The organism is Bradyrhizobium sp. 930_D9_N1_4 (genome assembly GCF_052076015.1).
GTDB lineage: Bacteria > Pseudomonadota > Alphaproteobacteria > Rhizobiales > Xanthobacteraceae > Bradyrhizobium.
Window position 1 is genome coordinate 853,099 of sequence record NZ_CP197236.1, and the last position, 110,466, is coordinate 963,564.

Genomic DNA, 110,466 nt, shown 5'->3' on the forward strand with positions numbered 1-110,466 from the left:
TCAATCCGGCGAGGCGGGCCTCGACGCCTTCGTCGCGCCCGGCAATGTGATCACGCGCAGTGGCGGTGCCACCAGCGGGGATGCACCGGTGCGGGCGCCGCAGATGCCAGCCTTTCATCTGGTCATGCCGGGCTATCGCGGCATCACGCTGATCAACATCGGCACCGGCCCGTCGAATGCGCGCAACGTCACCGATCACGTCGCGGTGCTGCGCCCGCATGCCTGGCTGATGCTCGGCCATTGCGCGGGCTTGCGCAACACGCAGCGGCTCGGCGACTACGTGCTCGCTCATGGCTATGTGCGCGAGGACCACGTGCTCGATCACGAGCTGCCGCTGTGGGTGCCGATCCCGGCGCTGGCCGAGATGCAGGTCGCGCTCGAACAGGCCGTCGAGGACGTCACGGGGCTGGAAGGGTTCGAACTGAAGCGCCTGATGCGCACCGGCACCGTCGCCAGCGTGGACAACCGCAACTGGGAGATATCAGGGCCTGAGGTGATCCGCCGCATGTCGCAATCGCGCGCGGTCGCGCTCGACATGGAATCGGCCGCGATCGCCGCCAACGGCTATCGCTTCCGCGTTCCCTACGGCACGCTGCTCTGCGTCTCCGACAAGCCGCTGCATGGTGAGATCAAGCTGGCGGGCATGGCCAGCGAATTCTATCGCCGTCGCGTCGGCCAGCATCTCGAGATCGGCCTGAAGGCGCTGGAGCGGCTGAAGCAGCAGGAGTCCGAACGGCTGCACTCGCGAAAACTCCGCAGTTTTGCCGAAGTCGCGTTCCAGTAGAGCGGCATCCCGTCTCTTTGCGGCTGACAAGCCGGGCAATTTTCAGCATTGTCGGCGCGGGGCCGACCGGACTGTTTCAATGCCGCTCTTGCGCGACAAGATCATCGGCCATGACCTTGAACGGCTGGCCTTTCGCTTCACCATGATGAGCGACAGCGAGGCGGTGCAGTGCCAGATCAGCGACGCCGCGATGGACGCGCTCGCGGGCATGCAGGGCACCGAAAGCAGCGCGCGCCAGGCGCAGTTTTTGTCCCTGCGCGAGACCATCGAGCGGATCGCATCGGATATCTATGACGAGGCACCGCGGGTGCACGGCTATGTGGTGCGGATTTTCATGCGGCATTTGGGGCGGTAGCTGCTGCTCGGGCTTCCGCTGTCGCGCCTCATTCTCTGCTGTCATGCTCCGGCTTGACCGGGGCATCCAGTACGCCGCGGGCTATCGAATCAATCACAACGGCCTCGGAGTACTGGATCGCCCGGTCGAGCCGGGCGATGACAGCTGTGTTGAGGCTGCCTCCGGCTCGCTCACACGCGGCAGCTTACCCCTCCAGCTTCCTCAGCAACAATCTCAACGCCGTCGCCGCAAACACCTGCATATTGCCGAAGCGGTCATTGCCACCCGTCTCCAGCGTGATCACTTCCGTCGCAGGTCCCGCCACTGCCATGCAGCTGTGCCCGGCGGCATCTCCATAGCGGTTGCCGGTGGGGCCGGCGGCGCCGGTCTCGGAGAGGCCCCAGTCGGAGCTGAACCGGCCGCGCATCTGCTCCGCCAGGAGTTTTGCGTAGGGCTCCGACGAGGAACGAAAGCCCTTCATTCCTTCATCCGAAATATCCATCAGCACGCGCCGGGCATCGCGGGTGTAGACCACGGCGCCGCCGAGGAAATAGGCCGACGCGCCGGGCACCGCGAGCAGGCTTGCCGCGATCAGGCCGCCGGTGGAGGATTCCGCGACCGCAATGGTCTGTTTGCGCGCGATCAGTTTGGCCGCGACCTGTTCCGCAATGCCGACGAGCTCTTTCATCCCCAAAACCCCTTGTTCATCCGCAACCGAGCTACGCCTTCCTAGCATATGACAGAAGCCTTGGCCGAGTTGCGGGCGGCGGGCAGGCCTGCTTGAATGGCGGGACACAAGACGGTCGCCGCGAAGTGCCGCCGACAAAACGAGGAAACGTGAGAAGGGAGACGTCATGGCGTCCCTGATCGCCGGCGCGGTGGATTGCGATGTGCATCCGGCCGTGCCGCATCTGACCAGCCTGCTGCCGTACCTGAGCGATTATTGGCGCGATCAGGTGACGACGCGCGGCATGGTCGATCTCGTCTCGCAATCCTATCCGCAGAATTCGCCGATCGTGGCACGGCCCGACTGGCGCCCCGAGACCGGCAAGCCGGGCGAGAGCCTGGAGGACATGCAGCGCCATGTGCTCGATCCCTTCCAGCTCAGCTACGCCATCTGCAATCCGCTTTACGGCGTGCAGATGGTGTTTTCGGAGGACATGCAGGCCGCCTTCTGCAGCGCGCTGAACGCGTGGCTGGCGAAGGAATGGCTCGACCGTGATCCACGCCTGCGTGGCTCGATCGTGATCCCGACGCAGAGCATCGAGAAGGCCGTCGCCGAAATCGAACGCTGCACGCAGGACAGGCGCTTCGTGCAGGTGCTGATGCTGGTGATGGGCGACACGCCGCTCGGCAAGCGCGCATTGTGGCCGATCTACGAGGCCGCGGAACGGCTCGATCTGCCGGTCGGTATCCACGCGGGTTCCGCCTATCACAATCCGCCGACCGCCGTGGGATGGGGTTCCTACCACATCGAGGATTATGTCGGTCAGGCCCAGGCGTTCCAGACCCAGCTCACCAGCCTGATCGTCGAAGGCGTGTTCGCCAAATATCCGCGGCTCAAAATGGTGATGCTGGAATCCGGCGTCTCCTGGATCTCGCCCTATCTCTGGCGCTTGCACAAATTCTGGCGCGGGGTGCGGATGGAGACGCCCTGGGTCGATCGCGCCCCTCTCGAAATTGTGCGCAGCAACATCCGCTTCTCGTTACAGCCATTTGATGCGCCGCCGGATGAGGCGACATTAAATCGCCTGTTTGATCATATGCAGTGCGACGAATTGGTCCTATTCTCCACGGACTATCCGCACTGGCAGTTCGACGGCCAGGACGCGCTGCCCGAGGGGCTCACCCCCGATCTCGTGCGCAAGATCATGATCGACAATCCGCATGCAACCTATCCCCGCCTGACGTGAGCCCGCTGCCAAAGGAGGCAAGGCGATGAATATCCAGTTTCGCGAGAGCCAAGACGCCGCTTCCCCACTGACTGCGAAGACCGCGATTGCGGACTGCGACATCCATCCGGCACGCGCCACGCGCACCGAGCTCTACCCGTATCTCGCCAAACGCTGGCAGCATCATCTCGAAGTCTACGGCGTCCATGCCTATCAGGGCATGACGGAAGGCCCGCCCTATCCGAAGGCTCAGCCCAACGCTTCACGCCGCGATGCCTATCCGCCGGAGGGTGGCCCGCAGGGCTCCTCGCTCTCCTTCATGCAGAAGCAGTTGCTCGATCCCAACAATATCCAGCTGGGCGTGCTCAACCCGCTCAACACCGGGCAGGGCATCCGCAATCACGAGCTCTCGGCGGCGCTGTGTTCCGCGATCAACGACTGGCAGATCGACAAATGGACCTCCAAGGACAAGCGCCTCAAGGCCTCGATCGTCGTCGGCAATGAGGATGGATTGTCCGCCGCTGCGGAAATCCGCGAGCGCGCCGGCGACAAGAATTTTGTCCAGGTGCTGCTGCTCAGCCGCAATGTCGAGCCGCTCGGCCAGCGCCGCTACTGGCCGATCTATCAGGCCGCGGAAGAGGCGGGCCTGCCGGTCGGCGTGCACGCCTTCGGCTTCGGCGGCAACCCGATCACGCCGTCGGGCTGGCCGAGCTTCTACATCGAGGAGATGGTGGGACACTCGCAATGCCAGCAATCGGCGCTGGCGAGCCTCGTGCTCGAAGGCGTGTTCGAGCGCTTCCCGAAATTGAAGATGGTGATGATCGAGGCCGGCTTCGGCTGGGCGCCGTCGCTGGCGTGGCGGCTCGACAAGGTCTGGCAGCGCCTCAGGAGCGAGGTACCGCATGTAAAGCGGCCGCCGTCGGAATATATCCGCGAGCAGGTGTGGTGGACCACACAGCCGATGGAGGATCCGGAACAGCGCGAGGATCTGTTCGATGTCATCAAGTGGATCGGCTGGGACCGCTTGCTGTTCGCGACCGACTATCCGCATTGGGATTATGACGAGCCGTCGCGTGTGTTGCCGGCGGGCGTCAGCGAGGACAATCGCGAGGCGTTCTATCTGGGCAACGCGAAGAAGCTGTACGGCATTTCCTGATGGCAAGAATTTCCTGATGGCAAGACATGTGATTGCCGCGGTCGATGAGCTTCCGCCGGGCACACGAAAATTTCTGGAGATCGACGGTCGGCCGATCGCGGTCTTCAACATCAAGGGCGAATATTTCGGCCTGATGAACCGCTGCCCGCATCAGGGTGCGGCCTTGTGCGAGGGCCCGCTGATCGGCCTCGCGCAATCGAGTGACCCCGGCGAGATCGAATACACCAAGCTCGGCGAGATCATCCGCTGTCCCTGGCACGGCTGGGAGTTCGACATCCGCACCGGCCAGTCCTATTGCGACCCCCGCCGGTTTCGCGTGAAGGCGTATGCGGCCCATGTGGAGCCGGGTGCCAGCGTGGTGAAGGGGCCCTATGTCGCCGAGACGATTCCGGTGAAGGTCGAGAGCGACTACGTGGTGGTGGAGCTCTAACCCCGCGGTCAGTGCGCTCCCTCGCCTCGTTCTTACGGGGAGAGGGTTGGGGTGAGGGGCCTCTCTCCGCAGATGAGATAACCGTGAGACCTGTCCCCCCTCACCCGGATCGCAAGCGCGATCCGACCTCTCCCCGCAAGCGGGGAGAGGTGAAGAAGAGCGCGCGCCGGGACGACGGCTAATGCCCCGCGACCGGCTCCGGTACCGCGTCATAGGTCGGCACGGCCTTGCCGCCACCGCGATACACCACAGACGCCGCGATGATGCCGAGCACGGCCGCGAGCATCAGCCAGTAGCCGGGGGAGGCCTTGTCGCCGGTATGCTCGATCAGCAAGGTCGATGCGAACGGTGTGAAGGTGCCGAACAACGCGGCTGCGAGCGCAAACGCCAGCGAGAAGCAGGTGGTGCGGACATGCGCCGGCACGATCTCGACGAGCGCGCCGAGCATGGTGCCGCTGTAGACGCCGAAATAGAACGAGAACATCATCTCGACCGCGAGCAGCTTGCCGAAGGTCGGCGCCGCCACCAGCCAGTGCAGCGCCGGGTAGGCGGTAATGAGCGCCAGGCAGGCGATGGTCAGCAGCACCGGCTTGCGGCCGATGCGATCGGACAGCGCGCCGCCGACCGGATTCCAGAAGAAGTTGGTCACGGCAACGAGCAGCGTCACCAGCAGCGCATCCTGCGTCGACAGCTTCAGCACGGTCTTGCCGAAAGTCGGCGTGTACACGGTGACGAAGTAGAACGTCGTCGTGGTCAGGACCGCGATCATCATGCCCAAGATGACGATGCGCCAGTTGGCGAGCGCGGAAGCGAACACCTCGTTCGCGGTCGGATGCTTCTTCATGGCGAGGAAGGCCGGCGTCTCCTCCAGCGTCCGCCGCAGGAAGAAGATCAGCGGAATGATCATGCAGCCGACGAAGAAGGGAATGCGCCAACCCCAGGCGGCGACCGTGTCGGCCGGCATCACCTCCGAGAGGATGAAGCCGAGGATCGAGGCCACGAAGATCGCGACCTGCTGGCTCGACGACTGGAACGAGGTGTAGAAGCCGCGATTGCCGGGCGTGGAGATTTCCGCGAGATACACCGAGACGCCGCCGAGCTCGACACCGGCGGAAAAGCCCTGCAACAGCCGGCCGACCAGCACGATGATGGGCGCCGCAATGCCGATGGTCGCATAGCTTGGGCAGAACGCGATGACGACGGTGCCGATCGCCATGATGGCCAGCGTGACGATCAGGCCCTGACGGCGGCCGATGCGGTCGATATAGGCGCCGAGCACGATCGCGCCGACGGGCCGCATCAAGGCGCCGAGCCAGAACACGCCGAAGGTGTTGAGCAGCGACGCGGTCTCGTTGGTGGAGGGGAAGAACGCCTTGCCGATGGCGGCGGCATAGAAGCCGAACAGGAAGAAGTCGAACTGCTCGAGGAAATTGCCCGAGGTGGCGCGCAGGATCGCGCCGATGCGCGACTTGATCTCGGGCGGATTGGTTGCTGGTCCAGCCATGACGTTGCTCCCCTTGGAAAGGCGTGGCCGAACCGGAACTCGTTTCACGGCAAGCCGACAGATTGATGCTGCGACAATCTGTCCTACCCCTCCCGCGCGGGGCGCGGCGAGTCAACCGATTTCAGTGCGGAAGCCGATGATTTTTCAGGCTTTATTTTGCGTTGCAGCGATCATCCAGTCGCGGAACGCGACCAGCTTCGGCGCCTCCCGGCGGCCCTCGGGCGCAACTAGGTAGAAGCCGGCGTCGGCAGGCAGCGCGATCTTGAAGGGCACCACGAGCCGGCCTTTGGCGATGTCGTCCTGCACGTAGGACGTCCGCCCCATCGCCACGCCGATGCCGTCGATCGCGGCCTGGATGGTCATGAAGATCATGTCGAAGGTGATGCCGGGTTGCCGCGCGATATCGGCCGGCAGGCCCGCCGCCGTCAGCCACAGCCGCCAGTCATCGCTGTTGGCGTTGGACGTGTGCAGCAGCGGATAGCCCTTCAGATCCTCCGGCTGACGCAGCGGCCTGTCGCCGCGCAGCAGCGACGGACTGCACACCGGAAACAGCTCGTCCGCCATCAGCCAGTCGGCGCGCAGGCCCGGCCATTGCCCGCGGCCATAGCGGATCGCGGCATCGACATTGTCGCGCTGGAAGTCGACGAGGCTCGTCGATGTCGTGATGCGGACGTCGATGCCGGGGTGCTGCTCCTGGAAATCGGTCAACCGCGGCAGCAGCCATTTGGCGGCGAGCGAGGCCAGCGTCGAGACCGTCAGCACCTTGTCGTCGTCCTTGCGCAGAAGCCGGTCGGTGGCCAGGCGCAGGTCGTTGAAGGCGGCGCGGACGCCCGGGAGGTAGTCGCGCGCCTCCGGCGTTAACGCCAGCGCGCGGTTCTGCCGGATGAACAGGCGGATGCCGAGCTCCTCCTCGAGCCTGCGGATCTGATGGCTGATCGCGGTCTGGGTCACGTTCAGTTCGGACGCCGCCAGCGTGAAGCTGAGATGGCGTGCGGCGGCCTCAAAGGCCCGCAATCCGTTCAGGGAGGGCAATCTGGCAGTCATCTGGCAACAGGATGCATGACGTTATTTCATGCGAAGAGGTACAAATTGTCGTTTGTCGCAGCGCGGTAGGAAGCAGATATTAGCGGTCAAGTTAGCTCAAGGAGCTGAAAATGTCTACTTTGACCCACAATTCGATGACAAATCATCATGCGCCTGGCCTGCTCCAGCAGATCGGCGAGACCCTTCACGTCTGGCACGAGCGCTACCGGACCCGGCGCGAACTCGCCCACTGGACGGCCCGTGATCTCCACGACGTCGGCCTGTCCTGGACTGACATTGCCTACGAGGCTGACAAACCCTTCTGGCGGGCCTGATTGGCCGCCAGGCCGGCGCCGCCTGTTCACAGGGGCGCCGGCGGTCCCTCTCTCCAGGGCACATGTCATGAGCATTCTTCGTCTGGAAGATCTGAAGCAGTATTCGGATGTGCTGCTCACCCGGCAGGGCGAGGCGATCAACGTTCGCTTCATCGAGCCGCGGGACACTGAAGAGCTTCAGCACTATTTCCGTTCGCTTTCGACCCGCTCCCGCTACAACCGCTTCTTCGGCGCGATCAGCGAATTGCCGAAGGGCCTGCTGAATGATTTCCTTCAGGTCGGTGAACGTGAGCGTTTCACAGTTGTCGCGACCAAGCAGGTCGACGGCTTCGAGACGATCGTTGCTGAAGCGCGCTACGCGCTGCATGCCGAGACCTCGATGCTCGAGTTCGGTCTCTCGGTTGACGACCGCTGGCAGGGTCACGGCATCGCGACCGCGCTCATGAAAAATCTCGAATGCCGTGCCGCCGCGCTCGGCGCCGAGCACATGTTCGGCGACACGCTGCGTTCCAACGAGGCCATGATCGCGCTGGCCCGCAGATACGGCTTCGCCTTCGTCAATCATCCCGACGACTGGAAGCTGGTGCGCTTCGACAAGGACATCTCGGTCGCCCCGAAAGACATTCCCTGCGCGAGCTGGCGTCTCGCCGCCCTTTCCCGTCAGGCCGAAAGCCCCTCAGCCTCGGTCTGACACCACTCCAAGCCCGGCTCTGGTCAATCAGAGCCGGGCTTTTTTTTGCCCTCACTCAGCGCGCCGCGTAGCCCGGATGGAGCGATTTGCATCCCGTCATCCTGAGGTACGAGACGCGGGGCGTAGAGCGCCGCGCGGGGAGCCTCGAAGGATGAGCGGCCCGGCTGCTCATGACACGTGACTCGCAGCAACAGTCGGGCCGTCGCCCTTCGAGGGCCGCTGAAGAAGCGGCCGCCTCAGGGTGACGGTCAAAGAGTCTCGAGTGCCGCTACTACTTCCCCGTGAACACCGCCTTGCGTTTCTCGATGAACGCCTGCACCGCCTCCTTGTGATCGGCGGTGGTGGTCAGGCGGATCAGGCGCTCGGCCTCGTGGTCGCGGGCGGTCTCGAAATCGAACAGCAGGGCCTCGTCGAGATTGTCCTTCATGTAACGCAGCGCAAGGCGGGGACCTTCTGCGAGCGATTTTGCCAGAGTGAAAGCTTCGGTCTGCAATTTGTCGTCGGGCACGACGCGGTTGACGAGGCCGATAGCTTCGGCCCTGATGGCATCGACGCGATCGCCGGTGAACAGCAGCTCGCGTGCCCGGGCGGTGCCAACCAACCGCGTCAGCAGCCAGGCGATGCCGTAATCGCCTGATAGCGCGATGCGGGCATAGCCGGTGGCGACGAAGGCCGATTGCGCGGCGATGCGGATGTCGCAGGCCATGGCGATGGCGAGACCCGCGCCGACTGCGGGGCCGGGCAGGGCTGCGAGGGTCGGCTTGCGGATCGACACCAGAGCGCCAGTGAGCAAACGCTGACGCTCCTGGAGATCGGCGACCTTGTCGTCGAAGGACATCTCGAGCTTGGCCTTGTCGCGATGCGCGCCCATGCCCTTGACGTTGCCGCCGGCGCAGAACGCTTCGCCCGCGCCGGTGAGCAGCAGCGCGCCGACACCCGGATTCTCGCCGCAGGCGCGGATCATCGTGCGCAGCGCCGGCGTGAGCGTGTCCGACAGCGAATTGCGCGCCTCCGGCCGGTTCAGCGTGATGATTGCGACGCGGTCGCGGATGACGCAGAGGAGTTCGTTGGTGCCGGTGTCGATGGTGGTGTCCGTGGTCATGTCGCCTCCCTTTTCTTTCGTCATTGCGAGCGAAGCGAAGCAATCCAGGCTGCCTCCGCGGAAATAGTCTGGATTGCTTCGTCGCTTCGCTCCTCGCAATGACGGTTGTTGTCGTATGATCGCCTCAAAATTTCTCCACCCAGGGCCGCAGCTCGAGCTCCCAGCTCCAGGCGCTGCGCGGCTGCTGCAACACGTTCCAATAGCTCTCCGCGATCGCATCGGGGTCGAGCATCGAATCCGGCTTGTCGTCGGGCTCGGTCCGCCCTGCGCTCTTGATGCCGCCGTCGATCACGAAATGCGCGATGTGAATGCCTTGCGGCGAGAGCTCGCGCGCCAGGCTCTGCGCCAGCCCGCGCAGCGCGAACTTGCCCATCGCGAACGAGGCCGACTGCGCATAGCCCTTGACGCTGGCCGACGCCCCGGTGAACAGGATCGCGCCGTGCTTGTTCGGCAGCATGCGCCTGGCCGCCTGCTGCGCCACCAGAAAGCCGCCATAGGCGCTGATCGCGATTGCCTGCGCGACATCGGCCGGAACGAGATCGACGAACGGCCCACGCGTGCGGCCGCTGGCGTTGTAGACGACGAGGTCGGGCGTGCCGATCTCGCGCTCGACGAGGCCGAACAGCCGTTCGACCTCCTCGGGCTCGGTGGCGTTGCAGGCATAGGCCTTCGCCCCTGTCTCGCTGCAGAGCGCACCCAGCTTCTCGATTTTTCGCGCAGCCAGCGCGACGCGAATGCCTTGCGCGGCCAGCAATCGCGCCAGCGAGGCGCTCAGACCTTCGCCGGCACCGACGATGAGGGCGATCTTGTATTTCGGGTGTTCCATGGCGTGATCTCTCGGAAACAGGGAGTCGCTGATCTATGCATCCGCTGTGCGGACAACCAGCGGGATCGAGCACAATTCCGCAGAGCGAATTGCTCCTTCACGGCGATCATGCCTCCCTGACAATTTGCGGCTTTATCGCACTCCGCGACTGGAGCATGATCGACATCATTCAACGCGGCAAGCTCTAAGAATTGCCGTCGGGCGGGAACGAAGAGGACGATCATGCACAAGCCGGTCACAGCGCAGCCACAAAATGCCGCGGCCGCACCATCCGGCCTGCTGGCGCCCGATACATCCGGCATGAATTTCTACCGCGCCGATCAGGCGTTGACGGATCTGCTGCGCATCCATCTGCCGGACACGCTGTTCCGCCACATCGAGCCGCATCTCGATCGCCTCGGCGAGCTCGCTGGCGGGCCACTCGACGAATGCGCACGCCTCGCCGACCGGCACACCCCGGTGCTGCACCAGCGCGACAAGTTCGGCCGTGACGTGCAGTGGATCGAATACCATCCGGCCTACCGTGAGCTGGAGAACGCCGCGTTCGGCGAATTCGGCATTCACGCGCTCTCGCTCGCCAAGGGCATCATGGGCTGGCCGGACAAGTACCCCGTGGTGGCCAAGCACGCCTTCACGTTTCTTTTCAACCAGACCGAATTCGGGATGGGCTGCCCGATCAACGTCACCGACGGCTGCGCAAAATTGCTTTCGAATTTCGGCAGCGAGGCGCTGAAGGCGAAATATCTCGATGGCTTGACCCAGACCGACATGAGCAAGCTGACCCAGGGCGGCCAGTTCATGACCGAGAAAGAGGGTGGCTCCGACGTCGGCACGCTGACGACCACGGCCGTGCAGGAGGGCGACCATTGGCGCCTCCACGGCGAGAAATGGTTCTGCTCGAACGCCGACGCCAAGGTCGTGATGCTGCTGGCGCGCCCCGAAGGCGCCGGCCCCGGCACGCGCGGCGTCGGCCTGTTCCTGATGCCGCGCTTCCTCGACGACGGCTCGCAGAACCACTATCGGATCGTGCGTTTGAAGGACAAGCTGGGTACCCGCTCGATGGCGTCGGGGGAGATCAAGCTCGAAGGCGCGATCGCCTATGCCGTCGGCAAGCTCGATCGCGGTTTCGTGCAGATGGCCGAAATGGTGAACTCGTCGCGGCTCTCCAACGGCGTGAAATCAACTGCGCTGATGCGCCGCGCCTATCATGATGCGATGACCGTGGCGAAGAACCGCGTGGTGTTCGGCAGCCGCATCATCGACCTTCCGCTCGGCCGCCGCCAGATGCTGAAGATCATGCTGCCGGTGGAGCAGGCGCTGTCGATGAGCTTCCTCACCGCGGATGCGCTCGATCGCGCGGAAGCCGGCAGCCAGGATGCAGCGGCTTTGCTGCGCATTCTGACGCCGACGCTGAAATTCCGCGCCACGCGCGATGCGCGCAAGGTCTGCGGCGATGCGCTCGAGATGCGCGGCGGCATCGGCTATATCGAGGAGTTCGCCACGCCCCGCCTGCTGCGCGATGCGCATCTCGGCTCGGTCTGGGAAGGCACCGGCAATATCGTCGCGATCGACGCGCTCCGGCGCGCAGTCGGAAGGCATGGCGCGGAATCTGCGCTCGCCGCCGATCTGCATGCGCGGCTTGATGACAGCGCGTCCGTGCCGCAGGCCTGGCGCGACAAATTGCGCGGTCTCGTCGATCGCGCCGTGGGTTTTGCGCGTGAGGTCGCGGGCAAGGCTGACAACGAGGCCGATGCGCGCCGCGCCACCAGCCTGCTCTATCATGTCGCAAGCGCGGTCGCGCTCGCCTGGGAGGCGCACCGCATCCATGAGATGCGTGGCGATGCGCGCCGGCTGCTGCTGTCGCGGCTGGTGATCGACCATCGCGTGACGCCGGGCGATCCGTTCCGGCTGACGGAAAATGCCGGGCAAGCGAAGATCGCGGCGCTGCTGCTTGGTGATCGCGTGGCCGCCATGAGTGAGGTTGGCGAACTGGTTCTGGCGGCGTAGGCTGCACGCCACGATCAAACAAAAAACGCGATAGGGAGTGCTCGATGAAGGCCGCTGTCCTCTATGAAGTCAACAAGCCCCTGGTCATCGAGGATGTCAGCCTGCCGAAGCCCGGCCCGCGCGAAGTCCTGATCCGCACGACCGTCGCCGGACTCTGCCACTCCGACCTGCATTTCATGGAAGGCCTCTATCCGCATCCGCTGCCCGCAGTGCTCGGGCACGAATCGGCCGGCGTGGTCGAGCAGGTCGGCTCCGACGTGACCTACGTGAAGCCGGGCGATCACGTCGTCACCTGTCTGTCGGTGTTCTGCGGCACCTGCGACAATTGCACCACTGGCCGCACCGTGCTCTGCACCGACACCACCGTAAAGCTGCTGCCGGGCGCCTCCAACCGGATGCAGTGGAACAGGTCGGAGAAACTGCATCAGTTCCTCAATCTCTCATCCTTCGCCGAGCAGATGCTCGTGCACGAGAACGCCATCGTCAAAATCAGGAAGGAGATGCCGCTCGATCTCGCCGCCCTGATCGGCTGCGGTGTCATCACCGGTTACGGCGCGGTGGTGAACACCGCAAAGGTGACGGCAGGCGAGACCGTGGCGGTGATCGGCTGCGGCGGCGTCGGCATGGCCGCGATCAACGGGGCGCAGATCGCCGGCGCCGGCCGCATCATCGCCATCGACACCAATCCGGCAAAGCTCCAGCTCGCGACCAAGCTGGGCGCCACCGACATCATCAATCCCGCCGACGGCGACGTCGTGAAGCAAGTCCGCGACCTCACCAATGGCGGCGTGCATCATTCCTTCGAGGTGCTCGGCCGCAAGGAAACCGCCGAGCAGGCCTTCGGCATGCTCGCCTCCGGCGGCACCGCCACCATCGTCGGCATGATCCCGTTCGGCCAGAAGATCGAGCTGCACGGTTTCGATTTCCTGAGGGAGCGGCGGATCCAGGGCTCTTCGATGGGCTCCAACCACTTTCGCGTCGACATGCCGCGGCTGGTCGATTTCTACTTGCGGGGACGTCTGCATCTCGAGGACTGGATCTCGGCCAAGCTGAAATTGTCGGAGATCAACTACGGCTTTGCCGCCATGAAGGCGGGCAAGACGCTGCGCAGCGTGATCATGTTCGATAGCTGAGCCTGATCGCCGGATACCAATTGTCGGAAGTCGCCGATCTGTGTCGGCGACGCCCCGCTTGGCGAGCCCTGTCAGCTCTTGCGCCGCATCTGATACAGCGCCGAGGCGACGATCGAGGCGAGCACCAGCACGAGGCCGAGCCCGGTCATGGCGTCCTTTGCGATCACGGCCGCGAGCGCGACCCCCAGCGCCGCCGCCAACATCTGCCAAAACCCCAGCAGCGCCGATGCCGCGCCGGCGCGATCGCCGAACGGCGAGAGGGTCTGCGCGCTGCAGAGTGGATTGACCATGCCCATTCCCAGGAGGAATACGCATGCGCCGGCAAGAAACGGCAGGAAGCTTCCATCGATCAGCGTGAAGATCAACACCATGCAGCCGCCGACCGAGGCGAACGCGAGGCCAAGGCAAATCGACAGGTCGAGTCCGAGACGCGGCACGATCTTCGTCGCAATAATGCCCGCGCTGAACACGATCATGACCGTGCCCGCGAAGAACAACCCGAGTTGCAAGGGCGTGAATCCGAGGCCTTCGATCAGTACGCGGGGCAATGCCGAGAACATCGCGAAGAGCGCGCCGAGGATGAGGCTGACGGTTGCGGCGGGAATGACGAAGCGCCTGTCGGTCGAGAGTGACCAGTAGTTTTGGGCGATTGCCAGCGGATCTAACGCGACGCGCGAGGCGTGGTGGGTCTCCCCGAATACGGAAAAATATCCGATCGAAGCCATTGCGGCGAAGATGGCGACGAAGACAAACGCCGCGCGCCAGCCGAAAAAATGATCGAGCGCGCCGCCCACGAGCGGCGAAAATCCAGGCGCCGCGGCCATCGCAATCATGACGAACGTGAGCACGCGGGCGAGCTTCTCGCCCTCAAAGAGATCTCGTGCGATGGCGCGCGAGAGAACGGACGTCGCGCATGCGCCGACGGCTTGCACTACGCGACCGGTCAGCAGCATCGGCAAATCATCTGCCAACGCACACCAGATGCTGCCTGCGACAAAAACCGCGAACCCGGTCATGACGGGCGCGCGCCTGCCGTAGCGATCCGACAGCGGTCCGACCACGAGCTGTCCGAGTGCGAACATTGCAAGGAAGATGGTGATCGTTGACGTCACCTGCGCGCTGGAGACGCCCAACGCGCCGGCGATCCCCGGCAGCGAAGGCAGCAGGATATTCGTGGCTAATGTGCCGCTCGCCGAAAGCGCCGCAAGAACGGCGACTTGAAGACCGAGCGGCCTGCCCGGCGCGAGCGAATGATTTGCAATGCGGTCAGTCATGTATCCGTTCCGGCTTTATTAGATGATGTATATCATATTATATTGGCGACGGCCACAAATCTGGCATCGTCCGCCCGGGATACGATAAACCTGCGGCCTCCAAAGTCAGGGTCATCGCCTCGCGTGACCGGGCGGTCCAGTAGACGGTCGGAGTCAAATCGGGGGGGTGGGGCGACCCGTTGCGCGGTCAATCCGGGTCATGACAGCGGAGGGGGCGAGCAATGTGCCGCTTTACCGCGACACGTGCGCCGATACCGCGAGCCATTTGCCGTTCTGCTTCGCCCAGCAATCGGTATAGCGGCCCGTTGCCTGCTGCCCATCCGCGGTGGTGTAGCTCGTTGCTGCGTGGATGATCGCGAAGTCACCCATGATGCGGATGAGGACGTCGTGCGCGTGCAGATTGCGGATCGCGATCGGCCGCGCGGTCTGCTCCAGGAAGGCGGCGCGGTCGACCAGCGTCTTGTCGGGATTGGAGCAGTAGAACTCGGGTGCGAGGATCTCGTCGAAGCGCTTGACGTCGCAGGTCTGCACGGAGGCGACGTAGTCGCGGTTGAGCGTGGCGAGCTGTTCGAGGTCCTGGCTCATGGCGTTTCCACCTTTTATGTGGCTTTACTCCGTCATTGCGAGCGTAGCGAGGCAATCCAGAATGTTCCGTGGATGCAGTCTGGACGGCTCCGTCGCAAGAGCTCCTCACAATGACGAGGCGGCACTAATCATCAAACATCTTCGGCGGCACGAACCCGCCGAACTCACGCTCGATCAGCTCGGCGAGCCTCAGCGGCGTCCTGTCCTCCAGCCACGGGCCGACGATCTGGACGCCGATCGGCAGTCCATCCGGCGCAAATCCCGTCGGAATCGCGGTCGAGGGCAGGCCGGGGAGGGTGGCGATGCCGGGCCAGGCGAGCTGGTCGGGATAGACGTGCTCCTTGCCGTCGATTTTGATCCGGCGCTTTTCCTGCTCCGGCGAATGGTCGTGCGGATAGGCTGCCGTCGGCATCACCGGGCAGATCACCGCGTCGAATGTTTTGAACAGCTCGCGCCATTGCGCGCGCAGCCGCGTGCGGCCGCCATTCGCCATTTGCCAGTCGCGATGGCTGAGCGCGATGCCGCGGAGCCGCTCCGCGGCGAGGCTGTTGTCGCCTTCGGGGAGCGCGGCTGCGGCCGCCTTGGCGCCGGCATAGACGTCGGGGGAGAAGCTAGCGGCGAGAAACGACATCAGCATGCGCATATAGAGCCGCGAGGACGCGGCGAAATCCGGCAGCAACGGGCTGCCGCGCTCGATCTTCACGCCTGATTTGGCGAGATTGTCGGCCAACGTGTTGATGGTGCCGCGCACCGCCATGTCGGTCGGCATCACCGGATCGGTGTCGATCACCAGCACGCGGAAATCCTTGAAGGCCGTGTGCCGTGCCGCTGGTAGCTCGAGCCGATAGGCCAGACCCGCATCGATCGGATCAGGCCCCGCCATCACATCCAGCACCAGCGACAGATCGGCGGCGCTGCGTGCCATCGGGCCGATCACGGAGAGGTCGCGCTCGAACGGCAGTGCCGGCAGCGGTGGCGGCGTGTGGCCGCGCATGGCGACGAGGTTGAAGGTCGGCTTGTGCGCATAGACGCCGCAATGGAACGCCGGCACGCGCAACGAGCCGCCGATGTCGGAGCCGATCGACAGCGGGCCATAGCCCGCGGCGAGCGCCGCCGAGGAGCCACCGGACGAGCCGCCCGGCGTGCGGCCGAGATCGTAGGGATTGTTGGTGGTGCCGTAGATGTCGTTGTAGCTCTGCCAGTCGCCGAGGCCGAGCGGCACGTTGGTCTTGCCGACGACGATGGTGCCGGCCTCCTTCACGCGTGTGACCGGCAGCGCGTCGTCCTTGGCAATAAAGTCTTTTTGTGCGGGAATGCCCCAGGTCGTCGGCAGGCCGGCGACGTTGTAGGATTCCTTCACCGTCATCGGCAGGCCAAGCAGCGGCCTGCGCTCGCCACGCGCCAAGGCAGCGTCCGCCTCGCGCGCAGCGCCCAGGGCCCGGTCGAAATCCCTGACGCAGATCGCGTTGACCTTGCCATCGTGCCGCTCGATGCGGTCGATCGCATCCTGGGTGAGCTCGACCGCGGAGACCTTCCTTGCGGTCAATGCGGCCGACAGCTCAACCGCACTCTTGTAGCTCCATTCCGATTTCGCCACGACATGCTCCTGCGCTTCACCGGGGAATGATGCGCAGTTTGGCGGAGGCCTGCAACGGCTGTTTGATGGCACCCCGTATGAGGCGCCGTCGTGGCGTTTCCTACCGATCCGAGCCGAACTTGAACTTGCCGTCGCCTTCCAGATATTGGCCGCTGCGCATGTAGAGCTGGCCGTTCTGGCCGATGAAGAACAGCGTGCCCTTCGGCACCTTCTTGGCGCCCTTCAACAGCTCGCCGGCATTGTTGGTGCCCATTTTGTAGGAGAAGGTCTTGCCTTCCTTGTCATAGGCATAGCCGGTGTCGGGCTTGAGCTCCCACGGCGTTGCCGCGGTCTGCGCCAACGCGGGCACGCTGTACGCGGTTACGATTGCAGCCGAAACAAGTGCAAATGTCGTTTTTGAAAATGCCGTCTTTGAAAATGTCATTCACCCATCCTCCCCTTCATTGGGGTTGTCCGGCCTTGAACAAATCACGAACGGCATTGACAGGTCAATTTGCGAAAGCGCCGCAGCGCATCAAATTCTGCCCAGCAGTTTGTGATTTTCCGTTCGTCCCCGTGCGACTATGTTCCGCTTTCAGTCTAGAACGCAACTCGACAAAATTATTGATGGGGATGATTCGGATGCGCCATGTGATGAAACTTTGCTGGGCTGCTGCATTGTCGCTGACGGCGCTGGCACCGACCGCCCGGGCCGATGATTACCAGCTCAGCCACAACCAGCGGATTTCATGCAGCCGCGGCCTGGCTCCCGGCAAGCTGAACACGGCGACCTGCAAGTCGTACACTTATCTCTTCAATACCAAGACCTCGGAATATTTCCGCTGCCAGGTCTCGCTGGCGCTGACCCGGGACAACAAGGAAGTCATCAACGTCCAGACTGACGGCGGCTGCACCAAGAAGCCGCGCATCTTCGAGACCGACGGCAAATACGATTTCGACGCGACCGAGACCGAGCCGCCGAACACCAACTCGTTCTTTGGCCCCGGCGGTTACGCGATCTGGGCCGCCGACGTGACCGCGCAGAAGATCCGCGGCTGCATCACCATCTCCTCCGGCCTCGGCTCCGACATCTCCAAGTGCCTGGACATGGCGTTCCAGTGAGGCTTGCGCGGCAGCGGTGAGGCCCACTCCGGACCCCGACTGCGCCACCTCGCCGCACTCCTCGGGTTTCCAAATGTCGAGCCGGGCCAGCCTTTTACCGCAGTCCTGTTTTGACTTATGGACGGGTTGACCTGCTCCCCTCGTCCGTCCAATTTCCCGGCCGGTTTGGGGAGTACAACAACCATGAAACGGACGATTCTCGGCGTGGCCGCAGCTCTTGCTCTGGCGGCGTCGGCACCTTGCGCGCAGGCGCAATCCTTCATCAACGTGCTGACCGGGGGCACCTCCGGCGTCTACTATCCGCTCGGCGTCGCGATCGGTAAGATCTACGGCGACAAGATTCCGAACGTGAAGACGCAGGTGCAGGCCACCAAGGCGTCGGTCGAGAACCTGATCCTGCTCCAGCAGGGCCGCGGCGAAATCGCGTTCACGCTGGGTGACTCGCTCAAGGCCGCCTGGGACGGCGACGAGGAAGCCGGCTTCAAGACCAAGCTCGACAAGCTCAGGACCATCGGCGCGATCTATCCGAACTACATCCAGATCGTTGCGACCGCCGAAAGCGGCATCAAGACGCTGGCGGACCTCAAGGGCAAGAGCCTGTCGGTCGGTGCGCCCAAGTCGGGCACCGAGCTCAATTCCCGCGCGATTCTCGGCGCCGCCGGGATGACCTACAAGGACCTCGGCAAGGTCGAATATCTGCCGTTCGCCGAATCCGTCGATCTCATGAAGAACCGCCAGCTCGGCGCGACGCTGCAGTCGGCCGGCCTCGGCGTGGCCTCGCTGAAGGACCTCTCGACCTCGGCCCAGATCACGGTGGTGTCGGTGCCGAAGGAGACCGTCGACAAGATCGGGCCCCCCTTCATCTCCGCGACCATCCCGGCCAACACCTATACCGGCCAGGACAAGGACGTGCCGACCGCGGCCGTGGTCAATTATCTCGTGACCAGCTCGGCGGTCTCCGACGACCTCGCCTACCAGATGACCAAGCTGGTGTTCGAGTCGCTGCCCGAGCTCGCCAACGCGCACGCCGCCGGCAAGGAGATCAAGCTCGAGGCGGCCGCCAATGGCAGCCCGGTTCCGCTGCACCCCGGCGCGATCCGCTATTACAAGGAAAAAGGGCTGATCAAGTAAGATCGGCTCTCTTCATTGAACGTCATGGCCGGGCATCAGCGCGAAGCGCGTCTTCGCACAGATGTCCCGGCCATCCACGTTCTATGGGCAGGCGAGAAAAGATCGTGGATGCCCGGGACAAGCCCGGGCATGACGGCGCGGATGGACCGTGCCAAGCTACAAACGCTGGACGGCTGAGGACGAATTAAATGCTGCAAGAGGCAGAGGGCACGGCGACGGCGCCCGACAAGGTCAAGGTTGAATTCGACAATTTCGAGCACGGTTTTCCGGAGGGCTTTGGCCCGGGCTGGTGGGGCACGCTCGCCTACTGGATCGGCATCGCGTTCGCGACCTTCCAGCTCTATGTCGCGGCCTTCAACTATCTGCCGAGCCAGGTGGTGCGTGGCGTCCATGTCGGCTTTCTCGTCCTGCTCACCTTCGGCCTGATCGCCAACTTTACCGCGAAGAGCGCCTTCGGCCGCGCGCTGGGCTGGGTGATCGGCGGTGCCGGTTTCTTCTGCGGTCTCTATCAGTGGATCTTCTATGCCGACCTGATCGCGCGCGACGGTGATCCGACCCGGCTCGACCTCGCGGTCGGAACGCTGCTTGCCGTGCTGATCTTCGAGGGCACGCGGCGCCTGATGGGCGCGGCGCTGCCGCTGATGTGCGGCGCGTGTCTCGTCTACTGGTTCTTCGGGCAATATCTGCCGTCGCCGCTCAATCATCGCGGTTACGATTTCGACCAGATCGTCACGCATCTGTCGTTCGGCACCGAAGGCTTTTACGGCGTGCCGATCTACGTCTCGGCGACCTACATCTTCCTGTTCATCCTGTTCGGCTCGTTCCTGGAACGCGCCGGCATGATCCAGTTGTTCACTGACGTTTCTCTTGGGCTATTTGGCAGGACCCGCGGCGGACCTGCCAAGGTCGCGGTGTTCGCCTCGGGCATGATGGGCACGATCTCCGGTTCCGGCGTCGCCAACGTCGTCACCGTCGGCCAGTTCACCATTCCCCTGATGATCAGGTTCGGCTACCGCCGCGCCTTCGCGGCCGGCGTCGAAGCCACGGCCTCGATGGGCGGACAGATCATGCCGCCGGTGATGGGCGCGGTCGCCTTCATCATGGCGGAGACGCTTGGCGTCCAGTACTCGGAGATCGTCAGAGCCGCCGCCATTCCTGCGATCCTCTATTTCGCGTCCGCCTTCTGGATGGTGCATCTCGAAGCCGGCAAGCACGGCCTCGTCGGCATGAAGCGCTCGGAGATCCCGAGCGCCTGGAAGGCGCTGGTGACGCGCTGGTATCTCGTGCTGCCGCTCGCGGCGCTGGTCTACATGCTTTTCGAAGGTTTTACCCCGCTCTATGCCGGCAGCATGGGCCTTGCGCTGACGGTGACGCTGATCCTCGGCGCCGCCATCACGGCCGGCGCGTCGTCGATGGTGATCCGCTACATCTTCTGGATCGGGCTTGCGCTGGTCGTTGCCGCGCTGTCGCGGGATGGTCTCCAGATCGTGCCGGTCGCGAGCGTCGTCGTCGGTCTCATCGTGATCACCGCTTTCGTTCGCGGTGGCTTCAAGGCCTTGGTCGAGTGCCGTGATGCGCTGGCCGAGAGCGCCAAGTCGGCGATCACCGTCGGCATGGCCTGTGCCATCGTCGGCGTCATCATCGGCATGATGTCGCAGACCGGCGTCGGTACCATCTTCGGCGGCTGGGTGATCGGGCTCGGCGAGAAGAGCCTGTTCCTGGCGCTGATCATGACCATGCTGCTGTCGATCCTGCTCGGTACCGGCATTCCGACCATCCCGACCTACATCATCACCGCCGCGCTTGCCGCGCCGGCACTGGCGAAACTCGGTGTGCCCCTGATCGCGAGCCACATGTTCGCGTTCTATTACGGCATCATGGCCGACCTCTCGCCGCCGGTGGCACTCGCCGCGCTCGCGGCCGCGCCGATCGCGAAGGAGAATCCGGACAAGATCGGCTGGGAGGCGATGCGCATCGCGCTCGCCGGCTATGTCATTCCGTTCATCTTCGTCTATTCGCCGGCGCTGATGCTGCAAGCCGGCGATCCCATGGCGGCGAAGCTTGGTTTCTACGGCGCAGTGGCGCTTGCGACCTTGAAGGCGCTGGTGGCGATCGCGCTGTTCGGCATGGTCGCGATCGGCTTCCTGTTCACGCGCATGACGTTGCTCGAGCGCGTCGTTTCGCTCGGTGCCGCGCTCTGTCTGCTCGGCGACTTCCCGTTCAGCGATACCGTGGGCTTCACGCTTTCCGCCGCGATCCTGCTGTGGCAATGGCGGCAGCGGCCGCCGGCTATCGTCGAAGCCGCGTGAGCCTCTGCTTCGCAACAGCGGCAGGCGTGAAGGCGCTCGCGCTGTCCGCCTTCACGCTGGTGTGGACGCATTCCATCGCGAAGGTCGACTGGCAGGAAGACTGGCGCGTCACGCCTGCCGGTCTTGAACTGGTGCAGGCGCGGGTCAAAGGCACTGGGCCGGGAATGGAGCCGCCGCCCGAGGCGCGGCTGGTCGACGGCTGGTTTCAGTGGCGGCTTGCGCGCGCGCCGATGCAGGAGGTCGTGCTCGGCAATTCCGGCGCGGCCGGAGAATGGCGGCTATGCCATGACGGACAATGCCGGACGCTGTCGGAGGTTGTCGGCCATCCCATCGGTGCTAACGTCACCAAGATGAGCGTCTGCAAAGATCCGTAGCCCCGATGTCGCTGCGCTTATCCGGGCTACAAGAACAACAACACGGGAGACACGCGATGGATCGGCTCAAGGGCAAGGTTGCAATGGTGGTGGGCGCCGGCTCGATCGGGCCCGGCTGGGGCAACGGCAAGGCCACCGCGGTGACCTTTGCGCGCGAGGGCGCGCAGGTGTTTTGCGTGGATCGCAACGGCGCGGCGGCCGAGGAGACCGCGAAGATCATCACCGGTGAAGGCGGCAAGGCGACGGCGTTCACGGCCGATGTCGCGCGGCATGCCGAGATCGAAGCGATGGTGGCGGCATGCCTGAAGGCCTACGGCCGCATCGACGTGCTCGACAACAATGTCGGCATCGCCGAGATGGGCAGCGTGGTCGAGGTCGCCGAGGAAAGCTGGGACCGCGTCTTCACCGTCAACCTCAAGAGCGCCTATCTCGCCATGAAGCACGTCGTCCCCGTGATGGTGAAGCAGGGCGGCGGCTCGATCATCAACATCTCCTCGATCGCCTCGATCCGCCATGTCGGGATTTCCTATGTCAGCTACAACGCCAGCAAGGCGGCGATGAACCAGTTGACGCGTTCCACCGCGATCGAGTTCGCGAAGAACCATGTGCGGGTGAACGCGATCCTGCCCGGCCTGATGAAGACGCCGATGGTGGAGCATTCCGCAGGCCTCGCCAACAGCTACGCCAAGGGCGACGTCGAGGCGATGTGGCGCGCCAGGGATGCGCAGGTGCCGATGGGCCATATGGGTGAGGCCTGGGACGTGGCGAATGCCGCGCTGTTCCTGGCGTCGGACGAGTCGAGATATGTGACGGGGATCGAACTGGTGGTGGATGGCGGCATCACGTGCAAGGCAGGGGCCTGAGAGTAGCCTCACACTCTACTGTCGTCCCGGGGCGCGCGCAGCGCGAACCCGGGACCCATAACCACAGGACAGAGTTGTTTTGCTAACCCTGTAACTCCGAGTCTTCGTAACCACGATGGCCTGTGGTTATGGGTCCCGGATCTGCGCTTCGCTTGTCCGGGACGACAGTGGAGTGCTGGGCCCGCTCACTGCGCCAGCGCCAGAATCCCGCCGGCAAACGAATGCCATGCCGCGGTCTCGCTGATCGGCCAGTTCAGCACCTTCACCGCCAACAACGCGAGTGTGCCGAAGATGTAGACCGGATGGACGCGGCCTTCGGTGCGCCAGTCGCGCACCATGGCGACCACCAGGAGGAGCGAGGCGACAACGGCCGGCGCGATCGTGACAGGCACAGGCGGCGGGCCGGGTGGTCCCGGAGGCGCGAGAAACGTCAGGAACCAGCGCGCAATCGCGGCGTCGAGGATCGAGACCGCGGCGAGCAGCATCAGGCGCTTGTGGGTCTCGGGCTTTCGCGTGTTCATGATCGCCAGCACGAACACCACCGCGAAGAATGCGATGCCGCTCATCGGTACGATCGAGAAGGCGATGCCTGCATCTTTCTGCCCAAGTGCGGCGGCGTGCTGCATCACGTGCACCGAGGCGAGAAAGCCGAAGATCGTCATCGCGGTCGCGAGCGAGACGCCGGCAATCCCGAGCGCACGGTGATTGACCACGCGCCCGGACGCCGCGAGCCAGGTCTGGATCACGAAATACAGAGACCAGGTGAAGAACAACAGTCCGTGAACATGGATCACCGGGCTCGCGGACAGCGTCCTATTGGCGAGCGGCACAAAATAGGTCGGTGCGAAACCGAGAAACGCGGTGGCCGCGCAGGCCAGGGCCATGTTGAGATAAAAATATCGTGCAGGCGACGCATCACGCGCGCGTACACGACGGTCGTCGATCAGGGTCGTCATCTGGAATGAGTCTGGAGGGAAGGGGTTTGGTTCAAACCCTCCCGTCGGCCCGGCCTTCGCCGGGACTATCCCCCCGCGCTCAATTCTGCGCGATCGAGCTCTTCCTCGACTCTGTGAAATGCATCGTCGCCGATCACTTCGGTATCCCGCAAGCCGAGGATCGACTTGCGCGCGGCTTCGATGGCGCGGAGGCGCAGCGCGTCGGCGGGCAAGCGGCCGTGGGCGATGCCGCCGTTCGGGTCGTCGTCCGCCTGCATCAGGACGGCGCGATATTCGAGCCGCAGGATTTCCGCTTCTTCCGACGGATCATCCTCGATCGCATCGAGCGCGGCGCGATAAGCGACTGCGCGGGCGCGCGCGACCTCGATGCCGACGGGATCGTCGTCCTTGAGGTTGAAGGCGAGGATCAGCGGCCGCAGCGTCAGGCCTTGAATGACAAGCGTTCCAAGCACCACCGCAAAGGCGATGAAGACGATGAAGTCGCGATAGGGAAAGTTTTCCGGAAGGGCAAAGGCGGTGGCGAGCGTGACGAGGCCGCGCATGCCGCACCAGGAGATGATGAGGCCGCCCTTCGGCGAGGCCACCTGCTTGGGATCCTTCGGATGATAGATGCCGTGTGCGATGAGCACGCGCAGCGTGGTGCGGTAGAATGTGATCCAGGCAAGACGCACCAGGACCACCGTGAGCAGGATCCAGGCCGCGGCCACGCAATATTCCCAGCGCACTTCCGCGTCCAGCCGCGTCCAGATCGGGCGCATCTGCATGCCGATCAGCATGAAAGCGAGCACGTTGAGGACGAACACCATCGTCTCCCACACCGCATAGGACGGCACCCGCAGCCGCGCCGGCATGCGTGCCCCTGCCGTACGTGCGATGGTGATGGCGTAGACGACGATGGTGAGGATACCGGACAGGCCGAGATGCTCGGCCGCGATCCAGACCATGAAGGTGGTGGCGAACTGCACGATGATCGCGCTCGGCGCCTCTTTCACGCGCTCCATGAACAGCGGGATGATGCGTCCCGCCAGTAGACCGGCGAGGACGCTGCCGACCAGCCCGAGCGCAATCGTCGGCGCGACCTCGCTCCACTTCAGGTGCTCCATGACGACCGCGCCGACCGCAATGCGATAGATCAGCAGCGCGCTGGCGTCGTTGAGCAGGCTCTCGCCCTCCAGCACCTTCACCATGCGGTAAGGCAGCTTGACCTGGCTCAGGATCGCGACCGCGGCTGCGGCATCCGGCGGCGCCACGATGGCGCCGAGCGCGATGGCGGCGGCCCAGGGCATGTCGGGCATCAGCCGGTGCGCGACATAGGCGACGCCGACGGTGGTCAGGCCGACCGCGGCCACCACCAGCGTCGAGACCGGAACCCAGTTCTTGCGCAAGTCGCGCAGCGAGGTGTCGAAGGCGGCATCCAGCAGGACAGGTGCGACAAAAAGGGCCAGCGCCAGGTCCGGTTCGAGGGTCCAGGACGGGCTGTTCGGCACGAAAGCAATCAGGGCGCCACCGATGGCGAGAAAGGTCGGGTAGGGGACCTTGATCCGCCGCGCCAGCGCCGATAATGCAACGGCGCCGAGCAGCAACGCGATGATCCATTCGAATGTCGACACGATTGTCCCCGAAACCGATTTGGGCGGCGCCATAAGCTAGCACCAATCCGGCCGTATGATGGATAGTGCGTCCTCAAGGCAAGCCCATAAGACAAGACTTTCCGACTGCAACAAGCATGCGATTTCGAAATCTCGTTCAATTGTCAGGGGCCGTGATGGTCTCGGTGCTTTCGCTCAGCGCGGTCCATGCCGCGACCGGCGGCGAGCCGGCGGCCGTCGTCCAGGTCGATATCGCGCCGTGCCTCGCTGCCAGCGCGGCCGACGACATGAACAAGGCCAATGCCGCCTGCGCTTCCGTTATCGACAACGAGAAGACGGCGAAGGCGGACCTGGTCAAGGCGCTGATCGCGCGCGGGGCGCTTCTGGCGCGGCATGATCAGGTCGATCGCGCGATCGCGGACGACAGCCGTGCTCTTCTGCTCGATCCCACCTTGGCGGATGTCTTCAATGCGCGCGGCGAACTCTGGCTGAAGAAGGGCGACAAGCCGAAGGCTGTGCAGGATTTCGGCGCCGCGCTGCGAATCGATCCGAACCACGAGAAGGCCAAGGCCAATCACAAGTCGATGGCGCGCGAGCTCGAGCGGATCGGCGCGCAGATGGCGGTCGCCGGCAAGCCGAGCTTCAATTGCCGGAGCGCGGCCCGGGCCGTGGAAAAGGCGATCTGCGGAAGTCGCGAACTCGCCGATCTCGACCGCGATATCTTTGGGTCGAATGCCCGCGCGGTCCGGGAGGCGCGCAATCCCGCAGAAGCCAGGGCGCTCCAGCGCGAGCAGGACGAGTTCATCGCCCGCCGCAATGCCGGGTTCGGCCGGCCGGGATATGATCTGAAGAAGGCGATGCAGGAGCGCTTGCGGCGGATCAACGGGGTGGACGGGTATTGAGGTTTTTCGCCTCTCCCCATGTGCGGGGAGAGGGCTTTGGTGCGCCCCTGACAGCCCCGAATTGAACCCATCCCATCCCCGCCGCGACAATGGTGAGAACCCGATGTCACGGAGCCCCAAGCCATGTGCGGCACGCACCCCGCGCAAATGTTCCCGTTTGCCAAAGCCTCTCTTCGCAGTCTCCTGTTCGGGGCTGCCATGAGCCTTGTCGTTGCAGCTCCGGCCTCGGCCGCCGCCGATTGCGTGATGGGCAGCAAGGTCGCTCCTGCCGAACTGATCCCGGCATGCAGCGCCATCATCGATCAGGCCTCAAATCCATCCTCCGACCGCGCCGCCGCACTGCTGGTTCGCGCCGACGCCAATGCGCGGACTTCAGGCGGCCTCACGCAGGCGCTGCGGGACATCGACCGTGCCATCGCGCTCGACGGCAAGAATGCGAAGGCCTGGCGCCTGCGCGGCGACCTGCTGCGCGAGGCCGGCGGCGACCTCAACCGTGCCGCTTCCGATCTCAGCAAGGCGATCGAGCTCGATCCGCAGGATGCGGAGGCTTATGAGCTGCGCGGCGTCGTCTACACCAACCAGCGCCGGCTCGACCGCGCGCTCGCCGACTACGACCAGGCGATCAAGCTCAAGCCTGACGATGCTCAGGCCTGGTCCGACCGCGGCGTGAACTATTATCTCGGCGGCGACAACGAGAAGGCGATCCGCGATCTCAGCGAAGCGCTGCGGCTCGATCCGAACCGGCCGCGCAGCTATACCAATCGCGGCGCGGCCTACAAGAAGCTCGGCCAGCTCGACAAGGCGGTGGCCGACGACGGCGAGGCGATCAGGCTCGATCCGAAGGTGCCGGAATATTTCGACAACCGCGGGCTCACCTATGCCGCGATGAAGGAGTACGACAAGGCGATCGCCGATTACGATCAGGCGCTGCGGCTGGCGCCGCGCCCGAACTTCTTCACCAATCGCGGCGATTCCTACCAGCTCAAGGGCGAGCTTGGTGCGGCGCTCGGCGACTACGAATCCGCGCTGAAGATCGATCCGAATTTCGCGCAGACCTATAACAACCGCGCCGTGCTCTACAAGAAAATGGGCGAGCGCAAGAAGGCGCTGGCCGATTACGAGACCGCGCTGAAGCTCGATCCCGGCAACGAGAACGCCGCCGCCGGCCGCCGCACGATGATCGCGGAGATCGCGAAATTCGGTGCCGAGCCGCTGCGGCCGCTTGCGGCGAATTCCGGCAACGGCCCGTCGTTCGATTGCGCCACCGCCAGGCGCGAGGTCGAGAAGGTGATCTGCGCGGATCCGCAACTGGGCGTGCTCGACCGTCAGATCGCGGAGACCTACGAGCGCGTACTGAAGGTTTCGAAAGGGCGCTCGGCCGGCGACCTGCGCAAAACCCAGCGCGATTTCCTCTCGGCGCGGAATGCCAGCTTTGGTCGTCCCGGCTATGATCTGAGGAAGGTCATGCAGGATCGCTTGCAGCGGCTGAATGCGATGGAGAGCTGAGGCGCCCCTTCGCCTCTCCCGCCTGCGCGAGCGAGGCGCGTCGCGACCCCGTAAGAACGGGGCGAGGGAGCGCACCGCCCGTGCCGGGTGCGCAGCCTCCCCCGAAAGGCCCATCCTTTTCAGCTTGAACCGCAGCCCGTTCCCGGGACAATAGCCCTCAAACAACGCCGGTACTTGATCCCTGTCATGGCGGGACCTCCGTCCTGCCGCAAGGTCAAGGCCAGGCGAATAAAGGGAACGGGAGCGCGGGAATGAACATCCAGGGGAAGAGCAGATATCACGAGATCCATGCGCGCTCGCTGGCCGATCCCCAGGGCTTTTGGGCCGAGGCCGCCACGGAGATCGACTGGATCGAGCCGCCGAAGACGATCTTCGATGCCTCGCAGGGCGTCTACGGCCGCTGGTTCACGGGCGGTATCGTCAACACCTGCTACAACGCGCTCGATCGTCATGTCGAACGCGGCCGCGCCGACCAGGTCGCGCTGATCCATGATTCGCCGCTGACCAATAGCGTCACCAAATTCACCTATGCCGAGCTGCTGTCCGAGGTGCAGGCGCTTGCCGCCATCATGCAGGATTTCGACGTCGCCAAGGGCGACCGGGTCATCCTCTATATGCCGATGGTGCCGGAGGCCGTGGTCGCGATGCTCGCCTGCGCGCGCATCGGCGCGGTGCACTCCGTGGTGTTCGGCGGTTTTGCCGCCAAGGAGCTCGCGACCCGCATCGACGATGCGCAACCAAAGCTCATTCTCTCCGCCAGCTGCGGCATCGAGCCCGGCCGCATCGTGCAGTACAAGCCGCTGCTCGACGAGGCAATCAGGCTCGCGAGCGAGAAGCCGAAGGCCTGCATCGTGCTGCAACGTCCACAGCTCGTCTGCAACCTCACGCCCGGCCGCGACTACGATTGGGCGGGCTTGCGCCGCAAGGCCATGAACGACGGCAAGAAGGCGCCTTGCGTGCCTGTCGCGGCCACCGATCCGCTCTACATCCTCTACACCTCCGGCACGACCGGCATCCCGAAGGGTGTCGTGCGCGACAATGGTGGCCATCTGGTCGCGGTGAAATGGTCGATGTTCAACCTCTATGGCGTCAAGCCGGGCGAGGTCTGGTGGTGCGGCTCCGACATCGGCTGGGTGGTCGGCCACAGCTACATCATCTACGGCCCGCTGCTGCATGGCGCGACCTCGATCATGTATGAGGGCAAGCCGATCGGCACGCCGGATGCCGGCGCGTTCTGGCGCGTCATCAGCGCGCACAAGGCGGTTGCCTTCTTCACCGCGCCGACCGCATTCCGCGCGATCCGCAAGGAAGATCCGGAAGGCAAGTTCATCCGGCAATACGATCTATCGCAATTTCGCACGCTGTTCCTCGCCGGCGAGCGCGCCGATCCGCCGACGGTGGAATGGGCGGAGCAACAACTGAAGGTGCCGGTGATCGATCATTGGTGGCAGACCGAGACCGGCTGGTGCATCGCCGGCAATCCGGTCGGTCTCGGCATGCTGCCGGTAAAGCACGGCTCGCCGACGGTGCCGATGCCGGGCTACCAGGTCGACGTCGTGGACGAAGCGGCAAAGCCCGTCGGTCCCAACACCATGGGCTCGATCGTCATCAAGCTGCCGATGCCGCCCGCTTGCCTGCCGACGCTGTGGAATCAGGACGAGCGGTTTAGGGAAGCCTATCTCACCGAATTCCCCGGCTACTACAAAACATCCGACGCCGGTTACAAGGACGAGGACGGCTATGTCTTCGTCATGGGGCGCACCGACGACATCATCAACGTCGCTGGTCACCGCCTCTCCACTGGCGGCATGGAGGAGATTCTTGCTTCGCATCCCGATGTCGCCGAATGCGCCGTGCTCGGCGTCAAGGATGCGATTAAGGGCGAGGTACCCTGTGGCTTCCTCGTGCTCAAAGCTGGTGTGAAGCGCGCACCCGCCGAGATCGAAAAGGAGATCGTCGCATTGGTGCGTGACAAGCTCGGCCCTGTTGCCGCCTTCAAGCTCGCCATCACCGTCGGCCGCCTGCCCAAGACGCGCTCCGGCAAGATCCTGCGCGGCACCATCAAGAAGATCGCAGATGGTGAGTCCTGGACCATGCCAGCGACGATCGAGGACCCCAAGGTGCTGGACGAGATCGGCGAGGCGCTGAAGGGGCGGGTGTGAGGTGATCTACCGTCGTCGTGCTGATGAGGCGCGACGCCGCTGCCCCAACCTCCACTGTCATCACCCGCGAAGCGGGTGATCCAGTACCCCGCGCCCGGAGTTGTGTGACCCAATGACCGCCTCGGCGTACTGGATTCCCCGCCTTCGCGGGGAATGACAGCGAGCGAGGAACAGTCCTCGGGGACTTACAATCTCCTCATTCCGCGCTAAACAGGGCCCACCAACCGGGGACCTCGTATGCCTCTCGCCACCGCGCCGCGCCTGCTTGCAGCCATCGCTCTCGCCATCGCTCTCTCCGCCTGCTCCGCGCGCTACCAGACGCCGGTGGCGGTGGGCGGCGACGATGACGATGCGGTGTGTCTGAGCCGCGGCAATGCGCAGGGCTCGCCGGAATATGTGGCCTGCCGCAAGGACCGCGACGTCCAGCGCAGCGCCGCGATCACCCGCGCCGACCGCCGCCAGCGCGATCTCGGCGAATACATGCTGAACAATCCCCAGCGGCCCTGAGGCTCACTCCATCCGGGTTACGCAAGCGTCCGGCCCTCAAAACAAAAACGCGGCGGGTGATCCCGCCGCGTTTCGCATTCGGTAACGAGCGAAGAGCGGAGGCTTACTCCTCCTCTTCGTCCTGCTTCTTGCCGCCGAGCGTCTTTAGCTTGGCGAACACGGCGTCGACGTTGAGGTCGTCGCTGGAGCGCTCGGCCGGCTCGTATTCGTCCTTCTTGGTGGTCTCGGACGCCGGCAGCAGGGTGGCGCCGCCATAGGCTGCGTCGATCGGCTTTTCCTTCGCCGCGCGCGCCACTTCGAAATCGAGCTCGATCTGGGAGCAGAGGCCGAGTGTGACCGGGTCGATCGGGGTCAGCTGGGAGGTGTTCCAGTGGGTGCGGTCGCGGACGCTGGCGATGGTGCTCTTGGTGGTGCCGACCAGACGCATGACCTGGGCGTCCTTCAGCTCCGGATGGCTGCGCAGCAGCCAGAGGATGGCGCTCGGACGCTCGTGGCGGCGGGAGACCGGGGTGTAGCGCGGGCCCTTGCGCTTGGGCTGCGGCGGCAGGATCACCTTGCTCTCCTGGAGACGGAGCCGGTAGTCCGGGTTCTTTTCGCCCTTCTCGATCTCCTCACGGGTCAGCTGGCCGTTGGAGAGGGGGTCCATGCCCTTGATGCCCTGGGCGGCGTCGCCGTCGGCGATCGCGCGCACCTCGAGGGGATGCATCTTGGTGAAATCGGCGACCTGGTCGAAGGTCAGCGCGGTGTTGTCGAGCAGCCAGACGGCGGTCGCCTTGGGCATCAGCGGTGCGTTGCTCATGGCAAATCTCCTTTGTGCTTCGCCCACCCCTTTGGAGGCGAAACCGGTGGTCATCAGCGATGACAGGGAATTTGGCTATATAAGCCGGGAGGGGGTAGCCACGCAATGGTTCTGCTATAGATAGTGCCTTGACAGAGCCCGAAAGGGGGCCCAATTCCCTCTAAAGTCCCTGTAAGCTCGTACCTTAGCCCTTTCCATTCATCGACCGCCCCCGCCAGAAGGCGAAATGGGTGATTCGGTCCCGAGATCGCTCAATGTCAGCCAAACCAGACCTCAAGATCGTGCTTTGTTCTCCCCGCGGCTTCTGTGCCGGGGTGGTCCGGGCGATCGATACCGTGGAACGGGCGCTCGATAAGTATGGCGCCCCCGTCTATGTTCGCCATGAGATTGTGCACAACAAATACGTCGTCGACGGGTTGAAGAAGAAGGGCGCGATCTTCGTCGAGGAGCTCGCCGAAATCCCGGAAAACACCACTGCGCCCGTGGTGTTCTCGGCGCATGGCGTGCCGAAATCGGTTCCGGCCGACGCCTCGTCCCGCAACCTGTTTTCGCTGGATGCGACCTGCCCGCTGGTGACCAAGGTGCACCGCGAGGCGGCGATCCATTTCAAGCGCGGCCGCGAGATCTTCCTGATCGGTCACTCCCATCACCCCGAGGTGGTGGGCACGCTCGGCCAGCTTCCGGTCGGGGCCGTGACCCTGATCGAGACCGCCGAGGACGCCAAGACGATCGTCCCGAAGAACCCCGACAACATCGCCTTCGTGACCCAGACCACGCTGTCGATCGACGACACCGCCGAGATCGTGGCGCTGCTCAAGGAGCGCTTCCCGAACATCAACGGTCCGCACAAGGAAGACATCTGCTACGCCACCACCAACCGCCAGCTTGCGGTGAAGAAGGTGGCGCCGGTGGTGGATGCGCTCATCGTTGTCGGTGCCCCCAATTCGTCGAACTCACAGCGCCTGCGCGAGGTCGCCGAGCGCGAGGGTTGTGGAATCGCAGTGCTGGCGCAGCGCGCGACCGACATCGACTGGAACAAGTTCGGCAACATCAAGAGCCTCGGCATCACCGCAGGCGCATCCGCGCCGGAAGTGATCGTCGAGGAAATCATGGACGCGTTCGCCGAGCGCTACACGTTGCATGTGGAGACGGTCTCGGCCGCGGAAGAGAACGAGTTCTTCCCGCTGCCGCGTCAGGTGCGCCCCGAAGCCGCCGCCGAGTAGACTTTTATGGCGGTCTACACCGATGTTGCCGCCGATGAGCTTGCGGATTTTCTGAAGCAATACGATCTCGGCGAATTGCTCTCCTACAAGGGCATCGCCGAGGGCGTCGAAAACACCAACTTCCTGCTGCACACCAGCCAGGGGTCGTTCATCCTCACGCTCTACGAGAAGCGTGTGGCGAAGAACGATTTGCCGTTCTTTCTCGCGCTGATGACGCATCTGGCCGAGCACGGCGTCAACTGTCCGCTGCCGGTGAAGGCCAGGGACGGCGAGGCGTTGCGCGAGCTGTCGGGCCGGCCCGCGGCGATCATCACCTTTCTCGAAGGCATGTGGCCGCGCAAGCCGAACGTGGCCCATTGCGCCGGCGTCGGCGAGGGCCTCGCCAGGATGCATCTGGCCGGCGCCAACTTTGCCATCAAGCGCGCCAATGCCCTGTCGGTCGCGGGCTGGCGGCCGCTGTTCGATGCGGCGGCAAACCGTGCCGACGAGGTGCAGCCAGGCCTGCGCGCATTCCTGGCCGCCGAGCTCGATCATCTCTCGAGCGGGGTCTGGCCGAGCCATCTGCCCGAGGGCGTGATCCACGCCGATCTCTTCAACGACAATGTCTTCTTCCTGGGGGACAAGCTTTCGGGGATCATCGACTTCACCTTCGCCTGCAACGACATGCTCGCCTATGACGTCGCGATCTGCCTCAACGCCTGGTGTTTCGAGCCGGATCATTCCTTCAACGTCACCAAGGCGCGCGCCTTCCTCAACGCCTACGGCCGGGTGCGCAAGCTCAGCGAGGCGGAGGAGGCCGCGCTGCCTCTGCTCGCGCGCGGCGCTGCGATCCGCTTCCTGCTGACCCGGCTGGTGGACTGGCTCAACGTGCCCGAGGGTGCGCTGGTGAAGCCGAAGGACCCGCTGGAATATTTTCGCAAGCTGCGCTTCCACCAGAGCGTCGCCAGTGTGCGCGATTACGGGCTGATGCCGTCAGGACTGGTCGCGTGAGCGAGCTTCCCATCGTGACGATCTATACCGACGGCGCCTGCTCGGGAAATCCCGGGCCCGGCGGCTGGGGTGCGATCCTGAAGTTCGGCGACAAGGAAAAAGAGCTGAACGGCGGCGAGCGCCACACCACCAACAACCAGATGGAATTGATGGCGGCGATCTCCGCGCTCGAAGCGCTGAAGAAGCCGTGCACCGTCGATCTCTACACCGACAGCCAATATGTCCGGCAGGGCATCACCGGCTGGATCCACGGCTGGAAGCGCAACGGCTGGCGCACCGCCGACAAGAAGCCGGTGAAGAATGTCGAGCTATGGCAGCGCCTCGACGCGGCGCTGAAGGCGCATGAGGTCCGCTGGCACTGGGTCAAGGGCCACGCCGGGCACCCAGAGAACGAGCGGGCGGATCAGCTGGCGCGGGATGGCGTCGCGATGGCACGGGCGAAGTAGCGGGTGGGAGAGTAGGCGACGCGCCGTCGGCGTCGCACGGTTTCGTAGGGTGGGCAAAGCGAAGCGTGCCCACGGCTTCTTCTCAATCAAGAAAAGATGGTGGGCACGGCGCTGACGCGCCTTTGCCCACCCTACGACACTTTCGCTGAGGCTAAAGCTCAGAGCTGCCCGAGCAGCGTATCGCCGCCGGAGACTTCGACTTTGCCGGGCATCGCTTCGAGGTTCAGTTTCTTGACCACGCCGTCTTCGACCAGCATCGAATAGCGCTTGGAGCGGATGCCGAGGCCGTTGCCGGAGGCGTCGAGCTCCATGCCGATCGCCTTGGCGAAGTCGGCATTGCCGTCGGCGAGGAAGATCGCCTCGTCGCGCTGGTCAGTGTCGCGCTTCCAGGCGTTCATGACGAAGGCGTCGTTGACGGAGACGATCGCGATGGTGTCGACGCCCTTGTCCTTCAGGGCGTAGGCGTTGAGGAAGATGCTCGGCAGATGCATTTTGTGGCAGGTGCCGGTGTAGGCACCGGGCACCGCGAACAGCGCCACCTTTTTGCCCTTGAAGATATCGTCGGTGGTCTTCACTTGCGGGCCTTCCGCCGTCATCACGCGGAATTTCGTCTCGGGCAGCTTGTCGCCAGTCTGGATCGCCATCGTCAGTCTCCCTGAAAATCGGTCCCGCTTTTTAGACTGTGGCGCGGGCGCGCACAATATTGCCGGCGGGGAAACGGCGGGGCCCATGGACCTTCACCGATATGTCATCAACCCGCAAAACCGCCGCTGTCGAGGAATGCCTGCTCCTCCTCCGTGGTGTCGCGGCCGAGCAGGCCGTTGCGGTGGGGAAAGCGCCCAAACCGCTGGATGATGTCGGCATGCTCCCGGGCGTATTTCTGGTTCTCGGTATTGTCGGTGTTCTGAAACAGTGCAACGCAATGGAGCTGGTCGGGCAGGTGCTCGGAATGCATGAACGGCATGTAGAGGAATTCAAGCAGGACGGGATCGATCCTCTTATTCACGCCCCGATCGATGGCACGGCGGGCGACATCCCGCGCCAGCGCGTCGCTCGCGAAGGCTTGCCGTGTGCCCCGAAACATGTTGCGGGGAAACTGGTCCAGCACGATGACGAGCGCGAGCGCGCCATCGTCGGTCGCCTCCCATGAGGCCAGCTCGCTGGCGACGGCCTTTTGCCAAAGCGGAAGAAAGCGGCGCTTGATCTCCGCGTCGAAAGCGTCGTCGCGCTTGTACCAGCGCGCGCGGCCGACTTCGCGCCAGAACGCGAGAATGCCGGCCGGGCTGATATTGACGCCGTCAGTCATGAAGCAAAGGCGAGCTTACGCCGCCTGGGCCTTCTTCTCGTCGCGCAGCTCGCGGCGCAGGATCTTGCCGACATTGGTCTTGGGCAGATCGGTGCGGAATTCGATCTGCTTGGGCACCTTGTAGCCGGTGAGCTGCTCGCGGCAGAACTTGATGACGTCCTCCGGCGTGAGGTTCGGGTCCTTCTTCACGACGAAGGCCTTGACCGCCTCGCCGGACCCGCTGTCGGGAACGCCGATCACGGCGCATTCGAGCACGCCCGCGTGGCTCGCGATCACTTCCTCGATCTCGTTCGGATAGACGTTGAAGCCCGAGACCAGGATCATGTCCTTCTTGCGATCGACGATCTTGGTGTAGCCCGTCTCGTCCATGATGCCGATGTCGCCGGTGCGGAAATAGCCGTCGGCGGTCATTACCTTGGCGGTCTCCTCCGGCCTGTTCCAGTAACCCGACATCACCTGCGGGCCCTTGGCGCAGATCTCGCCTGCCTGGCCGAGCGGGAGCTCGTTGCCGTCGTCGTCGCGGATCGAGATCCAGGTCGAAGGCACAGGGATGCCGATCGATCCCGAGAACTCGGTCGTGGTCGCGGGGTTGCAGGTCAGCGTCGGCGAGGTTTCCGACAGGCCATAGCCTTCGGCGATGAAGCAACCGGTCACCGCTTTCCACTGCTCGGCCACCGGGCGCTGCACGGCCATGCCGCCGCCGTTCGAGATCTTCAGCTTGGTGAAGTCGAGCTTCTTGAAATCAGGATGATTCATCAGGCCGTTGTAGAGCGTGTTGACGGCCGGGAAGCTGTTGACCTGGTACTTTGCCAGCTCCTTGACGAAGCCCGCGATGTCGCGCGGATTGGGGATCAGCAGATTGCAGCCGCCCGCGCGCACCGCGAGCAGGTAACAGGCCGTCAGCGCGAAGATGTGATAGAGCGGCAGCGCGCAGACAATCATGAGCTGATCGACGTGCGGCGGTGCTGCCATCGCCGGCTGAAGCCATGCGTCGTTCTGCAATACGTTGGCGACGATGTTGCGATGAAGCAGTGTGGCGCCCTTGGAGACGCCGGTGGTGCCGCCGGTATATTGCAGGAAGGCGACGTCGCCGGGCGAGAGCTTCGGTTTGTTGAAGGCTAGAGAGCGGCCGGCCGAGATTGCGTCGTTGAAGGACACCGCGCCCGGCAGCGACCACGCAGGCACCATCTTCTTCACGCGGCGGACGACGAGGTTGACGATCACGCCCTTGAAGCCGAGCAGGTCGCCCATGCTGCCGACGATGACGTGCTTGACCTGCGTCTTCGCGATCACCTGCTCGACCGTGTGGGCAAAGTTCTCCAGCACGATGATGGCTTCGGCGCCGGAATCCTTGAGCTGATGCTCGAGTTCGCGCGGGGTATAGAGCGGGTTGACGTTGACCACGGCAAAGCCGGCGCGCAGCACTGCGGCGGTGGCGACCGGATATTGCAGCACGTTCGGCATCATGATCGCGACGCGCGCGCCGCGCTGGAGCCCGCGACCTTGCAGGTAGGCGGCCATCGCGAGCGACATCTGGTCGAGGTCGCGATAGCTGATCGACTTGTCCATGCAGATGAACGCCTTGCGGTCGGCGAACTTCGCAAAGCTCTCCTCCAGCAGGTCGACCAGCGATGCGTATTGGGTCGGCTCGATATCAGCAGGCACGCCGGGCGGATATTGCTTGAGCCAGATGCGCTCCATGGAAAACTCCCCTCATTTACCAGAGCCCGTTGTGTCTCGGGCTTGCCTCATTGCGGCCAGTATCGAGCCTGTCGGAACAGCTGGCAAGTCGTTGAGGCTTAGGACAAAGGTCAGGGAGTGGCTACTGGAATCGTCGCAAACGGCGGCTTGCCGCAGGTGCGAAGCCACGAGCGGTGTTGCGGCGGGAGGTCGTTAACTGTTGTTCGCGGGCTTGGCGGCGGGCTTGGTCGCGGCCTTGGGTTTGGCGGGCTTGGCCGCCTGCTCGCCGCTCGCTGCGGGCTTCGCCGCCGAATCCGGCTTGGCCGTCGCATGCCTGGCTCCGGCCGGCTTTGCAGCGGTCTTGGCATCGCTCTTGGTATCGTTCTTGGCGTCGGGCTTCGCGGCAGCCGGCTTCGCTGCCGCTGTCTTCGCTGCCGCCGTCTTGGGGGCCGCGTCCTTGGGCTTGTCGGCCGCGTCCGGCTTCTTGGCGACGCGCGACTTCTTGCCACGCGGCTTCGCAACCGTCTGCTGGTCGGCATCGGCCGCGACCGCCGCGATGAGGGCGGTGCCGGTGCGGGTCGGGCCGGTATAGACCAGCACGGGCTCGGCCGCCGCCGGTGCCGACGCCATCAGCTCGGAGGCCTTCATCAGCGGCGGCTGTAGGCCCGCGGTGAAGAACGTGACCTGGGCTTCGCCTCCGGTGGCGGAGGCCGATCCGTTGGTGCCGCCATTGGTGGCGATCAGCGCATCGTCGTCGTCGCTGGCCGGCCGCTTGCGATGACCGCCGCACATGTCCTCGCGCAGGTTCGGTGGCGAGGCGTCGACCGGCACCAGCTTGTCGACGGTGCCGAGCGAGGGGCGAAGCCAGGTGAGATTGTCCTGGCTGAAGCCGCGCTCGAGCAGCTGCGCCGCCTTGACCGCGCGCGCGGTGCCGGAATTGGCGCCGAGCACGACGGCGATCAGCCGGCGACCGTTGCGCGTGGCCGATGCCACGAGATTGTAGCCGGAGGCGCAGATGAAGCCGGTCTTGAAACCGTCGGCGCCGGGATAGCGGCCGATCAGCTTGTTGAAATTGCCGGTCACGCGCTTGCCGAAGCGGATCGCCGGAATGTGCACGAAGTATTCGTATTCCGGCAGGTCGCGCAGGAACGAGCGCGCGAGAATGCCGAGATCGCGCGCCGATGTGATCTGGCCGTCGGCGGGCAGGCCGTTGGGATTGACGTAGCTCGTCTGCGTCATGCCGAGCTTCTGCGCGGTGTCGTTCATCATTGCGGAGAAACCGTCGATCGAACCGCCAACGCCTTCGGCGAGCACGACGGCCATGTCGTTCGCCGACTTGACCATCATCATCTTCAACGCGTTGTCGACGGTGAGCTGTGTTCCCGGACGGAACCCCATCTTCGACGGCGATTGCGAGGCGGCCGTCGGCGATACCGTGATCAGCGTGTCGAGTGTGAGCTTGCCGTCCTTGACGGCCTTCAACGTCACATAGGCGGTCATGATCTTGGTGACGGAGGCGGGGTACCAGGGGATGGTCGCGTTCTCCGCCTGCAACACCTTGCCGCTGTCGGCTTCGATCAGCAGCAGCGCTTCGGCACTCGCCGCGCGCGGCGCGAGCAAGGCGGCGCATGCGAGGATCGCAGCGGACAGGTTGAACAGCGATTTGCGAAGCAGCGGGCGAAGGGCGTGCACTATCCGATTCCGGTCCTTGGAGACCCGCCTGATACGGTCGGCTCTCGTGATCTGATGTTCGGTTCTGAAATCCAGCGCCGCCGCTTGCGGCGTCGCAAACCTATACCGGCTGGTGCGTCGAGAACAGGGCATCGGCCGGGTATTCCGCAATGAAATAGGCCGAATTTCGACGGTCCCGTGGGGACTTGCTAGGGGGACTTGACTGCTGTCGCGGCAGCCTCGGCGGCCGTCACGCTGGCCCGTGTGGTTTCCTGAACCATGAACTGGGCCTTGGCGAGTTCGGCAAAATGGCCGCCTTTGGCCACCAGTTCATCGAAAGTTCCGCTTTCGATCACGCGGCCATTCTCGAACACCAGGATTCGCGTGGCATTGCGGATGGTCGAAAGGCGATGGGCGATCACGAAGGTGGTGCGGCCCTTCATCACTTCATCGAGAGCGGCGTTCACCTTGGCCTCGGTGACCGCGTCGAGCGCGCTGGTCGCCTCGTCCAGGATCAGGATCGGCGGGTCCTTCAGCAGCGCGCGGGCGATCGAGAGGCGCTGGCGCTCGCCGCCGGAGAGCATGCGGCCGCGCTCGCCGGCATTGGTGTCGAAGCCGCCGCTGCGCTCGATGAAGTCGAGCGCCTGCGCACGCTCGGCCGCCTTGCGCATCTCCGCCACGGTCGCATCCGGTTTGCCGACGCGCAGATTCTCTTCGATCGAGCGGTTGAACAGCAGCGCTTCCTGGAACACCACGCCGATGTTTCGTCGCAGCGAGGTCAGCGTGACGCCGCGCACGTCCATGCCGTCGATCTTGATGAAGCCGGATTGCGGGTCGAAGGCGCGATGCAGCAGTGCGATCGCGGTGGACTTGCCGGCGCCGGTCGGGCCGACCAGCGCGATGGTCTGGCCGGGCAGCGCGGTGAAGGAGAGGTCCTCGATCGCCGGGCGCTTGCCGTCATAGGAGAAGGTGACGTCGTTGAACTCGACGAGGCCGGACAATCGCCCCGCATCGATCGCGTCGGGCCGGTCGTGGACCGCCGGCACGGCGTCGAGCACGTTGAAGAACTCGCGCAGCCGCGGCGCTTCCATGAATACGTTGTTGATGAAGCTCACGACCTGCTCGAGCTTCTGGATCAGCATGGTCGCGAAGCTCACGAACATCACGATCTCGCCGACCGAAGTGAGCCCCTGGTCGTGCAGCGCGATGCCGAGCGAGAAGATCGCGAGCACCGTGATGGTGGTCGAGGCGCGCGTGATGACGGTGACGAGCGCCCACCAGGACAGCACCGGCATCTGCGCAGCCAGCAGCTCGTCGGCGACGGAGCGCAGTCCCTTCACCTCGGATTCGACGCGGACAAAGCTCTGCACCAGCGCGACATTGCCGAGCGCGTCCGAGGCGCGCGCGGAGAGCTCGCTGTAATGCTCCTCGACCTCCATCTGCATGCCGAAGGTCTTGCGCACCACGAAGGTCGTCAGCGCCGTGAAGACGACGCAGAGCACGAACAGCAGGATCGCGAGCCGCCAGTTCAGATAGAGCGACAGCGGCAGCAGCACGATGACCGAGAGGATCGCGGCAAAGTGCTCGCGGAAGAAACCCAGCCACAGTCGCCACAGCGCGTCGGTGCCGTTGAGCATCACCTTCATCAGACGACCCGAATGGGTGCCGGAGTGGAAGGTCAGCGGCAGCTGCAGGATGTGCTCGAAATAGCCCGTCAGCACCGCCTGGCGCTGGCGGTGGGAGAGGCGGTCGGCCTGCAAGGCCACGATCGCGCTGCAGGCGATGGTGAACAGCCCGAACGCCACCCAGGCGATCAGGAAGGGCCAGGCCGAGCTCGATCCGGCTACCGTCTTGCCCGAGAGTACGTCGACGATCCGGCCGAACAGCACGGGTTCCGCGAACTGCGAGGCCGCCAGCAGCAGATTGGCGACCGCCAGCAGCCAGCCCAGCCGCGCCTCCTTGCCGAGCAGCTCGAGAACGCGGGTGTAGAGACGGAGGATGGGCATGCGGGCGACGAACTCAGGCTCTGATGTCGACAGGTGGGCCCATATTCTAAGCAGGGATTGCCCGTGAGATACAGCGGAAGCTTTCGGTTTTGCTCAGTTGATCAACCGGCTTTCGACCGGCGGCAGGAATTGGCCGTCGAAAATGTCGACCGCCGCCGGCCGCTTGCGAAATTTGAAGTCCTGCGCGATCTGGTCGATCGAGCGGTCCAGGCGTGCCGGGTCGATGCCGCCAAGGCCGTTGCGCCTGACCTCATCGGTCAGGATGTTGTCGACGAGCACGGTACGCAGGCGCTCCCGCTCGAGGTCGGGGTCGCCGTCGTCGATGCGGCTTGCGGTCTCGTTCGCCGCGCGCGCGGGCTCTTTGACGGTTGCGCTGATGCCGGCGATCAGGGCGCGCACGAAGCCCTTCACGGCGTCCGGTTTCGCCGCGGCGAAAGCAGGATTTGCCACCACGGCAAAACCGTAGGCCTCGCAGCCATAGTCGGCATAGCGCAGAACGACGAGATCGGCGCCGGGGACACCGCGGTCGCGCAGGTTCACCGCGGAGAGATAGCTGAAGCCGGCAACCGCATCGACCTGTCCCGCGGACAGGATCGGCTCGCGCACGGCCGCGCTGATCTTGTGGAATTTCACGCGCGAGACGTTGATGCCGTTCTGCTGCGCCAGCGCCGGCCACAGCCGCATCGACAGATCGCCGTCGGCGACGCCGACGGTCTTGCCGTCGAGATCGGGCAGCAGATGGATGCCGCGGCTCCTTCGTGCGACGATCGCATAGGGCGCGCGATTGAACAGCACGAACACCGCCTTGATGGGCGCCGCGTCGTCCTTGTCGCGGAAACGGATCAACTCGTTGATGTCGACGAGTGCGAGTTCGCTGTCGCCTTTGGCGACGCGCGCAAGCGCTTCCGGCGAGCCGGCCGCGGTATTGAAGGAGACGTTGAGGCGCTCGGCGCTGAAACTGCCATCCTTCGCGGCAAGGAAGAACGGCGCCATGCCTGCATCGATCGGACGATCGAAGGTGAAGTGGATCGCTGTCGAGGGCGCGGCGGTCTCGGCCGCTGCGGCATCGCGTGCGGTCAGCCCGGCAAGCGCGATTGCAGCGGCCAGCAGGCCGCGAAGGACGGTCGTCGTAAATGCAAACATCAGTCGCGCCGGTCCCGCATTGTTATGGCTTGGTGACGCTCGGAGCGCCGGCTGGCGGTAACTCTGTCCGCTCCAACATGAACGGTGGATGAGCGGCGGTTGCGTCATGATTACGCAACCCCGTTCAGCTTGTGTTGGGGTTGGGGAACCCAACATGGGATGCGGTGTTTGAAAGACATGAGCCTGTCGTCAGGCACCACATTCGAGGTCCCAAGGAGGGTCCAGGACATGTTTGACCAATTTTCGAAATTTGCCGGCCGCAAGACCGTTCTCGCCACTGTGGCGGCGTTGGCCCTGACCGCGGTCGCCCCGACTGCATCCTACGCAGGCGGCCGTCACTGGCATGGCGGTGGCGGCGGTGCGGCGTTTGCCGGCGCGGCCATTGCCGGCGCCATCGGCACCGGCCTTGCGATCGCGGCGACCCGTGACGCCTACGCCTATGATGCGCCGGCATATTACGGCGGCGGTCCGGTCTATTACGATAACGGCCCGACCTACTACGGCGGCGACTCGTATATTGGACCGCGCCCCTTCCACCGTTGCGGCGGTCCCTATCAGTCCGCGCAGGGTGGCCAGGGCAACATTGGTAACTGCTACTAAGCCGGTTACCAAGAATGACCAAACCAGGCTGTCGCGCTTGCCGTGACAGCCTGGTTTCGCTTTTATTGTCGCGCGTTAACGCGTCCACCATTGGCTTAGAGTAGTTTTGAGTACCATGAGTGATTCGCTTGAGCGGCTATATCTGGCTGTGCTCGCGGCCAAGGACCTCGATCCGCAGACGTCGCGCACCGCGCGCCTGTTTCAGCGCGGCCCTTCCAAAATGGCGAAGAAGCTGGCTGAAGAGGCCATCGAGGTCGTCATCGATGCGGTCAATGGCGACACCCAGGCCGTGGTCCGGGAAAGCGCCGACCTGCTCTACAATCTCACCGTGCTCTGGGCCTCGGCCGGCGTGCGCCCCGAAGACGTCTGGCGCGAGATGGCGCGACGGGAAGAGATGCTCGGTATTGCCGAGAAACTGCCGAAGTCGCGGATGACGCTGCCCAAAGTCGCGTCACCGCGCGTGGCCGCCAGGCGGCCAATTGTCGCGCTCGAGGGCCGTGTGGCGCGCAAGCGCCACTAAACGCCATGAAGTTGGAGCGAAACGTCATCGCGCTTTAGGTTATTGTTTGAGCGTGATCTTTTCGGGAAACCGCATACACTTTTCCGGATCCCGCTAATCGTCACAAAAGTCACGATGGACAAATCCGTCCCATGGTGCTTCATCGCGGCGCCATGCTGAAACGTATCTACGACTGGTGCATCGACGCCGCCCACAAGCCCTACGCGCTCTGGATCATGGGAGCCGTGTCTTTCGCGGAAAGCTCGTTCTTTCCGGTCCCGCCCGATGTGATGCTGATCCCGATGTCGCTGGCGCGCCCGCAGCGCGCCTGGCTTTATGCCATGGTCTGTACCATCACCTCGGTGCTCGGTGGTGTTGTGGGCTATGCCATCGGCGCGCTGCTGTTCGACTCGGTCGGTCAGTGGCTGATCCAGGTCTACGGCCTCGGCGGCAAGGTCGATGCCTTCCGTGCCTCCTACGCCGAGTGGGGCGCTGTGATCATCCTGCTCAAGGGGCTGACGCCGATCCCCTACAAGCTCGTGACCATCACGTCGGGCTTTGCCGGCTACAATCTCATCCTGTTCATCCTGTGCTCGATCGTCGCGCGCGGCGGACGTTTCTTCATCGTCGCGATCCTGCTCAACCGCTACGGCGACTGGATCCGCGTCAAGATCGAGAAGCATCTCGGCCTCGTGGTGGCGGTCGGTGCTGCCGTACTGGTGCTCGGTTTCGTGGTCGCGATCAAGCTGATCTAAACCTCCGCGCTTTGCCGTTGCGCCGGCTTCGGCTACGGTTGCCGTCATGATGGTTCGATCCGGCAATCCGGCGATGCGGCTGGGGACGCTGATTTTCGCGGCGCTCTCGCTCTTGCTCGCCACCGGTGGGACTGGATGGCCGCAATCAGCGCCTCCGACGCTTGGCTTGCAGGAGCAGGGACCGCAGGCTGCACCGCCGCCCTCGACGCCCGCACCTGCGCGCGAGGACAATCCCGGGCTGATCAACGAAATGGGCAAGCTGTTCGACAAGCTGCCCTCGATCCTGCCGCCGATCAAAAGCCCAAGCGAGACCATGAACGATCTGTCGCGGCTGGCGAAGCCGTCGACCATGGTGTCGGGGCGGATGGCCTGCCCCGCCTCGTCGAACGGCGCGCCCGACTGCAAGCTCGCCGCCGACCAGCTCTGCCAGAGCAAGGGTTATAAGGAAGGCAAGAGCCTGAACGCCGACTCCGCCGAAAAATGCTCGGCGAAAGTTCTGATTCCGGGCCGGCAACGCAAACCGGATGACTGCCGCACCGATACCGTCGTCACCAGCGCGCTGTGCCAGAACTGAGGACGTCGCGCCAGCATAAGGAGCGCCCATGAGCCGCACGGAGCAGGACTTCCTCGGACAGCGTGAAATCGCCGACGACATCTACTACGGCGTCCAGACCATCCGCGGGAAGGAGAACTTCCACATCACCGGCATTCCGATGAACCAGGAGCCTTACTTCGTGAAGGCGCTCGGTTACGTGAAGAAGGCCGCAGCCATGGCCAACCGGGATCTCGGTGCGGTCGACGCCAAGGTTGCGGACGCCATCATCCTCGGCTGCGACCGCGTCATCGCCGGCGACATGATGGATCAGTTCGTCACCGACTTCATCCAGGGTGGCGCCGGCACCTCCACCAACATGAACGCCAACGAGGTGATCGCCAACCTCGCGTTGGAATCGCTCGGCTTCGGCAAGGGCGACTATCAGCACGTCAGCCCCAACGACCACGTCAATTACGGCCAGTCGACCAACGACACCTATCCGACCGCCTTCCGGCTCGCGCTGATCCTGCGGCTCGAGAGCTACATGACGGCGCTGCGCCAGCTTCAGGAAGCGTTCTTCACCAAGGGCCGCGAATTCGAGCGCGTGCTGAAGATGGGCCGCACGCATCTCCAGGACGCGGTGCCGATGTCGCTCGGGGCCGAATTCCGTGGATGGGGCACCACGATTGGCGAGGAGGTCGACCGCATCTCGGAAGCCCGCGCGCTGTTGCGCGAGGTCAACCTCGGCGCCACTGCGATCGGCACCTCCGTCACTGCGGCGGTCGGCTATCCCAAGCTCGCAGTCCGGCATTTGAGCGCGCTGACCGGTGTCGATTTCATTCTTGCCGGCGATCTCGTCGAGGCGACGTCTGATACCGGCGCCTATGTGCAGCTCTCCGGCGTGCTCAAGCGCACCGCGAGCAAGCTGACGAAAATCTGCAACGACATCCGTCTGCTCGCCTCGGGCCCGCGCGCCGGTTTCAACGAGATCAATTTGCCGCAACTCCAGCCGGGCTCGTCGATCATGCCGGGCAAGGTCAATCCCGTCATTCCCGAGGTCGTCAACCAGACCAGCTTCCTCGTCATCGGCCTCGATACCACCGTGACGCTGGCGGCGAGTGCCGGCCAGCTCCAGCTCAACGTGATGGAGCCGGTGATCTCGTTCGCGCTGTTCTTCTCGATCCGCACCATGGAGCGCGCGGTCAACAGCCTGCGTGAGAACTGCGTGCTCGGCATCACCGCCAACGAGGAGCACACCCGCAACATGGTGCTGAACTCGCTCGGCATCGTGACGGTGCTGAAGCCGCTGCTCGGCTACAAGCAATGCGCCGAGATCGCACGCGAGGGCTACAAGAGCGGCAAGTCGCTGCACCAGATCGTGGTGGCCGAACGCAAGCTGCTGACGCAGGAGAAATGGGACGAGATGTTCTCGTTCGAGCGGCTGATCAATCCGGATCTGATTGGGTAGGTGTTGCTAGTCCGCCGCTCTCACCTCGTCATTGCGAGGAGCTCTTGCGACGAAGCAATCCAGAATCTTTCCGCGGAGACAGTCTGGATTGCTTCGCTTCGCTCGCAATGACGGATAGGGCAGTCAGCGGGGGACGAATTCCGCTGCTTGGAATTGCGGTAACGGCATCCGCCACGGCGTCACAACGCAATACTTGACAGTGGAAAGATTGCCTTGTTGGTATGGCTCCCAACTTCAGTTTGACCGCGAATAGAGGATCGCTCCGCAATGTCCATGCCTGCCTTGTTCAAGGGACGCCTGTCGATCCCCGTGATCGGTTCGCCGCTCTTCATCATCTCGGTGCCCGATCTCGTGATCGCGCAGTGCAAGGCGGGCGTGGTCGGCTCGTTTCCGTCGCTGAACGCCCGGCCGCCGGAGCTGCTTGACGAATGGCTAGCGCGGATCACCGAAGAGCTCGCGGCCTATGACCGCGCCCATCCCGACAGGCCGTCGGCGCCGTTTGCCGTCAACCAGATCGTGCACAAGTCAAACAACCGGCTCGATCACGACATGCAGCTTTGCGCCAAGTACAAGGTGCCGATGGTCATCTCCTCGCTCGGCGCGCGCGAGGAGCTCAATCAGGCGGTGCACGGCTGGGGCGGCATCGTCTTCCACGACGTGATCAACCAGAAATTCGCGCACAAGGCGATCGAGAAGGGCGCCGATGGCCTGATTTTGGTCGCGGCCGGCGCCGGCGGCCATGCCGGCACCATCTCGCCGCTGGCGTTCGTTGCCGAGACCCGCAAGTGGTTCGACGGTCCGATCGCGCTGTCGGGCGCCATCGGCAACGGCAAGGCGATCCGCGCTGCGCGCATTCTCGGCGCCGATTTCGCCTATATCGGCTCGGCCTTCATCGCGACCAAGGAAGCCAACGCGGTCGAGACCTACAAGCAGATGATCGCAGGCTCGACGGCCGACGACATCGTCTACTCCAACCTCTTCACCGGTGTGCACGGCAATTATCTCAAGCCGTCCATCCTCGCCGCCGGCATGGACCCCGAGAATCTGCCGACGTCCGATCCTTCCAAGATGAATTTCGGCACCGACGCCTCCGGCGAGCGCGCCAAGCCGAAGGCCTGGAAGGAAATCTGGGGCTCCGGCCAGGGCATCGGCAGCATCGACGGTGTCATCCCCGCCGCCGAGATGATCGCGCGCTTCAAGAAGGAATATGACGAGGCGATTGATCCGCCGCTGTGATGGCTCTCGCAATGACCGCGATCTACCGCGTCGACGGTAACAACGTCGTCACCAGCCCAAATGCCGCCGGTCCGTGGGACCGGCGCATGCAGCACGGATCGGCGCCATCAGCGCTGGTCACGTGGGCAGCGGAGCGCATTCCGACGCCCGTGCCGATGAACATTGCCCGCGTCACCATCGATCTGATGCGCCCGGTTCCGGTGGCGCCGCTCACCATCGAGACCGAGGTTCTGCGCGAGGGTCGCAAGATCCAGCTCTGCGAGATCAAGCTGCTGGCCGACGGCGTGCAGGTCGTCGGCGCCACCGTGCTCAAGATCAAGCAGCAGGCGCAGCCATTGCCCGACGACGTCAAGGATTTGCCGGTGACCTTGCCGTTGCCGGAGGATTCGCTGGTCGAGGACGGCCACGGCGCGACCAGTCCATTCGCGGGCATGGTCTCGATGCGCGCCGCGCGGGGCCGCTTCGGGCAGGCCGGTGCCGGCGCGATCTGGTTTCGCCTCGACCATCCGCTGGTCGCGGGCGAAGCGGTCTCGCAGGCGATGCGGGCCGTGGTTGCCGCCGATTTCTCCAACGGCACTGCCTCGACGCTCGACTTCCGTACCTGGACCTATATCAACGCCGACCTCACCGTGAATCTCTCACGCCAGCCGGTGGGCGAGTGGATTTTGCTCGACGGCGAATCCTGGATCGGCCCTGATGGCGCCGGACTCGCGATGTCGCGGCTGGCCGACAGGCACGGCTATTTCGGCCGTGCGGTGCAGAGCCTGGTGATCGAGAAGCGGTAGCCCAATCTCTCTGTCATGCCCCGCGAAGGCGGGGCATCCAGTACGCCGCAGCCTATCGATTCAATTACAGCCGTCTCGGCGTACTGGATCGCCCGGTCAAGCCGGGCGATGACACCTTTGGTGCGGTAGAATCCGGTGATCGAGAAGCGTTGAGCTTGGCGGCAGGCGACGTTTATCGCGCCTTGAAGCGATTGAACGGCAGGCTTCCGCCGCCGCGGAAGGGATGCTTGGTTGCATCCTGCCTGTTCACAGGCCGTAGAAGATCTTGATCTCCCACAGCACGACGATGATGGCCGTAATCAAGGTGACCGCGGCAACTGCACTTTCCAGGGAAGCGACTCTCATTTCTTACTCCGCTTCCCAGCCCCATCAGCGGTCTAGTTGATTCCCTGATTCGCCGGCAATTGCATGGGCGCCGGTGGCGTGCACTCCGTCGCGGGTTGTGGTGTCGGGGCCACAACGGGACCGTAGAATTCCGGGGTCCTTACCCCACCATCCGGTCCCGGCCGCTCCAGAAACCCGCCCGCAGCACCTTCTTGTCGACCTTGCCGACGCCGGTCATCGGCAGTTGCTTGACGAACTGGATCTGCTTCGGCGCATGCGCCGAGCCCTTTCGCGATCTCACCAGGTTGATCAGCTCGTCCGGATCGGGCTTGGCGCCTTCGCGGGGAACGACGATTGCGGTGACGGCCTCGCCCCATTTCTCGTCGGGGATGCCGACGACCGCGACCATCGCCACGTCTGCATGTTGCGACAGTACGTCCTCGACCTCGCGCGGAAAAATGTTGAAGCCGCCGGTGACGATCATGTCCTTCTTGCGGTCGAGGATGAACATGTAGCCACGCTCGTCGCTGCGCGCGATGTCGCCGGTGTGGACCCAGCCGTTCTTCAGCGTCTCGGCGGTGATGTCGGGCCGCTTCCAGTATTCCGCCATCACATGCGGCGCGCGTACGCAGATCTCTCCGGCCTCGCCCGTCTTCACCTCCTGGTCGTTGTCGTCGAGAATCCTGACCTCGCAGGCCGCGATCGGGAAGCCGCAGGACAGGAACAGCTCCGGCGTTTTGGGATCGTGATCCGCCTTGCGCAGCACCGAGACCGGATAGCATTCGGTCTGGCCGTAGAGCTGTGAGAACACCGGGCCGATGCGCTCGATGCCCTCGATCAGCCGGCTCGGCGACATCGCCGATGCCCCGTAGAGCACGAGCTCCAGCGAGGAGAGATCGGTCCTGCTCAATGCGGGATGATCGAGCAGCACGTAGATCATCGTCGGCACGAACAGCGTGAAGTTGATGCGCTCGCGTGCGATCGTCGCCAGCACGGCTTCGGGGTCAAAGCCCTTCAGCATGTGCACGGTGCCGCCGCGCATCAGCGTCGGCAGCACCTTCGTGCCGGCGACATGGCTGATCGGGGCGACCGCGAGATAGCGCGCGGCGTCAGGGATTTCGAAGTCGGCGAGGATCGCGGCTGCGGCTCCGGCATTTTCGCGGTGATAGCGCAGCGCGCCCTTGGATTTGCCAGTCGTGCCGCCGGTGTAGTTCAGCGTGGAGAGGTCGTCGGAGCCGGCAAGGCAAAGCGGGCTGGCGTGGCCTTCGATCTCGATCGCCTGCAGGAGATCGACGCCATAGTCGGCCGGTCCCATGGTGAAGACCGCTTTCAGCATGCCCGACTTGGCGGCGAGCTCGCCGCCGCGATCGCGGAAGGCGGCAGCATCGACCACCAGCATCTCGGCTTCGGAATCCTCGAGCTGGAAGAGTTGGTCTGCCTGCGATCCCAGCGGATGCAGCCACGTGATGCAGAACCTCGATAATTGCGCGGCGACACCGGCGCACCAGGTGTCGGCGCGGTTCGCGGTGAGGAAGGCGACGCGCGCGCCGGGCTGCAATCCAAGCCGCATGAAGACGCCCTGGATGCGTCCGATCAGGTCGATGGTGCCCTGATAGCTCAGCGATCCGCCGGGCCATGCGAACGCGGTGCGGCCGGGATAGCGCGCCAACGCCCGCAGCGTCTGCGCACAAGTCGGGGACGATGCGTGAAGCGGATCGGACATATGTTTCCTCGTTGCTTTGTCATCGGCTTCTCGCGTGCCAATGTTGCCGACGACGCTAGCACAGGGAATGCGGGATGGAACGACAAAGCCCGCGCAGGGAGGCATGGTTGGCATCCGATCGACTGCAACATTTTCAAGATCGTCTCAGCCTGCCATTGATTGCGGCGCCGATGTTTCTGGTGTCGGGCGTCGAGCTCATGGTCGCGGCCTGCCGCAACGGTGTGATCGGCAGCTTCCCCACCGTGAATTGTCGCAGCACGGAACAGCTCGATGAATGGCTCACCGGCATCGCAACCCGGTTGCGTCAGCACGAAGATCAGACTGGCCGCGAGGCCGCGCCGCTCTGTCCGAACCTGATCGTGCATCGCTCCAATGTGCGGCTGGAGCAGGACCTCGCCGTGCTGCTCCGGCACAAGCCCGAGATCGTCATCACGTCGGTCGGTTCGCCCGCGTCCGTGTTGAAGCCGCTCCATGATGCCGGTGCGCTGGTGCTGGCGGACGTCGCCTCGATCCGCCATGCCGAGCGCGCGGCCGAAGCCGGCGCCGACGGGCTCGTGCTGCTCACCGCGGGAGCGGGCGGGCAGACCGGCTGGCTCAATCCGTTCGCCTTCGTCCGCGCGGTACGCGCGTTCTACGACGGCATCATCGTGCTCGCGGGCGGCATCAGCGACGGCCGCGCGCTGTATGCCGCCGAAGTGCTCGGCTGCGATCTCGGTTACATGGGCACGAAATTCATCGCGACGCGCGAAAGCATGGCGGACGAGCGCCACAAGCACATGCTGGTCGAGAGCAGCGCCGACGACATCTTGCTGACCACCGCCTTCACCGGCTTGCAGACCAGCATGCTGAAGCCGTCAATCGTCGCGGCCGGGCTTGATCCCGATGATCTGCCCGCGCGCGGCGCGATCGACATCGGCAAGGACATTGACGTCGGCGCGCGCGAGAGCCGACCGAAACGCTGGCGCGACATCTGGAGCGGAGGGCACTCGACGTCGGGCGTGACCGACGTGATGGCGGTCGACGATCTCGTTGCCCGGACGCTCGCCGAATACCGCGAGGCGGGTGGGCGCGTGTCCCCGTAAAAATGCGGAGAAGAAGCCGCGCCGGCCGATCACAGTTAATCGAGCGCTCCTCCATTTAACGGCAGATTAACCAACGCCCGCCAAGAATCCCCTCACGGCCGCCAATCAGGACGAGAGGGACAGGCGATGGATTTCGATTTTCTCAACAGCAAGACAGCCGCAACGCTGGACGAGATTCGCGTCCGTGTTGCCCACGCGCTGGCCCGTCACCCGCTATGCCGCAACGTCCGCTTCGACATCCTCAGCGTTCCCCGCACTCGCAGGGGCGGCAACTGGACGGTGACGCTGCAGTCGGTCGAGCCGCGCGCGGTCTGGGAGGCTTCGGAAATCGTCGCCGACATCCAGGATGCCTACGATCTCGCGCTAGCTGCCTGATTTCCTTTGCTTTTTCGGGGTGCGTCGCCGCAGGCACAGTGATTGTCGCAACGAAGGCACACTCAAGCCTTAATTCGTGCCTTTTTTCCCGGCAACGTTAACAAACTCGTGAAGCGGTCCTCCCGGAGAGACGTTTGTCCAGAGCCATCACCATCGTCGTCCTGACCTGCTTTCTCGTCCTTGGCGCCGCCACCACCGCCATTCTTGGGCGCGACAGCGTACCCAGCGTCACCGCCGAGATGATCACGCAGGCCCCGCCGAAGCAGCTTTCGACCAACCGCGCCGCCAAGGCCGACCGGCTGGTCCCGACATTGGCGCTGGCTTCAGCCGCATTCGAGCCGGTGCAGGTGCCCGCCGACAGGCTTTCGCAGGCCCCCGTGCTGACCGAGCCGCTGCGCCAGGCTTTCGCTGCCGCCACGCCCTCCGATTTCCCGATGCCCAAGGCTTCTGATTCTAAGGCGGGCGAAGCCAAGATTGCCTCGTTGGAGCAGCCTGCCGCTGTGGACGCCCCGACCGGCGCGCTGCACGAAGCCCCGGCCAGGCCGAAGGCCGCCGCCAAGCCGCAACCGCAGAAAAACTATTCCCTGCTCTCCGACGCGCAGATCGCCGGCATCAAGGATCGCCTGAAGCTGTCGTCCTCGCAGGAATATTACTGGCCGTCGGTCGAGACCGCGCTGCGCAACGTCGTCCGCAAGATCTCGGCCAACAAGCTCTCCAATCCGAACGCAGCTCCCGGCACGCAGATCGATCCGAACTGCGATGAGGTTCAGCAACTGAAGTCTGCCGCGATGCCGCTGCTGTTCCAGCTCCGCGACGACCAGAAGGAAGAAGTGCGCAAGCTTGCCCGCATCATCGGGCTGGAAAAGGTCGCGCAGCAGATCTGACGCAAGTTCCTCAGGGAACTGCACTCCAATCAGGAACATCCGGCAATCGACAAGCGTTGCCCGCCCCAAACAGGGAGTGGACCAATGCGCGCCTCGACAGCCTATTTCGTAGGTGCCGGAACGATCGTCACTGCCATCGCCATTGGTCTCGGCGGCGGCATTGTCGCCGGCAACATCATGAACCCGGTCGCGTCCAAGCAGGGCCCGGACACCAGCAAGATGGCACAGCGCGCGGAAGCCGCCGCGGCGCCGGCCAACACACTTGTTCCAACGAATGCGTCGTCCGAGCGCGTTCAATATCTCACCGGTTCGCAAACCTTCGGCGCGATCGTTGCCGCCCCGGACCAGGCGCGGGACGAAGCAAAGCTTGAGGCCAAGCCCGACACCAAGCCCGACACGCAGGCCACTCAGGCAAGTGTCGAACCGCAGGCGCCGCAGGCTGCCGTAGTCGAGCCGCCCAAGGATCAGATCAAGCCCACAGCGTCGGCATCGCCTTTGCCGACCGCAAAACCTGCCGAGCAGCAGGCTTCGACGGAGCCGCCTCCTTCACCTGACAACGCCTATGCCAAGGCCAGGGATTCCGACGTGAAGCGTGCCGCGTCCGAACGGCGCCGGATGGATCGCCGCGAGCGCTGGGCCGAGCGTCACCGCTACGACTCCCGCCCGCCGCAGAGCACGCGCGACCGGACTGACTGGGACGACATCGCCCGCAACGTCCGCGAAGATTCCGATGCGCGCAACGTCGCCAGTCGCCCGCGCGGCCGGATCATGCTGTTCGGTGCCGATGACGACTAGCGTCTGATCAATCCGACCAGGATCTTCATCCCAGGATCGCAGCCGCCGCGCATTCGGCGATCAGGATCGTCGGCGTCTGGATGTTGCCCGAGATCATGATCGGGATCACGGAAGCATCGGCGACGTGCAGGCCATCGACGCCGCGGACCTGCAAACGTTGCGGATCGACGACGGCCAGATTGTCCGTGCCCATGCGGCATGTCGAGGCGGCATGATAGAGCGTGGTGCAATGGCCCCTGATGTAGTCGGCGATTTCGGCATCGCTGACCGCCTCCGCGCTTGGGGTGACCTCGCCGTCGATCATCTCCTTCAGCGGTGATTGCGCGGCGATGCGGCGGTTGATGCGCACGCCTTCGATCATGGTCGCGATGTCGTCGCCGCTGGCGTCCGAAGCGAAATAGCCGGGGTCGATCGCGGGATGCTCGATCGGGTCGGCCGAGCGGAGCGTGATCTGGCCGCGGCTGTTGGGCCGCTGCAAGGTCGCATGCAGCGTGATGCCCGGCCTGGACGACAGGAAGCGGACATAGTCGCGGTGTGGGCTGATTGCGCCATAGAGCTGAAGGTCCGGTTCGACACCGGGTCGGCTGCGCACATGCGCGCCGGCGGCAACCCAGGGCGAGGTGCGGGGGCCGATGCGGTGCGCCTGCCACTCTGCGAGGCTCGCGGCGAGGCTTTCGTCGGTCCAGGCGCCGACGCCGATCTTCTCCCTGGTGTAGAAGGTGACGGGGATGTTGATGTGGTCCTGGAGATCTTTGCCGACGCCGGGCAGGTCATGCACGACATTGACGCCGACCGCCTTCAATTCGTCGGCCGGACCGACGCCCGACAGCAGCAATTGTTGCGCCGAACCGACGGCGCCGGAGGCAAGCACCACCTCCGTGGTCGCGAAGGCGCTCTTTGGCTGCCCATCCTCAAGATATTCGACGCCGATCGCGCGGCCGCGCTCGATGATGATCCGGGTGACGCGCACGCCGGTCTTCAGTGTGAGATTGGCGCGCGCCAGCGCAGGGCGCAGGTAAGCCTTGCCGGTACCGAAGCGTTCGCCGTCCTTGATGACGAACTGGAAGAAGCCCGCGCCTTCCTGGGTGGCGCCGTTGAAATCGGCATTGTGCGAGAGGCCGGCGGCCTGCGCCGCCTCCAGCCATTTCAGTTCGTTGGGATCGACGAAGGGGACGTCGGCAACGTGCAGCGGGCCGCGTGTGCCGTGGAAGGTATCGTCGGTGAAACGGGCATTGTTCTCGAAGGCGATGAATTTCGGCAGCACGTGGCGCCACGCCCAGCCCGTGCAGCCCGCCTTCTCCCAGCCGTCGTAGTCCGATGGCAGGCCCCGGATATAGATCATCGCGTTGATCGCGCCGGAGCCGCCAACCATCTTGCCGCGCGGCCAGAAGATCCGCCGCCCGCGACAGCCCGCCTGCGGCTCGGTGTAAAATCCCCAGTCGACGGCGGTGTTGAACATCGTCGGCCAGTCCGACGGAATGTCGGAGGCGAGCGGCGCAGCGCGCCCGGCCTCCAGCACCAGCACCTTGCGATGCGGGTCGGCCGACAGCCGGTTGGCCAGCACGCAGCCGGCCGAGCCGGCCCCCACGATGATCGTATCGTACATTGAAGAGCACTCCGGAGACATTTCACGCCGCGGAGTGCTTGCAAGATTTGTGCTTTGTCTTCCTGCTCCCGCAGGTGAGAAGAAAAAAGCTCAGCCGCCGTGCGATTCCACCACCTTGCGGCAGGCGTCCGAGAGCTTCGACTTGTTCTCGCGCAGGCAGGCATTCATCTGCGGCGGCTTGCCGATATGTTCGGCGCAGAATTTGCCGGCATCGCTGCGACAGGCCATCTGCTCCTGCGGCGTCGGACCGGATTGCGCGGCGGCGGGCAGGACGGTGGCGGCGAGCAGCAGCGCGGCAAAAACTGAAGTCCTCATGAAACACCTCGTTGGGATTGGTCCCGCTTGCGATCGGGCGAGCCGGACCATCTCGCGGAGATCTATGGCCGGTCCATGCCATGTTCATGGCATCGGATGGCCCTCCCGGACGCCGCACCCCCATCTTCATGGCATGTATCGGCGCGCGGTCTTTTGCCATTCAGGCTGCACGTCGGCTGCGAGATCCGGTGATTGCATCGGGGCGCCGAACGGGAAGCAGGAGAGCAGGATGTCGAAAAAACTGGGAGCGCTGAGTGCCGGGCTGACGGTGATGATGCTGGCGGGCGCGGCAACGGTGTCGCTGGGCACGAGCCCGGCGCAGGCGGTGGTCTATTGCAAGACGGTCGGCGTGCCCAAGGGCTGCGTGGTGCGGCCGACGGCGGCGGTGGTGGTTGCCCCTCGGGCGCCGGTCGCAGCAGTCGCGGTGGCAACGCCCGGTGTCGGTGCGCCCGGCGTCGGCGTTCGTGCCGGTACGCCGATGAATCGCGGCGGTCCGGTCAATCGCGTCGGCGTCCGCTGAGCGCTTTTCATTTGATGCAAGATTTCGGGCGAAGGAGCCTGCGGACGAACCCCCGTCCTCCGCCGGCAAATCATCCCGCCCGTTCCCTCTCTCCGCGCGTCCCCCACGCCCGGGGAGGGGGCTTTTCAGCCCGCGGCGGCGTCGCTGTCGGGAAAGTTCTGCGGCAATTGCAGCCGCACGCGTGTCCCCGAGGAATCTGAATTCAACGCCAATGCCGCCCCGCAGCGCGCGGCGCGGCTCTTCATGTTGCGCAAGCCCCGCGCGGATTGGCGCGTGCCTTCGCCGGCAAGCGAAAATCCCCTGCCGTCATCGGCGACGCTGATCACGCCATACGGCCCCTGACCGTCGTCCTGCGTCTCGATGGTCACCGCGATCTGCCGGGCCTGCGCGTGCTTGACCGCGTTGGTCACGGCCTCATCGAGGATGCGCACGATCTGGATGACGTGCCATGGCCTGAGTTCAGGATGCAGCGGCAGGCCCTGCGGCGTTGCGACGTGCCATGCGAGCGCGATGTCGTGCGGCCGCAATTGTGCCGTCGCGCGCTCGCGCCAGGAGCCGAGCGCCAGCATCAGGTCGCCGCCGATGTCGTCCATGGAATCGATGACGAGGCGCAGGTCCTTCAGCGCAGAGCGCGCCGCGTCCGTGATCGTAGCGCCCTCGTGGTTGCGCTCGGAGAGCGCAACGATGCTGACGAGCTGGCCGCCGAGGCCGTCATGCAGGTCGCGCATGAGTCGCGTGCGCTCGTTGGCGAGCGCCGCGGCCCGCGCACGCTCTTCCTCGCGCGCAAAGCTCGCCTTCAGCCGCTCCTCCGCCTCGCGTACGCGCGTCACGAGTTGGCTGGCAAAATTGTCGACCTGGTTCAGCGCGCGGGCGAAGCGCCAGGTCAGCCCGGCGCCGATCGCGACCAGCATCGCCGAGTAGGACAGTCGCGAGACGAAAATGCGCTCGTTGGTCATGATTTCGAACGCCGCCAGCATATCGTGGACCCAGCAGGTCAGCACGATGCTCACCGCACAGCCCAGCGTGAAGCTCGCGGCGTCCTGCCGCCGCACCACCTGTGTCGCCGTGATGCTGGCCATCAGCAACAGACAGATGCCGACCATGGGAATACCGAGGATCAGGAAGAGAATGCGCGGCAGTGGCGGGCCTCCCACCAGTCCGACCGCGAACACCACGGCGCCCGGCACGAACAACAGCGCGCCATAGCGTGGCCAGCGCCAACCGAAAAATAGCAGGGCGAAGACGACGATCAGCGCGCTCTCCGTTGGCGCTGACGCCAGCAGCACCGCGGCCAACCGCGACGTCGTGGCCGGCGGCACCGGCGGCGGCACGAACGCCTGCACCACGCCGAGCACCATCGCCGCCGCCAGCACGCCATAGACCGGCTCGCGGCGCCGCATCAGCCACATGATGGCGAGGATGACCGCGAGGATCGACTGCCAGGCGGAGAACACCACGGGCAGCGTGACGAACAGCAGCGTGCGTGTCTCATAGGACGGACGCAGGGCAGTGTCTGGCCCAACATAGACGGTGTCGAGAAAACCCTTGAGCGGGCCCCAGACGAACAGCCGCACGGTGATCGCGTTGCTGCCGTCGTGCAGCAACGAGGCGGGGATGAGCGCGATCTGCGGCGTGTTGCGGTCCGGGCGGTTGGCGTTGGCATCGCGGCGGGAGTCGAGCACGACGACACCGTTGACGGCGACCTCCACCGCGTTGCTGAAACGCGGCAGATACACGGACCATCCGGCGTTGGCGTTTCTGAAAGTGAAGGCGCCGGTGTAGAGCGGAGGATCGACGAGCGAATAACGTGACGACGTGAAATGCGGCAGCGTCACGGGACGGCTCGCGCCGTCCTCCCGCAGCGAAAATCCGCTCAGTGCGAAGTCCTCGGGATCGCTGGGCTGGAGCAGCCGCAGCCCGAGGACGGTGGCGATCACGATCATGACCTGGAGCAGCAGATAAGGCACGAGGCGCGACGCGATCAGCCGGCGTCGCGGTCGCGCAGGTGCCTTCGCCGCAATCTCGCTCACAGCTTGATCAGGCCCTGCTGCACCGCCTCGAACACCGCCTCGCCGCGCGTGTGCACCTCGAGCTTGCGATAGATGTTCTTGATGTGGCCGGGCACGGTTTGCCTGGACAGGCTGAGATGGCTCGCGATTTCGGCGTAGCTGAAACCCTTGGCGATGCCCCAGAGGATGTCGATCTCGCGCGGGGTGAGCTTTGCGGTGTTGAGCGCGGGGCCCGGCGGCGGCTCGGCCGAGCTCTGCGCGGCGCCTTGCGTCCGGCGCACGATGAAGCGGGCGATCGAGGCCGAGATCGGCGAATGTCCCGCGACCAGATCGCGCACGGTGGTGGCGATGTCGGTCGGGAAGGCATCCTTCAGCAGATAGCCGGTGGCGCCGACCGTGATGGCCGAGATCACGCTTTCCTCGTCCCCGAGCGCCGAGATCACCATGATCTCGGTATCGGGAAAGCGCCGCCTCGTCTCGCGGATCAGCTCGATGCCGTGGCCGTCGGGCAGTCGCAGATCGGTCAGCAGCACGCGCGGCGGGCGGTCGTGCAAGATCTGGCGTGCCTCGCCGAGCGTACCCGCGCTGCGCACCTCGTAGCCGGCCTTGGCCAGCGCATCCTGGAGCCGCCAGCAGGTCGGCGCGTCGTCCTCGACGAGGAGGATGGTGATGGTCTCACCGCTCTCGCCCTGTTTGCTCATGTTCATCGTCCCGCGACCCGCGTGTCCCCCGCGGGGCGCGGGCCAAGCTTAGCCGCGGCGCGAACGCTGCGACACCCATAATCATGGGGGCGTATGAACGGCTCGTCGGACGCCTCTCCCCGGGGAGCGGCAGGGTGCTTAGTCCCTTATTTGCCGTTGCCGCGGCACCTATTTCAACCGCTGCTTCCGCCGGAGATCTGGCCTGACGCCGACCGCGGCACTAGGGAAGTGAGAGACGGCTTACGTCTCGACCCTTGGCGGCGGATAGCGCCTTGCCAGCATCGACAGCGACAGATGCCGTTCGTCCTCCGGCAGCGCCAGGAAGGCCAGCACCAGCGGCCGCTTCCAGTCGCCGACGCCGAAATCCATCGCCATCCATTTCTGCGGCTCGGGACCTTCGAGGCCCCGGACCCAGACGAAATAGCGGGGGAGGTCGTCCGCGTCCGCTTCCGTCGTACGTCTCCGGGCCATCAAAGCTGCTCACACCGCATCAACACGCGTCGATGCAGGATATAGGAATTGGCGCGCCGAAGTCGAACGCCTTGCGGCGGACAATCCAAATCCCGGCACGCCGGAGCAAGTCTGAAAGCCTTTGGAGATGACCTTCAGGACCGTGACTGAATCGATCCGGATCGCGGCTTGGCCCGGACGGGTGTGGGAGGCGCTCGTCGATCCTCAGGCGGGAGACAAATGGCGCAACGCCCATTTCGAGACGGATTGGCATGTTGGCGAGCCCTTCGATATCCGGGCCAGGATCGGGACGAAGCATTATCACGACAAAGGCCGCGTCATCGAGATCGAGCCGCCTGCGCTGCTTCGTTATATCTATTGGTCGCGCGTCTCCGGCCTGCCGGACGCGCCTGAATTTTGGTCGACGATCACGATGACGCTCGAAGCAGACGGCTCGGAGACGATCCTGACGGTCGACCAGCAGGTGCCGCCTTCGCCTCCGCGCTCGGGACCGGGCTGGGAGACCGGCGAGGATTCGGGCTGGAAGCACGCAGCCTTCTACTGGCGCAGCGCGCTCGCAATGCTGAAGCGCGCCGTCGAGGACTAGCGCGGCAGCTGCCGCGCCAACGATCTTCTCACTGCCAGAGTTGGCTTTCCGCGACGCGATTGATGTCGGCCAGACGCCGGCCGGCATCGCCGTGGAGGTCGATGCTTTCGACAAGGGTCAGCAAGCGGTGATAGGCGCCGTCGGCGACCTCGACCGGCAGCGGGGTCTCGTCGAAGGCCTCGACATAACTGCCGACGAGACCGCTGAGCAGGCGGCACAAACCGCGCTGGGCGGGGTCGTCCCGGCCGAGCGTCTCGAGCTTTTGCTGGAATGTCCGGAAGGTGCGCAGGCCGTGGTGCTGTTGCGAAAGCCACGCGTGCAGGTCGTTCATAGGAGCTCCTTCGAGTTCGAGAAGAAGCTACTGGTTTATACAGGAAGGATGTGACGATTGGAAGGAGGGGAGTCGCGCCAGTCCGTCTTCGCCAAGAGGCTTCGCCGGACACGCTTCGCCCTTTCGGCTCGGCGCGGCTGCGCCACGCGAAGCCCGAAAGGGCGAAGCGTGGTGCCCCTGGCCGGATTCGAACCAGCACTCCTTGCGGAACTCGATTTTGAGTCGAGCGCGTCTACCAGTTCCGCCACAGGGGCCCTCGGTCCACCCCAAAAAGGGGCATCGCGAAGCCGGCGGACTATAGCCATGGACCCGGCGGGGTCAACCCGCGCCAAAGTGATCCTGGCCGTTCTCGACAGCTGCATGGGCCGGGGTTACAGGCTTAAGACGCGACGCATCGAGAAGAGGCTGCCGTGACGACCCAGAGTGCCGCAATACCTGCGTTCAGGCCTGCTGCGACCGGTCCCGCGCTGACCGCCTCGGCTCTCGTCACCCTGATCGCTGCAGCGACCATCGCGGGCGCCTGGTTCTTCCAGCTCGTGCTGGAGATCCTGCCCTGTCCGCTGTGCCTCGAGCAACGCTACGCCTATTACCTTTCGATCCCGGTCGGTGTGCTCACGGTCCTCGCAGCACGAAGTGGCGCGCCGCGGCCGCTGCTGCTGTTGGGCCTTGCGATCCTGGTGCTGGCGACGCTCGCCAATGCCGGGCTCGGCACCTATCACGCCGGCGTGGAATGGGGCCTTTGGCAGGGGCCGACCGATTGCTCCGGTCCCGTCGTCAATCTCGGCAACGCCGGGGATCTTTTCTCGCGCCTCGACACCGTGAAGGTGGTCCGCTGCGACGAGGTGCAGTGGCGCTTCCTCGGTCTCTCGCTCGCCGGCTACAACGTGCTGATCTCGCTGTTGATGGCCGCGATCGGCGCGTGGGGATTTGTGGCGACCGCGAAGCGTTAGCTAATCATCCACGTCGTCCTGCGTGCGCCCGAACAGGTGCACGATGCCAGGCGTTGCGATCGTCACGAACACGAAGCGCGACAGATGATGGGCGCCGACGAAGATCGGGTCGATGTGCAGCGTCAGCGCCAGCGCCAGCATCGCGTCCATCGCGCCCGGCGCGAAGGCGACGACGACGTCGGAGAATTTTACCTGCGTCGTCAGCGCGACGATGCCGACGAAGATCGCCGAGACGGCGATCGCCACCGTGAACGAGCCCAGCGCGGCATTGATGTGGCCGGCGAGCGTCTTGATCCGCATCCGCGCGAAGCGGCTGCCGATCAATGCGCCGATGCCGACCAGCGCCACGCCGCGCACCCAGTTCGGCAGGCCGCCCTCGACCCAGTCGGCGCCATGCAGCACGCTGGAGGCGATCATCGCGCCGAACATCCAGCTCGCCGGAAATTTGATGAGCCGCAGCAGCAGCGCCGCGGCGATCGAGGCCGCGACCAGCGCCACGAGCTCGAGCGGCGAGGCAATGCTCGTCGTCAGCGACGGCGCGACGGAGGGCGCGACGCCCGCGATGGCCAGCACCATCGGCAGCGCGGCGGTGAGGATGATGACGCGCATGGTCTGCACCACCGCGATGCCGGGCAGGTCGGCGCCGCGCTCGACCGCCAGGATCGTGATCTGTGACAGCGCGCCGGGACTGCCGGCGAGGAAGGCCGAGGTGCGGTCCCAGCCATGGATGCGCTGGAGGTAATAGCTCGAGCCAAACGTTGAGCAGAAGGTGGCGAGCGCGAGCAGGCCGATGGTGAGGGGATAGGCGCTGACCTGTTGCAGCAGATGGCGCGAGACGACCGAGCCCAGCGAGATGCCGAGCAGCACCAGCACGGTCTGGGTCAGGATCGGCGGCAAAGTAAGTTGACGCCCGGCGATCGCGGCGATGCCGACCGCGATCATCGAGCCCGAAATCAGCCCGCCGGGAAGGCCGGCAAGGATAAACACGAGGCCGCCGGCTGTGCCGATGACGAGCGTCTCCACCGTGCTCAAGATCTCGGCACGGCTTGGCCATTCGAACGGCAGGGAGGCGGTGATTTGCTTCACGCCACCTTATCGCAAATCAGCGAGAGGCGCACAATTGCAGGCTCGTCATGCCGCAATGCGTGCGCCTCGCGCTGACGTTCGCGAACCGTAGTGTGACGGATTTACTTCTTGTCGGCCGCGGCAGGAGCGGCGGTGCCGGCCTTCGCGTCCTTCTTGCAGTCGCGGCGGAATTTCTTGCGCTCCTTGCCCTTCAGCCCCTTCGCGTCCGCCTGCTTGGAGCACTCGAGCGACTCGGCCGTGCGCTCCTTCGTTACCTTCTTGTCGGCGGGGGCGGCGGTGGTGGTCTTGGCATCCGTCTTGGCAGCGGGCGCGGCGGTCTGCGCGAAAGCAGTGCCGGTGGCGAGCAGGGAGCTGAGGGCGACGACGGCGAGGCGGGAGGTGAAGGTCATGGTGCAGCACTCTTCTTGCGGGAATTGCGAAGGGTTGGGAACGTCGGCCCGGGTTGCTGAACGCGACATGAATAATCCGAACCGGGCGGATCACTATATTTTGGCGGCGGGCGTCATCGCTTCCTTGTCGTCCATCGCTGGCACGCTAGGATAGCAATCCTCGTTTCACTTCCGTCGGGGAAGATCAAGGAGGAGGATCCAAGGATGACCATTCAATCGAAATTACTCTGTGCCGTTGCGGTGTCGGGCTTTGCCGCGCTGGTGGTGGCCGCGCCGGCGCAGGCGCTGACCTCGCAGGAATGCAGCGCAAAATATCAGGCTGCCAAGAAGGACGGCTCGCTCGGTACCACCAAGTGGAATGACTTCCGCAAGGCCCAGTGCGGTGCGGACGCGACGGCCGCTGCTGCGCCGAGCGCGGCGGCTCCGGCTGCGCCCGCAGCTCCTGCCGAACCGAAGCAGGCGAAAAAGGAGGCGGCTCCCGCTGCTGCACCGACCCTGCCGGCCGGACCCGCGATCTACCCCAACGCGGTCGATCCGAAATACGCCAAGGAGACCGCAGGCAAGGGGCGCCTCCACACTTGCGTCGACCAGTACAACGCCAACAAGACCACCAACGGCAATGGCGGCATGAAGTGGATCGAGAAGGGCGGCGGCTATTACAGCGAATGCAACAAGAAGCTGAAGGGCGCCGCCTGAGCTTCGAATTGATGCGGTGGCCGGAGCAAAGCTCCGGCCATTTCTCTTAGTCCTGCCACTCAGTCCAGCAGCTTCTCCGCCGACTTCGCCACCAGTTGCGAACGTTTTCGCGGACCGCGTTCGACGAAAAGCAGGCTCTGGCCGAAGATGAAGCAATAGAACAGGAAGGCCTGCGCCTCGGCTGCCTCGGCGTCGAGGCCGGTCGCGCGATAGAGCTCAGTGACGTGCTTGAGCCGCGCCGCGTCCACGCTCGCCACCGCCCCGGCGGCACTTTCGTCCGAACGGGCCCATTGCCGGATCGCGAGCTCGATCGCCATGCCCTCCGGATTGAGCCGCTCCGAATAGAGGTGGATCACCGCTTTCAACCTCTCGCGAGGCGCCTCGCCGTCGAGGCTCGTCTGCTGCGCGATCGATGCCGAGCGCCCTTCGCGCCACCGCTCCAGCATGGCATCAAGCAGCGCGGCGCGGTCGGCGAAGCGGCGATAGAACCCGCCCTTGGTGACGCCGAGATTCTTGGCGAGCACCTCGACCCGCACGCCCTCAACCCCGGAGCGCGCCAGCTCGGTTAATCCTGCCTCGACCCAGACGTCGCCCTTGCCGTCGTTCATGAAGAAAGCCTCACCGGGTTTTTGATACGGTCCCGTATTGCTAACGCGGCACGGCACTGATACGCTACCGTATCAATAGTAAAAGGGCGGGAAATGCCATGGAGCAGGCGACCTATCGCGGCACGGTCTATCCGTGGCAGTGCGATCACGTCGGCCACATGAACATCATGTGGTATGTCGGCAAATTCGACGAGGCCAACTGGAATCTGTTCGCCCGCCTCGGGTTGACGCCGAGCTATTTGCGCTCCTCCGGCCGCGGCATGGCCGCCGTGCAGCAGAACATTACCTACAGGCGCGAACTGCTTGCCGGCGACATCGTCGAGATCCGCAGCCATCTGCTGGAGGTGCGCGACAAGTCGATCCGCTTCCGGCACGACATGACGAATGCCGAGACCGGCGAGATCGTCGCGTTGTGCGAGATCACCGGCGTGCATATGGACCGTGGCTTGCGCAAATCGGTGCCGTTCGAGGATGCTGTCCGTGAGATCGCCATGCGGTCTCTCGCCGAACCCGCCGAGGCCTGACCATGACCGCATTTGAGCCGAAAGATCCGGGCTACCGCGCGGCTGCAATTGCCATGTTCGACGGCCAGCCGGCGATGCGCACGCTCGGGATCGTGATCGTCCGCCTTGCGCCGGGCGAGGTCGAGCTGGCGATGTTGCATTCGGACGCATTCACCCAGCAGAACGGCTTTATCCATGCCGGCATCATCACCGCCGGGCTCGACAATGCCTGCGGCGTCGCCGCCTTTACCTTGATGCCAGCCGGGGCCGACATCCTCACTGTGGAGTTCAAGACCACGCTGCTGGCGCCCGCCCGCGGTTCGCGTTTCATCTTCAAGGCCGAGGTGGTCAAGCCTGGTCGGACGCTGACCTTCTGCGAGGCCAAGGCCTTTGCCGAGCACGACGGAAAGACCGCGCTGATTGCCACCATGACCGGAACGCTGATGGCGATGATGCCTCGTATGGTAGCTTCGTAAAGAGCCGGCAGCGTTCCACGCGTAGCATGGCGATGACATCGCGCCCGCAACGCTCTATATGACCCGTAACATTTCCCGGTCCCGAACCGTATTTGCGGCGATGGGACCGAAACGGGACGAGATATGGATGGATTCAGAAAGAAGGGCCTTGTGGCGACGCGGCGCGCGGCGCTCACCCTGATTGGAGCGGGTGCCCTCGCGGCGGGCGGGATCACCCGGGCGCTGGCAGCTGCCGACGATGACGAGGTGCTGACCGAAGCCAAGGTGCTGCGCGACCCCGATGTTCCCGTCGCCGGTAATCCCGACGGCAACATCAGCATCATCGAATGGTCCGACTACAATTGTCCCTATTGTCGCAAGCTCGAACCGGAGCTGCGCCAGGTCGTCCAGGACGACGGCAAGGTCAGGCTGGTGATGAAGGACTGGCCGATCCTCGGGCCGGTCTCGGTCACGGCGGCGCGGACCGCGCTCGCGGCCAGGTATCAGGACAAGTACCATCAGGCTCACGACGCGATGATGGGGGTCAGCTCGCGCCTGACCGAGCCGCGCATCAACGAGCTGCTCGCGGCCGCCAGCGTCGACATGGACCGTCTGAAGCGTGACCTCAACGACCACGCCAAGGACATCGACGCCGTCCTCAAGCGCAACAACGAGCAGGCCGAAGCCTTCGGTTTCCGCGGCACGCCGTCTTTCATCGTCGGCAAGTACCGCGTGCCCGGCGTGCTCAGCATGACCGAGTTTGAGCAGGTCATCGCCGATGCCCGCAAGGCCAAGATGAACTGATAAGAACTGACGCAGGTCGCATCGATCCCGGCCAACACAAAGGCGCCGCCGCGAACCCGCGACGGCGCCTTGTTCTATTTGGCGGGTCGGAATTACTTCGACGAGATGCGGACCCAGTCCTTGTGCGCGCGATCGCGCAGGGCATCCCAATCGGCCTTGGCGACGTCCCAGTTCACGATGGTGCGATTGCTGGTCGCGACCTCGCCATTGGCGACCGACGACGTCTGCATGGAATCATAGACATACACGCCGCAACCCAGCAGCAGTGCGCCTAAAATCATTCCGAAAAAAGTTCTCATGGCGAGCCTCCGGTGACGCGCCGATAACGTCGGCACAGCCCGATGGTTCCGCAGCCATGCGGCGCATCTAAGGAGAGCTTGTTCATTTTCCGTTCAGCCATTCCAGCAGATCTGCGTTGATTTCGCGCGGGTAGGTGTGACTGAGATCATCAATCTCGCGATAGGTGACGTCGGCGCCGGCGGCTGAGAGCGCAGCCTCGGTCTGGCGCGCGGTCTGCACCGGAAACATCCAGTCGAGCTTGCCGTGGGTGATGAAGATCGGCAGGCCCTGCAGCCGCGTGGCGTCGGCCATCTCCGCCATCAGCGGATGGAAGGTTGCGGAGACCGGCGCAAGATGTGTGAAAGGCGAGGCGCCGTCGAGGCCGCTGACGTAGCTGAAGGTGCCACCATCGCTCATGCCGGTCAGCAGCATGTGTGAGGCATCGATGCTCCAGCGGCTGCGCACGGTTTCGAGAATGCGCATGAGATTCGGCGTGTCGGTGTCATCGCCCATCAGCGCCCAGGTCGGGCCTGTCGCGGTCGGCGCGACCAGGATCGCGCCGAGGCTGCGCGCATCGCGCAGCCAGCTCCACAGGAAGCCGCGGCCGTTGCCGCTGCCGCCATGCAGCGCCATCACCAGCGGCATCGCGCGCTCAGGCGAATAATATTCGGGTACATAGACCGAGAAGCCGCCGCGGCTGCCGGGCTCGTTGTGATCATGGAAGATGCCGGTGTCTTCGCTTGCGCCGACCTCCAGGCGTGAGAGCAGATCGTCGTTCTCGCGATTGGCTGCATTGAGGAAGAAACTGCTCACCGGGGGAAACTGCACCGCCAGCGGATAGAGCGCTTCCTGCGCGCGGGGCACATGGCGCAGCGCGCGGAAGACGGCGACGAGATCGCCATTGCCGCGCTCGACCTCGCGGATGCCGGCGAAGGCGGCGAGCGTCTCGTCGCAGGCGCGATCGAGCCGCGCGCGCAGTCCGGCGAATTGCTCCGGCCACTCCTGGATTGCTGCGTGGGCCGTTTGCAGCGCTTCGTCCGGCGTACCGATCGCGTTCATCACCGAGGCAAAGGCCGGCGGATGCAGATGCCGCTGGAAGAAGCCGAGTCCCTCCAGCGCATTGAGCAGCGGCGGCAGCACGGCCACGATATCGTCGATCACGGCCTCGCTCATCGTGGCTTCCTTACGCGGGGGATCAGTGCAGCTTCGGCGCCTTCAGCAGCTTGAAGCGGTCGGTCGAGGTCACCGTGACGTCGAAGGTGACGCCCTCATGGTGCACGGTCAGCGGCACGTCGACGCCGGCAGCGCCCAGCCCCCACATCTTCTTGTAGAAGCCGGTCTGGCTCGTGACCTTCTCGCCGTCGACCGCGAGGATGACGTCGCCGGTCTTGAGTTCGGCGCGCGCGGCCGGGCCGTTGGCCGAGATGCCAATCACAACGATGCGGTTGTCGATCTCGGTCGAATAAAGCCCGAGCCACGGCCGTGCCGGCTTGTTGACGCGGCCGAACTTGCGCAGATCGTCGAGGACCGGCTTCAGCAGGTCGATCGGCACGACCATGTTGACATGCTCGGCCTTGCCGTCGCGTTCGCGCTCGAGCTGGAGTGAACCGATGCCGATCAGCTCGCCGCGCTCGTTGAGCAGCGCCGTGCCGCCCCAGTTCGGGTGTGCGGGATAGGTGAAGAGGGCCTCGTCCAGGAGATACTCCCAGTAGCCGGCAAATTCCTGCTTGGCCACGATCTGGCTCGCCACCGAGCGGGTGCGCCCGCCGGCGCCGCCGACCACGACGCGATCGCCGAGCTTCGTGTTCGCCGAGTTGCCGAGCGGCAAGGGTTCGACATCGAGCTGGCCGAGTGCCTGCACCAGGCCAAAGCCGGTGACGGAATCGAAGCCGAGCGCATGCCCTTCGACGACGCGCCCGTCGGCGAGATGCAGCCACACGGATTCTGCCTCGGTGATGAGATAGCCGATGGTCAGCACCAGACCGCGGTCGATCACGACGCCGTTGCCGGCGCGCTCGGTGCCCAGCGTCTCGGCGCTGAAGGCATCCGGCGGGATGATGGCGTGCAGGCCGACGACGGATGCGAGCGCGCGGTCGAGATCGAAACCGTAATCGCTCGCACGCGGCTGATTGGCCGGCGGCACTCTCCATTCGGTCAGGGCGGGCATCGAGTTCTCCTGGCTGAGTGCATTGCTCCGCCGTGGCTGGCGGAACGACGCGCGAAGCACGGATAATTTAGGCCGGAGGCGGCCGTCTTGAAAGCCTCGTTCCCAACTATTCCGGAGAAGGTCGCGTGAATTCTTCGAAAGGCACGGAAACGGTACGCCAGCCTCAGCCGCATGGCTGCTGTCCCGCGAGGTGCTAGGCGGCCTGCAATGAAGCTGCTAACCATTGCCGCTTCGTTTGACCAAGAGATCACGGACCGAAGCAATGGATAACCGCAGCGATATCTGGCGTGGCGTCGACACGATCAAGGCGCGTTTCATCGACCTCAGCGACAAGGTCTGGGGCATGCCGGAGGTGTGCTACACGGAGGCGCGGTCCGCCGCCGAGCATCTCGCCGAGCTGCGCCATCAGGGTTTCCGCATCACCGAGAACGTGGCCGGCATTCCGACTGCCTTGATGGGCGAATGGGGTGAAGGCGGTCCGGTCATCGCCTTCATGGGTGAATATGACGCGCTGCCGGGACTCAGCCAGGAGGCGGGCGTCGCCGAGCACCGTCCGGTCGAGACCGGCGGCCACGGCCATGGCTGCGGTCACAATCTGCTTGGTTCCGCGGCGCTGCTCGCCGCGACCGCGATGAAGGACTGGCTCGCCGCGAACAAGGTGCCCGGCCGCGTGCGCTATTACGGCTGCCCGGCTGAAGAGGGTGGCGCAGCCAAGGCCTTCATGGTGCGCTCCGGCGCATTCGAGGACGCCGACGTCGCCATTACCTGGCATCCCCACAGCTTCTGGGAAGTGGCGGTGACGCCGTCGCTCGCCAATACGCGCGCGGACTTCATCTTCACGGGCCGTACCTCGCATGCGGCGGCCTCTCCGCATCTCGGCCGCTCCGCGCTTGACGCCGTCGAGCTGATGAATGTCGGCGTGAACTACATGCGCGAACACATGCCGAGCGACGCGCGCGTGCATTACGCGGTGCTCGACACCGGTGGCATCGCCCCGAACGTGGTGCAGGCGCATGCGCGCGTGCGCTACTCGATCCGCGCCCGCGATCTGCCCGGCATGAACGAGCTGGTCGGACGTGTCAGCAAGATCGCGGAAGGCGCGGCGCTGATGACCGAGACCAAGGTCGAGATGAAGATCATCTCGGCGGTCTCCAACATCCTGCCGAACACGCCGCTGGAGCTGGCGCTGCACCAGGTGATGGAAGAGCTCGGACCGCCGCATTTCGACGACGCCGACAAGGGGTTTGCCAGCCAGATCCGTTCGACGCTGAGCGACAAGGACATCGCGTCGGTCTATTACGCGATCGGCATGCAGCCGACCGATCGGCCGCTGGCCGACTTCTTGGTGCCGCTCGATGCCAAGCGCAACCCGCTGGTCGGCTCGACCGACGTCGGCGATGTCAGCTGGGTAGTGCCGACCGTACAGGTTCACGCACCGACGGTTGCAATCGGAACGCCCTTCCACACCTGGCAGGTGGTCGCGCAGGGCAAGAGCGGACACGCCCACAAGGCGATGGTGCAGGCCGCCAAGGCGATGGCCGGTATCGGCATCAAGGCGCTGACGGATCCGGATCTGATCAAGGCCGCAAAGGCGGACCTGACGAAACGCACCGCCAAGACACCTTATGTCTGCCCGCTGCCGGACCACGTCGGGCCGCCGCTGACCATGTCCGTGGCGTAGAATATCGCCTCGATACTTCGTCTGATGCGACGAACAAATTTTCCGCAGTGCAACGCAGAATCCGGCTTGTTTTAACGCCGGATTGCCGAACGCTTGGGCTGCGAAACGAAGTTTTGCCCAACAGACAGCCAGAACACCGTTTGCATACACATGGTCGCAGTTGACGGACGGCCTATTCGGTGTGCCATCTACCGCCAGCAAAATCCGGCGGCCGCGGTGCGGCTGCCTGCATCCATACGGGAACCAGACGGGGGACAACGATGCTGGACAAAGAACTGCGTTCGATGATCGGTGATGTGAAGGACGGCCGGATGGACCGCCGCGCCTTCATCAAGCGCGTGGCCGCGGTCGGCCTGACTGCGCCGCTCGCCAACCAGATCCTCGCGCTCGGCGGCGTCGCCATGGCGGAGGGGGCGTCCACCTACAAGCCGACCAAGCGCGGCGGCGGCGGCCCGTTGAAGCTGCTGTGGTGGCAGGGGCCGACCCTGCTCAATCCGCATTTCGCCACCGGCACCAAGGACCAGGACGGCTCGCGCCTGTTCTACGAGCCGCTCGCATGCTGGGATCCGGACGGCAACATGAAGCTGGTTCTGGCCGCTGAAATCCCCTCGACCCAGAACGGCGGACTCGCCGCCGACGGCACCTCGGTAACGTGGAAACTGAAGCCGGGCGTGAAATGGCACGACGGCAAGCCGTTCTCGGCCGACGACGTCGTCTTCACCTGGGAATACACCAAGGACCCCGCGACGGCGACCGTCACCAGCGGCACCTATCGCGATCTCAAGGTCGAGAAGGTCGACGATCTCACGGTCAAGATCACCTTCGCGAAGCCGACCCCGTTCTGGGCCGATGCGTTCGTCGGCGCCGGCTCCGGCCAGATCGTGCCGAAACATATGTTTGCCGACTATATCGGCTCGAAATCCCGCGAAGCCCCGGCCAATCTCGCGCCTGTCGGCACGGGTCCCTACAAGTTCGTCGAGTTCAAGCCGGGCGACCTCATCCGCGGCGTGATCAATCCCGACTATCACATGGCCAACCGCCCCTATTTCGATTCGATCGAGATGAAGGGTGGCGGCGACGCCGTCTCGGCGGCGCGCGCGGTGATCCAGACCGGCGAATATGATTTCGGATGGAACATCCAGGTCGAGGATGACGTGCTGCTGCGCCTTGAGAAGGGCGGCAAGGGCAAGACCATCTACGCCGTGGGCGGCGACACCGAGTTCATCGCGCTCAACTTCTCCGATCCCAACACCGAGGTCGACGGCGAGCGCTCCTCGATGAAGACCAAGCATCCGCTGTTCTCCGATCCGGCGGTGCGCAAGGCGCTGTCGATGTTGGTCGACCGTGACTCCATCAAGAAGGCGATCTACGGCCGCGCCGGCCGCACCACTGCCAACTTCCTCAACGGTCCCGAGAAGTTCGTCTCCAAGAACACCACTTGGGAGTTCAGCATCGAGAAGGCCTCGAAGCTGCTCGACGACGCCGGCTGGAAGCCCGGTGCCGACGGCATCCGCGAGAAGGACGGCAAGAAGCTGAAGCTGCTGTACCAGACCTCGATCAACGGTCCGCGCCAGAAGACCCAGGCGATCGTCAAGCAGGCCTGTCAGAAGGCCGGCATCGACGTCGAGCTGAAGTCGGTCGTGGCCTCGGTGTTCTTCTCCTCGGACGTCGCCAACCCCGACACCTATCCGAAGTTCTATGCCGACCTCGAGATGTTCCAGATTCCGCTGAGCCAGCCGGATCCGTCGCAGCACATGCGCCGCTATCATTCGCGCTACATCGCCAGCAAGGAGAACAAGTGGCAGGGCACGAACTTCACGCGCTGGACCAACAAGGAGTATGATGCGGCGATCGACGCTGCCGATTCCGAAATGGATCCGATCAAGCGCGCCGCCCTCTACATCAAGTGCAACGATCTGATGTGGCAGGACACCGTCTTCATCCCGGCGATGCACCGCCTGAAGGTGGAGGCCTCCGCAAACACGCTGCGTCCGGTGATCTCGGGCTGGGCCAACGAAACCGACAACATCTTCGACTGGTACCGCGAGGAATGATCCCCCAACACTAGACGGGATCTTTCCCTATGAGTCAGTACGTCCTGCGTCGCCTGATGATCGCGATTCCGAGCCTGCTCGGAATCTCGGTCGTGCTGTTTGTCGTGCTGGCGCTTGCGCCAGGCGATCCTTTCGGGGAGTTGGCGACCAACCCGAACGTGCCGCCCGAAGTGCAGGCCGCGCTTCGGGCCAAGTTCGGCCTCGACGATCCGATCTACCTCCGTTACCTGCACTGGCTCAACGCCATGATGCACGGCGACTGGGGCTTCTCCTTCGTCAGCCGGATGGATGTCGACACGCTGATTCTCCAGCGTCTGCCGGCCACCCTCTATGTGATCGGCTCGGCGCAGATCCTGGCGCTGCTGATTGCGATCCCTGTCGGCGTTTATGCGGCCACGAAGCCTTATTCGATCTTTGACCAGATCGCGAACACGCTCGCTTTCATCGGTTTCTCGCTGCCGACCTTCTTCACCGGTCTGTTGTTCATCCTGATCTTCTCGGTGACGCTGGACTGGCTGCCATTCGTCTACTCCACCGACATCAAGGGCACCGGCATTCGTTGGGTGTTCGAGATGATCCGGCAGGCAATCATGCCGGTGGCGGTACTCGGGCTGTTCCAGGCGGCGTCGATGACACGCTTCGTGCGTTCGGCGATGCTGGACGTGATCCGGCTCGACTACGTCACCACCGCCCGCGCCAAGGGCCTCGGTCAGGCCAAGGTCATCGTCAAGCACGTGATGCGCAATGCCATGATCCCGGTGGTGACGCTGATCGCGCTACAGATGCCGGCCGTGTTCGGCGGCGCCATCGTCACCGAACAGATCTTCCGTGTTCCCGGCATCGGCTCGTTGCTGATCTCCTCCATCCTGTCCAACGACACGCCGGTCGTGATGGCCGTGACCTTCGTCTTTGCGTGCCTCGTCGTGCTGTTCAATCTCATCGCGGACGTCCTGTATGGCTGGCTTGACCCTCGCATCTCCCTCCGCTGAGCGGCGCGCGTATTCGCCCTGGCGCGAGACGTGGCGGCGCTACAGCCGCCACAAGCTCGCCGTGGTCAGCGCCTTCCTGCTCCTCATCCTGGTGCTGGCCGTGGTGCTCGGCCCCTTCGTTTGGCGCGTGAAGATCAACGAGATCGACATCGTGGCAGGGCTGCAAGGGCCTTCGCTGGCGCATCCCTTCGGGACCGACGATCTCGGCCAGGACATTCTCGCGCGCATGATCTATGGCGGCCGCATCTCGCTCGCGGTCGGGCTCGCCGCGATGCTGGTCTCGGTGTTCGTGGGAACGCTGATCGGCTCGCTCGCCGGGATGTCGCGCGGTGCGCTCGGTCACGGCCTGATGTGGCTCACCGACCTGTTCCTGTCGCTGCCGCAACTGCCGCTGCTGCTGCTGCTGATCTATCTGTTCCGGGACGGGCTCAAGCAGGCGTTTGGTCCCGAGGGCGGTATTTTCGTCCTGATCGTGCTGGTGATCGGCGGCTTGCGCTGGATGCCGGTGGCTCGCCTCGTGCGCGCGCAGTTCCTGTCGATCCGCGAAAAGGAGTTCGTCGAGGCCGCGCGCGCGCTGGGTGCAAGTCCGGTGCGGCAGGTGGTGCGGCACATCCTGCCCAATGCGCTCGGACCGGTGATCATCGCCGGCACCATCGACGTTGCCGCGGCGATCATCGCCGAGTCCACGCTGTCCTTCCTCGGCCTCGGCTTCCCACCGGATACGCCGACCTGGGGCCGGCTGCTGTTCGACGCCAAGGATTTCCTCGACATCGGCCCGCATTGGGCGCTGTTTCCGGGCGGCGCGATCTTCATCGCGGTGGTCGCCATCAACTTCATCGGCGACGGCCTGCGCGACGCGCTCGATGCGCGACGGGTGATCTGATGGCGCCGCTGCTCGAAATCAAAGGGCTGAAAACCCACTTCTCGACCGACGACGGCATTTTGCAGGCCGTCGACGGCGTCGATATCTCCATCAACAAGGGCGAGACGCTCTGCGTCGTCGGCGAGTCCGGCTGCGGCAAGACCGTCACCGCGATGTCGGTCCTGAAGCTGATCGCGATGCCGCCGGGCCGCATCGCGGCCGGCCAGATCATCTTCGAGGGGCGCGACCTCGTGCCGCTGACCAGCAATCAACTCGACGAGATCAGGGCCAAGGAGATCGGTTTCATCTTCCAGGAGCCGATGACCTCGCTCAATCCGGTGCTGACCATCGGCGAGCAGATCGCCGAGAGCCTGCGCCGGCATGAAGCGGTGACCAGGAAGCAGGCGCTCGAGCGGACCATCGAGATGCTCAAGCTGGTGCAGATTCCCAACGCCGAAGGCCGCGTGCACAATTATCCGCATCAGTTCTCCGGCGGCATGCGCCAGCGCGTGATGATCGCGATGGCGCTCGCCTGCAAGCCGAAGCTGATCATCGCCGACGAGCCCACCACGGCGCTCGACGTCACCATCCAGGCGCAGATCCTCGACCTCCTTCAGGACATGAAGGAGCGCTTCGGCATGGCGGTGATGCTGATCACCCATGCCATGGGCGTTGTCGCCGAGACCGCTCAGCGCGTCGTCGTGATGTATGCCGGCAAGGTGGTGGAGGAGGCGCCCGTCGAAGAGCTGTTCGGCAATCCCGGCCATCCCTATACCCAGGGCCTGATCCGCTCGATCCCGCGCATCGATCTCGACAGCGAGCACAAGGTCCGCCTCGAGGCGATCGGCGGCTCGGTGCCGATCCTGATCAATCCGCCGGTCGGCTGCCGCTTCGCGGCGCGCTGCAAGTTTGCCATGAACGTCTGTACCGAGAAGGAGCCGCTGCTCCGCGAAATCGCTCCCGGTCATCGCATGGCCTGTCACCTCGGAGATACGCAGTTGGGAGGCACGGCATGACCGAGCCCTTGCTCCGCGTCAGCGGCCTGAAGAAATATTTCCCCGTGCTCGGCGGCCTGTTGTCGCGTCAGGTCGCAAGCGTCTATGCGGTCGACGGGGTCTCGTTCTCGGTCAACCGCGGCGAGACGCTCGGTCTCGTCGGCGAATCCGGTTGCGGCAAGTCGACGACGGGACGCTGCGTGCTGCGCCTGATCGAGCCGACCGACGGCGAGGTCGTATTCGACGGCCAGGACGTGCGCCAGCTCAGCGGCACCGATTTGCGCGCGATGCGGCGGAACATGCAGCTGGTGTTCCAGGATCCGTTCGCCTCGCTCAATCCGCGCATGACAGTCGGTGCCATCCTCGGTGAGGCCTTCACCATCCACAATCTCGCGTCTTCGGCCAGGGAGCGCGAGGAGCGCGTCGCGGGCTTGCTCGTCAAGGTCGGCCTCAAGGCCGAGCACATGCGGCGCTATCCGCACGAATTCTCCGGTGGCCAGCGCCAGCGCATCGTGATCGCCCGCGCGCTCGCGGTCGAGCCGAAGCTGATCGTCTGCGACGAGCCGGTCTCCGCGCTCGACGTCTCGATCCAGGCGCAGGTGATCAACCTTCTGGAGGATCTCCAGGCCGAGCTGAACCTCACCTATCTCTTCGTCGCGCACGACCTCTCGGTGGTCGAGCACATCTCGGACCGCGTTGCGGTGATGTATCTCGGCCGCATCGTCGAGTTGGCGAAGGCGAGCGACCTTTACCGCAACCCGCAGCATCCCTACACCAGGGCGCTGCTGTCGGCGGTGCCGGTGCCCGATCCAAAACTCAAGCGCGAGCGCATCCGCCTCAAGGGCGACGTTCCGAGCCCGATGAAGCCGCCGTCAGGCTGCCACTTCCACACGCGCTGTCCGATCGCCCAGCCGCGCTGCTCGGAAAGCGCGCCGGAGCTGAAGGAGGGGGCGGGCGGACATTTCGTGGCGTGTCATCTCGCCTGATGTCGGCAAGGCGAACCACGTTCATTCGTGAAGCAAGCGGAGCTCCAATAGAGCCCGCCTGAAAACGTCTACCGACGTGTGGTGATGTCCGACGAGGCCCGCCTCGCGTGCGCCGGCGACATTCGTCGCGAGATCGTCGACGAACAGGACGGTCTCGGGCTTCACGTTGAGTTCCGACAGGCAAAGACGATAGCAGCGCGGATCCGGCTTCGCCGTCTTGAAGCGGGCTGACGCGTAGATTTTGGAGCCGAACAGCGGCCGCAATTCCGGCAGCAGGGTGTCGATGTGGTCGGCGACCAGCGTGGTGTTGTTGGTCAGGACCGCAATGTCGACGGTCTCGCGGAGACGGCGGGCGATCTCCAGCATCGCGCAGTCGGCCTGCATTGCGCGGCGCCGCGCCTCAACCCACTCGTCGAGCGACAGCGGATAACCGATGCGTTCGCCGAATCCCCGCAGATAATCAGCGGCATCGAGCGCACCGGAATCGCCGAGATGCTCGAATCCGCTCTCCCAGATCGCCTTGTGGACGGAGTCGCCGTCAACGCCTGCAAGCTCTGCCAGACACGCGACACGTTTTCCCCTGTCGTAGTCGCAGAGGACATTGTCCATGTCGAAGAGGACGAGCTTGATCGCGCCAGGCACAGCAATGCTCTCAGCCCGACCGAGACATTCGGTCGTGACGAGCTTGATATCTCACCGGAACTCCGGCGACAAATCTCTTATGGATAGATCGCGGCAAGCCGCGTCATCCATCCAGTGTGAAGCCGACGCGCAACGTCACCTGATAGTGACGCACCGTGCCGTTTTCGATGTGGCCGCGCGTCTGCACCACCTCGAACCATTTCATCTCGCGAATGGTCTTGGCGGCACGGCTGACCGCATTCTTGATCGCGTCTTCGATCGAAGTCTCGGACGATCCGACCAGCTCGAGAATCTTGTAGACGTGGTCCTTCTCGTCTGTGGCCATGGCGCATCTCCCCTCGTTTGCGCTGCGGCACCGCTGCCGGCTGCGCTCCCATCAGAACGGGTGGCAGCGTTCCGGGTTCCATAGTTGGCCATGGTGCGCATGCGGCAGGCGAGGTGGAGCGGCCAGCGTCCGCCTGCTAAGCGCTATCCATGGATTCGGCGCGGCGCGACAGGACGATCGGCTCTCTCTGCCTCTGCGTGACGGCGTTCGGCTGGGCGCTGAACTGGCCGCTGATGAAGCTGCTGCTCCAGCAATGGCCGCCGTTGTTCGCGCGCGGGCTGGCGGGCGTCTGTGCCTCGCTCATTCTCGGTACCCTGGTGCTGAGTCGGAGGGAATCGTTTGCCGTTCCGCGCGAGGCGATCCCGCGGCTGCTGTTTGCGACCCTCACCAATGTGTTCGCCTGGATGGGGCTCGGTACGGTCGCGATGAAATATGTGACCGTGAGCGAGGGCGCGCTGCTCGCCTACACCATGCCGATCTGGGCCATGCTGTTCGCTTGGCCGGTGCTGCACACGCGGCCGACCGTGCGGGATATCCTGGGGCTCGTCCTCGGCGTTGCCGGCGTCGCGCTGCTCCTGAGCGGCAACGGCCTCGCGTTCAGCGCCGACAAGCTGCTCGGCATTGCGCTGGCGCTGCTCTGCGCCATCCTGTTCGCGCTCGGTAACGTCCTCAACCGCAAGCCGCTGCCGATGCCGCCGCTGGTCGTCGTCGCCTGGCAGGTCGGGCTCGGCTGCGCAACCATGCTGATCCTCGGTATCCTGTTCGAGCATCCCGATGTCACCGCGATCACCCCGCTCGGGCTCGGCTGCTTCGTCTATATGACGCTGGTGCCGATGGGCATCTGCTATATCACCTGGTTCGAGACGCTACGCCGCCTGCCGCCGACCTCGGCCTCGACCGGCATGCTGATCGTCCCTGTGATCGGCGTGATCTCCGCCGCGATCATTTTGGGCGAGCCGCTGGGCCTGCGCGAATGGACGGCGATGGCGCTCACGCTCGGTGGCGTGACGCTGGCGTTGCAGCGGGCCTAGGAATGCTGCCGTGCAGCTTGCGGCAGGGCAGGCGCAGGCTGCGTCCCGCGCCATAGCAGTCGCAGCAGGAGAACCAGCAGCGCCATCAGGGCGAAGCCGCCGAGCGCGGGCGCGAAATGTTGATCGGGATCGGCCTTCTGGCCGAACTGCACCGCGAGCCGCCCCGACTGCAACAGCCCATAGGCCCCGGCGAACAGGATCAGCCCGTAGATGACGTCACGCTCGCGCGGGCTCGCCATCCTGGCGAGATCGGGCAGCAGCAGCGCCAAGCCGATCCCGAGCATCGGCAGATCATAATCATAGGCATAGGGGCTGATCATCACGGAGACCATTACCGCGGTACCCAGGGCGAATGCCGGTGACACGCCGCGCGCCGCGCCGAGAAGAACGGCGGACAAGGCGAGCCCGGCAATTGCCGTCTGTCCCCAGAAAGCGGCGCTCGCGGGAAAGCCGGCCTTGTACAGCGCCGCATAGGTCGAGATCATGCGAAACAGCGGATAGAAGCCCTGCTCGAGAAAGATCGCGGATTCCTTGATCGCACCGAGCCATGCGAACCAGATCTGCCATCCGAACAGCAGCGTGCACAGCAGTGAGCTCGCCAGGACGACGATCGCCGCCGTTCCGAGCGCAACCCAACGCCGCGTCACCAGCAGATAGACGCCGGCGGCGATCGCAAGATGCGGCTTGATCACCATGGCGCCGAGCGCTAGGCCGGCGAGCACCTGCCGTCGCTCCAGATTGAGGCAGACGAGCCCGATCAGTGATCCTGTCAGGAAGCCGTTCTGCCCGCAGCCGATGGTGATCGCCAGTGCCGGAAACAGGATGACCAGCACCTGCGCGAAATTCTTGCCGGCGATCGCGCGGAGCGTCACGAGATACAGGGCGAGCGTCGCGGCGGTGAACAGCAGATAGCCGGCGCCGACCGGCAGGAAGGCGAACGGCGCCAGCAGGAGGTCGTATTGCGGCGGGTAGGTCCAGGGCATGAAGCCGGTGGCGCCGCCGGCGGCCTCCATCTGCATCTTCAGCAAGGCATCGAAATGATAGACTTGGTCGAGATCGCCGCGCCAGACGTGCTGCGCGACGATGTGGAAGGCATCGAAGTCGGCGAGCTCGCGGTTCGTCCAGCCGCCGAAGCGCGCGAACCAGAGCGTCTTGAAGACGGCGATCGCCGCCAGTGCCGCCAGCGCGAAGCGGACATAGACAGTCCGCTTCGACGGTGAGGACTGAACCGCTTCCAGCGTCTCGGCGAGCATGAGGAACGACCTTGGGCCTGACGGATTTGCCGCCCCTGGAGGCCGGCCCCCGAGATTGCCGCGATAGGCTTAAAGGACAGTAAGGAAAGCATAAGGATTGGGTTGGCGGTTCCGCTTTTTGGAAGTGCACGAAAATATCGTCCCTACGCACGGGCATCGCCTCCAAAGCCGTGCTCCGCGACATGGCCGCGCTTGCCCGCTCCAGTGCGGGCGAGTTAGCCTTGAGCCGTCTCCTGATACCTTCAATGTGCGGTGATGATCGACCGTTGGACGAAGGGCGCTCTGGTTGCGATCGGCCTGTCTGCCATGCCCGCGCCGGTGGCCGCGCAGGACGACCTCGATGGCGCGCCCGGCACGATGTCACTGCAAGTGACAACCGATCCCTCCATGATCGCGTGCCGCAGGCTGGACGCGGTCGATCCCGCTTTGCTCGAATTTCTGCCGCTGCGCCGGACCTTCAACGACGATTTTGACGAGCATCCGCTCGCGACAGGGCGCTGGGTGCCGCATTACGCCGGCGGCGCCGCATGGCCGGAAGCGCGCTATTGGGGCGGCGACGGTTCCGACTTCAAGCGCAAGACCAGCGCCAATGGCGAGCAGCAGATCTATGTCGATCCGCGTTACGCGGGGCGCGCGGCGACGCCGCTCGGGCTCGACCCGTTCAAGGTGAAGGACGGCGTGCTCTCGATCGTCGCCAGCCGCACGCCGCCCGAATTGAAGCCGGTGCTGTTCAACAACGAGTACATCTCGGGGATTCTCACCACGCAGGGGACGTTCGCGCAGAAGCACGGCTATTTCGAAATCCGCGCCAAGGTGCCGGTCGGCCATGCGGTGTGGCCGGCATTCTGGCTGCTCGCGGACGATGGCGGTTGGCCGCCCGAGGTCGACGTGCTGGAAGGCCGCGGCGGGCGGCCCGGCGATCTCGTGATGACGACGCATTGGCGGATTCCGTCGACCCAGAAAATCCAGTCCTGCGGTTTCGACTTCAAGGTGGGCGACGCCTCGCACGCGTTCCACAATTACGGTGTGTTGTGGGAGGAGGACCGGCTGGTCTATTTCATCGACCGCAAGCCGGTCTCCGACATCAAGGTGCCGATCGGCTTCGACGATCCCATGTACATGATCGTCAATCTCGCGATCGGGTCAAAATTCTTTCCCGGCGTCAGTCAGGTCGACGCGGAGACGCCGCCGAGCGTCGCATTCGAGATCGACCGGATTTCCGTCTATCAAATCGATATGGAGCAGGCGCGGAGATAGCGATGTTCGCCGATGTCTTCTGGCGTCTGCCCGCGCGTTGAGGGGGATGCGACCGCGGCGCAAGCACGCGGACCCTGCACGCTGCTCCTACGGATCCAGCTCCGTATCCCAGTAGAGATAGTCCAGCCAACTGTCGTGCAGATAGTTCGGCGGAAACAGGCGGCCGTTGCGGTGGAGCTGGTGCACGGTCGGGGCGAAGGCGTGCTGGCGCGGAAACATCTTGGCTTGCACCGGCGTCAGATTGCCCTTGCGCAAATTGCAAGGCGAGCACGCCGCGACCACGTTCTCCCAGGTGGTCTGGCCGCCTTTGCTGCGCGGGATGATGTGGTCAAAGGTGAGGTCTTCGGGCGAGCCGCAATACTGGCAGGCGAAACGATCGCGCAGGAAGACGTTGAACCGGGTGAACGCCGGATGGGTGGTCGGCTTGACGAAGGATTTGAGCGAGACGACGCTCGGCAGTTGCATTTGCAGCGTGGGGCTGTGAACCGCCTGATCGTAATGAGCGACGATGTTGACGCGATCGAGAAACACCGCCTTGATCGCGTCCTGCCACGACCACAAAGACAGTGGGTAGTAACTCAGCGGCCGGAAGTCCGCGTTCAGGACCAGCACCGGCCAACTGCCTTGCGAGACATGTGCGTTCAAGTAACGCTCCTGGCCTCCAACATACGCTGCGAAGCAGCATGTAGTGACATACTACATGCAGCGTGACGGGATTGTGAAGCCCGTTGAGCGACTTATTCGGGCGCATGCAATGCGGCGGCGGGGTGGCAAATGCTCAAAAGCGCCGCGATTTGGGGAGGGGGCTCCAGCCCGAACGCCCTGACGCTGTCGTTGATGCCTTACTCCTGCACCCGCTCCAGCTTCTGCAAGCACCGCGTCGCGCGCACTTCGGCTGGCATCTCCTGATCCCCGAAGCTGGCCTTCCAGTTGGTGACACCGACCTCGCCGACATAGATGTCGCCTCTCGAATCCAGCGCCAAGCCGTGCGGTGCCAGGAACTTGCCGCTGGCAACACCAGGACCGTCCTCACCGCCGAGCCGTGCGATGCGCTTGCCCTTGGCGTCCACGATCGACAGCCGCGGGCCGAGATTGGGCACATTGCGGTTGATGTCGAGGCCGGGACCGAGCTCGCCGACGACGAAGGTTGGATTCTTGCCGCCACCACAGCAGCACAGCGCACAGGGACGATGCAGATTGTTCCACTGCGTCTCGTATTTGCCCTCGCCATTGAACACCTGCACGCGATGGTTCTCGCGGTCGGCAACGTAAACCCAGCCGTCGGCATCGGTCGCGATATTGTGCACGATGTTGAACTGGCCTGGATCGGTGCCCGGCTCGCCCCAACTCTTCATCAGCTTGCCGTCCGGCGTGTATTTGTGCACGCGCGCATTGCCGTAGCCGTCGGAGACGTAGATCTCGCCCTTCGGCGACAGCGCGGTGTGGGTGCAGCGGTGAAAGGGCTCGCCGCTCATGAACGGCGCCGGCTTGTTCGGGATGCCGATGGTCAGAAGCACTTTGCCGTCGGTGGTGCATTTGCGCACGGTGTGATCGCCGTCATCGGTGCAGTAGAGATTGTCGTCGGCGTCGATATGCAGCCCGTGTGCGCGGGAGAACAGGCCTTCGCCAAAACTGCGCAGGAAATTGCCCTCGCGATCCAGCACCACCATCGGATGTGCGCCGCGGTTGAAGACGTAGACACGGTCTTTGCTGTCGACAGCGACCGAGGCGACGTCGGTCAGCGTCCAGCCGTCCGGTAGCTTTGCGAAGTTTTCGACGACGCGGTAGCGGTGCTCGCCGGTGCCGAGAATGGCTGGCATGGGTGGTCCCTTTCGTTAGCTGTATCTCTGTCGTGCTCGTCTGCATCCACATCGTCATTGCGAGCGCAGCGAAGCAATCCAGAATCTTTCCGCGGAGACAGTCTGGATTGCTTCGCTGCGCTCGCAATGACGACGGGGCTCAAGCGGGCCTCACCTCGCGCCCCAAAATTCCTTCCTCGATCGCCTTGATCTGCAGCGCCAGATATTTCGAGTTGATCCGGCACTGCGCGAGACTGCCGGCGATGAACCACAGGCCGGGCTGCTTCGTGCGTGTGTACATGTTGCGCAGCTCGAGGCCGTCGCCAAAGCCCCAGACCGGACCGACGCGGTCGGCGACACCGTCGCCGAACAGCTTTCGCACGAGGTATTCCTGCGGCTTGTAGCCGGTGGAGAGCACGATGAGATCGGCGACGATGGCCGTGCCGTCCTTCATCTGCGCACCGTTGGCCGTGAAGCCCTCGACGTCGGAGAACTGCTTCAGCCTGATCGCGCCCTCGACGATTAAATTGGAGCAGCCGACATTGAAATAATAGCCGCCGCCGCGGGTGAGGTATTTGAACTGCCAGCCGGTGCCGGCCTCGCCGAAGTCGAGCTTGAATCCGACGCGGGTGAGGCCGTCGAGCAACTCCTTGTCGAGCTCCTTCGATTGCTCGGTCAACATCACATGGGTCTTCTTCGCCAGCGGCGTCGGCATCGAGGTCGCGATCAGATCGTTGTCCTCGAGCGTGCCTTCGTTGTAGGTCGCATAGGCAAGCTGCGCCGACGGCTCGATATTGGTGACCAGCGTGGGCGAACGCTGCACCAGCGTCACCTCGGCGCCGCTGGAATAAAGATCCTGCGCGATGTCGTGGCCGCTGTTGCCGGTGCCGATGATGATCGCGCGCTTGCCGGTCCAGTTCTCGCCGTCCTCGTAGCGGCTGGAATGCAGCAGTGTGCCTTTGAAATTGTTCAGCGTCGGGATGTCGGGCACGTTCGCGATGCCGCTGACGCCGGTTCCCATCACCACGTGGTGCGGATGCATGGTCCGCTTGCTGCCGTCGGCGCGACGCAGCGTTACCGTCCAGCGTCCCCCGGCCTCGTCATAGGCGCCGCCCTCGAACTCCGTGCCGGTCCAGAAGTTCAGCTCCATCGCATCGACGTAAGCCTCGAACCAGTTGGCCAGCTTGTCCTTGGGGATATAGGTCGGCCAGTTCGGCGGGAACGGCATATAGGGCATGTGATTGACCTGCACCTGGTTGTGCAGGGTCAGCGCGTGGTAGCGCTTCCGCCAATTGTCGCCGATCCGCGTCTCGCGATCGACGATCAGCGTGTCGATCCCCAGTTGTTTCAGCCGTGCTGCGATCGCAAGCCCGGCCTGGCCTCCGCCGACCACCAGCACGGTGGGATCACGGTCCGCGTAGTCACGCGCTGCGTTGCGCAGGTCGAGCCAGTTCGGTCCGCGAAAATCGCGTGAATAGGCCTGGCCGCGCGGCCGCGAGGTGCCGAGCTGCTCCTCGAATCCCCTGAGCTCGTCGAGTGCGGTCAGCAGCGTCCACGCCTTCAGACGGTCGCCGTCGGCGGCATCGGGCACAAGCCGCACGATACCGCTGCCGCGACCGAGCGCGGTCTCGAAATTGAAGATCGCTTCGATGTTGTTGGTGCCGGCGCGGGTCACCCAGCGCGGCGCCGCGCGGTTCGGGGCGATCTTGAGGTTGGAGGCCGCCGCCTGGGGCGCGAGCTTCGTGAGCTCCCCCGCGATCGTGCCTCGCCCGGCAAGCGTTTGCAGGTTCCAGCTCAGCGCCAGCACGTCGCGCCAAAAGCTGTCGGAGAGAAAAAGCCGGTCGAGCGCGGCGGGATCGGGCTTACCCAGCGAGCGCTCGAACTCATCGAGCCAGGCCTGCGCGGAGGCAGCAATATCCGTCGTACGATCCAGCATGCGCGACCTCGTGCCGTCTTCGCGGCGTTTCCTCGCGAGCATGATCCGGAAAAGTGTGCAGCGGGTTTCCGAAGAGATCGTGCTCCAATAATCGAGGTCGACGCTATACCGGTTCGACGGCCGCCAAAAGCGCTTTACCCGAGCAGCGAGAGCATGTGGCCCTGCTCAGGCGGAATGCGCCCCTTCAGCGTGTCGAGATAAACCTGCCGCACTGCGTCGAGGCCGCGGCTCTCGATCACGGTTAGGCGCTTGTCGAGCGTCGGTGCAAAGCCCGACCAGGCCCGGCCAAAGCGCTGCTCGATGCCGCCCGGACCCCAGTCCTTGGCGCGCTTGCGGATCGTGTCGGGCGCTGAGAACCAGCGCGGCTTTGCGCCCGGCAGCGCAGCTTCGTCGGGGTCTGTGGCGCGATGCGTCAATCCGACGCGCATCGAGCATTTCATCTGGTCACCAAAATGTCGGTGCAGTTCAGCGCGCACCGCGCTATTGCCAGCCATGTCGATGAACGCGACGGGATCACTCGCCGGCAACGACGTCACGCGGTCATAAGTGACGACCTCTTCATAGCAACCAAGCGAGGTGACGAAAGCGGTGTTGCCGGCGGAGGTCAGGCCAATCACTTTGCGGCCGCGCGCGTGCAGGAGATGGCCGAGTCCGAACGCGGTCTTGCTCGACGCGCTGGAGAGCAACACGGTGCGCGCGCCGAAATCGTCGTTTTCGGTCAAGAAGTCATCGGCCAGGAACGACAGCATGAACAGCGGCCGCAGCAGCGCCTGATAGTCGCCCTGCTTGCCGGCATAGGCGGGGTCGCCGCTGACGCGCGCATAGGCATTGTAGACCGGTGCCACGCCTTGCCGATGTGCTGCACCGTCGCGCAGGCCGCGCTTGCTGACATCGGCGGCTTCGATGACGAGATGCGTCGCCATCGGGAAATAGCCGAACAGGCGCTCGCCTATGGGTACGTTCGGATGTGTCGAGGCGATCACATCGCCAAAGCCCCACACCGGAATGTTGCCGAAGCCGCTGGGTGCGGGAAAGAGCTCCCAGTATTTCGCGAGGTCGCCGAGTACCGCGTAGGTGATGTTGTTGGCGGTGAAGGCGAAACGGTCGACCTTCACCAGCAGCGCATCCTGCGGCAGCGCGTCGGCCCCGGGAAGCGTGGTTGCGATCGTCTTGCATTGTTCGAAATCGTTTCGCGCAACGATGAAGTCGGTGGCTGTCATGATGTCAGATTCCGGCTTGTGTCTGTGCCGGCATCTCATCGATCACGCGCGTACTGTTTGCAACAGCAACATAGTTTTAAACGGTGTTCGTGGCGTCCCGTTAGGTTTGGTTCGCCCAATAGGGCTCGCGCAGCTTGCGCTTGAAGATCTTTCCGGTGGCTTCGCGCGGCAGCGCGTCACGGAATTCGACGTCCTTCGGCACCTTGAAATTGGCCAGGCGCTCGCGCAGGAAGGATTGAACGGCGGCGACCGAGATCCCGGCATCCGGTTCAGGCTCGACAAAGGCGCATAGCCGCTCGCCGAATTCCGTGTCGGGGATGCCGAACACGGCGCAGTCGCGCACCCCACGCATCGTGATCAGCACGTTCTCGATCTCGGCAGGATAGATGTTGACGCCGCCCGAGATCACCATGTCGCGCTTGCGATCGCACAGGAACAGGTAGCCGTCTGCATCGAGATAGCCGACGTCGCCGACGCTGACGAGACCATCGCGGTCCGCCTCGGCGCGCGCTTCGGCCTTGCCGTGATAATCGAAGTCCGGCACCGAGGCCTGCCGCATGTAGATCTCGCCGGGTTCGTTGACGTCGCACAGGCTGCCGTCGGCGCGGAAGATCTTGACCATGCCGCCCTCGATGGCGCGGCCGACCGTGCCGGGCTTCTTCAATGCCTCCTCGGCGGAATGCCACACCGGAATCCCGGTCTCGGTCGAGCCGAAATATTCGTTGATGACCGGTCCCCACCAATCGATCATCGCTTTCTTGATGTCGGGCGGGCAGGGCGCCGCGCCATGGACGACGAAGCGCAGCGAGGACAGATCGTAGCGGCGCTTGACCGCATCTGGCAGGCGCAGCAGGCGGACGAACATCGTCGGCACCATGTGCATGTGCGTAACGCGATGGCGTTCGACCAGTTGCAGCAGGTCTTCGGGATCGAACCGCGGTTCGAGCACGATGGTGCAGCCGCTGCGATAGGCCAGCATGCCGTAGGAGTGCGGGGCGGAGTGATACATCGGGCCGTTCATCAGAACGACCTGATCCTCGTTCGGCTTGATGCCATAGGCGATCGCCCCGACACGCTCGGAGGCTGCGATCTGTTCGGGACGCATCGGCATCCGGCGCACGCCCTTCGGCATGCCCGTTGTGCCTGACGTGTAGAACATCGGTGCGCCGCGGCGTGGCGGTTCGCCAAGCTCCGCCTGGCTGTCGCGCCAGCTGTCCCAGTTCGTCAGTCCATCCGGGATCGTTGTGAGCTCGGCCGGACTGTCGAACGCCCCGGCGATCTCCGGCGGCGTCGGCACGACCAGCAAAGTGAGGCCGTCCGGCAGGCCGTCGCGAATCTGCGGCAGCAGGTCGGCGTGGCAGACCAGAACGTCGGCGCCGCTGTCGGCGAGGATGTAGCGCACTTCGGCGGCTTTCAGGTGCCAGTTGACCGGCACCACCGGTCTGCCGAGTGCCGCGGACGCTGCGACCACCTCGAACAGTGCGAAATCATTGCGCAGCATCATCGCCACCGGCGTGCCTTCGCGGTCGCCGAGCTTGCTGAAGCCGCTCGCGGCCCGCCTGATTCGCGTCTGGAGTTCCGGATAGCCGATCCGGCGTTCGCCGCTGATGATCATGGATGTCCTCTACCGGTCGTCGAGAATGTCGCCAAAACCCACCCAGCTCTTGCCGTTGAAACGCCGCAGCTGCAGCTGCTGGAATGGCAGATAGTCGTCCGTGCCGGTCGACACGCTCATTCCGGGCAGCAGCAGCGGCAGCTTTACGTCCTTCAGCGACGTGGCCTGCTTCAGGATGTTATCGCGGCTGAAATCGTCCTTGCACGATTTCAGCACCGTCATCAGCAGCGTCGCGTAATGGTAGCCGGCAGCATAGTTGGAATTCGAGAGGTCGGCAGTCGGCATGTACTGCTTCATGAAGGCAAAATATTCCTTCACGCCGGGATCGCTGGCCCATTGCGGATCCATCGTGTCCTTCTGATTGCTCGACGAGATCAGACCGACCGCGTTGTCGAGCCCCGCCGGCTCGAGGAACGAGATCGAGGAGGCCGAGGTGGGCACGAAGAACAGCTCCGGCTTCCAGCCTATCTCGGCCACGCCCTTGACCATCTGCGAGGTGAATTTTCCGAGCACGACGCCGAACAGGACGTTGGCGCCGGATGCCTTCAGCGTCGAGAGCTGCGAGCTGATCGTCGGCGCGCTGGTCTCATAGCTTGCCTCCGCGATGATCATGCTGGCGGCTTTGGCACCAAGCGCGCGCTTGAAGCCTGCGACATAGTCGCGGCCGAAATCGTCGTTCTGGGACAGGATCGCGATTTTCGCGTCGGGCTTGGACTGCAGGATGTATTTGGCATAGACGACGCCCTCGGATTCGTAAGCCGCCATGCCCGGCATCGTCCACGGGTTCTTCTGTGGATCGGCCCATTTGGTGGCGCCCGAGAGCACGAACAGCTGCGGCACCTTCTTGGCGTTGAGGTAGCGCTGCACGGCGCTGTTGGTGGCGGTGCCGAGCGAGCCGAACATCATCAGCACCTCGTCCTGCTCCACCAGCTTGCGCGTCTGCTCGACCGTCTTCGGCGGCGAGTAGGCGTCATCCAGCGTGATGAACTTGACCTTGCGGCCGTTGATGCCGCCCTCGGCATTGACCTTCTCGAAGAAGGCTTCTTGCGTCCGCCCGATCGCGCCGAAGCCGGAGGCCGGGCCGCTATAGGGCAGGGTCTGCCCGATGCGGATCTCTTTGCTATCGTCGGCATGAGCGCCGCTCGCGCTCAGCGCCAGCAGCGACATGCCGATCAGTGCGGCTGCCAGCTTCATGATGTCCTCCCGTTGTTCTTGTCAGTTCGAAGCGTCAGGCGCTCGCGCGCATCAGGAAATCCTGCCGGGCCTGATCGAATTCACCCTTCATCCGGTCGACCAGCTCGGCGACCGGAGGTGCGTCGGTGATCTGGCCGATGCCCTGGCCCGAGCCCCAGATGTCGCGCCACGCCTTGGATTTCATGTTACCGCCGGAGCCGAAGTTCATCCTGGTTTTGTCCGCGACCGGGAGATTGTCCGGATCGAGCCCTGCGGCGGCGATCGAGGGTCCGAGATAATTGCCATGCACGCCGGTGAACAGGTTGGTGTAGACGATGTCGTGCGCGGCGTGCTGCGTCAGCGCGGACTTGTAGGCTTCGTCGGCGTTGGCTTCCTGCGTCGCGATGAAGCGCGTGCCCATATAAGCGAGGTCGGCGCCCAGGGTCAGCGCGGAAGCGATGCCGAAACCGTCGCTGATCGCGCCCGACAGCAGGATCGCGCCGTCAAACCATTGCTTGACCTCGCGCACCAGCGCGAAGGGCGAGAGCATACCGGCATGTCCGCCCGCGCCGGCGCAGACCAGGATCAGGCCGTCGACGCCCTGCTCGGCGGCTTTGCGCGCGTGCTTGACGTTGATGACGTCGTGGAACACCAGCCCGCCATAGGAATGCGCGGCTTCGACGATCTCCGCCGGCGGCCGCAACGAGGTGATGATGATGGGTGCCTTGTGCTTCACACAGATTTCCATGTCCTTCATCAACCGGTCGTTGGAGGCATGGCAGATCTGGTTGACCGCGTAGGGCGCGACCTTCTTGCCGGGATTGCGCGATTTGTATTCGCCGAGCTCGTCCTCGATGCGGCTCAGCCATTCGTCGAGCTTCTCGACCGGACGGGCATTGAGCGCGGGGAACGAGCCGACCACGCCGGCCTTGCACTGGGCGATCACCAGCTCCGGTCCGGAGACGATGAAGAGCGGCGAGCCGACGACGGGCAGCTCCAGATTGTTCTTGAGCAAAGCGGGCAGTGCCATCCGATCCTCCTGACAACGCGCGTCAACGGCCTGCCGGCCGAGAATTGAGCGCTTCCATGTTGATTGTCGCGCGGGCGGGGTGTCCGCCGCTGGGCGTGTTTGACCCCACTATAGGGTTGGACGGCGGGCAGGGGATCGTTCAAGATTGAACATACGCCTATTCAGGTTTGAACGGAGCCGGCGGTGGATTGGGATCTCTGCAAGACCTTCGTCGCGGTCGCCGACACCGGCAGTTTCACCGCCGCAGCAAAGCGCCTGCACGCCAGCCATCCAACCGTCAGCCGCAAGATCGCCGCGCTGGAGGCGCAGCTTGGCACCAAGCTATTGGCGCGGGCCGCCGATGGCTTCGTGCTCACCGCCGATGGCCGTACGCTGCGCGAGCATGCGGAGGCGATGGCGGTCGCAGCACTCAGGGCCGAGGCCGCGGTCGGTGCCGGCGGGCGCAAGGCGCGCGGCACGGTCAAGCTGTCGATCGGCGCGACGCTGGCCTCGCACTGGCTGATGCCGCGGCTGCGGTCCTTTCTCGGCGCGCACGATCACATCCGGCTCGAGATCATCACCCATCCGTTCCCTGCCAGCGTGCGGCGCCGGGAGGCTGATGTCGTGCTGCGCCCGGTCGATAGCGGCGAGGAAAATCTGGTCGGCCGCAGGGTCGGCCGTCTCGGCACCGGTTTCTATGCCTCGCGCGACTATGCGGCCGGCCGGTCCTTGCCGGAACGGAGCGGCGAGTGGAAGGGGCACAGCGTCATCGGCTTCGCCGATCAGGATTCCAACGCGCAGCTCGCGCGCTGGAGCGATACGATCACGCGCCAGGGCACGATGGTGATGCGCTGCTCGTCGCAGGGCGACATGCTGGCCGCGGTGCGCGCGGGCATCGGAATCTCCGCGCTGTCCTGCTTCGTCGCGGAAAGCTATCCGGACCTCGTGCGCGTCGCGCCGCAAAAGCTCGTCAGTGTCGCCGATCTCTGGCTGCTCGCCCATCCGGACCTTGTCGAACTCTCCGCGGTGCGGGCGGTCGTCGACTTCGTCGCGGAATGCGCCCGCGCCGATCGTGAGCGGCTGCGGGGCTAGGGCTGGTTGGTGATGACACCTTCGCGCTTCTTGATCACGCGATAATAGCTCCACCACAGATGCGCGGCTGCGCCGCGCAGCGGGCGCCATGGCTCGGCGATCGGCGCCATCTGCTTTTCCGTCGGCCGCGCCTGGAGCCCCAGGCCGACCTTGATCCCTTCCTGCACGGCGATGTCGCCGGCCGGCCAGGCATCGCCGTGTCCGAGGCAGAACAGCAGATAGACGTCCGCCGTCCACGGCCCGATGCCGGGGAGCGCAATCAGTGTGTGATGCGCGGCCTCGGCGTCTTCCTCCGCGAGCACGTCGAGGTTCAGCCGGTCCGCGGCGATCTCGCGGGCGAGATGCTTCAGCGTCTTGATCTTGGCGGCGGAGAGGCCGAGGCGCCCCAGCCGGTCGGTGCAGGCGCGGCGCACCGCGTCATGGTCGAACGGTTCGAACGCCGTCGACAGCCGTCCCCAGATGGCCGCGGCGCTGGCGGTCGAAAGCTGCTGCCCGCAGACGATGTGCGCAAGCCCCGCAAAGCCGGGTTCGCGCCGCCGCAGGGCCGGCATGCCCGCGATCTCCAACACGGGCTTGAGACGCGGATCGCGCTTGACCAGCGCGTGGACGGCGTCTTCGAGATCGGACTGGGTTTCGAGGTGGATGGTCATGGCGTCATCGACTCGCCGCGATGCGGATTGGCCGTCCTGTGGACGGCTTGGGACGATAGGATTAAGACCATACTATCGGAATCTCGGAAGCGTTCGATGACTTTGAGAAGTATTCCTGTGGAGATGGACGGCGAGAAAGTCGCCCTGATCGATGCCATGCTGGATCGTGTCGTCGACGAGCACCGCGTCTTCCTGCCGCTGGCGATCGAGAGCGGAAGCCGGGCCTGGGGTTTTGCGTCCCCTGACAGCGACTATGATTGTCGCTTTGTATATGTGCGCCGCGCGGTCGATCACATCACGCCATGGGTCAGCCGTGACGTCATCGAGCTTCCGTTCGAGCGAGATCTCGACGCCAACGGTTGGGACTTGCGCAAGGCGCTCCAGCTCCTCTTGAAGGGCAATGCAGTGATCGTGGAGTGGCTGTGCTCGCCCGTCGTTTACCGGGGGCGCGCATGGTTTCGCGACGAATTTCTGGCGTTTGCCAGAGAGGCCGCGAGTCGTGAGGCAGTTTGCCGCCACTATCTTCATCTCGGCGAGCGGCAGCGACGGATCTATTTCGGCGACGGGACGAGCGTTGCGCAAAAGAAAATCTTCTATGCACTTCGGCCCGCCGCCGCTTTGCGATGGTTGCGCATGCGTCCTGCCGAAGCCGTGGCGCCGATGCATTTTCCGACTCTCATGGAGGAGTGCGACCCACCGAGCGAACTGAAATCGGAGGTTGTCGAGCTGATGGCCCGGAAGTCGATGACGCACGAGCTCGGCTCCGCCCCTCTGCCGAGGATGGTGGCCAACTTCCTCGATACCGAGTTCGAGATTGCTCGCGGCCTCTTCGAGGGTAGTGGACCAAGTGCATCGGAAGCGATGATCCTTCGGGCGGAGCAGTTTTATCGCGGCGTGGTCGAGCGCCTGGAACGTGAGAGCGGTGACGTTCTTCCGTTCCGGCTTGCCTGATGCCACCCGTTTTCCGATTTGCCCCAAGCCCGAACGGCCTGCTCCATCTCGGCCACGCATATTCCGCGCTGCTCAATTTCGACCGCGCGCGCGAGGCCGGCGGGCGGCTGTTGCTGCGCATAGAGGACATCGACGCGACGCGCTGCCGGCCGGAATACGAGACGGCGATTGACGAGGATCTCGCCTGGCTCGGTATTGCCTGGCAGAGGCCGGTGCGGCGGCAGTCCGAGCATCTGGCCGACTATCGCGCCGCGCTGGACAAGCTCTCTGCGCTCGGTCTGGTCTATCCCGCCTTCGAAAGCCGCGCCGAGATCGCAAAGCTGGTTGCCGCGCGCGAGGCAGGCGGCCCGTGGCCGCGCGATCCCGATGGCGCGCCGCTTTATTCTGGCGAGGCCAAGTCGTTGGCGGCGGAAGAGCGGGCAGGGCTGATTGCATCAGGTGTGCCGTATGCGTTGCGGCTGGACATGGACGCCGCCTGCCGGCGCGTTGCCGGCCTGACCTGGCATGAACTGGGCGACGGGCCCGATGGCGAGCACGGCGTCGTCGCCGCGCGGCCTGAGGCCTGGGGCGATGTCATCCTCGCCCGCAAGGAGACGCCGACGAGCTACCACCTGTCGGTCGTCGTCGACGATGCCCTCCAGGGCGTCAGTGAGGTGGTACGGGGGCAGGACCTGTTTCACGCCAGTTCGGTCCACCGCCTGCTCCAGGCCCTGCTCGGCCTGCCGGAACCGGCCTACCGCCACCATGCGCTCATTCGGGACAGCGAGGGGCGGAAGCTGTCGAAATCGAGCCGTTCGACCGGGCTGCGCGAGTTGCGCGACGCCGGTGCTTCGCCTGCCGGTATCCGCCGATTGGTGGGATTAGGCTAAGTTTCTCTGGGGGTTAGCGAAACGCTGCCGTGACTCCGGGGGTTCCGCCGTGCCATGCTTGCCTCACGGCCCGGGGTTCGAAGGGGATACTTCGAAGGGGAGTTATGGCGGCGAAAACGCGCGCAGCGCGCACTACGCGGACGTCGAAACCAGTGGTTCGGAAGCGGTCCGTGCCAGCCGGCCGGTTGCGCAAGCGCAGCACCAAGGCGGTCACGCCGGACGTGGTCCAGGCTGCGCTCGCCGCCTTTGCCCATGAGGTCCGGACCCCCCTGACCGGCATTCTGGCGATCAGTGACCTGCTCGCGACCTCCGATCTCGGCGAACGCGAACGGCGCTGGGCCGACACCATCAAGGCCGGCGCCGAGCATCTGGCGAGCCTGGCGACGCTGTTCGTGGACGCCGCCCGCACAGGGAATGGCGGCAGCACGCTGCGGCAGGATCTGTTCGACCTGCGAACGCTCGCCCGCAGCGCCGGCGATTCGCTGGCCGGTCGCGCCGCGGCCAAGGGTCTTCAGGCCCAGGTCGAGATCTCGGAAAAGTTGCCCGGGCTGGTGGTCGGCGATCCCGTCCGCCTGCGTGCTGCACTGGAGAACCTGATCGACAATGCGGTGAAGTTCACCGAGCATGGCGGCGTGGCGCTGGCGGTGGCGCCCTGGCGGTCTGCCAAAGACAAAGCGAAGGGCAAGAAGAGCGACAAGACGAAGGGCAGGGTCGGCGTCGCCTTCTCGGTCTCCGACAGCGGCATCGGCCTGACCATGGCCGAGATCAACCGGCTGTTCCGCCCGTTCACGCAGGCCAATGTCACCATTGCCTCGCGCTTCGGCGGCGCCGGCCTGGGGCTCTCCTCGGTCAAGCAACTGGCGCGCGCGATGGGCGGCGATATCTCTGTCGCACCGCGCCGCGGCGGCGGCGCCACCTTCACATTGACGGTGTCGCTGGATGCAACGGGATCGACAAGGTCGCGTAAGTCGAAGGGCGAAGCCGAGCAGGATGCGGTGGCCGCGCTGCGGGTGCTCAGCGTCGAGGACAATCCGTTCGGCCGCGTTGTGCTCAACACCATTTTGACAGAGCTCGGCCATCATGCCGAGTTCATCGGGCGTGGCGAGGACGCCGTCAATCGGCTTGCGCAGGGCGCGTTCGACGCGGTGCTGATGGACATGGTGCTGCCGGGCATCGACGGCATCGAGGCGATCAGGCGGATCCGCACCATGGCGCCGCCGCTGGCTCAGATCCCCATCATCGGCGTGTCCGGCCGCGGCGAGGACGAGGCCGCCTCGCGCGAGGCCGGCGCCGACGCCTTCCTGGTCAAGCCTGTGTCTCCGCGGGCTTTAGCGACTGCGCTGCTTGAAGCGAAACGCCGTGAGGAAGCCGCGACTTGATGATCGCGGCGTTGAGCTCGCCGCCGTAAACGAAGATCGCGGCGATGAAATACAGAAACACCAGCGCGATGATCACCGAGGCCAGCCCCGCATACATCGTCACGTAATTGTTGGCGAAGCGCGCCAGATACTGGCCGAACACGATGCCCGAGATCAGCGAGGCCACCATCGTGAAGATGATGCCGGGCAGGATCTGGAGGAAGCTGCGCCGCCCTGCCGGTAGCCAGGCATGCAGGATGATCAGCGCCACGATCAGCGCGCCGATCGTGATTCCATAGCGCAGCCAGGTGAGAATGCTCTCGTTGGACTCGACGAACAGCGGAATGTGGCGCCGCGCGGCCTCGATCATCAGCGGTCCGAGCACGATCAGGAACGCCATGGCGAGCGCGGTGAAGGCCGCGACCAGCGTATAGCCGATCGACTCCAGACGCAGCCAGTACCAGCGCCGCATCTCCACCACGGCATAGGCGCGGTTCAGCGCGACCCTGAGCGCTTCGACGCCGTTCGATGCGAAATAGACCGACAACGCCGCGCCGATGGTCAGCACGCCGGTGCGGGTGGTGGTCAGCACGTCGTGGACCTCGCCCGAAATCGAATCGGAGACCTGCTTGGGCCAGACCTCGAGCATCAGGCTGGCGGCCTGGTCGGCGAGTTCCTTGGAGCCGAAGAAGCCGGCCAGCGAGGTCAGCACGATCAGGAACGGGAACAGCGCCATCAGCGTCGACAGCGCGATGTGGCTGGCAATGGCCCAGCCGTCGTCGGCCAGGAACGTGTAGAACGCGTCCATCACGACGACGTAGATGGTGCGGATGGCTTTCACGGCCTGCCCTGGAGCATGCGCTCTCCCCGCAAGTGGGAAGAGACGAAGACGGTCAGTGATGGATGCAAATCGAAAATCATTCGGCCAGCTTCTGATATTCCTGGCTCAAAAGCCAGATCGCGAAGCACCTCGCGTCGCCCCGGAATGACGCCGTTGGCTGCCGTTGCACCATGGCGGACGGGCACACACGGTGTTATCTAACCCCGATGGCATCCATCCTGAGTACTTTCATCCTGCCGGTTGCAGCCGGCGCCGTGGCGTTGGTGCTGCTGCTCGGTCTCATCAACATGATGCGCGGCGGCTCGCCCAACACGTCGCAGAAGCTGATGCGCTGGCGCGTATTGCTTCAGTTCGTGGCGATCGTCATTGCCATGATCGCGGTCTGGGCGATGGGACGCTGAACATGGTCACGCTCAACCGCATCTATACCAAGACTGGTGACGACGGCACGACAGCGCTCGGCTCGGGCGAGCGCCGTCCGAAATACGATCTGCGCATCGCGGCCTATGGCACCGTCGACGAGACCAACGCGGCGATCGGCGTGGTCAGGCTCCAGACGCACGACATGCCCGAATTCGACGCGATGCTCGGCCGCATCCAGAACGACCTTTTCGACCTCGGCGCGGACCTTGCTGTGCCCGAGCGCGAAGGAAAGGCCGAACGGCTCCGGGTGGTGGCAAGCCAGGTCGAGCGGCTCGAGCACGACATCGACGCGCTCAACGACAAGCTCGCGCCGCTAACCTCCTTCGTGCTCCCCGGCGGCACGCCGGCCGCCGCCTACCTCCACGTCGCCCGCACGATTTGCCGCCGGGCGGAACGGGTGATGGTGGAACTGGCGGCCCAGCCTGGCGAGACTGTTGGTAGCGCTGGCATCCAGTATATGAACCGACTGTCGGACTTCCTGTTCGTGGCCAGCCGCGCCGCCAACCATGACGGCGCCGGCGACGTGCTCTGGGTTCCCGGGCAGAATCGCTGACCCAGCTTCGCTGCCCATTGAGCAGCGCATTTCTAAGGTCTAAAATTTGGCCCTGTCGCGCGTTGACCGGGCCGGATCAGGCCTTTAGGTTCCGCGCCAGTTGAATACCCCCCTCCCAAATTGAGTGAAAGAGGATCGATGAAGGTCTTGGTGCCGGTAAAGCGGGTGGTCGATTACAACGTCAAGGTCCGCGTCAAGGGCGATGGATCGGGCGTTGAACTCGCCAACGTCAAAATGTCCATGAACCCGTTCGACGAGATCGCGGTCGAGGAAGCGCTGCGCCTGAAGGAAGCTGGCAAGGCGACCGAGGTCGTGGTGGTCTCGATCGGACCGGCGCAGGCGTCGGAGACGATCCGTACCGGTCTTGCCATGGGCGCCGATCGCGGCATCCTGGTGAAGGCCGACGGCAATGTCGAGCCGCTCGCCGTCGCCAAGATCCTGAAGAAGGTCGCGGACGAAGAGCAGCCGGGACTGATCATTCTCGGCAAGCAGGCGATCGATGACGACAGCAATCAGACCGGCCAGATGCTGGCCGCGCTGCTCGGCTGGTCGCAGGCGACCTTCGCCTCGAAGCTCGAGGTCGACGGCTCGGATTTCAAGGTCACCCGCGAAGTCGACGGCGGTCTCCAGACCGTCAAGCTGAAGGGACCGGCGATCGTCACCACTGATCTTCGTCTCAACGAGCCGCGCTATGCCTCGCTGCCCAACATCATGAAGGCTAAGAAGAAGCCGATCGCGGACAAGACCGTCGCCGACTATGGCGTCGACGTCACCGCGCGCCTCGAAGTTCTCAAAACGGCTGAGCCCGCGGGCCGCAAGGCCGGCGTCAAGGTCAAGGACGTCGCCGAGCTGGTGTCGAAGCTCAAGAACGAAGCCGGGGTGCTCTGATGACGACATTGCTGATTGCCGAACACGAACACGAAGTCCTCAAGGACTCCACCAACAAGGCGCTCACTGCGGCTTCCCAGCTCGGCGGCGACGTCCATGTGCTGGTCGCCGGCGGCGGGCAGGGCACCAAGACGGCGGCCGAGGCGGCCTCGAAGCTTGCCGGCGTTGCCAAGGTGCTGGTCGCCGAAGGCGAGCTCTATGCGCACGATCTCGCCGAGCCGCTGGCCGCGCTGATCGTCTCGCTGGCCCCGTCCTATGACGCGATCGTCGCGCCCGCGACCTCGCGCTTCAAGAACGTGATGCCCCGCGTCGCCGCGCTGCTCGACGTCATGCAGGTTTCGGAGATCACCAAGGTGGTCACCCCCGACACCTATGAGCGTCCGATCTATGCCGGCAACGCCATCCAGACGGTGAAGTCGAAGGACGCCAAGAAGGTCATCACGGTCCGCACCTCGACCTTCGCGGCCGCCGCTGCCGGCGGCAGCGCGCCGGTGGAGAGCGTCTCGGCTGCCGCCGATCCGGGCCTGTCGACCTTCGTCGGCGAGGAAGTCGCCAAGAGCGATCGTCCCGAGCTGACCTCGGCGAAGATCATCGTCTCCGGTGGCCGCGCCATGCAGAGCCGCGAGAACTTCGCCAAATACATCGAGCCGCTCGCCGACAAGCTCGGCGCCGGCGTTGGTGCCTCGCGCGCGGCGGTGGACGCCGGCTATGCGCCGAACGACTGGCAGGTCGGCCAGACCGGCAAGGTCGTGGCCCCCGAGCTCTATGTCGCGGTGGGCATTTCCGGCGCGATCCAGCATCTGGCCGGCATGAAGGACTCCAAGGTGATCGTCGCGATCAACAAGGACGAGGACGCGCCGATCTTCCAGGTCGCCGATTACGGCCTGGTCGCCGACCTTTACCAGGCGGTTCCTGAGCTGACGGACGAACTCGCCAAGCTCGGCAAGTAAAAACGCGATAAAAACACCGGCCGGAGTGGTACACTCCGGCCGGTTTTTCTTTTTCGAGGCGTTTTCTTTGGCGTGGGGCACGCCGGGGGAGCGATCCAATCTAGGTTTCGAGCCGAGATTCTGGTTAGATCAAGCTTCTGATGAAATCAGATCTCCCGGCTCAGGGGATAAGGCAGGCGCGATGTGCGCGCCGTTCCGGTGGATGATATTATGGCGGCAGTGATCAAGAAGGTCGGCGTGATTGGCGCGGGTCAGATGGGCAGTGGCATCGCGCATGTCGCGGCGCTGGCCGGTTTCGACGTTGTGCTCAACGACATCTCGGCCGACCGTCTCAAGTCCGGCATGGCCACGATCAACGGCAATCTGGCGCGCCAGGTCTCCAAGAAGGCTGTTTCCGAGGACGAGAAGGCCACGGCGATGGCGCGCATCAAGCTCGCCGAGAAGCTCGACGACCTCGCCGACTGCGACCTCGTAATCGAGACCGCGGTCGAGAAGGAAGAGGTCAAGCGCAAGATCTTCCACGAGCTGTGCGCGGTGCTGAAGGCCGAGGCGATCGTCGCTTCCGACACGTCCTCGATCTCGATCACGCGGCTGGCCGCCGCTACCGACCGGCCCGAGCGCTTCATCGGCATTCACTTCATGAATCCGGTGCCGCTGATGGAGCTGGTCGAGCTGATCCGCGGCATCGCCACCGACGATTCCACGTTCGAGGCCTCCAAGGAGTTCGTCGCCAAGCTCGGCAAGCAGGTCGCGGTCTCCGAGGATTTCCCGGCCTTCATCGTCAACCGCATCCTGCTGCCGATGATCAACGAGGCGATCTACACGCTGTATGAAGGCGTCGGCAACGTCGAGGCGATCGACGCGGCGATGAAGCTCGGCGCCCACCATCCGATGGGCCCGCTCGAGCTCGCCGATTTCATCGGCCTCGATACTTGCCTGTCGATCATGCAGGTGCTGCACGAGGGCCTCGCCGACTCCAAATACCGCCCGTGCCCGTTGCTGGTGAAATACGTCGAAGCCGGCTGGCTCGGCCGCAAGACCCAGCGTGGCTTCTACGACTACCGCGGCGCCAAGCCGGTTCCGACGCGCTGACGTCGTAGGGTGGGTTAGCGAAGCGTAACCCACCACTTCTGTCTCTGCGGATACCAAAGAGGTGGGTTACGCCTTCGGCTAACCCACCCTACGTCCATCCGCACTGTGACAATTCATGTCGCGTTAACCCATCAGCCCTAGTGTCCTGCCGGTAAGAGGGTTTGCGTAATGGACATGATGGCGATGGTCAGCACCATGCTGGCCGCTCAGCAAGGCGCGCTGCAGTCGAATATCGCGGCGACGCTGACCAAGCAGAACATGGACATGGAGAAATCCACCGTCCTCACGCTTCTCGGCGCCGGTCAGCCCTCGCTCGCCAATGTCGGCGCTGGCGTCGGCGGCAACCTGAATATTTCCGCCTGAACCCCTAAAGTCCCGCCGCGGCCTTGCCGGTCGCCGCCCGGATCAGCTTGAGCGCGTCCTCGCTCGCCCATTCCGCCGGTCCCGCGATCGTCGCGATTTCGCATCCCTGCGGGTCGACCAGCACCGAGGTCGGCATGCCCAGCGCCCGGCCTATGGCCTTAAGGTCCTGGAACACCTTGGCTTTCTGGTCGCTGAAATAGCCAAGCCGGGTCAGATTGGCCTCCTTCAGGAAGGTCTTGGGCTTCTCGGCATCGCGGGTGTCGATGTTGATCGCCACCACCTCGAAATTCGGGCCCGCCAGCTTGCCCTGGAGCTCGTCCAGCGCCGGCATCTCCTTGCGGCAGGGCACGCACCAGGTGGCCCAGAGGTTCACCAGCAGCGTCTTGCCGCGGAAATCGGACAGTTTTTTCGGCTTGCCGTCGGAATCCTCGAAGGCGAGATCCGGCAGCTTCAGGGGGGCGCTGGCCATGGTCAGGGCGGCCAGTTCGCCATGGGCCAGCGGAGCGATTTTTTGCGCCGTTGCCACCGCCGCCCGGCAGGTCGGATCGCCCGAGGGAGCCCGGCTCAGGCCAAGGCCGTACAGCGCGGCAAAGCCCGCCAGTCCCCCGATCGCGACGGTGGCGATGACGATGGGGATCCGGCGCGTGGCGGAGGGCTTCTGGTCGAGCATATCGTTTGTCATCCGGTCGCAGATATGGCTATCAGGGGCCTCTTAATACGGCTGGCGGCGGCCAGCAAACGTGACCAGCGACAAGCAAGGCGTGAGCAGGGGATCATGAGCAACAAGATGTGGGGCGGCCGGTTCTCGGAACGTCCCGATGAGATCATGGAAGAGATCAACGTCTCCATCGACGTCGATCGTCACCTCTATGCCCAGGACATTGCCGCGTCCAAGGCCCACGCCGCGATGCTGGCCAGCCAGGGCATCATCACGACCTCTGATGCGAAAAATATCGGCAAGGGTCTAGACACGATTCTGTCAGAGATCGGCAAGGGCGGCTTCACGTTCAAGCGCGCGCTCGAAGATATCCATATGAACGTCGAGAGCCGGCTGACCGAGCTGATCGGCCCCGCTGCCGGGCGCCTGCACACCGCGCGGTCGCGCAACGACCAGGTCGCGACCGACTTCCGCCTCTATGTCCGCGATGTTCTCGACGAGACCGATGCGGCGCTAGCCGCGTTCCAGGCATCGCTGGTCAATCGCGCGCTCGAGCATGCCGCGACCGTGATGCCCGGCTTCACGCATCTCCAGACCGCGCAGCCCGTGACATTCGGCCATCATCTGCTCGCCTATGTCGAGATGGCCGCGCGTGACCGCGGCCGTTTCCAGGATGCTCGCAAGCGGCTGAATGAATCGCCGCTCGGCGCCGCCGCGCTCGCCGGCACCTCGTTCCCGATCGATCGTCATGCCACGGCGAAAGCGCTCGGTTTCGACCGGCCGATGGCGAACTCGCTCGATGCGGTCTCCGACCGCGATTTCGTGCTGGAGACCTTGTCGGCCGCCTCGATCTGCGCCGTGCACATGTCGCGCTTTGCCGAGGAGATCGTGATCTGGACCTCGCCGCTGGTCGGTCTCATCCGGCTCAGCGACAAGTTCACCACCGGCTCCTCGATCATGCCGCAGAAGCGCAATCCTGACGCCGCCGAGCTGGTGCGCGCCAAGACCGGCCGCGTCATCGGTGCGCTCAACGGTCTCCTGATCGTCATGAAGGGCCTGCCGCTCGCCTATCAAAAGGACATGCAGGAGGACAAGCAGGGCGCCATGGAGGGTTTTGCCGCGCTGTCGCTAGCGATCCGCGCCATGACCGGCATGGTCCGCGATCTCGTCCCGGACGAAGCGAAGATGAAGGCAGCTGCGGGCGAGGGCTACGCCACGGCGACCGACCTTGCCGACTGGCTGGTACGGACGCTGAAGATGCCGTTCCGCGACGCCCACCACGTCACCGGCCGCATCGTTGCCAAGGCCGCCGAGGGCGGCGTGGCGCTGCACGAGCTGCCGTTGAAGGAGATGCAGGCGATCGAGCCGAAGATCACCAAGGACGTGCTCGGCGTGCTCTCGGTCGAATCGTCGGTGAAGAGCCGGACCAGCTTTGGCGGCACTGCGCCGAAGAACGTGATGTCGCAGGCCAAGGCCTGGGCGAAGCGGCTGGAAAAAGAGCGGAAATAGGGCTGAGGGCAAAATTTCGCTTATGTTTCATGGTCATCCGGCTCTCGCCAGAGCGCGCCAATCTCTGTATGGTGCGCCCCGCGTAGTGGGGATTTCGTCGTGACGTCAAAGTTTCGCCCGGCCGGCTCGGGGTGGGCCATCATTGTCTTGAGCCTGACGGCGCTCGCGCTTGCCGGCTGTGGCCGCAAGGGCCCGCTCGATCTGCCGCCGACCGCGTCCAGCGCGTCCACGGCCAATGTCGCAGCTCCGACCGACACCGAGACCGAAGCCCAGAGGACGCCGAGCGTGTTCAATCCCACCTATGGTGCGGATTCAGGGCCTGCCGCGACCAAGGGCAAGAAGAAACCGTTCATTCTCGACCCGCTCCTGGACGAAAGACCCAGCAGATAGGCTGGGGCAATTGAGCCAACGCCATGAACCATTTCGACTATCGCAACGGCGTGCTGCACGCCGAGGCGGTGAACCTGTCCGAGCTGGCCGCGACCGTCGGCACGCCGTTCTATTGCTATTCGACCGCCACGCTCGAGCGCCACTACCGCGTTTTCGCCGAGGCCTTCGCCGGCGAGAAGGTGCTGGTCTGCTACGCCATGAAGGCGAACTCCAACCAGTCGGTGCTGCGCACGCTGGCCAAGCTCGGTGCCGGCGCTGACGTCGTCTCCGGTGGCGAGCTGAAGCGCGCACTGGCCGCCGGCATCCCCGCCAGCAAGATCCTGTTCTCCGGCGTCGGCAAGACCGAGACCGAGCTGCGCGCAGCGCTGGCCGCCGACATCCTCTGTCTGAACGTCGAATCCGAGCCCGAGCTGGAATTGCTGTCGCGGCTTGCGACCGAGATGGGCAAGACCGCGCGCATCTCGATCCGCGTCAATCCCGATGTCGATGCCGGCACGCACGCCAAAATCTCGACCGGCAAGTCCGAGAACAAGTTCGGCATCCCGATCGCCTATGCTCGCGAGGTCTACGCCCGCGCCGCCAAGTTGCCCGGGATCAAGGTGACCGGCACCGACGTGCATATCGGCAGCCAGATCACCGATCTCTCCAAGATGGAGACCGCGTTCCGGATTCTGTCCGAATTCGTGCAGACACTGCGCAGCGACGGCCACGACATCAGCCACGTCGATTTTGGCGGCGGCCTCGGCATTCCCTATTACATGGATCGCGAAGCGCCGCCGGCGCCCGATGCCTATGCCGCCATGGTCAAGCGCGTCAGCCATAATCTCGGCTGCACGCTGATGTTCGAGCCGGGCCGCATGATCGTCGGCAATGCCGGCATCCTGGTCGCCAAAGTGATCTATGTGAAGCACGGCGATGGCAAGAATTTCGTCATCATCGACGCCGCCATGAACGACCTCATTCGCCCGACGCTGTACGAGGCGCATCACGACATTCTGCCGGTGACGCAGCCGGCCAGGGACGCAGTTACCATCAAGGCCGACGTGGTCGGCCCGGTCTGCGAGACCGGCGATTATCTCGCGCTCGACCGCACGCTGCCGACGCCGAAGCCCGGTGATCTCATCGCCATCATGACCGCGGGCGCCTATGGCGCGGTGCAGGCCGGGACCTACAACACGCGGCCGCTGGTGCCCGAGGTGCTGGTGAAGGGCGACCAATACGCCGTAGTGCGCCCGCGCATCGAGGTCGAGCAGCTGATTGCGATGGACACGCCGGCGCCGTGGCTGTGATGGAGTGAGGCCTGACTGTGAGACGCGATGCCGGCTCTACAATCTCGCTGTCGTCCCCGCGAAGGCGGGGACCCATAGCCACAGGCCGTAGTTGGTTGCCTAAGCTGTAACTCCGGATCCCCGTAATCACACCTTCCTGTGGTTATGGGTCCCGGGCTCGCGCTTCGCGCGCCCCGGGACGACGAGGAGAGTGTTGCGCGCTACTTCCCCGCCAATCCGCCCTTTGTTCCGCCAACCACGACGCCCGCCTTCTTCTCGATCGGCTTGATCGCCGCGGTAAAATCGGACTCGGCGCCTTCCGCGCTGATCACGGTCTCCCATAGCCGTCCGACGGCATCGGCGACCTCCATCGAGAGCCCCAGCGATTTCATCTCCTCCAGCGCCAGCCGCACGTCCTTCACCATCAGTCCCGTGGCGAAGCCGAAATCGAAACTGCGCGGCAGAACCGAGCGCGGAAACTTGTCGCGGCTTGCGGTGTTCATGCCCGAACCGGCGTTGATGACGTCGATCATCACGGCGGGATCGAGCCCGGCTTTCACGCCCATCACCACCGCTTCCGACGTCGCCACCATCGCGGTCGCCGACAGGAAATTGTTGGCGAGCTTCATGGTCTGTGCCGCGCCGGGCTTCTCGCCGATGAAGAACACTTTTCCGATCACGTCGAGCGCGGGCTTGAGCAGCTCGAAATCCGCTTTCGGCCCCGACACCATTACCGCCAGCGTGCCCTTTTCGGCGCCGCCGACGCCGCCTGAGACGGGGCAGTCGATCTGCACGATGTCGTGCTTGGCGAGCAGGTCGTGAATTTTCGTCGCCATGGTCGAGCCGACGGTGGAGAGATCGATGAAGCGCTTTGCGCGGCTCCCCTCGATCACGCCGTTCGCGCCCGTTGCCACCGCGAGCGACGCCTGCAGCGAGGGCAGGCTCGCCATGACGGTCTCGACCTGGTCGGCGACGTCCTTCGGCGATGTCGCCACAGTCGCGCCGCGCGCCACGAGCTTGTCGACGACCTCCTTGCGGGTGTCGAACACGACCAGCTTGTGTCCCGCCTCGACCAACCGCCGCGCCATCGGGAAACCCATGTTTCCGAGGCCGATGAATCCGATGTCCATGATGTTTCCTTTTTTCTTCGTTGTTGAGAAAGATGCTTGCTCCGTCCCCGCTGTCGTCCCGGGGCATCGCGAAGCGATGAGCCCGGGACCCATATCCGCAGGGATAAATCGTGATGCGAGACGGTCACTCCGAGTCCCGCTAACCACATTTGCCTGTGGTTATGGGTCCCGGGCTCGCGCTTCGCACGCCCCGGGACGACGTCGGAGAGAGGTTGGCCTCAAGCCTTTCCTCACGCCTTCGCGTCGATCTCCGCGAACACCTCGCGCGCGATGCGGAAGCTGTCGACCGCGGCCGGCATGCCGCCATAGATTGCGACCTGCATCAGGATCTCGCGGATCTCGTCGCGGGAGACGCCGTTGGTGAGCGCGCCCTTCAGATGCGCGCGAAACTCGTGCTGGCGGTTGAGGATCGCGATCATGGCGATGTTGAGCATGCTGCGGGTTTTGCGCGGCAGTTCCTCGCGGCCCCACACCGTGCCCCAGCAATATTCGTTGAGCATCTCCTGGAACGGACGGTTGAAATCGTCGACGTTCTTCAGGGCATTGTTGACATAGGCCTCTCCCAGCACTGCTTTGCGGACTTCCAGGCCCTTGTCGTGCATCTTCTTGTCCATGGTCGTTTCCTCATCTCTTTTTTGGGAATGGCGCGCGGAAAGTACGGGGTTGCAGCGGGCCAGTCACGTCCTCGTGTTATGCGGGAAAAGGGGGCTCTCCCGTACAGGAACGGATGCCTCAGTGCTGCCGTTGTGGTACGTTTCCCTACCGGGCAACCTGGAGAGTTGATTGAACGGCGTCACCCCCGACCCGTCAGACCCGATCCGCGACGGCGACGCTCTGTCGCGGCTGAAGCTGGCGCAGGCCCTCGAGCGGGCCACTTATGCCATCGCGTGGGAGCGTGCCTGGCCGCATCTGGCGCGGGTGCTGACTGTTGTCGGCCTGTTTCTGGTGGCATCGTGGGCCGGCCTGTGGCTGGTGCTGCCGTCTGTCATCCGTGTCATCGGCCTCGTCATTTTCGCCGGCGCCGCCATCGCCGCTCTCGTCCCCTTGATTCGTTTCCGCTGGCCGGGCCGCGACGAGGCCTTGGGCCGGCTCGACCGTGGCTCCGGCATCCGTCATCGCCCGGCGACGACGCTGACGGACACGCTGAGCTCGAAGGACCCGGTGGCGCTGGCGCTGTGGCAGGCGCAGCGCGAGCGCACGCTGGCCTCGCTCAAGCGCATCCGCGCCGGTTTGCCGCATCCGCGCCTTGCGCTGCACGACCCCTGGGCGCTGCGTGCCCTGGTCATGGTGATGCTGGTTGCGACCTTCTTCGCCGCCGGCGACGAGCGCGCGATGCGGCTCGGGGCTGCGTTCGACTGGAAGGGCGTGCTGGCGCCGACCAATGTCCGCGTCGATGCCTGGGTCACCCCGCCGCTCTACACCGGCAAGCCGCCGGTCATTCTGTCCGCCGCCAACAAGGAGGCCGCGGCGCTGCCCGCCAGCGGCCCGCTCGCGGTTCCCGCCGGTTCGACCCTGATCGTGCGCTCCTCCGGTGGCAATCTGGATGTCGCGACGTCCGGCGGCCTCAAGGAGATCGCGCCCACCGAGGCTGCGCCGAAGGGTACAAGCGAGAAGCATTTCACCATCGCGGGTGATGGCACCGCGCATGTCCGCGCGCCCTCGGGCCAGCCGCAATGGGCCTTCACGGCGACGCCGGACCGGGCGCCGACCATCGCGCTCGCGAAGGATCCTGAGCGTCAGGCCTACGGCGCGTTGCAGCTCTCCTACAAGATCGAGGACGATTACGGTGTCACCGGTGCGGCAGCGCAGATTGTTCCGCGCGCCGCCGAAGGCACCGACGCGACCAATGACACCGACGGCAAGGCCGCGCGGCCGCTTTACCAGCCGCCGCAATTCGCGCTGACGCTGCCCAATGCACGGACCCGCAACGGCGTCGGCCAGACGGTGAAAGACCTCAGCGAGGATCCCTATTCCGGCGCCGATGTCACGCTGACGCTCACCGCCAAGGACGAGGCCGGCAACGAGGCGAAGAGCGAGCCGTTCAACATGCGCCTGCCGGGCCGGCTGTTCACCAAGCCGCTCGCCCGCGCGCTGATCGAGCAGCGCCGCATCCTTGCGCTGGACGCCAACAAGAATTCAGACGTCTATTCCGCGCTCGACGCATTGATGATCGCGCCCGAGATGTTCACGCCGGAGCCCGGGCAGTATCTCGGCCTGCACAGCGTCGCGCGCGAGCTCGAAGCCGCGCGCACCGACGATTCCCTGCGCGAGGTCGTGGCGAGCCTTTGGGCGCTCGCGGTGACGATCGAGGACGGCAATATCAGCGACGTCGCCAAGGCATTGCGCGCGGCGCAGGACGCGCTCAAGCAGGCGCTTCAGCGCGGCGCCAGCGACGAAGAGCTCAAGAAGCTCATGGACAATCTGCGCACCGCGCTCGACAATTACATGCGGCAGTACGCGCAGCAGATGCGCAGCAATCCGCTGGCGCGGCCGGCGATCGGCCTCGACGACCAGATGAAGCGCATCGAGCGGCAGATCCAGCGCGGCAATCGCGAAGCTGCCGCGCGCGAGCTGGATCGCCTGGCGCGGGCGCTGGAAAATCCGCCTGGGCCGCCCAGCGCCGAGCAGAAAGAGATGGACGAGATTGCGCGCGAGCTGAACGATCTGCTCCGCGAGCAGAACGCGCTTCGCGACGAGACCGACCGGCAAAGCAAGGATTCCAAGCGCGGCCAGCGTACCAAACCGCTGCCGCCCAAAGTCGCCGAGATACTGCGCAAATCGAGAGAGCTGCGGCAGAAGACGCGCGGCGCGACCAGCGATCAGCTGGAGGATTTGGCAAAGCAGCAGGACTCCTTGCGCGAGGAGCTCAGGACCTGGCGTGAATCCCAGGGAGCGAGATAGCTCATGAGACACACATCGATCCGCCAAAGCAGGAAGGTCGCGCGCGGAACGCTCGCAACGGCTTGTTTCGTCCTTGCTCTGTCCTGCTCCACGGCTTCGATTGGCTTCGCCCAGTCGTCGCGCGCCGACCAGAAGAGCCTCGATGCGCTGCTCGACAGCGCCGAGCGCTCGATGAAGCAATCCGCCGACAGCCTGAAGGGCAAGAATTCGGACGAGAGCGTCGGCCAGCAGTCCAAGGCCATCCGGGACATGGAGAAATATCTCTATCCCGATCCGAACGATCCCTCCGCGTCGCGCGAGGGCTCGCAGGATACGCAGGGCCGGCAGGAGCAATTGAAGAAGCGGCTGGAGGCCCTCAAGAAGAAGCTCGCCGAGATGGGCTTGCAGCAGGATGGCCAGAAAGGCCAGCGCGGGCAGAAGCAGCCGGGGCAGCAGGGCCAGCAAGGACAGCAGGGCCAGGGCCAGGACGGCGATCAGGATGGCGATGACGGCTTCGACGCCGCCGAGAACGCCATGGGAGACGCCGGCAATCAGATCGGCGAAGGCGATGCCGACGGCGCGACGTCGTCACAGGGCAAGGCCATCGACGCCCTGCGCAAGGGCATGCAAGATCTCGCCGACGCGCTTGGCGGGCAGCAGAATGGCGAAGGCCAGGAGCCCGGTGACGGCGAGGGTCCCGGTCAGTCTGTCGGCCGCCAGCAGAGCGGCGGCGAGCGCACTGATCCGTTGGGCCGGCCGCTGCGCGGCAAGGAATATAGCGACGATTTCTCGGTCAAGATTCCCGGCGAGATCGACGCCCAGCGGGCGCGGCGCATTCTCGAAGAGCTTCGCCGCCGCCTGAGCGATCCCGCCCGCCCGCAGCTCGAGCTCGATTATCTCGAGCGACTGCTGAAGGATTTTTGACGTCACACGTGGTGTCATCGCCCGACTTGATCGGGCGATCCAGTATTCCAGAGACGATTGCGATTGAACCGAGAGGCCATGGCGTACTGGATGCCCCGGTCAAGCCGGGGCATGACAGCGGAATGCGTGGCGGCCGCCCGCTAACCCTTCTTCGCCGCCAGCGCGTCCGCCACCGCCGTGCGGATATCTGCGACCGAGAACGGCTTTGTCACGACATCATGCACCAGCGCATTGAGATTGGACGCGCGCTCGCGCTGATCGGCAAAACCGGTCATCAGCAAAATGGTCAGGTCGGGGAAATCGCGCGCGGCGGAGAGTGCCAGCGCAATGCCGTCCATCACAGGCATCTGGATGTCGGTGAGCAGCAGATCGAACGCGCCGTCCGCACTGGTCAGGATCTCCAGCGCCTCGGCGCCGTCCTGCGCGGTGACGGTCTCGTGGCCGTCCATGGCGATGGCGCGCGCCACCAGCTGGCGCATCGAATCCTCGTCGTCGGCGATCAGGATTTTCGGCATGAGACCAACCTTGGGACCAACCTCGCGGCCAACTTTCCCTGCGAAATCGATTATACGCTGCCGCCGGCAATGTCGCGCCGGTTGAAGAAGCGAACGTCGATATTGCGGCCCTCCGGCGGCGGCGAGGCGAGGCGCGAGCGGAAGAAGGCTCGCTCGCCCGGCTGGAGTACGGTCTGTTCCAGCACGGTGTTCCAGGCGTAAATCTCCGCGCCTTGCGCGTCGCGCACCGCAAAACGCAGCCGCGGGATATCGAGTGGCTTCTTGCTTTGGCCGACGATCACGCCCTCGATCACCAGCACCTGCTTACCGTCCACGGTCTCGCTGGAGAGCTTGACGTCCTTGAAGGCCAGCCCGCGCAGGTTCACGTCAAAGCCGACCATCTTGTAGAACGCCGCCGTCTGCGGCAGCAGTCGGACCATGTCGCCGCGCCAGACGATCAGGGCCAGCACCAGCGCGCCCATGGCGGCGCAGGCCGTTGGCAGGCCGAAATGGGATTTTCGCGGCGCCACGGCGGGGGCCTCACGCCTTACCTTTGCCCCGCGGCGGCTGAACAGGCCGCGGATCCAGGACTGGTGCTGCGCGCCCACGACCTCTTCCTCGGCGGCCCGGGCTGCCGCGGACCATTCGTCCTCGATCTCCCTGCTGTCCTCGGCCGGCCAGTCGCTGGCGATCGAGGGGCTGTCGACAACAGGCGTCTCGGCGGCGGTGTCGTCCTTGGCGTAGGAGTTCCATTCCGCGGCAAGGTCGGACTGGTCGTCAGACTGGCTGGCCGCGGCCATGGCCGGGACGGATGCCTCCTCGATGGCATCCTCGGCATAGGCGACCCAGGTCTCCTTGCAGCGGGAACAGCGGACCGTCCGGCCGTTCGCCCCCAGGCTCGCAAGCTTGATGGCGTAGGATGTCGTACAATGGGGGCAGACGATATGCATGGACACGAGCCTTGATGCACGGACTGGTCTTGACGATGCCACGGGCGAAGAGAGCCGGGCATCCCAAATGCTACAGGGCGACCGTTAACGAACCGGAAACCATAACGGTCGCACAACCCCTTGATCGCGTGTGGTGGGGTGCCGCAGCGCGGCCTCCTCTCGAACGGAGCTGAACTTGGTTCGGTTCGAAAATGTCGGATTGCGTTACGGACTGGGGCCGGAGATTCTGCGCGACCTCAGTTTCCAGATCCCGGCGCATTCGTTCCAGTTCCTGACCGGCCCCTCCGGCGCCGGCAAGACGTCACTCTTGCGCCTGTTGTTCCTGTCGCACCGGCCGACGCGCGGCCTCGTCAATCTGTTCGGTCATGACATCTCGCAGCTCGGCAAGGACGAGATCGCCGATCTGCGCAAGCGCATCGGCATCGTGCTGCAGGATTTCCGCCTGCTCGACCACATGACGACCTATGAGAACGTCGCGCTGCCGTTCCGCGTCATGGGCCGCAGCGAGTCGAGCTACCGCAAGGAGGTGATCGACCTGCTACGCTGGGTCGGTCTCGGCGACCGCATGGATGCGTTGCCGCCGATCCTGTCGGGCGGCGAGAAGCAGCGCGCGGCGATCGCGCGCGCGGTGATCTCGCGACCGCAGCTGCTGCTCGCGGACGAGCCGACGGGCAGCGTCGATCCGACGCTCGGCCGCCGGCTGCTGCGGTTGTTCATCGAGCTCAACAAATCAGGGACTGCCGTCATCATCGCGACCCATGACATCGCGCTGATGGACCAGTACGAAGCGCGCCGCTTCGTGCTGCACCAGGGACGTTTGCACGTCTATGAGTAGGACCGACGAACGCGGCGTTCTGGTCGACCTCGGACAGGAGCGTCCGCCGCTTCCGGCCAGGGCGCGGAATCTGTCGCCGATCGTGCCGCGCGCCTCGATCCACGGACGCGCGCTGGTCGCCGTCGTCGCCATCATGACGTTCCTGGCATCGATGACCACGGGCACGGTGCTGCTGGTCAGCGCCTCCGCCGCGGAATGGCAGTCGGATGTCGCCAGCGAAATCACCATCCAGGTCCGCCCGCAGACCGGCCGCGATCTCGACCGCGACACCGCGGCGGTGACGGAAGCGATGCGCGCGCAGGCCGGCATCGTCGAGGTCAAGCCGTTCACCAAGGACGAGAGCGGCAAGCTGCTCGAGCCCTGGCTCGGCACGGGCCTCTCGATGGACGACCTGCCGGTGCCGCGCATGATCATCGCGCGTGTGCAGCCGGGCACGGCGATCGATCTCGCTGCCCTGCGCGCGCGCGTGACGCAGGCGGCGCCGAGTGCCAGCGTCGACGATCACCGCGCCTGGATCGAGCGGATGCGCTCGATGACCAACGCCACCGTGCTCGCCGGCATCGGCATCCTCGCGCTCGTCATCATCGCCACCATCATCTCGGTCTCGTTCGCGACCCGCGGTGCCATGGCGGCGAACCGCCCGATCGTCGAGGTGCTGCATTTCGTCGGCGCCGGCGACCGCTACATCGCCAACCGCTTTCTGCGTCACTTCCTCCGGCTGGGCCTCGAGGGCGGCGTGATCGGTGGTGGTGCAGCCATGCTGGTGTTCGGCTTCTCCGAGTCGATCGCGGGCTGGTTCTCCGGCACGCCGGTTGGCGATCAGTTCGCAGCTCTGCTCGGCACCTTCTCGCTACGGCCATCCGGCTACGTCGTGCTCGCGGTGCAGGCCGTTCTGATCGGCGCCATCACCGCGGTCGCCTCGCGCCAGACGCTGTTCGCGACACTGAATGACGTCGATTAGGCCCGATAAACCGGACTCCACTTCGCCTCAAAACGTCCTAAAATCGTCCGGGGAAGGGATCACCGACATCACATGAGCTCGCCGACCGACGATCGATCGCCGAAACTGCCGCGCGGCTGGCTGCGCGCGGTCGTCGTGTCGACGATCGCGCTCGCCTTCGTCGGCGCGGCGGCGGGCTTCATCGCGTTCCTGTCGCAATTGCGCGGCGCCGAGATCGCGCCGGACCGCAAGGCCGACGGCATCGTGGTCCTGACCGGCGGCTCCTCGCGGGTGTCGGACGCGATGGAGCTGCTGGCTGCGGGCTACGGCAAGCGGCTCCTGATCTCGGGCGTGCATCCGACCTCGACCGCGAGTGACATCTCCCGGACCTTGCCGGAGAACCAGTCCTTCATGCATTGCTGCGTCGATCTCGACCGCACGGCAATCTCGACCCGCGGCAACGCGGCGGAGGCGCGGCGCTGGGCCGAGGGGCGCGGCTTCAGGTCGCTGATCGTGGTCACCTCGAACTATCACATGCCGCGCGCGCTGGTGGAATTCTCGCATGCGATGCCGGAGACGACGCTGATCCCGTTCGCGGTGGTCGGCGACAAATGGCGTGAGGAGCCGTGGTGGACCTCGGCCTCGACCTTGCGGCTGCTGCTGTCCGAATATGTCAAGTACATCGCGGCCGAGCTCAGGGTGCGGCTGGAGGATTTCGGGATTGACCTTTCGCCCGAGATGTCGGAGCAGCCTCAAG

113 protein-coding genes and 1 tRNA gene (2 of these 114 cut by a window edge) are annotated in these 110,466 nt (G+C 64.7%); 65 read left to right on the forward strand and 49 right to left on the reverse strand.

All coding sequences use genetic code 11. From position 1 onward, the window contains the following. Positions 1 to 784, forward strand: partial view of an AMP nucleosidase gene (locus tag AB7532_RS03945; protein WP_441233525.1) — the 3' portion only. 686 nt of this gene lie to the left of the window's left edge; the window shows 784 of its 1,470 coding nt (coding positions 687–1,470); its start codon lies off the left edge, out of view; the stop codon is at positions 782 to 784. A gap of 79 nt (positions 785 to 863) precedes the next feature. Beyond that, entirely contained in the window at positions 864 to 1,139 is a 276-nt protein-coding gene (locus AB7532_RS03950) for a DUF1488 family protein (RefSeq protein WP_441233526.1), read from the forward strand. 184 nt (positions 1,140 to 1,323) lie between these two features. Here the strand turns inward: AB7532_RS03950 and AB7532_RS03955 are convergent, their stop codons facing one another. Further along, entirely contained in the window at positions 1,324 to 1,806 is a 483-nt protein-coding gene (locus tag AB7532_RS03955; RefSeq protein ID WP_441233527.1) for a CinA family protein, read from the reverse strand. Between the two features lie 166 nt (positions 1,807 to 1,972). Here AB7532_RS03955 and AB7532_RS03960 point away from each other — a divergent pair, with 166 nt between their 5' ends. Genes AB7532_RS03960 through AB7532_RS03970 form a run of 3 tightly spaced genes read left to right on the forward strand, consistent with a single transcriptional unit; the run spans position 1,973 to position 4,596 of the window. Beyond that, positions 1,973 to 3,031: an amidohydrolase family protein gene (locus AB7532_RS03960; RefSeq protein ID WP_441233528.1), complete on the forward strand. Its 1,059-nt coding sequence runs from the start codon at positions 1,973 to 1,975 to the stop codon at positions 3,029 to 3,031. 25 nt (positions 3,032 to 3,056) lie between these two features. After that, complete coding sequence (locus AB7532_RS03965; RefSeq protein WP_441233529.1) at positions 3,057 to 4,166, forward strand: amidohydrolase family protein; 1,110 nt, start codon at positions 3,057 to 3,059, stop codon at positions 4,164 to 4,166. A gap of 16 nt (positions 4,167 to 4,182) precedes the next feature. After that, positions 4,183 to 4,596: a Rieske (2Fe-2S) protein gene (locus tag AB7532_RS03970; protein WP_441233530.1), complete on the forward strand. Its 414-nt coding sequence runs from the start codon at positions 4,183 to 4,185 to the stop codon at positions 4,594 to 4,596. 178 nt (positions 4,597 to 4,774) lie between these two features. Here AB7532_RS03970 and AB7532_RS03975 read toward each other — a convergent pair whose 3' ends face one another. Together AB7532_RS03975 and AB7532_RS03980 are read right to left on the reverse strand one after the other, a co-directional pair. Beyond that, a complete protein-coding gene (locus tag AB7532_RS03975; protein ID WP_441233531.1) occupies positions 4,775 to 6,100 on the reverse strand; it encodes an MFS transporter in 1,326 nt (441 codons plus the stop codon). A 144-nt stretch (positions 6,101 to 6,244) separates the two neighbouring features. Next, positions 6,245 to 7,144 (reverse strand): transcriptional regulator GcvA, encoded by a 900-nt coding sequence (locus AB7532_RS03980; protein WP_441233532.1) that lies wholly within the window; start codon positions 7,142 to 7,144, stop codon positions 6,245 to 6,247. A 110-nt stretch (positions 7,145 to 7,254) separates the two neighbouring features. Between AB7532_RS03980 and AB7532_RS03985 the strand changes: the two genes are divergently transcribed. Beyond that, entirely contained in the window at positions 7,255 to 7,458 is a 204-nt protein-coding gene (locus AB7532_RS03985; protein ID WP_441233533.1) for a DUF1127 domain-containing protein, read from the forward strand. 67 nt (positions 7,459 to 7,525) lie between these two features. Then, complete coding sequence (locus AB7532_RS03990; protein ID WP_441233534.1) at positions 7,526 to 8,149, forward strand: N-acetyltransferase family protein; 624 nt, start codon at positions 7,526 to 7,528, stop codon at positions 8,147 to 8,149. A 271-nt stretch (positions 8,150 to 8,420) separates the two neighbouring features. Here the strand turns inward: AB7532_RS03990 and AB7532_RS03995 are convergent, their stop codons facing one another. Then, positions 8,421 to 9,251 (reverse strand): enoyl-CoA hydratase, encoded by an 831-nt coding sequence (locus tag AB7532_RS03995; protein ID WP_441233535.1) that lies wholly within the window; start codon positions 9,249 to 9,251, stop codon positions 8,421 to 8,423. Between the two features lie 124 nt (positions 9,252 to 9,375). After that, positions 9,376 to 10,077: an SDR family NAD(P)-dependent oxidoreductase gene (locus AB7532_RS04000; RefSeq protein WP_441233536.1), complete on the reverse strand. Its 702-nt coding sequence runs from the start codon at positions 10,075 to 10,077 to the stop codon at positions 9,376 to 9,378. A gap of 222 nt (positions 10,078 to 10,299) precedes the next feature. Here AB7532_RS04000 and AB7532_RS04005 point away from each other — a divergent pair, with 222 nt between their 5' ends. Together AB7532_RS04005 and AB7532_RS04010 are read left to right on the forward strand one after the other, a co-directional pair. Then, a complete protein-coding gene (locus tag AB7532_RS04005) occupies positions 10,300 to 12,084 on the forward strand; it encodes an acyl-CoA dehydrogenase family protein (protein WP_441233537.1) in 1,785 nt (594 codons plus the stop codon). A gap of 44 nt (positions 12,085 to 12,128) precedes the next feature. Then, on the forward strand, positions 12,129 to 13,217 hold the full coding sequence (locus AB7532_RS04010; protein WP_441233538.1) for a Zn-dependent alcohol dehydrogenase: 1,089 nt from the start codon (positions 12,129 to 12,131) through the stop codon (positions 13,215 to 13,217). 71 nt (positions 13,218 to 13,288) lie between these two features. Here the strand turns inward: AB7532_RS04010 and AB7532_RS04015 are convergent, their stop codons facing one another. From AB7532_RS04015 to AB7532_RS04030, 4 genes are all read right to left on the reverse strand, one after another. Continuing rightward, on the reverse strand, positions 13,289 to 14,491 hold the full coding sequence (locus tag AB7532_RS04015; RefSeq protein WP_441233539.1) for a multidrug effflux MFS transporter: 1,203 nt from the start codon (positions 14,489 to 14,491) through the stop codon (positions 13,289 to 13,291). 231 nt (positions 14,492 to 14,722) lie between these two features. Continuing rightward, positions 14,723 to 15,076, reverse strand: coding sequence for a nuclear transport factor 2 family protein (locus AB7532_RS04020; RefSeq protein WP_441233540.1), 354 nt, complete (start codon positions 15,074 to 15,076; stop codon positions 14,723 to 14,725). A 124-nt stretch (positions 15,077 to 15,200) separates the two neighbouring features. Continuing rightward, complete coding sequence (locus AB7532_RS04025) at positions 15,201 to 16,673, reverse strand: amidase (protein ID WP_441233541.1); 1,473 nt, start codon at positions 16,671 to 16,673, stop codon at positions 15,201 to 15,203. A gap of 100 nt (positions 16,674 to 16,773) precedes the next feature. Continuing rightward, on the reverse strand, positions 16,774 to 17,097 hold the full coding sequence (locus AB7532_RS04030; RefSeq protein ID WP_441233542.1) for a hypothetical protein: 324 nt from the start codon (positions 17,095 to 17,097) through the stop codon (positions 16,774 to 16,776). A gap of 197 nt (positions 17,098 to 17,294) precedes the next feature. Between AB7532_RS04030 and AB7532_RS04035 the strand changes: the two genes are divergently transcribed. From AB7532_RS04035 to AB7532_RS04055, 5 genes are all read left to right on the forward strand, one after another. After that, entirely contained in the window at positions 17,295 to 17,774 is a 480-nt protein-coding gene (locus AB7532_RS04035; RefSeq protein ID WP_441233543.1) for a hypothetical protein, read from the forward strand. Positions 17,775 to 17,957: 183 nt separating this feature from the next. Next, entirely contained in the window at positions 17,958 to 18,905 is a 948-nt protein-coding gene (locus AB7532_RS04040; RefSeq protein WP_441233544.1) for a TAXI family TRAP transporter solute-binding subunit, read from the forward strand. Between the two features lie 188 nt (positions 18,906 to 19,093). Further along, a complete protein-coding gene (locus tag AB7532_RS04045) occupies positions 19,094 to 21,214 on the forward strand; it encodes a TRAP transporter permease (protein WP_441233545.1) in 2,121 nt (706 codons plus the stop codon). Then, entirely contained in the window at positions 21,175 to 21,588 is a 414-nt protein-coding gene (locus AB7532_RS04050) for a DUF1850 domain-containing protein (RefSeq protein ID WP_441233546.1), read from the forward strand. Before AB7532_RS04045 ends, AB7532_RS04050 begins: the two co-directional genes overlap by 40 nt. 56 nt (positions 21,589 to 21,644) lie before the next feature. Continuing rightward, positions 21,645 to 22,451, forward strand: coding sequence for an SDR family NAD(P)-dependent oxidoreductase (locus AB7532_RS04055; RefSeq protein WP_441233547.1), 807 nt, complete (start codon positions 21,645 to 21,647; stop codon positions 22,449 to 22,451). Positions 22,452 to 22,636: 185 nt separating this feature from the next. On the opposite strand, the gene AB7532_RS04060 is transcribed toward AB7532_RS04055, so the two are convergent. Further along, a complete protein-coding gene (locus AB7532_RS04060) occupies positions 22,637 to 23,407 on the reverse strand; it encodes a hypothetical protein (RefSeq protein ID WP_441233548.1) in 771 nt (256 codons plus the stop codon). Positions 23,408 to 23,472: 65 nt separating this feature from the next. Then, entirely contained in the window at positions 23,473 to 25,050 is a 1,578-nt protein-coding gene (locus AB7532_RS04065) for a cation:proton antiporter (protein ID WP_441233549.1), read from the reverse strand. Positions 25,051 to 25,172: 122 nt separating this feature from the next. Between AB7532_RS04065 and AB7532_RS04070 the strand changes: the two genes are divergently transcribed. From AB7532_RS04070 to AB7532_RS04085, 4 genes are all read left to right on the forward strand, one after another. Beyond that, positions 25,173 to 25,898, forward strand: a complete 726-nt coding sequence (locus AB7532_RS04070) for a tetratricopeptide repeat protein (RefSeq protein WP_441233550.1) — start codon at positions 25,173 to 25,175, stop codon at positions 25,896 to 25,898. A 123-nt stretch (positions 25,899 to 26,021) separates the two neighbouring features. Next, a complete protein-coding gene (locus AB7532_RS04075) occupies positions 26,022 to 27,404 on the forward strand; it encodes a tetratricopeptide repeat protein (RefSeq protein WP_441233551.1) in 1,383 nt (460 codons plus the stop codon). A gap of 251 nt (positions 27,405 to 27,655) precedes the next feature. Continuing rightward, positions 27,656 to 29,566: a propionyl-CoA synthetase gene (locus AB7532_RS04080; RefSeq protein ID WP_441233552.1), complete on the forward strand. Its 1,911-nt coding sequence runs from the start codon at positions 27,656 to 27,658 to the stop codon at positions 29,564 to 29,566. A 237-nt stretch (positions 29,567 to 29,803) separates the two neighbouring features. Next, on the forward strand, positions 29,804 to 30,073 hold the full coding sequence (locus tag AB7532_RS04085; RefSeq protein WP_441233553.1) for a hypothetical protein: 270 nt from the start codon (positions 29,804 to 29,806) through the stop codon (positions 30,071 to 30,073). A gap of 103 nt (positions 30,074 to 30,176) precedes the next feature. Here AB7532_RS04085 and AB7532_RS04090 read toward each other — a convergent pair whose 3' ends face one another. Beyond that, positions 30,177 to 30,872 carry a DUF1013 domain-containing protein gene (locus tag AB7532_RS04090; protein ID WP_441233554.1) on the reverse strand — a complete coding sequence of 232 codons (696 nt, stop codon included), beginning with the start codon at positions 30,870 to 30,872 and terminating at the stop codon, positions 30,177 to 30,179. A gap of 254 nt (positions 30,873 to 31,126) precedes the next feature. On the opposite strand from AB7532_RS04090, the gene ispH reads away from it, so the two are divergent. Genes ispH through rnhA form a run of 3 tightly spaced genes read left to right on the forward strand, consistent with a single transcriptional unit; the run spans position 31,127 to position 33,531 of the window. Then, entirely contained in the window at positions 31,127 to 32,095 is a 969-nt protein-coding gene (gene ispH / locus AB7532_RS04095) for a 4-hydroxy-3-methylbut-2-enyl diphosphate reductase (protein WP_441233555.1), read from the forward strand. Positions 32,096 to 32,101: 6 nt separating this feature from the next. Next, positions 32,102 to 33,085, forward strand: a complete 984-nt coding sequence (locus tag AB7532_RS04100; protein WP_441233556.1) for a homoserine kinase — start codon at positions 32,102 to 32,104, stop codon at positions 33,083 to 33,085. Next, complete coding sequence (gene rnhA / locus AB7532_RS04105) at positions 33,082 to 33,531, forward strand: ribonuclease HI (protein ID WP_441233557.1); 450 nt, start codon at positions 33,082 to 33,084, stop codon at positions 33,529 to 33,531. Before AB7532_RS04100 ends, rnhA begins: the two co-directional genes overlap by 4 nt. 158 nt (positions 33,532 to 33,689) lie before the next feature. Here the strand turns inward: rnhA and AB7532_RS04110 are convergent, their stop codons facing one another. The 6 genes from AB7532_RS04110 to AB7532_RS04135 all read right to left on the reverse strand — a co-directional run bounded on the left by AB7532_RS04110 (position 33,690) and on the right by AB7532_RS04135 (position 41,337). Next, positions 33,690 to 34,175: a peroxiredoxin gene (locus tag AB7532_RS04110; RefSeq protein ID WP_441233558.1), complete on the reverse strand. Its 486-nt coding sequence runs from the start codon at positions 34,173 to 34,175 to the stop codon at positions 33,690 to 33,692. 107 nt (positions 34,176 to 34,282) lie between these two features. Next, positions 34,283 to 34,837: a DUF924 family protein gene (locus tag AB7532_RS04115; RefSeq protein ID WP_441233559.1), complete on the reverse strand. Its 555-nt coding sequence runs from the start codon at positions 34,835 to 34,837 to the stop codon at positions 34,283 to 34,285. A gap of 15 nt (positions 34,838 to 34,852) precedes the next feature. Beyond that, the gene (locus tag AB7532_RS04120; protein WP_441233560.1) at positions 34,853 to 36,538 is read right to left on the reverse strand and encodes a long-chain fatty acid--CoA ligase; all 1,686 of its coding nucleotides are present in this window, start codon (positions 36,536 to 36,538) and stop codon (positions 34,853 to 34,855) included. Between the two features lie 192 nt (positions 36,539 to 36,730). Next, entirely contained in the window at positions 36,731 to 38,209 is a 1,479-nt protein-coding gene (locus tag AB7532_RS04125) for a D-alanyl-D-alanine carboxypeptidase family protein (protein ID WP_441233561.1), read from the reverse strand. A 188-nt stretch (positions 38,210 to 38,397) separates the two neighbouring features. Next, the gene (locus AB7532_RS04130; protein WP_441233562.1) at positions 38,398 to 40,194 is read right to left on the reverse strand and encodes a glucan ABC transporter ATP-binding protein/ permease; all 1,797 of its coding nucleotides are present in this window, start codon (positions 40,192 to 40,194) and stop codon (positions 38,398 to 38,400) included. A 93-nt stretch (positions 40,195 to 40,287) separates the two neighbouring features. Beyond that, positions 40,288 to 41,337, reverse strand: coding sequence for an ABC transporter substrate-binding protein (locus AB7532_RS04135; protein ID WP_441233563.1), 1,050 nt, complete (start codon positions 41,335 to 41,337; stop codon positions 40,288 to 40,290). Between the two features lie 228 nt (positions 41,338 to 41,565). On the opposite strand from AB7532_RS04135, the gene AB7532_RS04140 reads away from it, so the two are divergent. The 7 genes from AB7532_RS04140 to AB7532_RS04170 all read left to right on the forward strand — a co-directional run bounded on the left by AB7532_RS04140 (position 41,566) and on the right by AB7532_RS04170 (position 47,215). Beyond that, positions 41,566 to 41,937 carry a hypothetical protein gene (locus AB7532_RS04140; RefSeq protein ID WP_441233564.1) on the forward strand — a complete coding sequence of 124 codons (372 nt, stop codon included), beginning with the start codon at positions 41,566 to 41,568 and terminating at the stop codon, positions 41,935 to 41,937. 115 nt (positions 41,938 to 42,052) lie between these two features. Then, positions 42,053 to 42,457 (forward strand): phosphoribosyl-ATP diphosphatase, encoded by a 405-nt coding sequence (hisE, locus tag AB7532_RS04145; protein WP_441233565.1) that lies wholly within the window; start codon positions 42,053 to 42,055, stop codon positions 42,455 to 42,457. 131 nt (positions 42,458 to 42,588) lie between these two features. Beyond that, complete coding sequence (locus AB7532_RS04150; protein WP_441233566.1) at positions 42,589 to 43,191, forward strand: YqaA family protein; 603 nt, start codon at positions 42,589 to 42,591, stop codon at positions 43,189 to 43,191. A gap of 46 nt (positions 43,192 to 43,237) precedes the next feature. Beyond that, positions 43,238 to 43,765, forward strand: a complete 528-nt coding sequence (locus AB7532_RS04155) for a hypothetical protein (protein WP_441233567.1) — start codon at positions 43,238 to 43,240, stop codon at positions 43,763 to 43,765. A 28-nt stretch (positions 43,766 to 43,793) separates the two neighbouring features. Next, the gene (locus tag AB7532_RS04160) at positions 43,794 to 45,194 is read left to right on the forward strand and encodes an aspartate ammonia-lyase (RefSeq protein ID WP_441233568.1); all 1,401 of its coding nucleotides are present in this window, start codon (positions 43,794 to 43,796) and stop codon (positions 45,192 to 45,194) included. A 267-nt stretch (positions 45,195 to 45,461) separates the two neighbouring features. Continuing rightward, positions 45,462 to 46,430 (forward strand): NAD(P)H-dependent flavin oxidoreductase, encoded by a 969-nt coding sequence (locus AB7532_RS04165; protein ID WP_441233569.1) that lies wholly within the window; start codon positions 45,462 to 45,464, stop codon positions 46,428 to 46,430. An 11-nt stretch (positions 46,431 to 46,441) separates the two neighbouring features. Beyond that, positions 46,442 to 47,215 carry a thioesterase family protein gene (locus tag AB7532_RS04170; RefSeq protein WP_441233570.1) on the forward strand — a complete coding sequence of 258 codons (774 nt, stop codon included), beginning with the start codon at positions 46,442 to 46,444 and terminating at the stop codon, positions 47,213 to 47,215. A 484-nt stretch (positions 47,216 to 47,699) separates the two neighbouring features. On the opposite strand, the gene AB7532_RS04175 is transcribed toward AB7532_RS04170, so the two are convergent. Then, entirely contained in the window at positions 47,700 to 49,262 is a 1,563-nt protein-coding gene (locus tag AB7532_RS04175) for an AMP-binding protein (RefSeq protein ID WP_441233571.1), read from the reverse strand. A gap of 107 nt (positions 49,263 to 49,369) precedes the next feature. Here AB7532_RS04175 and AB7532_RS04180 point away from each other — a divergent pair, with 107 nt between their 5' ends. From AB7532_RS04180 to AB7532_RS04195, 4 genes are all read left to right on the forward strand, one after another. After that, positions 49,370 to 50,344 carry an NAD(P)H-dependent flavin oxidoreductase gene (locus AB7532_RS04180; protein WP_441233572.1) on the forward strand — a complete coding sequence of 325 codons (975 nt, stop codon included), beginning with the start codon at positions 49,370 to 49,372 and terminating at the stop codon, positions 50,342 to 50,344. A gap of 126 nt (positions 50,345 to 50,470) precedes the next feature. After that, positions 50,471 to 50,719: a hypothetical protein gene (locus AB7532_RS04185; protein WP_028147356.1), complete on the forward strand. Its 249-nt coding sequence runs from the start codon at positions 50,471 to 50,473 to the stop codon at positions 50,717 to 50,719. A gap of 134 nt (positions 50,720 to 50,853) precedes the next feature. Next, entirely contained in the window at positions 50,854 to 51,603 is a 750-nt protein-coding gene (locus AB7532_RS04190; RefSeq protein WP_441233573.1) for a hypothetical protein, read from the forward strand. A gap of 84 nt (positions 51,604 to 51,687) precedes the next feature. Further along, positions 51,688 to 52,398, forward strand: a complete 711-nt coding sequence (locus tag AB7532_RS04195; RefSeq protein WP_441233574.1) for a hypothetical protein — start codon at positions 51,688 to 51,690, stop codon at positions 52,396 to 52,398. Between the two features lie 25 nt (positions 52,399 to 52,423). Here AB7532_RS04195 and AB7532_RS04200 read toward each other — a convergent pair whose 3' ends face one another. Together AB7532_RS04200 and AB7532_RS04205 are read right to left on the reverse strand one after the other, a co-directional pair. After that, a complete protein-coding gene (locus AB7532_RS04200) occupies positions 52,424 to 54,004 on the reverse strand; it encodes a GMC family oxidoreductase (RefSeq protein ID WP_441233575.1) in 1,581 nt (526 codons plus the stop codon). A gap of 90 nt (positions 54,005 to 54,094) precedes the next feature. Beyond that, entirely contained in the window at positions 54,095 to 54,319 is a 225-nt protein-coding gene (locus tag AB7532_RS04205; RefSeq protein WP_441233576.1) for a cysteine rich repeat-containing protein, read from the reverse strand. A 229-nt stretch (positions 54,320 to 54,548) separates the two neighbouring features. Between AB7532_RS04205 and AB7532_RS04210 the strand changes: the two genes are divergently transcribed. Continuing rightward, entirely contained in the window at positions 54,549 to 54,839 is a 291-nt protein-coding gene (locus AB7532_RS04210) for a hypothetical protein (protein WP_441233577.1), read from the forward strand. A 125-nt stretch (positions 54,840 to 54,964) separates the two neighbouring features. Here AB7532_RS04210 and AB7532_RS04215 read toward each other — a convergent pair whose 3' ends face one another. The 3 genes from AB7532_RS04215 to AB7532_RS04225 all read right to left on the reverse strand — a co-directional run bounded on the left by AB7532_RS04215 (position 54,965) and on the right by AB7532_RS04225 (position 58,020). Further along, positions 54,965 to 56,869 carry a sensor histidine kinase gene (locus AB7532_RS04215; protein ID WP_441233578.1) on the reverse strand — a complete coding sequence of 635 codons (1,905 nt, stop codon included), beginning with the start codon at positions 56,867 to 56,869 and terminating at the stop codon, positions 54,965 to 54,967. Then, positions 56,866 to 57,549, reverse strand: coding sequence for a response regulator (locus AB7532_RS04220; RefSeq protein WP_441233579.1), 684 nt, complete (start codon positions 57,547 to 57,549; stop codon positions 56,866 to 56,868). Before AB7532_RS04220 ends, AB7532_RS04215 begins: the two co-directional genes overlap by 4 nt. A 240-nt stretch (positions 57,550 to 57,789) precedes the next feature. Continuing rightward, a complete protein-coding gene (locus AB7532_RS04225) occupies positions 57,790 to 58,020 on the reverse strand; it encodes a hypothetical protein (RefSeq protein ID WP_441233580.1) in 231 nt (76 codons plus the stop codon). Between the two features lie 127 nt (positions 58,021 to 58,147). Here AB7532_RS04225 and AB7532_RS04230 point away from each other — a divergent pair, with 127 nt between their 5' ends. Further along, positions 58,148 to 58,606: an SRPBCC domain-containing protein gene (locus AB7532_RS04230; protein WP_441233581.1), complete on the forward strand. Its 459-nt coding sequence runs from the start codon at positions 58,148 to 58,150 to the stop codon at positions 58,604 to 58,606. A gap of 28 nt (positions 58,607 to 58,634) precedes the next feature. Here AB7532_RS04230 and AB7532_RS04235 read toward each other — a convergent pair whose 3' ends face one another. Continuing rightward, a complete protein-coding gene (locus AB7532_RS04235) occupies positions 58,635 to 58,937 on the reverse strand; it encodes a hypothetical protein (protein WP_441233582.1) in 303 nt (100 codons plus the stop codon). 169 nt (positions 58,938 to 59,106) lie between these two features. Continuing rightward, positions 59,107 to 59,191, reverse strand: a tRNA-Leu gene (locus tag AB7532_RS04240). Between the two features lie 156 nt (positions 59,192 to 59,347). Here AB7532_RS04240 and AB7532_RS04245 point away from each other — a divergent pair. Then, positions 59,348 to 59,887 (forward strand): disulfide bond formation protein B, encoded by a 540-nt coding sequence (locus tag AB7532_RS04245; protein WP_441233583.1) that lies wholly within the window; start codon positions 59,348 to 59,350, stop codon positions 59,885 to 59,887. On the opposite strand, the gene AB7532_RS04250 is transcribed toward AB7532_RS04245, so the two are convergent. Beyond that, positions 59,888 to 60,973, reverse strand: coding sequence for an AbrB family transcriptional regulator (locus tag AB7532_RS04250; protein ID WP_441233584.1), 1,086 nt, complete (start codon positions 60,971 to 60,973; stop codon positions 59,888 to 59,890). A 101-nt stretch (positions 60,974 to 61,074) separates the two neighbouring features. Beyond that, positions 61,075 to 61,362 carry a PsiF family protein gene (locus tag AB7532_RS04255; RefSeq protein WP_441233585.1) on the reverse strand — a complete coding sequence of 96 codons (288 nt, stop codon included), beginning with the start codon at positions 61,360 to 61,362 and terminating at the stop codon, positions 61,075 to 61,077. Positions 61,363 to 61,566: 204 nt separating this feature from the next. Here AB7532_RS04255 and AB7532_RS04260 point away from each other — a divergent pair, with 204 nt between their 5' ends. Next, positions 61,567 to 62,058, forward strand: a complete 492-nt coding sequence (locus tag AB7532_RS04260) for a hypothetical protein (protein WP_441233586.1) — start codon at positions 61,567 to 61,569, stop codon at positions 62,056 to 62,058. A gap of 59 nt (positions 62,059 to 62,117) precedes the next feature. On the opposite strand, the gene AB7532_RS04265 is transcribed toward AB7532_RS04260, so the two are convergent. Next, on the reverse strand, positions 62,118 to 62,666 hold the full coding sequence (locus AB7532_RS04265) for a TetR/AcrR family transcriptional regulator (RefSeq protein ID WP_441233587.1): 549 nt from the start codon (positions 62,664 to 62,666) through the stop codon (positions 62,118 to 62,120). A 98-nt stretch (positions 62,667 to 62,764) separates the two neighbouring features. Between AB7532_RS04265 and AB7532_RS04270 the strand changes: the two genes are divergently transcribed. The 3 genes from AB7532_RS04270 to AB7532_RS04280 all read left to right on the forward strand — a co-directional run bounded on the left by AB7532_RS04270 (position 62,765) and on the right by AB7532_RS04280 (position 64,428). Continuing rightward, a complete protein-coding gene (locus AB7532_RS04270) occupies positions 62,765 to 63,190 on the forward strand; it encodes an acyl-CoA thioesterase (protein ID WP_441233588.1) in 426 nt (141 codons plus the stop codon). A gap of 2 nt (positions 63,191 to 63,192) precedes the next feature. Continuing rightward, entirely contained in the window at positions 63,193 to 63,645 is a 453-nt protein-coding gene (locus AB7532_RS04275; protein ID WP_441233589.1) for a PaaI family thioesterase, read from the forward strand. A gap of 123 nt (positions 63,646 to 63,768) precedes the next feature. Then, positions 63,769 to 64,428, forward strand: a complete 660-nt coding sequence (locus AB7532_RS04280; protein WP_441233590.1) for a DsbA family protein — start codon at positions 63,769 to 63,771, stop codon at positions 64,426 to 64,428. A gap of 92 nt (positions 64,429 to 64,520) precedes the next feature. On the opposite strand, the gene AB7532_RS04285 is transcribed toward AB7532_RS04280, so the two are convergent. From AB7532_RS04285 to AB7532_RS04295, 3 genes are all read right to left on the reverse strand, one after another. Continuing rightward, complete coding sequence (locus AB7532_RS04285; protein ID WP_441233591.1) at positions 64,521 to 64,727, reverse strand: hypothetical protein; 207 nt, start codon at positions 64,725 to 64,727, stop codon at positions 64,521 to 64,523. 82 nt (positions 64,728 to 64,809) lie between these two features. Then, positions 64,810 to 65,880, reverse strand: coding sequence for a phospholipase (locus AB7532_RS04290; protein WP_441233592.1), 1,071 nt, complete (start codon positions 65,878 to 65,880; stop codon positions 64,810 to 64,812). A 22-nt stretch (positions 65,881 to 65,902) separates the two neighbouring features. Then, positions 65,903 to 66,874, reverse strand: a complete 972-nt coding sequence (locus AB7532_RS04295) for a S1C family serine protease (protein ID WP_441233593.1) — start codon at positions 66,872 to 66,874, stop codon at positions 65,903 to 65,905. Between the two features lie 262 nt (positions 66,875 to 67,136). Here AB7532_RS04295 and AB7532_RS04300 point away from each other — a divergent pair, with 262 nt between their 5' ends. The 6 genes from AB7532_RS04300 (at position 67,137) to AB7532_RS04325 (ending at position 74,441) form a co-directional block, all read left to right on the forward strand. Then, complete coding sequence (locus AB7532_RS04300; RefSeq protein WP_441233594.1) at positions 67,137 to 68,555, forward strand: M20 family metallopeptidase; 1,419 nt, start codon at positions 67,137 to 67,139, stop codon at positions 68,553 to 68,555. 260 nt (positions 68,556 to 68,815) lie between these two features. Next, the gene (locus AB7532_RS04305; protein WP_441233595.1) at positions 68,816 to 70,609 is read left to right on the forward strand and encodes a peptide ABC transporter substrate-binding protein; all 1,794 of its coding nucleotides are present in this window, start codon (positions 68,816 to 68,818) and stop codon (positions 70,607 to 70,609) included. Between the two features lie 29 nt (positions 70,610 to 70,638). Continuing rightward, positions 70,639 to 71,598, forward strand: a complete 960-nt coding sequence (locus AB7532_RS04310; protein WP_441233596.1) for an ABC transporter permease — start codon at positions 70,639 to 70,641, stop codon at positions 71,596 to 71,598. Then, positions 71,564 to 72,481, forward strand: coding sequence for an ABC transporter permease (locus AB7532_RS04315; RefSeq protein WP_441233597.1), 918 nt, complete (start codon positions 71,564 to 71,566; stop codon positions 72,479 to 72,481). The genes AB7532_RS04310 and AB7532_RS04315 overlap by 35 nt, the downstream gene beginning before the upstream one ends. Continuing rightward, complete coding sequence (locus tag AB7532_RS04320; RefSeq protein WP_441233598.1) at positions 72,481 to 73,476, forward strand: ABC transporter ATP-binding protein; 996 nt, start codon at positions 72,481 to 72,483, stop codon at positions 73,474 to 73,476. The genes AB7532_RS04315 and AB7532_RS04320 overlap by 1 nt, the downstream gene beginning before the upstream one ends. Then, positions 73,473 to 74,441 carry an ABC transporter ATP-binding protein gene (locus AB7532_RS04325; protein WP_441233599.1) on the forward strand — a complete coding sequence of 323 codons (969 nt, stop codon included), beginning with the start codon at positions 73,473 to 73,475 and terminating at the stop codon, positions 74,439 to 74,441. Before AB7532_RS04320 ends, AB7532_RS04325 begins: the two co-directional genes overlap by 4 nt. Positions 74,442 to 74,462: 21 nt before the next feature. Here the strand turns inward: AB7532_RS04325 and AB7532_RS04330 are convergent, their stop codons facing one another. After that, positions 74,463 to 75,050 carry an HAD family hydrolase gene (locus AB7532_RS04330; protein ID WP_441239186.1) on the reverse strand — a complete coding sequence of 196 codons (588 nt, stop codon included), beginning with the start codon at positions 75,048 to 75,050 and terminating at the stop codon, positions 74,463 to 74,465. A gap of 136 nt (positions 75,051 to 75,186) precedes the next feature. Continuing rightward, positions 75,187 to 75,408, reverse strand: a complete 222-nt coding sequence (locus tag AB7532_RS04335) for a dodecin (protein ID WP_441233600.1) — start codon at positions 75,406 to 75,408, stop codon at positions 75,187 to 75,189. Between the two features lie 149 nt (positions 75,409 to 75,557). On the opposite strand from AB7532_RS04335, the gene AB7532_RS04340 reads away from it, so the two are divergent. Then, a complete protein-coding gene (locus AB7532_RS04340) occupies positions 75,558 to 76,439 on the forward strand; it encodes a DMT family transporter (protein ID WP_441233601.1) in 882 nt (293 codons plus the stop codon). Here the strand turns inward: AB7532_RS04340 and AB7532_RS04345 are convergent. Next, on the reverse strand, positions 76,436 to 77,692 hold the full coding sequence (locus AB7532_RS04345) for a glycosyltransferase family 87 protein (RefSeq protein ID WP_441233602.1): 1,257 nt from the start codon (positions 77,690 to 77,692) through the stop codon (positions 76,436 to 76,438). The two genes, AB7532_RS04340 and AB7532_RS04345, sit on opposite strands and share 4 nt — an antisense overlap. 255 nt (positions 77,693 to 77,947) lie before the next feature. Between AB7532_RS04345 and AB7532_RS04350 the strand changes: the two genes are divergently transcribed. Further along, the gene (locus AB7532_RS04350; RefSeq protein ID WP_441233603.1) at positions 77,948 to 78,949 is read left to right on the forward strand and encodes a glycoside hydrolase family 16 protein; all 1,002 of its coding nucleotides are present in this window, start codon (positions 77,948 to 77,950) and stop codon (positions 78,947 to 78,949) included. 87 nt (positions 78,950 to 79,036) lie between these two features. On the opposite strand, the gene AB7532_RS04355 is transcribed toward AB7532_RS04350, so the two are convergent. The 7 genes from AB7532_RS04355 to AB7532_RS04385 all read right to left on the reverse strand — a co-directional run bounded on the left by AB7532_RS04355 (position 79,037) and on the right by AB7532_RS04385 (position 87,722). Beyond that, positions 79,037 to 79,594: an HNH endonuclease gene (locus AB7532_RS04355; RefSeq protein ID WP_018316280.1), complete on the reverse strand. Its 558-nt coding sequence runs from the start codon at positions 79,592 to 79,594 to the stop codon at positions 79,037 to 79,039. A gap of 197 nt (positions 79,595 to 79,791) precedes the next feature. After that, entirely contained in the window at positions 79,792 to 80,769 is a 978-nt protein-coding gene (locus AB7532_RS04360) for a peptidyl-alpha-hydroxyglycine alpha-amidating lyase family protein (RefSeq protein ID WP_441233604.1), read from the reverse strand. A gap of 139 nt (positions 80,770 to 80,908) precedes the next feature. Continuing rightward, positions 80,909 to 82,684, reverse strand: a complete 1,776-nt coding sequence (locus AB7532_RS04365; protein ID WP_441233605.1) for an NAD(P)/FAD-dependent oxidoreductase — start codon at positions 82,682 to 82,684, stop codon at positions 80,909 to 80,911. 134 nt (positions 82,685 to 82,818) lie between these two features. After that, entirely contained in the window at positions 82,819 to 83,904 is a 1,086-nt protein-coding gene (locus tag AB7532_RS04370; RefSeq protein WP_441233606.1) for a DUF2855 family protein, read from the reverse strand. A 100-nt stretch (positions 83,905 to 84,004) separates the two neighbouring features. Then, positions 84,005 to 85,519 carry an acyl-CoA synthetase gene (locus tag AB7532_RS04375; RefSeq protein ID WP_441233607.1) on the reverse strand — a complete coding sequence of 505 codons (1,515 nt, stop codon included), beginning with the start codon at positions 85,517 to 85,519 and terminating at the stop codon, positions 84,005 to 84,007. Between the two features lie 9 nt (positions 85,520 to 85,528). After that, on the reverse strand, positions 85,529 to 86,713 hold the full coding sequence (locus AB7532_RS04380) for an ABC transporter substrate-binding protein (protein ID WP_441233608.1): 1,185 nt from the start codon (positions 86,711 to 86,713) through the stop codon (positions 85,529 to 85,531). A 34-nt stretch (positions 86,714 to 86,747) separates the two neighbouring features. Next, the gene (locus tag AB7532_RS04385) at positions 86,748 to 87,722 is read right to left on the reverse strand and encodes an NAD(P)H-dependent flavin oxidoreductase (protein WP_441233609.1); all 975 of its coding nucleotides are present in this window, start codon (positions 87,720 to 87,722) and stop codon (positions 86,748 to 86,750) included. A gap of 183 nt (positions 87,723 to 87,905) precedes the next feature. On the opposite strand from AB7532_RS04385, the gene AB7532_RS04390 reads away from it, so the two are divergent. Further along, a complete protein-coding gene (locus tag AB7532_RS04390; RefSeq protein WP_441233610.1) occupies positions 87,906 to 88,793 on the forward strand; it encodes a LysR family transcriptional regulator in 888 nt (295 codons plus the stop codon). Here the strand turns inward: AB7532_RS04390 and AB7532_RS04395 are convergent. Further along, positions 88,790 to 89,443: a DNA-3-methyladenine glycosylase family protein gene (locus tag AB7532_RS04395; protein ID WP_441233611.1), complete on the reverse strand. Its 654-nt coding sequence runs from the start codon at positions 89,441 to 89,443 to the stop codon at positions 88,790 to 88,792. The genes AB7532_RS04390 and AB7532_RS04395 overlap by 4 nt on opposite strands. A gap of 96 nt (positions 89,444 to 89,539) precedes the next feature. Here AB7532_RS04395 and AB7532_RS04400 point away from each other — a divergent pair, with 96 nt between their 5' ends. From AB7532_RS04400 to AB7532_RS04410, 3 genes are all read left to right on the forward strand, one after another. Further along, positions 89,540 to 90,394: a nucleotidyltransferase domain-containing protein gene (locus AB7532_RS04400; RefSeq protein ID WP_441233612.1), complete on the forward strand. Its 855-nt coding sequence runs from the start codon at positions 89,540 to 89,542 to the stop codon at positions 90,392 to 90,394. Next, a complete protein-coding gene (gluQRS, locus tag AB7532_RS04405) occupies positions 90,394 to 91,263 on the forward strand; it encodes a tRNA glutamyl-Q(34) synthetase GluQRS (RefSeq protein ID WP_441233613.1) in 870 nt (289 codons plus the stop codon). The genes AB7532_RS04400 and gluQRS overlap by 1 nt, the downstream gene beginning before the upstream one ends. A gap of 104 nt (positions 91,264 to 91,367) precedes the next feature. Further along, positions 91,368 to 92,642, forward strand: a complete 1,275-nt coding sequence (locus AB7532_RS04410; protein ID WP_441233614.1) for an ATP-binding protein — start codon at positions 91,368 to 91,370, stop codon at positions 92,640 to 92,642. Here AB7532_RS04410 and AB7532_RS04415 read toward each other — a convergent pair. Beyond that, a complete protein-coding gene (locus AB7532_RS04415; protein ID WP_441233615.1) occupies positions 92,569 to 93,462 on the reverse strand; it encodes a YihY/virulence factor BrkB family protein in 894 nt (297 codons plus the stop codon). The two genes, AB7532_RS04410 and AB7532_RS04415, sit on opposite strands and share 74 nt — an antisense overlap. Positions 93,463 to 93,668: 206 nt before the next feature. On the opposite strand from AB7532_RS04415, the gene AB7532_RS04420 reads away from it, so the two are divergent. From AB7532_RS04420 to AB7532_RS04445, 6 genes are all read left to right on the forward strand, one after another. Beyond that, on the forward strand, positions 93,669 to 93,863 hold the full coding sequence (locus tag AB7532_RS04420; protein ID WP_247504124.1) for a twin transmembrane helix small protein: 195 nt from the start codon (positions 93,669 to 93,671) through the stop codon (positions 93,861 to 93,863). Between the two features lie 2 nt (positions 93,864 to 93,865). Next, positions 93,866 to 94,438, forward strand: coding sequence for a cob(I)yrinic acid a,c-diamide adenosyltransferase (locus AB7532_RS04425; protein ID WP_441233616.1), 573 nt, complete (start codon positions 93,866 to 93,868; stop codon positions 94,436 to 94,438). A gap of 138 nt (positions 94,439 to 94,576) precedes the next feature. After that, the gene (locus AB7532_RS04430; RefSeq protein ID WP_441233617.1) at positions 94,577 to 95,326 is read left to right on the forward strand and encodes an electron transfer flavoprotein subunit beta/FixA family protein; all 750 of its coding nucleotides are present in this window, start codon (positions 94,577 to 94,579) and stop codon (positions 95,324 to 95,326) included. Next, the gene (locus AB7532_RS04435) at positions 95,326 to 96,276 is read left to right on the forward strand and encodes an electron transfer flavoprotein subunit alpha/FixB family protein (protein ID WP_441233618.1); all 951 of its coding nucleotides are present in this window, start codon (positions 95,326 to 95,328) and stop codon (positions 96,274 to 96,276) included. The genes AB7532_RS04430 and AB7532_RS04435 overlap by 1 nt, the downstream gene beginning before the upstream one ends. A 210-nt stretch (positions 96,277 to 96,486) precedes the next feature. Further along, positions 96,487 to 97,368, forward strand: a complete 882-nt coding sequence (locus AB7532_RS04440; protein WP_441233619.1) for a 3-hydroxybutyryl-CoA dehydrogenase — start codon at positions 96,487 to 96,489, stop codon at positions 97,366 to 97,368. A gap of 168 nt (positions 97,369 to 97,536) precedes the next feature. Next, positions 97,537 to 97,731 (forward strand): hypothetical protein, encoded by a 195-nt coding sequence (locus tag AB7532_RS04445; RefSeq protein WP_441233620.1) that lies wholly within the window; start codon positions 97,537 to 97,539, stop codon positions 97,729 to 97,731. 4 nt (positions 97,732 to 97,735) lie between these two features. Here the strand turns inward: AB7532_RS04445 and tlpA are convergent, their stop codons facing one another. Further along, complete coding sequence (gene tlpA / locus AB7532_RS04450; protein ID WP_441239187.1) at positions 97,736 to 98,401, reverse strand: thiol:disulfide interchange protein TlpA; 666 nt, start codon at positions 98,399 to 98,401, stop codon at positions 97,736 to 97,738. Positions 98,402 to 98,506: 105 nt separating this feature from the next. Between tlpA and argH the strand changes: the two genes are divergently transcribed. From argH to lysA, 3 genes are all read left to right on the forward strand, one after another. Continuing rightward, a complete protein-coding gene (argH, locus tag AB7532_RS04455; RefSeq protein WP_441233621.1) occupies positions 98,507 to 99,898 on the forward strand; it encodes an argininosuccinate lyase in 1,392 nt (463 codons plus the stop codon). Between the two features lie 99 nt (positions 99,899 to 99,997). After that, the gene (lptM, locus tag AB7532_RS04460) at positions 99,998 to 100,288 is read left to right on the forward strand and encodes an LPS translocon maturation chaperone LptM (protein ID WP_441233622.1); all 291 of its coding nucleotides are present in this window, start codon (positions 99,998 to 100,000) and stop codon (positions 100,286 to 100,288) included. 23 nt (positions 100,289 to 100,311) lie between these two features. Continuing rightward, positions 100,312 to 101,577 carry a diaminopimelate decarboxylase gene (lysA, locus tag AB7532_RS04465; RefSeq protein WP_441233623.1) on the forward strand — a complete coding sequence of 422 codons (1,266 nt, stop codon included), beginning with the start codon at positions 100,312 to 100,314 and terminating at the stop codon, positions 101,575 to 101,577. Between the two features lie 200 nt (positions 101,578 to 101,777). Here the strand turns inward: lysA and AB7532_RS04470 are convergent, their stop codons facing one another. Then, the gene (locus AB7532_RS04470; RefSeq protein ID WP_441233624.1) at positions 101,778 to 102,686 is read right to left on the reverse strand and encodes an NAD(P)-dependent oxidoreductase; all 909 of its coding nucleotides are present in this window, start codon (positions 102,684 to 102,686) and stop codon (positions 101,778 to 101,780) included. 230 nt (positions 102,687 to 102,916) lie between these two features. Continuing rightward, entirely contained in the window at positions 102,917 to 103,300 is a 384-nt protein-coding gene (locus AB7532_RS04475; protein WP_441233625.1) for a carboxymuconolactone decarboxylase family protein, read from the reverse strand. Between the two features lie 169 nt (positions 103,301 to 103,469). On the opposite strand from AB7532_RS04475, the gene AB7532_RS04480 reads away from it, so the two are divergent. Together AB7532_RS04480 and AB7532_RS04485 are read left to right on the forward strand one after the other, a co-directional pair. After that, positions 103,470 to 105,587 carry a TIGR02302 family protein gene (locus AB7532_RS04480; protein WP_441233626.1) on the forward strand — a complete coding sequence of 706 codons (2,118 nt, stop codon included), beginning with the start codon at positions 103,470 to 103,472 and terminating at the stop codon, positions 105,585 to 105,587. Positions 105,588 to 105,590: 3 nt separating this feature from the next. Beyond that, positions 105,591 to 106,490: a DUF4175 family protein gene (locus AB7532_RS04485; RefSeq protein ID WP_441233627.1), complete on the forward strand. Its 900-nt coding sequence runs from the start codon at positions 105,591 to 105,593 to the stop codon at positions 106,488 to 106,490. 140 nt (positions 106,491 to 106,630) lie between these two features. Here the strand turns inward: AB7532_RS04485 and AB7532_RS04490 are convergent, their stop codons facing one another. Together AB7532_RS04490 and AB7532_RS04495 are read right to left on the reverse strand one after the other, a co-directional pair. Beyond that, the gene (locus AB7532_RS04490) at positions 106,631 to 107,005 is read right to left on the reverse strand and encodes a response regulator (protein WP_441233628.1); all 375 of its coding nucleotides are present in this window, start codon (positions 107,003 to 107,005) and stop codon (positions 106,631 to 106,633) included. Between the two features lie 50 nt (positions 107,006 to 107,055). Beyond that, on the reverse strand, positions 107,056 to 107,934 hold the full coding sequence (locus tag AB7532_RS04495) for an MJ0042-type zinc finger domain-containing protein (RefSeq protein WP_441233629.1): 879 nt from the start codon (positions 107,932 to 107,934) through the stop codon (positions 107,056 to 107,058). Positions 107,935 to 108,109: 175 nt separating this feature from the next. Between AB7532_RS04495 and ftsE the strand changes: the two genes are divergently transcribed. The 3 genes from ftsE to AB7532_RS04510 all read left to right on the forward strand — a co-directional run. Further along, entirely contained in the window at positions 108,110 to 108,769 is a 660-nt protein-coding gene (gene ftsE / locus AB7532_RS04500) for a cell division ATP-binding protein FtsE (RefSeq protein ID WP_128954174.1), read from the forward strand. Continuing rightward, positions 108,762 to 109,730: a cell division protein FtsX gene (locus tag AB7532_RS04505; protein ID WP_441233630.1), complete on the forward strand. Its 969-nt coding sequence runs from the start codon at positions 108,762 to 108,764 to the stop codon at positions 109,728 to 109,730. The genes ftsE and AB7532_RS04505 overlap by 8 nt, the downstream gene beginning before the upstream one ends. Before the next feature lie 72 nt (positions 109,731 to 109,802). Next, positions 109,803 to 110,466: the 5' portion of a YdcF family protein gene (locus AB7532_RS04510; protein WP_441233631.1), read on the forward strand. Its footprint extends 41 nt past the window's final position; 664 of the gene's 705 nt are visible here — the first part of the coding sequence; its start codon is at positions 109,803 to 109,805; its stop codon lies off the right edge, out of view.

Bases quoted from the DNA above. Each gene is read 5' to 3' on its own strand.
- AB7532_RS04420 (WP_247504124.1), top strand. From the start codon at position 93,669: ATGGCATCCATCCTGAGTACTTTCATCCTGCCGGTTGCAGCCGGCGCC.
- AB7532_RS04090 (WP_441233554.1), bottom strand. From the start codon at position 30,872: ATGAGCAACGCACCGCTGATGCCCAAGGCGACCGCCGTCTGGCTGCTC.
- AB7532_RS04345 (WP_441233602.1), bottom strand. From the start codon at position 77,692: ATGCTCGCCGAGACGCTGGAAGCGGTTCAGTCCTCACCGTCGAAGCGG.
- AB7532_RS04305 (WP_441233595.1), top strand. From the start codon at position 68,816: ATGCTGGACAAAGAACTGCGTTCGATGATCGGTGATGTGAAGGACGGC.
- AB7532_RS04280 (WP_441233590.1), top strand. From the start codon at position 63,769: ATGGATGGATTCAGAAAGAAGGGCCTTGTGGCGACGCGGCGCGCGGCG.
- AB7532_RS04020 (WP_441233540.1), bottom strand. From the start codon at position 15,076: ATGAGCCAGGACCTCGAACAGCTCGCCACGCTCAACCGCGACTACGTC.
- AB7532_RS03960 (WP_441233528.1), top strand. From the start codon at position 1,973: ATGGCGTCCCTGATCGCCGGCGCGGTGGATTGCGATGTGCATCCGGCC.
- AB7532_RS04225 (WP_441233580.1), bottom strand. From the start codon at position 58,020: ATGGCCCGGAGACGTACGACGGAAGCGGACGCGGACGACCTCCCCCGC.
- AB7532_RS04340 (WP_441233601.1), top strand. From the start codon at position 75,558: ATGGATTCGGCGCGGCGCGACAGGACGATCGGCTCTCTCTGCCTCTGC.
- AB7532_RS04015 (WP_441233539.1), bottom strand. From the start codon at position 14,491: ATGACTGACCGCATTGCAAATCATTCGCTCGCGCCGGGCAGGCCGCTC.
- AB7532_RS04370 (WP_441233606.1), bottom strand. From the start codon at position 83,904: ATGACAGCCACCGACTTCATCGTTGCGCGAAACGATTTCGAACAATGC.
- AB7532_RS04010 (WP_441233538.1), top strand. From the start codon at position 12,129: ATGAAGGCCGCTGTCCTCTATGAAGTCAACAAGCCCCTGGTCATCGAG.
- AB7532_RS04230 (WP_441233581.1), top strand. From the start codon at position 58,148: ATGACCTTCAGGACCGTGACTGAATCGATCCGGATCGCGGCTTGGCCC.
- AB7532_RS04335 (WP_441233600.1), bottom strand. From the start codon at position 75,408: ATGGCCACAGACGAGAAGGACCACGTCTACAAGATTCTCGAGCTGGTC.
- AB7532_RS04440 (WP_441233619.1), top strand. From the start codon at position 96,487: ATGGCGGCAGTGATCAAGAAGGTCGGCGTGATTGGCGCGGGTCAGATG.
- AB7532_RS04310 (WP_441233596.1), top strand. From the start codon at position 70,639: ATGAGTCAGTACGTCCTGCGTCGCCTGATGATCGCGATTCCGAGCCTG.
- AB7532_RS04255 (WP_441233585.1), bottom strand. From the start codon at position 61,362: ATGACCTTCACCTCCCGCCTCGCCGTCGTCGCCCTCAGCTCCCTGCTC.
- AB7532_RS04080 (WP_441233552.1), top strand. From the start codon at position 27,656: ATGAACATCCAGGGGAAGAGCAGATATCACGAGATCCATGCGCGCTCG.
- AB7532_RS04495 (WP_441233629.1), bottom strand. From the start codon at position 107,934: ATGCATATCGTCTGCCCCCATTGTACGACATCCTACGCCATCAAGCTT.
- AB7532_RS04000 (WP_441233536.1), bottom strand. From the start codon at position 10,077: ATGGAACACCCGAAATACAAGATCGCCCTCATCGTCGGTGCCGGCGAA.
- AB7532_RS04205 (WP_441233576.1), bottom strand. From the start codon at position 54,319: ATGAGGACTTCAGTTTTTGCCGCGCTGCTGCTCGCCGCCACCGTCCTG.
- AB7532_RS04365 (WP_441233605.1), bottom strand. From the start codon at position 82,684: ATGCTGGATCGTACGACGGATATTGCTGCCTCCGCGCAGGCCTGGCTC.
- AB7532_RS04265 (WP_441233587.1), bottom strand. From the start codon at position 62,666: ATGAACGACGGCAAGGGCGACGTCTGGGTCGAGGCAGGATTAACCGAG.
- AB7532_RS04315 (WP_441233597.1), top strand. From the start codon at position 71,564: ATGGCTGGCTTGACCCTCGCATCTCCCTCCGCTGAGCGGCGCGCGTAT.
- AB7532_RS04065 (WP_441233549.1), bottom strand. From the start codon at position 25,050: ATGGCGCCGCCCAAATCGGTTTCGGGGACAATCGTGTCGACATTCGAA.
- AB7532_RS04030 (WP_441233542.1), bottom strand. From the start codon at position 17,097: ATGACATTTTCAAAGACGGCATTTTCAAAAACGACATTTGCACTTGTT.
- AB7532_RS04490 (WP_441233628.1), bottom strand. From the start codon at position 107,005: ATGCCGAAAATCCTGATCGCCGACGACGAGGATTCGATGCGCCAGCTG.
- AB7532_RS04140 (WP_441233564.1), top strand. From the start codon at position 41,566: ATGTTTGACCAATTTTCGAAATTTGCCGGCCGCAAGACCGTTCTCGCC.
- AB7532_RS04395 (WP_441233611.1), bottom strand. From the start codon at position 89,443: ATGACCATCCACCTCGAAACCCAGTCCGATCTCGAAGACGCCGTCCAC.
- argH (WP_441233621.1), top strand. From the start codon at position 98,507: ATGAGCAACAAGATGTGGGGCGGCCGGTTCTCGGAACGTCCCGATGAG.
- AB7532_RS04175 (WP_441233571.1), bottom strand. From the start codon at position 49,262: ATGTCCGATCCGCTTCACGCATCGTCCCCGACTTGTGCGCAGACGCTG.
- AB7532_RS04040 (WP_441233544.1), top strand. From the start codon at position 17,958: ATGAAACGGACGATTCTCGGCGTGGCCGCAGCTCTTGCTCTGGCGGCG.
- AB7532_RS04410 (WP_441233614.1), top strand. From the start codon at position 91,368: ATGGCGGCGAAAACGCGCGCAGCGCGCACTACGCGGACGTCGAAACCA.
- AB7532_RS04360 (WP_441233604.1), bottom strand. From the start codon at position 80,769: ATGCCAGCCATTCTCGGCACCGGCGAGCACCGCTACCGCGTCGTCGAA.
- AB7532_RS03975 (WP_441233531.1), bottom strand. From the start codon at position 6,100: ATGGCTGGACCAGCAACCAATCCGCCCGAGATCAAGTCGCGCATCGGC.
- AB7532_RS04120 (WP_441233560.1), bottom strand. From the start codon at position 36,538: ATGGAGCGCATCTGGCTCAAGCAATATCCGCCCGGCGTGCCTGCTGAT.
- AB7532_RS04235 (WP_441233582.1), bottom strand. From the start codon at position 58,937: ATGAACGACCTGCACGCGTGGCTTTCGCAACAGCACCACGGCCTGCGC.
- AB7532_RS04260 (WP_441233586.1), top strand. From the start codon at position 61,567: ATGACCATTCAATCGAAATTACTCTGTGCCGTTGCGGTGTCGGGCTTT.
- ispH (WP_441233555.1), top strand. From the start codon at position 31,127: ATGTCAGCCAAACCAGACCTCAAGATCGTGCTTTGTTCTCCCCGCGGC.
- AB7532_RS04350 (WP_441233603.1), top strand. From the start codon at position 77,948: ATGATCGACCGTTGGACGAAGGGCGCTCTGGTTGCGATCGGCCTGTCT.
- AB7532_RS04050 (WP_441233546.1), top strand. From the start codon at position 21,175: ATGGCGGCAGCGGCCGCCGGCTATCGTCGAAGCCGCGTGAGCCTCTGC.
- AB7532_RS04185 (WP_028147356.1), top strand. From the start codon at position 50,471: ATGGATTTCGATTTTCTCAACAGCAAGACAGCCGCAACGCTGGACGAG.
- AB7532_RS04055 (WP_441233547.1), top strand. From the start codon at position 21,645: ATGGATCGGCTCAAGGGCAAGGTTGCAATGGTGGTGGGCGCCGGCTCG.
- AB7532_RS03950 (WP_441233526.1), top strand. From the start codon at position 864: ATGCCGCTCTTGCGCGACAAGATCATCGGCCATGACCTTGAACGGCTG.
- AB7532_RS03965 (WP_441233529.1), top strand. From the start codon at position 3,057: ATGAATATCCAGTTTCGCGAGAGCCAAGACGCCGCTTCCCCACTGACT.
- AB7532_RS04085 (WP_441233553.1), top strand. From the start codon at position 29,804: ATGCCTCTCGCCACCGCGCCGCGCCTGCTTGCAGCCATCGCTCTCGCC.
- AB7532_RS04380 (WP_441233608.1), bottom strand. From the start codon at position 86,713: ATGAAGCTGGCAGCCGCACTGATCGGCATGTCGCTGCTGGCGCTGAGC.
- AB7532_RS04325 (WP_441233599.1), top strand. From the start codon at position 73,473: ATGACCGAGCCCTTGCTCCGCGTCAGCGGCCTGAAGAAATATTTCCCC.
- AB7532_RS04320 (WP_441233598.1), top strand. From the start codon at position 72,481: ATGGCGCCGCTGCTCGAAATCAAAGGGCTGAAAACCCACTTCTCGACC.
- AB7532_RS04375 (WP_441233607.1), bottom strand. From the start codon at position 85,519: ATGATCATCAGCGGCGAACGCCGGATCGGCTATCCGGAACTCCAGACG.
- AB7532_RS04475 (WP_441233625.1), bottom strand. From the start codon at position 103,300: ATGGACAAGAAGATGCACGACAAGGGCCTGGAAGTCCGCAAAGCAGTG.
- AB7532_RS04200 (WP_441233575.1), bottom strand. From the start codon at position 54,004: ATGTACGATACGATCATCGTGGGGGCCGGCTCGGCCGGCTGCGTGCTG.
- AB7532_RS04385 (WP_441233609.1), bottom strand. From the start codon at position 87,722: ATGGCACTGCCCGCTTTGCTCAAGAACAATCTGGAGCTGCCCGTCGTC.
- lysA (WP_441233623.1), top strand. From the start codon at position 100,312: ATGAACCATTTCGACTATCGCAACGGCGTGCTGCACGCCGAGGCGGTG.
- AB7532_RS04150 (WP_441233566.1), top strand. From the start codon at position 42,589: ATGGTGCTTCATCGCGGCGCCATGCTGAAACGTATCTACGACTGGTGC.
- AB7532_RS04445 (WP_441233620.1), top strand. From the start codon at position 97,537: ATGGACATGATGGCGATGGTCAGCACCATGCTGGCCGCTCAGCAAGGC.
- AB7532_RS04155 (WP_441233567.1), top strand. From the start codon at position 43,238: ATGATGGTTCGATCCGGCAATCCGGCGATGCGGCTGGGGACGCTGATT.
- hisE (WP_441233565.1), top strand. From the start codon at position 42,053: ATGAGTGATTCGCTTGAGCGGCTATATCTGGCTGTGCTCGCGGCCAAG.
- AB7532_RS04060 (WP_441233548.1), bottom strand. From the start codon at position 23,407: ATGACGACCCTGATCGACGACCGTCGTGTACGCGCGCGTGATGCGTCG.
- AB7532_RS04070 (WP_441233550.1), top strand. From the start codon at position 25,173: ATGGTCTCGGTGCTTTCGCTCAGCGCGGTCCATGCCGCGACCGGCGGC.
- AB7532_RS04435 (WP_441233618.1), top strand. From the start codon at position 95,326: ATGACGACATTGCTGATTGCCGAACACGAACACGAAGTCCTCAAGGAC.
- AB7532_RS04130 (WP_441233562.1), bottom strand. From the start codon at position 40,194: ATGCCCATCCTCCGTCTCTACACCCGCGTTCTCGAGCTGCTCGGCAAG.
- AB7532_RS04170 (WP_441233570.1), top strand. From the start codon at position 46,442: ATGACCGCGATCTACCGCGTCGACGGTAACAACGTCGTCACCAGCCCA.
- AB7532_RS04285 (WP_441233591.1), bottom strand. From the start codon at position 64,727: ATGAGAACTTTTTTCGGAATGATTTTAGGCGCACTGCTGCTGGGTTGC.
- AB7532_RS04005 (WP_441233537.1), top strand. From the start codon at position 10,300: ATGCACAAGCCGGTCACAGCGCAGCCACAAAATGCCGCGGCCGCACCA.
- gluQRS (WP_441233613.1), top strand. From the start codon at position 90,394: ATGCCACCCGTTTTCCGATTTGCCCCAAGCCCGAACGGCCTGCTCCAT.
- AB7532_RS04195 (WP_441233574.1), top strand. From the start codon at position 51,688: ATGCGCGCCTCGACAGCCTATTTCGTAGGTGCCGGAACGATCGTCACT.
- AB7532_RS04470 (WP_441233624.1), bottom strand. From the start codon at position 102,686: ATGGACATCGGATTCATCGGCCTCGGAAACATGGGTTTCCCGATGGCG.
- AB7532_RS04220 (WP_441233579.1), bottom strand. From the start codon at position 57,549: ATGAGCAAACAGGGCGAGAGCGGTGAGACCATCACCATCCTCCTCGTC.
- AB7532_RS04505 (WP_441233630.1), top strand. From the start codon at position 108,762: ATGAGTAGGACCGACGAACGCGGCGTTCTGGTCGACCTCGGACAGGAG.
- AB7532_RS04165 (WP_441233569.1), top strand. From the start codon at position 45,462: ATGTCCATGCCTGCCTTGTTCAAGGGACGCCTGTCGATCCCCGTGATC.
- AB7532_RS03970 (WP_441233530.1), top strand. From the start codon at position 4,183: ATGGCAAGACATGTGATTGCCGCGGTCGATGAGCTTCCGCCGGGCACA.
- AB7532_RS03980 (WP_441233532.1), bottom strand. From the start codon at position 7,144: ATGACTGCCAGATTGCCCTCCCTGAACGGATTGCGGGCCTTTGAGGCC.
- AB7532_RS04430 (WP_441233617.1), top strand. From the start codon at position 94,577: ATGAAGGTCTTGGTGCCGGTAAAGCGGGTGGTCGATTACAACGTCAAG.
- AB7532_RS04425 (WP_441233616.1), top strand. From the start codon at position 93,866: ATGGTCACGCTCAACCGCATCTATACCAAGACTGGTGACGACGGCACG.
- AB7532_RS04485 (WP_441233627.1), top strand. From the start codon at position 105,591: ATGAGACACACATCGATCCGCCAAAGCAGGAAGGTCGCGCGCGGAACG.
- AB7532_RS03990 (WP_441233534.1), top strand. From the start codon at position 7,526: ATGAGCATTCTTCGTCTGGAAGATCTGAAGCAGTATTCGGATGTGCTG.
- AB7532_RS04035 (WP_441233543.1), top strand. From the start codon at position 17,295: ATGCGCCATGTGATGAAACTTTGCTGGGCTGCTGCATTGTCGCTGACG.
- AB7532_RS04115 (WP_441233559.1), bottom strand. From the start codon at position 34,837: ATGACTGACGGCGTCAATATCAGCCCGGCCGGCATTCTCGCGTTCTGG.
- AB7532_RS04160 (WP_441233568.1), top strand. From the start codon at position 43,794: ATGAGCCGCACGGAGCAGGACTTCCTCGGACAGCGTGAAATCGCCGAC.
- AB7532_RS03955 (WP_441233527.1), bottom strand. From the start codon at position 1,806: ATGAAAGAGCTCGTCGGCATTGCGGAACAGGTCGCGGCCAAACTGATC.
- AB7532_RS03995 (WP_441233535.1), bottom strand. From the start codon at position 9,251: ATGACCACGGACACCACCATCGACACCGGCACCAACGAACTCCTCTGC.
- AB7532_RS04100 (WP_441233556.1), top strand. From the start codon at position 32,102: ATGGCGGTCTACACCGATGTTGCCGCCGATGAGCTTGCGGATTTTCTG.
- AB7532_RS04210 (WP_441233577.1), top strand. From the start codon at position 54,549: ATGTCGAAAAAACTGGGAGCGCTGAGTGCCGGGCTGACGGTGATGATG.
- AB7532_RS04045 (WP_441233545.1), top strand. From the start codon at position 19,094: ATGCTGCAAGAGGCAGAGGGCACGGCGACGGCGCCCGACAAGGTCAAG.
- AB7532_RS04110 (WP_441233558.1), bottom strand. From the start codon at position 34,175: ATGGCGATCCAGACTGGCGACAAGCTGCCCGAGACGAAATTCCGCGTG.
- AB7532_RS04275 (WP_441233589.1), top strand. From the start codon at position 63,193: ATGACCGCATTTGAGCCGAAAGATCCGGGCTACCGCGCGGCTGCAATT.
- AB7532_RS04075 (WP_441233551.1), top strand. From the start codon at position 26,022: ATGTGCGGCACGCACCCCGCGCAAATGTTCCCGTTTGCCAAAGCCTCT.
- AB7532_RS04295 (WP_441233593.1), bottom strand. From the start codon at position 66,874: ATGCCCGCCCTGACCGAATGGAGAGTGCCGCCGGCCAATCAGCCGCGT.
- AB7532_RS04400 (WP_441233612.1), top strand. From the start codon at position 89,540: ATGACTTTGAGAAGTATTCCTGTGGAGATGGACGGCGAGAAAGTCGCC.
- AB7532_RS04270 (WP_441233588.1), top strand. From the start codon at position 62,765: ATGGAGCAGGCGACCTATCGCGGCACGGTCTATCCGTGGCAGTGCGAT.
- tlpA (WP_441239187.1), bottom strand. From the start codon at position 98,401: ATGCTCGACCAGAAGCCCTCCGCCACGCGCCGGATCCCCATCGTCATC.
- AB7532_RS03985 (WP_441233533.1), top strand. From the start codon at position 7,255: ATGTCTACTTTGACCCACAATTCGATGACAAATCATCATGCGCCTGGC.
- AB7532_RS04330 (WP_441239186.1), bottom strand. From the start codon at position 75,050: ATGGACAATGTCCTCTGCGACTACGACAGGGGAAAACGTGTCGCGTGT.
- AB7532_RS04300 (WP_441233594.1), top strand. From the start codon at position 67,137: ATGGATAACCGCAGCGATATCTGGCGTGGCGTCGACACGATCAAGGCG.
- AB7532_RS04290 (WP_441233592.1), bottom strand. From the start codon at position 65,880: ATGAGCGAGGCCGTGATCGACGATATCGTGGCCGTGCTGCCGCCGCTG.
- AB7532_RS04135 (WP_441233563.1), bottom strand. From the start codon at position 41,337: ATGTTTGCATTTACGACGACCGTCCTTCGCGGCCTGCTGGCCGCTGCA.